The sequence below is a fragment of the Mesorhizobium shangrilense genome (assembly GCF_028826155.1).
GTDB lineage: Bacteria > Pseudomonadota > Alphaproteobacteria > Rhizobiales > Rhizobiaceae > Arvimicrobium > Arvimicrobium flavum.
In genome coordinates, this window is the sequence record NZ_JAQGPN010000001.1 from 840,307 (window position 1) to 951,961 (window position 111,655).

General features: G+C 66.1%; 112 protein-coding genes, 1 tRNA gene and 2 pseudogenes (2 of these 115 running past the window's edge). 70 read left to right on the plus strand and 45 right to left on the minus strand.

Annotated elements, in window-relative coordinates; all coding sequences use genetic code 11:
- Positions 1 to 582, plus strand: partial view of an SDR family oxidoreductase gene (locus PD284_RS04125; RefSeq protein ID WP_274626959.1) — the 3' portion only. It extends 222 nt beyond the left edge of the window; only the last 582 of its 804 coding nucleotides appear in the window; its start codon lies off the left edge, out of view; the stop codon is at positions 580 to 582.
- A gap of 141 nt (positions 583 to 723) precedes the next feature.
- A complete protein-coding gene (locus tag PD284_RS04130) occupies positions 724 to 1,527 on the plus strand; it encodes an IclR family transcriptional regulator (RefSeq protein WP_274626960.1) in 804 nt (267 codons plus the stop codon).
- Between the two features lie 32 nt (positions 1,528 to 1,559).
- Here the strand turns inward: PD284_RS04130 and PD284_RS04135 are convergent, their stop codons facing one another.
- The 3 genes from PD284_RS04135 to PD284_RS04145 all read right to left on the minus strand — a co-directional run bounded on the left by PD284_RS04135 (position 1,560) and on the right by PD284_RS04145 (position 4,215).
- A complete protein-coding gene (locus PD284_RS04135; RefSeq protein WP_274626961.1) occupies positions 1,560 to 2,333 on the minus strand; it encodes a FadR/GntR family transcriptional regulator in 774 nt (257 codons plus the stop codon).
- A gap of 167 nt (positions 2,334 to 2,500) precedes the next feature.
- Complete coding sequence (locus PD284_RS04140; protein ID WP_274626962.1) at positions 2,501 to 3,418, minus strand: SMP-30/gluconolactonase/LRE family protein; 918 nt, start codon at positions 3,416 to 3,418, stop codon at positions 2,501 to 2,503.
- Between the two features lie 62 nt (positions 3,419 to 3,480).
- Complete coding sequence (locus PD284_RS04145) at positions 3,481 to 4,215, minus strand: SDR family NAD(P)-dependent oxidoreductase (RefSeq protein ID WP_274626963.1); 735 nt, start codon at positions 4,213 to 4,215, stop codon at positions 3,481 to 3,483.
- Positions 4,216 to 4,625: 410 nt separating this feature from the next.
- On the opposite strand from PD284_RS04145, the gene PD284_RS04150 reads away from it, so the two are divergent.
- From PD284_RS04150 to PD284_RS04170, 5 genes are read left to right on the plus strand one after another with little or no spacing between them, the layout of a single operon-like run.
- Complete coding sequence (locus PD284_RS04150; RefSeq protein WP_274626964.1) at positions 4,626 to 6,251, plus strand: GMC family oxidoreductase; 1,626 nt, start codon at positions 4,626 to 4,628, stop codon at positions 6,249 to 6,251.
- Between the two features lie 37 nt (positions 6,252 to 6,288).
- A complete protein-coding gene (locus tag PD284_RS04155) occupies positions 6,289 to 7,041 on the plus strand; it encodes an SDR family NAD(P)-dependent oxidoreductase (protein ID WP_274626965.1) in 753 nt (250 codons plus the stop codon).
- 10 nt (positions 7,042 to 7,051) lie between these two features.
- A complete protein-coding gene (locus tag PD284_RS04160) occupies positions 7,052 to 8,257 on the plus strand; it encodes an acyl-CoA dehydrogenase family protein (protein ID WP_274626966.1) in 1,206 nt (401 codons plus the stop codon).
- 20 nt (positions 8,258 to 8,277) lie between these two features.
- Positions 8,278 to 9,891, plus strand: a complete 1,614-nt coding sequence (locus tag PD284_RS04165; RefSeq protein ID WP_274626967.1) for an AMP-binding protein — start codon at positions 8,278 to 8,280, stop codon at positions 9,889 to 9,891.
- A gap of 7 nt (positions 9,892 to 9,898) precedes the next feature.
- Positions 9,899 to 10,912: a phosphotransferase family protein gene (locus PD284_RS04170; protein WP_274626968.1), complete on the plus strand. Its 1,014-nt coding sequence runs from the start codon at positions 9,899 to 9,901 to the stop codon at positions 10,910 to 10,912.
- Positions 10,913 to 11,241: 329 nt separating this feature from the next.
- Here PD284_RS04170 and PD284_RS04175 read toward each other — a convergent pair.
- Positions 11,242 to 11,316 (minus strand) — tRNA-Gly (locus PD284_RS04175).
- A gap of 230 nt (positions 11,317 to 11,546) precedes the next feature.
- Between PD284_RS04175 and PD284_RS04180 the strand changes: the two genes are divergently transcribed.
- From PD284_RS04180 to PD284_RS04195, 4 genes are all read left to right on the plus strand, one after another.
- On the plus strand, positions 11,547 to 12,044 hold the full coding sequence (locus tag PD284_RS04180; protein ID WP_274626969.1) for a prolyl-tRNA synthetase associated domain-containing protein: 498 nt from the start codon (positions 11,547 to 11,549) through the stop codon (positions 12,042 to 12,044).
- Positions 12,045 to 12,119: 75 nt separating this feature from the next.
- Positions 12,120 to 13,088, plus strand: coding sequence for a thioredoxin (trxA, locus tag PD284_RS04185; protein ID WP_274626970.1), 969 nt, complete (start codon positions 12,120 to 12,122; stop codon positions 13,086 to 13,088).
- Positions 13,089 to 13,206: 118 nt separating this feature from the next.
- Positions 13,207 to 13,875 (plus strand): LON peptidase substrate-binding domain-containing protein, encoded by a 669-nt coding sequence (locus tag PD284_RS04190; RefSeq protein WP_274626971.1) that lies wholly within the window; start codon positions 13,207 to 13,209, stop codon positions 13,873 to 13,875.
- A 146-nt stretch (positions 13,876 to 14,021) separates the two neighbouring features.
- The gene (locus PD284_RS04195) at positions 14,022 to 14,228 is read left to right on the plus strand and encodes a Trm112 family protein (protein ID WP_274626972.1); all 207 of its coding nucleotides are present in this window, start codon (positions 14,022 to 14,024) and stop codon (positions 14,226 to 14,228) included.
- Between the two features lie 162 nt (positions 14,229 to 14,390).
- On the opposite strand, the gene PD284_RS04200 is transcribed toward PD284_RS04195, so the two are convergent.
- Genes PD284_RS04200 through PD284_RS04210 form a run of 3 tightly spaced genes read right to left on the minus strand, consistent with a single transcriptional unit; the run spans position 14,391 to position 20,132 of the window.
- Entirely contained in the window at positions 14,391 to 17,786 is a 3,396-nt protein-coding gene (locus PD284_RS04200) for an error-prone DNA polymerase (protein WP_274626973.1), read from the minus strand.
- Entirely contained in the window at positions 17,783 to 19,210 is a 1,428-nt protein-coding gene (locus tag PD284_RS04205) for a Y-family DNA polymerase (protein WP_274630536.1), read from the minus strand. The genes PD284_RS04200 and PD284_RS04205 overlap by 4 nt, the downstream gene beginning before the upstream one ends.
- Positions 19,152 to 20,132: an ImuA family protein gene (locus PD284_RS04210; RefSeq protein ID WP_274626974.1), complete on the minus strand. Its 981-nt coding sequence runs from the start codon at positions 20,130 to 20,132 to the stop codon at positions 19,152 to 19,154. Before PD284_RS04210 ends, PD284_RS04205 begins: the two co-directional genes overlap by 59 nt.
- 175 nt (positions 20,133 to 20,307) lie before the next feature.
- Between PD284_RS04210 and PD284_RS04215 the strand changes: the two genes are divergently transcribed.
- A complete protein-coding gene (locus PD284_RS04215; RefSeq protein ID WP_274626975.1) occupies positions 20,308 to 20,730 on the plus strand; it encodes a metallopeptidase family protein in 423 nt (140 codons plus the stop codon).
- A 58-nt stretch (positions 20,731 to 20,788) separates the two neighbouring features.
- Here the strand turns inward: PD284_RS04215 and PD284_RS04220 are convergent, their stop codons facing one another.
- The gene (locus PD284_RS04220; RefSeq protein ID WP_274626976.1) at positions 20,789 to 20,995 is read right to left on the minus strand and encodes a DUF1737 domain-containing protein; all 207 of its coding nucleotides are present in this window, start codon (positions 20,993 to 20,995) and stop codon (positions 20,789 to 20,791) included.
- 335 nt (positions 20,996 to 21,330) lie between these two features.
- Between PD284_RS04220 and PD284_RS04225 the strand changes: the two genes are divergently transcribed.
- The 6 genes from PD284_RS04225 (at position 21,331) to recQ (ending at position 27,381) form a co-directional block, all read left to right on the plus strand.
- Positions 21,331 to 22,116: an ATP-binding cassette domain-containing protein gene (locus PD284_RS04225; RefSeq protein WP_274626977.1), complete on the plus strand. Its 786-nt coding sequence runs from the start codon at positions 21,331 to 21,333 to the stop codon at positions 22,114 to 22,116.
- Between the two features lie 8 nt (positions 22,117 to 22,124).
- Positions 22,125 to 23,183: an ABC transporter permease gene (locus PD284_RS04230; protein ID WP_274626978.1), complete on the plus strand. Its 1,059-nt coding sequence runs from the start codon at positions 22,125 to 22,127 to the stop codon at positions 23,181 to 23,183.
- 55 nt (positions 23,184 to 23,238) lie between these two features.
- Positions 23,239 to 24,219 carry a sugar ABC transporter substrate-binding protein gene (locus PD284_RS04235; protein WP_274626979.1) on the plus strand — a complete coding sequence of 327 codons (981 nt, stop codon included), beginning with the start codon at positions 23,239 to 23,241 and terminating at the stop codon, positions 24,217 to 24,219.
- A 201-nt stretch (positions 24,220 to 24,420) separates the two neighbouring features.
- Complete coding sequence (locus tag PD284_RS04240; protein ID WP_274626980.1) at positions 24,421 to 25,272, plus strand: metal-dependent phosphohydrolase; 852 nt, start codon at positions 24,421 to 24,423, stop codon at positions 25,270 to 25,272.
- 54 nt (positions 25,273 to 25,326) lie between these two features.
- The gene (locus tag PD284_RS04245; RefSeq protein ID WP_274626981.1) at positions 25,327 to 25,548 is read left to right on the plus strand and encodes a hypothetical protein; all 222 of its coding nucleotides are present in this window, start codon (positions 25,327 to 25,329) and stop codon (positions 25,546 to 25,548) included.
- A 33-nt stretch (positions 25,549 to 25,581) separates the two neighbouring features.
- Positions 25,582 to 27,381, plus strand: a complete 1,800-nt coding sequence (gene recQ, locus PD284_RS04250) for a DNA helicase RecQ (RefSeq protein WP_274626982.1) — start codon at positions 25,582 to 25,584, stop codon at positions 27,379 to 27,381.
- A gap of 28 nt (positions 27,382 to 27,409) precedes the next feature.
- Here recQ and PD284_RS04255 read toward each other — a convergent pair whose 3' ends face one another.
- Positions 27,410 to 28,276 (minus strand): HpcH/HpaI aldolase/citrate lyase family protein, encoded by an 867-nt coding sequence (locus PD284_RS04255; protein WP_274626983.1) that lies wholly within the window; start codon positions 28,274 to 28,276, stop codon positions 27,410 to 27,412.
- 74 nt (positions 28,277 to 28,350) lie between these two features.
- The gene (locus tag PD284_RS04260) at positions 28,351 to 28,674 is read right to left on the minus strand and encodes a putative quinol monooxygenase (protein ID WP_274626984.1); all 324 of its coding nucleotides are present in this window, start codon (positions 28,672 to 28,674) and stop codon (positions 28,351 to 28,353) included.
- Between the two features lie 151 nt (positions 28,675 to 28,825).
- Here PD284_RS04260 and PD284_RS04265 point away from each other — a divergent pair, with 151 nt between their 5' ends.
- Complete coding sequence (locus tag PD284_RS04265) at positions 28,826 to 29,995, plus strand: NAD(P)/FAD-dependent oxidoreductase (protein WP_274626985.1); 1,170 nt, start codon at positions 28,826 to 28,828, stop codon at positions 29,993 to 29,995.
- A gap of 24 nt (positions 29,996 to 30,019) precedes the next feature.
- Here the strand turns inward: PD284_RS04265 and PD284_RS04270 are convergent, their stop codons facing one another.
- Both PD284_RS04270 and PD284_RS04275 read right to left on the minus strand, forming a co-directional pair.
- Positions 30,020 to 30,661 (minus strand): hypothetical protein, encoded by a 642-nt coding sequence (locus tag PD284_RS04270; RefSeq protein ID WP_274626986.1) that lies wholly within the window; start codon positions 30,659 to 30,661, stop codon positions 30,020 to 30,022.
- Between the two features lie 334 nt (positions 30,662 to 30,995).
- A complete protein-coding gene (locus PD284_RS04275) occupies positions 30,996 to 31,304 on the minus strand; it encodes a TFIIB-type zinc ribbon-containing protein (protein WP_274626987.1) in 309 nt (102 codons plus the stop codon).
- A 192-nt stretch (positions 31,305 to 31,496) separates the two neighbouring features.
- Between PD284_RS04275 and leuD the strand changes: the two genes are divergently transcribed.
- The 4 genes from leuD (at position 31,497) to PD284_RS04295 (ending at position 34,496) form a co-directional block, all read left to right on the plus strand.
- Complete coding sequence (gene leuD / locus PD284_RS04280) at positions 31,497 to 32,102, plus strand: 3-isopropylmalate dehydratase small subunit (RefSeq protein WP_274626988.1); 606 nt, start codon at positions 31,497 to 31,499, stop codon at positions 32,100 to 32,102.
- A gap of 55 nt (positions 32,103 to 32,157) precedes the next feature.
- Positions 32,158 to 32,991, plus strand: coding sequence for a hypothetical protein (locus tag PD284_RS04285; protein WP_274626989.1), 834 nt, complete (start codon positions 32,158 to 32,160; stop codon positions 32,989 to 32,991).
- Positions 32,992 to 32,995: 4 nt separating this feature from the next.
- Entirely contained in the window at positions 32,996 to 33,382 is a 387-nt protein-coding gene (locus tag PD284_RS04290) for a RidA family protein (RefSeq protein WP_274626990.1), read from the plus strand.
- Positions 33,383 to 33,527: 145 nt separating this feature from the next.
- Positions 33,528 to 34,496: a class I SAM-dependent methyltransferase gene (locus PD284_RS04295; protein ID WP_274626991.1), complete on the plus strand. Its 969-nt coding sequence runs from the start codon at positions 33,528 to 33,530 to the stop codon at positions 34,494 to 34,496.
- 50 nt (positions 34,497 to 34,546) lie between these two features.
- On the opposite strand, the gene PD284_RS04300 is transcribed toward PD284_RS04295, so the two are convergent.
- The 7 genes from PD284_RS04300 to PD284_RS04330 form a co-directional block, all read right to left on the minus strand.
- On the minus strand, positions 34,547 to 34,861 hold the full coding sequence (locus tag PD284_RS04300; RefSeq protein WP_274626992.1) for an L-rhamnose mutarotase: 315 nt from the start codon (positions 34,859 to 34,861) through the stop codon (positions 34,547 to 34,549).
- Between the two features lie 17 nt (positions 34,862 to 34,878).
- Positions 34,879 to 35,922: a Gfo/Idh/MocA family protein gene (locus PD284_RS04305; RefSeq protein ID WP_274626993.1), complete on the minus strand. Its 1,044-nt coding sequence runs from the start codon at positions 35,920 to 35,922 to the stop codon at positions 34,879 to 34,881.
- Positions 35,919 to 36,647 carry a FadR/GntR family transcriptional regulator gene (locus tag PD284_RS04310; RefSeq protein ID WP_274626994.1) on the minus strand — a complete coding sequence of 243 codons (729 nt, stop codon included), beginning with the start codon at positions 36,645 to 36,647 and terminating at the stop codon, positions 35,919 to 35,921. The genes PD284_RS04305 and PD284_RS04310 overlap by 4 nt, the downstream gene beginning before the upstream one ends.
- Positions 36,648 to 36,656: 9 nt before the next feature.
- Positions 36,657 to 37,634 (minus strand): ABC transporter permease, encoded by a 978-nt coding sequence (locus PD284_RS04315; RefSeq protein ID WP_274626995.1) that lies wholly within the window; start codon positions 37,632 to 37,634, stop codon positions 36,657 to 36,659.
- Between the two features lie 5 nt (positions 37,635 to 37,639).
- Positions 37,640 to 38,698 (minus strand): ABC transporter permease, encoded by a 1,059-nt coding sequence (locus tag PD284_RS04320; RefSeq protein WP_274626996.1) that lies wholly within the window; start codon positions 38,696 to 38,698, stop codon positions 37,640 to 37,642.
- Positions 38,698 to 40,206 (minus strand): sugar ABC transporter ATP-binding protein, encoded by a 1,509-nt coding sequence (locus PD284_RS04325; RefSeq protein WP_274626997.1) that lies wholly within the window; start codon positions 40,204 to 40,206, stop codon positions 38,698 to 38,700. The genes PD284_RS04320 and PD284_RS04325 overlap by 1 nt, the downstream gene beginning before the upstream one ends.
- A gap of 204 nt (positions 40,207 to 40,410) precedes the next feature.
- Positions 40,411 to 41,451, minus strand: coding sequence for a rhamnose ABC transporter substrate-binding protein (locus PD284_RS04330; RefSeq protein ID WP_274626998.1), 1,041 nt, complete (start codon positions 41,449 to 41,451; stop codon positions 40,411 to 40,413).
- Between the two features lie 247 nt (positions 41,452 to 41,698).
- On the opposite strand from PD284_RS04330, the pseudogene PD284_RS04335 reads away from it, so the two are divergent.
- The 3 genes and pseudogenes from PD284_RS04335 to zupT form a co-directional block, all read left to right on the plus strand.
- Positions 41,699 to 41,848: pseudogene (locus tag PD284_RS04335) on the plus strand (BrnA antitoxin family protein); the annotation flags it as partial.
- Between the two features lie 79 nt (positions 41,849 to 41,927).
- A complete protein-coding gene (leuB, locus tag PD284_RS04340; RefSeq protein WP_274626999.1) occupies positions 41,928 to 43,040 on the plus strand; it encodes a 3-isopropylmalate dehydrogenase in 1,113 nt (370 codons plus the stop codon).
- A gap of 55 nt (positions 43,041 to 43,095) precedes the next feature.
- Positions 43,096 to 43,947: a zinc transporter ZupT gene (gene zupT, locus PD284_RS04345; protein WP_274627000.1), complete on the plus strand. Its 852-nt coding sequence runs from the start codon at positions 43,096 to 43,098 to the stop codon at positions 43,945 to 43,947.
- Positions 43,948 to 44,049: 102 nt separating this feature from the next.
- Here zupT and PD284_RS04350 read toward each other — a convergent pair whose 3' ends face one another.
- From PD284_RS04350 to PD284_RS04370, 5 genes are read right to left on the minus strand one after another with little or no spacing between them, the layout of a single operon-like run.
- Entirely contained in the window at positions 44,050 to 44,496 is a 447-nt protein-coding gene (locus tag PD284_RS04350) for a hypothetical protein (RefSeq protein WP_274627001.1), read from the minus strand.
- 5 nt (positions 44,497 to 44,501) lie between these two features.
- A complete protein-coding gene (locus PD284_RS04355; protein WP_274627002.1) occupies positions 44,502 to 44,876 on the minus strand; it encodes a DUF6152 family protein in 375 nt (124 codons plus the stop codon).
- Positions 44,877 to 44,928: 52 nt separating this feature from the next.
- Complete coding sequence (locus PD284_RS04360) at positions 44,929 to 45,651, minus strand: class I SAM-dependent methyltransferase (RefSeq protein WP_274627003.1); 723 nt, start codon at positions 45,649 to 45,651, stop codon at positions 44,929 to 44,931.
- 1 nt (position 45,652) lies between these two features.
- The gene (locus tag PD284_RS04365; protein WP_274630537.1) at positions 45,653 to 46,900 is read right to left on the minus strand and encodes a BtaA family protein; all 1,248 of its coding nucleotides are present in this window, start codon (positions 46,898 to 46,900) and stop codon (positions 45,653 to 45,655) included.
- A 30-nt stretch (positions 46,901 to 46,930) separates the two neighbouring features.
- The gene (locus PD284_RS04370) at positions 46,931 to 47,764 is read right to left on the minus strand and encodes a UDP-2,3-diacylglucosamine diphosphatase (RefSeq protein ID WP_274627004.1); all 834 of its coding nucleotides are present in this window, start codon (positions 47,762 to 47,764) and stop codon (positions 46,931 to 46,933) included.
- A gap of 158 nt (positions 47,765 to 47,922) precedes the next feature.
- Between PD284_RS04370 and PD284_RS04375 the strand changes: the two genes are divergently transcribed.
- The 4 genes from PD284_RS04375 (at position 47,923) to PD284_RS04390 (ending at position 51,615) form a co-directional block, all read left to right on the plus strand.
- Positions 47,923 to 49,020: an OmpA family protein gene (locus tag PD284_RS04375; RefSeq protein WP_274627005.1), complete on the plus strand. Its 1,098-nt coding sequence runs from the start codon at positions 47,923 to 47,925 to the stop codon at positions 49,018 to 49,020.
- Positions 49,021 to 49,045: 25 nt separating this feature from the next.
- Positions 49,046 to 50,251, plus strand: coding sequence for a caspase family protein (locus PD284_RS04380; RefSeq protein ID WP_411956175.1), 1,206 nt, complete (start codon positions 49,046 to 49,048; stop codon positions 50,249 to 50,251).
- An 80-nt stretch (positions 50,252 to 50,331) separates the two neighbouring features.
- Positions 50,332 to 50,463: a hypothetical protein gene (locus PD284_RS04385; protein ID WP_274627007.1), complete on the plus strand. Its 132-nt coding sequence runs from the start codon at positions 50,332 to 50,334 to the stop codon at positions 50,461 to 50,463.
- 117 nt (positions 50,464 to 50,580) lie between these two features.
- Positions 50,581 to 51,615, plus strand: a complete 1,035-nt coding sequence (locus PD284_RS04390) for an aspartate-semialdehyde dehydrogenase (RefSeq protein ID WP_274627008.1) — start codon at positions 50,581 to 50,583, stop codon at positions 51,613 to 51,615.
- Positions 51,616 to 51,769: 154 nt separating this feature from the next.
- Here the strand turns inward: PD284_RS04390 and PD284_RS04395 are convergent, their stop codons facing one another.
- Positions 51,770 to 52,189 carry an ACT domain-containing protein gene (locus PD284_RS04395; RefSeq protein ID WP_274627009.1) on the minus strand — a complete coding sequence of 140 codons (420 nt, stop codon included), beginning with the start codon at positions 52,187 to 52,189 and terminating at the stop codon, positions 51,770 to 51,772.
- Between the two features lie 100 nt (positions 52,190 to 52,289).
- Between PD284_RS04395 and PD284_RS04400 the strand changes: the two genes are divergently transcribed.
- The 3 genes from PD284_RS04400 to PD284_RS04410 all read left to right on the plus strand — a co-directional run bounded on the left by PD284_RS04400 (position 52,290) and on the right by PD284_RS04410 (position 54,060).
- Positions 52,290 to 52,931: a TetR/AcrR family transcriptional regulator gene (locus tag PD284_RS04400; RefSeq protein ID WP_274627010.1), complete on the plus strand. Its 642-nt coding sequence runs from the start codon at positions 52,290 to 52,292 to the stop codon at positions 52,929 to 52,931.
- 131 nt (positions 52,932 to 53,062) lie between these two features.
- On the plus strand, positions 53,063 to 53,308 hold the full coding sequence (locus PD284_RS04405) for a DUF680 domain-containing protein (RefSeq protein ID WP_274627011.1): 246 nt from the start codon (positions 53,063 to 53,065) through the stop codon (positions 53,306 to 53,308).
- A 107-nt stretch (positions 53,309 to 53,415) separates the two neighbouring features.
- On the plus strand, positions 53,416 to 54,060 hold the full coding sequence (locus tag PD284_RS04410; RefSeq protein ID WP_274627012.1) for a carbonic anhydrase: 645 nt from the start codon (positions 53,416 to 53,418) through the stop codon (positions 54,058 to 54,060).
- A gap of 75 nt (positions 54,061 to 54,135) precedes the next feature.
- On the opposite strand, the gene PD284_RS04415 is transcribed toward PD284_RS04410, so the two are convergent.
- Together PD284_RS04415 and PD284_RS04420 are read right to left on the minus strand one after the other, a co-directional pair.
- A complete protein-coding gene (locus PD284_RS04415) occupies positions 54,136 to 54,561 on the minus strand; it encodes an OsmC family protein (protein ID WP_274627013.1) in 426 nt (141 codons plus the stop codon).
- A 153-nt stretch (positions 54,562 to 54,714) separates the two neighbouring features.
- Positions 54,715 to 55,329, minus strand: a complete 615-nt coding sequence (locus PD284_RS04420; RefSeq protein ID WP_274627014.1) for a LysE family translocator — start codon at positions 55,327 to 55,329, stop codon at positions 54,715 to 54,717.
- A gap of 226 nt (positions 55,330 to 55,555) precedes the next feature.
- On the opposite strand from PD284_RS04420, the gene PD284_RS04425 reads away from it, so the two are divergent.
- The 6 genes from PD284_RS04425 (at position 55,556) to PD284_RS04450 (ending at position 61,500) form a co-directional block, all read left to right on the plus strand.
- Entirely contained in the window at positions 55,556 to 56,326 is a 771-nt protein-coding gene (locus PD284_RS04425) for a glutamine amidotransferase (RefSeq protein WP_274627015.1), read from the plus strand.
- A gap of 330 nt (positions 56,327 to 56,656) precedes the next feature.
- Positions 56,657 to 57,367: a FadR/GntR family transcriptional regulator gene (locus PD284_RS04430; RefSeq protein ID WP_274627016.1), complete on the plus strand. Its 711-nt coding sequence runs from the start codon at positions 56,657 to 56,659 to the stop codon at positions 57,365 to 57,367.
- A gap of 10 nt (positions 57,368 to 57,377) precedes the next feature.
- Positions 57,378 to 58,574 carry a mandelate racemase/muconate lactonizing enzyme family protein gene (locus PD284_RS04435; protein WP_274627017.1) on the plus strand — a complete coding sequence of 399 codons (1,197 nt, stop codon included), beginning with the start codon at positions 57,378 to 57,380 and terminating at the stop codon, positions 58,572 to 58,574.
- Between the two features lie 48 nt (positions 58,575 to 58,622).
- The gene (locus PD284_RS04440) at positions 58,623 to 59,597 is read left to right on the plus strand and encodes a sugar ABC transporter substrate-binding protein (protein WP_411956251.1); all 975 of its coding nucleotides are present in this window, start codon (positions 58,623 to 58,625) and stop codon (positions 59,595 to 59,597) included.
- Positions 59,598 to 59,787: 190 nt separating this feature from the next.
- On the plus strand, positions 59,788 to 60,768 hold the full coding sequence (locus PD284_RS04445; RefSeq protein WP_274627019.1) for an ABC transporter permease: 981 nt from the start codon (positions 59,788 to 59,790) through the stop codon (positions 60,766 to 60,768).
- Entirely contained in the window at positions 60,769 to 61,500 is a 732-nt protein-coding gene (locus tag PD284_RS04450; protein ID WP_274627020.1) for an ATP-binding cassette domain-containing protein, read from the plus strand.
- A 166-nt stretch (positions 61,501 to 61,666) separates the two neighbouring features.
- On the opposite strand, the gene fba is transcribed toward PD284_RS04450, so the two are convergent.
- Complete coding sequence (gene fba / locus PD284_RS04455) at positions 61,667 to 62,731, minus strand: class II fructose-bisphosphate aldolase (protein ID WP_274627021.1); 1,065 nt, start codon at positions 62,729 to 62,731, stop codon at positions 61,667 to 61,669.
- Between the two features lie 180 nt (positions 62,732 to 62,911).
- On the opposite strand from fba, the gene PD284_RS04460 reads away from it, so the two are divergent.
- A complete protein-coding gene (locus PD284_RS04460; RefSeq protein ID WP_274627022.1) occupies positions 62,912 to 63,886 on the plus strand; it encodes a zinc-dependent alcohol dehydrogenase in 975 nt (324 codons plus the stop codon).
- A gap of 11 nt (positions 63,887 to 63,897) precedes the next feature.
- Positions 63,898 to 64,065, plus strand: a pseudogene (locus PD284_RS04465) (6-pyruvoyl trahydropterin synthase family protein); the annotation flags it as partial.
- Positions 64,066 to 64,080: 15 nt separating this feature from the next.
- Here PD284_RS04465 and PD284_RS04470 read toward each other — a convergent pair.
- From PD284_RS04470 to PD284_RS04485, 4 genes are all read right to left on the minus strand, one after another.
- A complete protein-coding gene (locus PD284_RS04470) occupies positions 64,081 to 64,368 on the minus strand; it encodes a hypothetical protein (protein ID WP_274627023.1) in 288 nt (95 codons plus the stop codon).
- Position 64,369: 1 nt separating this feature from the next.
- Positions 64,370 to 65,578 carry an aminomethyltransferase family protein gene (locus PD284_RS04475; RefSeq protein WP_274627024.1) on the minus strand — a complete coding sequence of 403 codons (1,209 nt, stop codon included), beginning with the start codon at positions 65,576 to 65,578 and terminating at the stop codon, positions 64,370 to 64,372.
- 295 nt (positions 65,579 to 65,873) lie between these two features.
- Positions 65,874 to 67,448, minus strand: coding sequence for a phytoene desaturase family protein (locus PD284_RS04480; protein WP_274627025.1), 1,575 nt, complete (start codon positions 67,446 to 67,448; stop codon positions 65,874 to 65,876).
- On the minus strand, positions 67,435 to 69,054 hold the full coding sequence (locus PD284_RS04485; RefSeq protein ID WP_274627026.1) for a phytoene desaturase family protein: 1,620 nt from the start codon (positions 69,052 to 69,054) through the stop codon (positions 67,435 to 67,437). Before PD284_RS04485 ends, PD284_RS04480 begins: the two co-directional genes overlap by 14 nt.
- A gap of 151 nt (positions 69,055 to 69,205) precedes the next feature.
- Between PD284_RS04485 and PD284_RS04490 the strand changes: the two genes are divergently transcribed.
- The 4 genes from PD284_RS04490 to PD284_RS04505 are packed head-to-tail and all read left to right on the plus strand — an operon-like array spanning position 69,206 to position 73,103.
- Positions 69,206 to 69,994: a class I SAM-dependent methyltransferase gene (locus PD284_RS04490; RefSeq protein WP_274627027.1), complete on the plus strand. Its 789-nt coding sequence runs from the start codon at positions 69,206 to 69,208 to the stop codon at positions 69,992 to 69,994.
- 27 nt (positions 69,995 to 70,021) lie between these two features.
- Positions 70,022 to 70,714: a TetR family transcriptional regulator C-terminal domain-containing protein gene (locus tag PD284_RS04495; RefSeq protein ID WP_274627028.1), complete on the plus strand. Its 693-nt coding sequence runs from the start codon at positions 70,022 to 70,024 to the stop codon at positions 70,712 to 70,714.
- Between the two features lie 23 nt (positions 70,715 to 70,737).
- Positions 70,738 to 71,820 (plus strand): ABC transporter substrate-binding protein, encoded by a 1,083-nt coding sequence (locus PD284_RS04500; RefSeq protein WP_274627029.1) that lies wholly within the window; start codon positions 70,738 to 70,740, stop codon positions 71,818 to 71,820.
- Positions 71,817 to 73,103, plus strand: a complete 1,287-nt coding sequence (locus tag PD284_RS04505; protein WP_274627030.1) for a flavin monoamine oxidase family protein — start codon at positions 71,817 to 71,819, stop codon at positions 73,101 to 73,103. Before PD284_RS04500 ends, PD284_RS04505 begins: the two co-directional genes overlap by 4 nt.
- Before the next feature lie 238 nt (positions 73,104 to 73,341).
- Here the strand turns inward: PD284_RS04505 and PD284_RS04510 are convergent, their stop codons facing one another.
- From PD284_RS04510 to PD284_RS04535, 6 genes are all read right to left on the minus strand, one after another.
- Positions 73,342 to 74,370 carry an SIS domain-containing protein gene (locus PD284_RS04510; RefSeq protein WP_274627031.1) on the minus strand — a complete coding sequence of 343 codons (1,029 nt, stop codon included), beginning with the start codon at positions 74,368 to 74,370 and terminating at the stop codon, positions 73,342 to 73,344.
- Positions 74,371 to 74,492: 122 nt separating this feature from the next.
- On the minus strand, positions 74,493 to 75,782 hold the full coding sequence (locus PD284_RS04515; RefSeq protein ID WP_274627032.1) for a cysteine desulfurase-like protein: 1,290 nt from the start codon (positions 75,780 to 75,782) through the stop codon (positions 74,493 to 74,495).
- Positions 75,783 to 76,025: 243 nt separating this feature from the next.
- On the minus strand, positions 76,026 to 76,697 hold the full coding sequence (locus PD284_RS04520) for an amino acid ABC transporter permease (protein ID WP_274627033.1): 672 nt from the start codon (positions 76,695 to 76,697) through the stop codon (positions 76,026 to 76,028).
- Between the two features lie 89 nt (positions 76,698 to 76,786).
- Positions 76,787 to 77,578 carry an ABC transporter substrate-binding protein gene (locus PD284_RS04525; protein WP_274627034.1) on the minus strand — a complete coding sequence of 264 codons (792 nt, stop codon included), beginning with the start codon at positions 77,576 to 77,578 and terminating at the stop codon, positions 76,787 to 76,789.
- Positions 77,579 to 77,656: 78 nt separating this feature from the next.
- Positions 77,657 to 78,853, minus strand: a complete 1,197-nt coding sequence (locus PD284_RS04530) for a pyridoxal phosphate-dependent aminotransferase (RefSeq protein WP_274630538.1) — start codon at positions 78,851 to 78,853, stop codon at positions 77,657 to 77,659.
- A 184-nt stretch (positions 78,854 to 79,037) separates the two neighbouring features.
- Positions 79,038 to 79,802, minus strand: coding sequence for an HpcH/HpaI aldolase family protein (locus PD284_RS04535; RefSeq protein ID WP_274627035.1), 765 nt, complete (start codon positions 79,800 to 79,802; stop codon positions 79,038 to 79,040).
- A gap of 133 nt (positions 79,803 to 79,935) precedes the next feature.
- On the opposite strand from PD284_RS04535, the gene PD284_RS04540 reads away from it, so the two are divergent.
- Entirely contained in the window at positions 79,936 to 81,027 is a 1,092-nt protein-coding gene (locus PD284_RS04540) for an LLM class flavin-dependent oxidoreductase (protein ID WP_274627036.1), read from the plus strand.
- Positions 81,028 to 81,057: 30 nt separating this feature from the next.
- Here the strand turns inward: PD284_RS04540 and PD284_RS04545 are convergent, their stop codons facing one another.
- Entirely contained in the window at positions 81,058 to 81,657 is a 600-nt protein-coding gene (locus tag PD284_RS04545; protein WP_274627037.1) for a winged helix DNA-binding protein, read from the minus strand.
- A 119-nt stretch (positions 81,658 to 81,776) separates the two neighbouring features.
- On the opposite strand from PD284_RS04545, the gene PD284_RS04550 reads away from it, so the two are divergent.
- Both PD284_RS04550 and PD284_RS04555 read left to right on the plus strand, forming a co-directional pair.
- Positions 81,777 to 82,901 (plus strand): LLM class flavin-dependent oxidoreductase, encoded by a 1,125-nt coding sequence (locus PD284_RS04550; protein WP_274627038.1) that lies wholly within the window; start codon positions 81,777 to 81,779, stop codon positions 82,899 to 82,901.
- A gap of 55 nt (positions 82,902 to 82,956) precedes the next feature.
- Positions 82,957 to 83,418, plus strand: a complete 462-nt coding sequence (locus tag PD284_RS04555) for a flavin reductase family protein (RefSeq protein WP_274630539.1) — start codon at positions 82,957 to 82,959, stop codon at positions 83,416 to 83,418.
- Positions 83,419 to 83,467: 49 nt separating this feature from the next.
- On the opposite strand, the gene PD284_RS04560 is transcribed toward PD284_RS04555, so the two are convergent.
- Entirely contained in the window at positions 83,468 to 84,178 is a 711-nt protein-coding gene (locus PD284_RS04560; protein WP_274627039.1) for a ribonuclease activity regulator RraA, read from the minus strand.
- A 184-nt stretch (positions 84,179 to 84,362) separates the two neighbouring features.
- Between PD284_RS04560 and PD284_RS04565 the strand changes: the two genes are divergently transcribed.
- Positions 84,363 to 84,743 carry a cupin domain-containing protein gene (locus PD284_RS04565; protein WP_274627040.1) on the plus strand — a complete coding sequence of 127 codons (381 nt, stop codon included), beginning with the start codon at positions 84,363 to 84,365 and terminating at the stop codon, positions 84,741 to 84,743.
- Between the two features lie 157 nt (positions 84,744 to 84,900).
- Here the strand turns inward: PD284_RS04565 and PD284_RS04570 are convergent, their stop codons facing one another.
- Positions 84,901 to 86,028, minus strand: a complete 1,128-nt coding sequence (locus tag PD284_RS04570) for an S-(hydroxymethyl)glutathione dehydrogenase/class III alcohol dehydrogenase (RefSeq protein WP_274627041.1) — start codon at positions 86,026 to 86,028, stop codon at positions 84,901 to 84,903.
- A 195-nt stretch (positions 86,029 to 86,223) separates the two neighbouring features.
- Here PD284_RS04570 and PD284_RS04575 point away from each other — a divergent pair, with 195 nt between their 5' ends.
- From PD284_RS04575 to pobA, 11 genes are all read left to right on the plus strand, one after another.
- Positions 86,224 to 87,252: a phosphotransferase family protein gene (locus PD284_RS04575; RefSeq protein ID WP_274627042.1), complete on the plus strand. Its 1,029-nt coding sequence runs from the start codon at positions 86,224 to 86,226 to the stop codon at positions 87,250 to 87,252.
- Entirely contained in the window at positions 87,249 to 88,535 is a 1,287-nt protein-coding gene (eno, locus tag PD284_RS04580; protein WP_274627043.1) for a phosphopyruvate hydratase, read from the plus strand. The genes PD284_RS04575 and eno overlap by 4 nt, the downstream gene beginning before the upstream one ends.
- Positions 88,536 to 88,710: 175 nt before the next feature.
- Positions 88,711 to 89,724, plus strand: coding sequence for a BMP family ABC transporter substrate-binding protein (locus tag PD284_RS04585; RefSeq protein ID WP_274627044.1), 1,014 nt, complete (start codon positions 88,711 to 88,713; stop codon positions 89,722 to 89,724).
- A gap of 228 nt (positions 89,725 to 89,952) precedes the next feature.
- Positions 89,953 to 91,467 (plus strand): ABC transporter ATP-binding protein, encoded by a 1,515-nt coding sequence (locus PD284_RS04590; protein ID WP_274627045.1) that lies wholly within the window; start codon positions 89,953 to 89,955, stop codon positions 91,465 to 91,467.
- The gene (locus PD284_RS04595) at positions 91,464 to 92,522 is read left to right on the plus strand and encodes an ABC transporter permease (protein WP_274627046.1); all 1,059 of its coding nucleotides are present in this window, start codon (positions 91,464 to 91,466) and stop codon (positions 92,520 to 92,522) included. Before PD284_RS04590 ends, PD284_RS04595 begins: the two co-directional genes overlap by 4 nt.
- A complete protein-coding gene (locus tag PD284_RS04600; protein ID WP_274627047.1) occupies positions 92,515 to 93,417 on the plus strand; it encodes an ABC transporter permease in 903 nt (300 codons plus the stop codon). Before PD284_RS04595 ends, PD284_RS04600 begins: the two co-directional genes overlap by 8 nt.
- Before the next feature lie 10 nt (positions 93,418 to 93,427).
- A complete protein-coding gene (locus PD284_RS04605; RefSeq protein ID WP_274627048.1) occupies positions 93,428 to 94,744 on the plus strand; it encodes an amidohydrolase family protein in 1,317 nt (438 codons plus the stop codon).
- 187 nt (positions 94,745 to 94,931) lie between these two features.
- Complete coding sequence (locus PD284_RS04610; protein WP_274627049.1) at positions 94,932 to 95,771, plus strand: purine-nucleoside phosphorylase; 840 nt, start codon at positions 94,932 to 94,934, stop codon at positions 95,769 to 95,771.
- 16 nt (positions 95,772 to 95,787) lie between these two features.
- Positions 95,788 to 96,585, plus strand: coding sequence for an SDR family NAD(P)-dependent oxidoreductase (locus tag PD284_RS04615; RefSeq protein ID WP_274627050.1), 798 nt, complete (start codon positions 95,788 to 95,790; stop codon positions 96,583 to 96,585).
- 92 nt (positions 96,586 to 96,677) lie between these two features.
- Positions 96,678 to 97,778 carry an S-methyl-5-thioribose-1-phosphate isomerase gene (gene mtnA, locus PD284_RS04620; protein WP_274627051.1) on the plus strand — a complete coding sequence of 367 codons (1,101 nt, stop codon included), beginning with the start codon at positions 96,678 to 96,680 and terminating at the stop codon, positions 97,776 to 97,778.
- 214 nt (positions 97,779 to 97,992) lie between these two features.
- Positions 97,993 to 99,165 carry a 4-hydroxybenzoate 3-monooxygenase gene (pobA, locus tag PD284_RS04625; RefSeq protein WP_274627052.1) on the plus strand — a complete coding sequence of 391 codons (1,173 nt, stop codon included), beginning with the start codon at positions 97,993 to 97,995 and terminating at the stop codon, positions 99,163 to 99,165.
- Here the strand turns inward: pobA and pcaQ are convergent.
- On the minus strand, positions 99,159 to 100,076 hold the full coding sequence (gene pcaQ, locus PD284_RS04630) for a pca operon transcription factor PcaQ (RefSeq protein WP_411956176.1): 918 nt from the start codon (positions 100,074 to 100,076) through the stop codon (positions 99,159 to 99,161). The two genes, pobA and pcaQ, sit on opposite strands and share 7 nt — an antisense overlap.
- 157 nt (positions 100,077 to 100,233) lie before the next feature.
- Between pcaQ and pcaC the strand changes: the two genes are divergently transcribed.
- From pcaC to PD284_RS04675, 9 genes are all read left to right on the plus strand, one after another.
- Positions 100,234 to 100,638 carry a 4-carboxymuconolactone decarboxylase gene (gene pcaC / locus PD284_RS04635; RefSeq protein ID WP_274627054.1) on the plus strand — a complete coding sequence of 135 codons (405 nt, stop codon included), beginning with the start codon at positions 100,234 to 100,236 and terminating at the stop codon, positions 100,636 to 100,638.
- Positions 100,638 to 101,390 (plus strand): protocatechuate 3,4-dioxygenase subunit beta, encoded by a 753-nt coding sequence (pcaH, locus tag PD284_RS04640; RefSeq protein ID WP_274627055.1) that lies wholly within the window; start codon positions 100,638 to 100,640, stop codon positions 101,388 to 101,390. The genes pcaC and pcaH overlap by 1 nt, the downstream gene beginning before the upstream one ends.
- Positions 101,390 to 102,004 (plus strand): protocatechuate 3,4-dioxygenase subunit alpha, encoded by a 615-nt coding sequence (gene pcaG, locus PD284_RS04645; protein WP_274627056.1) that lies wholly within the window; start codon positions 101,390 to 101,392, stop codon positions 102,002 to 102,004. Before pcaH ends, pcaG begins: the two co-directional genes overlap by 1 nt.
- Positions 102,005 to 102,058: 54 nt before the next feature.
- A complete protein-coding gene (locus PD284_RS04650; protein ID WP_274630540.1) occupies positions 102,059 to 103,123 on the plus strand; it encodes a 3-carboxy-cis,cis-muconate cycloisomerase in 1,065 nt (354 codons plus the stop codon).
- A 117-nt stretch (positions 103,124 to 103,240) separates the two neighbouring features.
- Positions 103,241 to 104,413 carry an ABC transporter substrate-binding protein gene (locus PD284_RS04655; protein WP_274627057.1) on the plus strand — a complete coding sequence of 391 codons (1,173 nt, stop codon included), beginning with the start codon at positions 103,241 to 103,243 and terminating at the stop codon, positions 104,411 to 104,413.
- A gap of 292 nt (positions 104,414 to 104,705) precedes the next feature.
- The gene (locus PD284_RS04660; RefSeq protein WP_274627058.1) at positions 104,706 to 105,569 is read left to right on the plus strand and encodes a branched-chain amino acid ABC transporter permease; all 864 of its coding nucleotides are present in this window, start codon (positions 104,706 to 104,708) and stop codon (positions 105,567 to 105,569) included.
- On the plus strand, positions 105,569 to 106,573 hold the full coding sequence (locus PD284_RS04665) for a branched-chain amino acid ABC transporter permease (protein WP_274627059.1): 1,005 nt from the start codon (positions 105,569 to 105,571) through the stop codon (positions 106,571 to 106,573). Before PD284_RS04660 ends, PD284_RS04665 begins: the two co-directional genes overlap by 1 nt.
- The gene (locus PD284_RS04670) at positions 106,570 to 107,334 is read left to right on the plus strand and encodes an ABC transporter ATP-binding protein (protein WP_274627060.1); all 765 of its coding nucleotides are present in this window, start codon (positions 106,570 to 106,572) and stop codon (positions 107,332 to 107,334) included. The genes PD284_RS04665 and PD284_RS04670 overlap by 4 nt, the downstream gene beginning before the upstream one ends.
- Entirely contained in the window at positions 107,315 to 108,031 is a 717-nt protein-coding gene (locus PD284_RS04675) for an ABC transporter ATP-binding protein (RefSeq protein WP_274627061.1), read from the plus strand. Before PD284_RS04670 ends, PD284_RS04675 begins: the two co-directional genes overlap by 20 nt.
- 170 nt (positions 108,032 to 108,201) lie before the next feature.
- Here PD284_RS04675 and pcaF read toward each other — a convergent pair whose 3' ends face one another.
- The 3 genes from pcaF to PD284_RS04690 are packed head-to-tail and all read right to left on the minus strand — an operon-like array spanning position 108,202 to position 111,061.
- Positions 108,202 to 109,410: a 3-oxoadipyl-CoA thiolase gene (gene pcaF, locus PD284_RS04680; protein ID WP_274627062.1), complete on the minus strand. Its 1,209-nt coding sequence runs from the start codon at positions 109,408 to 109,410 to the stop codon at positions 108,202 to 108,204.
- A 2-nt stretch (positions 109,411 to 109,412) separates the two neighbouring features.
- Positions 109,413 to 110,207 carry a CoA-transferase subunit beta gene (locus PD284_RS04685; protein ID WP_274627063.1) on the minus strand — a complete coding sequence of 265 codons (795 nt, stop codon included), beginning with the start codon at positions 110,205 to 110,207 and terminating at the stop codon, positions 109,413 to 109,415.
- On the minus strand, positions 110,204 to 111,061 hold the full coding sequence (locus PD284_RS04690) for a CoA transferase subunit A (RefSeq protein ID WP_274627064.1): 858 nt from the start codon (positions 111,059 to 111,061) through the stop codon (positions 110,204 to 110,206). The genes PD284_RS04685 and PD284_RS04690 overlap by 4 nt, the downstream gene beginning before the upstream one ends.
- A 63-nt stretch (positions 111,062 to 111,124) precedes the next feature.
- Here PD284_RS04690 and PD284_RS04695 point away from each other — a divergent pair, with 63 nt between their 5' ends.
- Positions 111,125 to 111,655 carry the 5' portion of an IclR family transcriptional regulator domain-containing protein gene (locus tag PD284_RS04695; RefSeq protein WP_274627065.1) on the plus strand. The gene runs 270 nt beyond the window's last position, so the window shows 531 of its 801 coding nt (coding positions 1-531); its start codon is at positions 111,125 to 111,127; its stop codon lies off the right edge, out of view.

Consider the following 111,655-nt stretch of genomic DNA (forward strand, 5'->3'; position numbering starts at 1 on the left):
TTCGAACGCATCAGGAAGGAGCACGGCGATCCCGATATTCTCGTCTACAACAATGGAGGACCGCCGGATTCCCATGTCGGAGCGGCGAGCGTCTCGGACTATCTTGCCGGCTACGACATCACGGTGATCGGCTTCATCCAGGCCGTCGAGGAAGTCGCCGGCCACATGAAGGAACAGGGCTGGGGACGCATCGTCACGCTTGGCTCGATGTGCGCCAAGCATCCGCACAGGGAAGTGCCGATGATCGTGCACAACATCGTTCGTCCGGCAGCGCTCGGCGCGTCGCGGACGCTCGCCAACGAGCTTGCCCCGTTCGGCATTACCATCAACACCATCGGCACCGGGCGCATCGACGGCGGTGAGAACGGCTCATTCCGCCGCACCTATCGCGCCATCGCCGCCGAGCGGGGCCAGGACGGTGACGAGTTGATTGCGCAGTTGCTGAAGAGCTTGCCTGGCGGACGCGGCGGCAAGCCTGAGGAAGTCGGCGCCCTGTGCGCCTTCTTGTGCTCGCATCTCGCCGGTTTCATTACCGGCCAGTTGGTGATGTGCGACGGCGGCCAGAACAACACCCTCTATTGAGGTGACGAACAACCCCGACAGGTTCCGCCGTCGAGCTGGATCGCGGCAAATTTGCGTTGTCGGACAACCCTATTATCCGCCCCGCGTTCTTGTCGACCTAGCGCCTCGATGGCATATTGCTGCTTCCAGGGAGGAAGCAGCATGACTCGTGAACCGGTCAAATCCGCTGTGCGGGCGTTGGAAATATTGAAGCTGTTTTCCGAGGAGCGCCGTGAGCTGAACCAGAAGGAAATCATCGGACGATTGGGTTATCCGCAGTCGAGCGCAACCTTCCTTTTGAAGAGCATGGTGAGCAGCGGCTTCCTTTCCTTTGATCGGAAGACTCGGACCTATCTGCCGGCGCCCGAAGTCTATCGCCTCGGTGAGTGGCTCGAGAGTTTCGGCTACGAACAGATGTTCCGCAAGGGTGTGCTGACAGCCCTACTGGACGAACTCATTGCCGAGACCGGCGAGACGGCGTCGATCACCACTCAGAATGACATCTATGTTCAGTGGCATAGGATTGCCGGCGACGATCCGGTGGCTTGTCGCCGAGTGGCGCAAGGCACTGCTTTGCCGCTGACTTGGTCTTCCTATGGCTACATGCTTCTGAGCCGGGAGAGCGACAGCCAGATCGATCGGGTGGTCAGGCTCATCAACGCGCGCGAGGCTGAGCCGGCATACAAGCTGGATGTGGACCGCACGACCGCAGCGTTGCGCGCGGCGCGTTCCGACGACGCGTTCTACATGATGAATTCACGCCTCGAAGGGGTTGCCTCGATTGCAGCCCTTCTCCCTGTGCGCGTCGCGGGCCGCAACGTTGCCGTGGGCATCGGTGGGGACAGCGCTCGGGTCGGCCCGCGCCGCGACGAGTTTATGCGCAGGCTTACGGACACCATTTCCGCCTTTAAATCGGACCTCTTGTCCAACTTCTGCGAGGAACGCAGGCTGGCGCTCGCAGCCTAGCCCCACATCTGAAGCGTAATGCCGCATTCGCTTCAGAACTTCATGACCCCGGTATCAAGGGAAATCGGAGCCTCGAGTTCGAGGCCCGCGATGAGATAAGCACGGCGGAAATCGCGAATGTGCTTGGTCATCCATTCACGCGCCGTTTTTCGGTCACGGGCGTAGATCGCCTCAGCTATGGCCTTGTGCGCCTCATAAAGGCGGTGCCGCGCCTGCGGGACTTTCTGATAGAGATCGAGCGTCGCCGAGAACAGCAACGCGCTGATGGGGTCGACCGACAATTCCAACGCGGCGTTGCCTGCTGCCCGCGCGACGATCTTGTGGAACTCGATGTCATGAGCGATGACGACCTCGTCGTCCTCGATGCGGCTCTCAAGCTTCCGGACGCTTTCCATCATTTCTTCGGCGACTTCATCGGTGATGCGACTGGCGGCGAGATCGGCACAAAACGGCTCGATCTCCATTTGAACTTCCCAGAGATCGAGGAAGCTGACTTTCCGGAGGGCCATGGCTCGCGTGTTGTAGCGCGCGACCGCGCTCGGCTCCGGAACGGAAGCAACCAGCCGCTTGCCGCCGACGCGCTTCAGCAGGCCCGAATTCTCGAGTGATCGAATGCTTTCCCTGACGGTCGAACGATGGACGCCAAGCTGCGCCGACAGTTCGAGTTCCGTCGGCAGCATGTCCCCCGGCTTGATGCGGCCGCCGACGATCTCCTTCTCGATCATGTCGGCGACACGCTTGTAGCTGGGGGCTGTGTCGACAAGCGGCAGAGTGACGCCCTCGGGTCGAGCGGACGACGTTGTCATGGCAATCCTCTGTCGAATGGGTTCTCATGTGGCGCGGGCATCTATGCCTGCAAGGCTGGCACGGAGATTGCCCGGCAAGCCGTCAGTCACTTGCCGGTATGCATGGGTCCTGCAGAGCATAGACGCTCTATGACCAGCCAACCGGAAAGGACCTCAGTTGCCGTCGACTACGGCTGGTTGAGGCGGAGGCCCGGTCGCGGCCACTCAAAAGCTACGAGCTTTCCCGTGGACGAAAGCGTCACATAGGCCGTGCGTAGATTACGGCCACCGAAGCAGATGTTCGTCACGTAGCGGTCCGGTAGGGCGACGCGTTCGATCGAGCTTCCATCAGGCGAGATAATCGTGATGCCGCCGTTCATCAGCGTGGCGACGCAAACATTCCCGTCAGAGTCTACCGCAAGCGAATCAAACAGTTGGTATCCGGGCAATCCCACCAGCAACGAGCCGCCATGCGGTGATGGAAAAGGCATCTTTCGGACTTGTCCCGGTGCGGTGACCTCGAATTCCCAAACCCTGCCGGTCACCGTCTCGGCGACATAGAGGCGGTCGCCTTTCGCAGAAAGACCGACGCCGTTGGCTTGCCACATGGGGTAGATCACTTCGGCAATGAACGATCCGTCTGCCTTTGCATAGTACACGCCACCACGATGCACGGACCGCGGCGTTCCCTTGCCTGCATCGGTAAACCAGAACCCGCCATGGCTATCGAACACGAGGTCGTTGGGACCGCGGAAGGGAACAGGTCCATCACCGTCATACAGTCGTTCTACCGTACCCGTGGCCAGGTCGACACGTTCGATCCATCCAACCGGGTCTCCCGGTGGCGCGCCAGCAGGACGGAGACCTTCGTCATCCTCGTGCCAGGCAAAGCCGCCATTGTTGCAGACATAAACCTTGCCGTCTGGACCCAGCGCGGCCCCGTTGGGCCCGCCTTCCAGTTGCGCAACTTCAATGCGAGTACCGTCCTGCAGGATTCGTGTGAGGGTGCGGGCCTCGATTTCGACCAGCACGACCGAGCCGTCTTCCAAGACGACTGGTCCTTCCGGAAAGCGGAGCCCCTCAGCGAGCACGCGAAAATCGGTCAAGTTCTATTCTCCTCACACTCTGGGCGCCAACTTCTGTCTGGCGCCTGTTCTTGCGACCCGCTTCAGGTCGCCAATGTCGACCCGGCCATGCGGCCGCCATCCACCAGATAGGCAGCTCCCGTCACGAAGCTCGCCTCGTCAGAGCATAGCCACGCCGCGACTGCCGCGATCTCCTTGCATTCCGCCAAGCGGCCAAGAGGCATCGCCGAGCCGATCTTGCTGCCGTCGTTGCCGTGGAGGCGGTCGTTCATCGGTGATTGGAATGAGCCAGGACAGAGCGCGTTCACGCGGACGCCCTGCCCGCCGTATTCGATAGCGGCGGTCTTTGTCAGCCCCACGAGCGCATGCTTTGCCGCAGCATAGGCCGACATTAGTCCGATGCCCTTGAGGGAGGCCGTCGAGCCGATATTGACTATCGAGCCGCCGCCCTGCGCCGCCATCTGAGCCAACTCATGCTTCATGCAGGAGAAGGCGCCTGTGAGGTTCACGTCGATGACGCGGTCCCAATCGTGGTCGGGATAGGTGTCCACCTTGTGAAGTGGTCCCTCGATCGCGGCGTTGTTGACCGCACAGTCAAGCCTGCCGAACCTGTTCACTATCCTGCCTACGAAGCTCGCCACGCCGGCACGGTCGGTCACATCGAGGCGCTCGAAGACGCATTTCCCGCCAGCAGCTTCAATCTCGGACACCGTCTGCCTGCTGGCGTCTTCATCGATGTCGCCTATGACGACAACATTACCGTGGCTCGCCAGTTCAACCGCGGTTGCACGGCCAAGGCCGGAAGCGGCGCCTGTCACCAAGCAGATTTTCGGGGAGTCGAAACGCGGCATACCCCCGGCCTAGCCCATCGCATTTCGCTTGCCCGCAGCCGCAGATACCGGTGTGCCTATCGTGCTGTCGGTCAATTCCATGCTGTTCCCAGGTAATTTCTCGGATCGGCTTCCAACTGCCGAGCCACGGTCCGATACTAGTAGAATTCGCGCGAGCGCCAATTCATGGGCGCTTCCCGGCGGCACTAATGCGTATGCAATAAGCTTCGCCTTCCCCCTTGCGCGAGCCTGTTTCGCTACCCGTTGCGACATGTGCATGTTAGCTCTTTCGAGGCGCCGCTAGCGTTTTCGGATCCAAGCGCATCGATGCGGTGCAGGATGCGACCTCACCAAGATCCGGATCAATTGCCCTCAAAACGACGAACGAAATGCATGCAATGAGCCACCCTGCCTTCGAAAACTGGGACTACATCGTCGTCGGAGCCGGATCGTCCGGGGCAGTGATCGCCGCGCGCCTTTCCGAGTCCGGGCGCCATCGTGTTCTGCTGCTTGAGGCAGGGGGCGTGGACAACCTGTTCTGGATGCGGGCGCCACTCGGGGCTGGTCGCATGCTGCCGCGTCAGGATGTGATGTGGCAGTATGAGACTGACCCAATTCCGGAACTTCGCAACCGGCGACTGCGGTGGCCGCGAGGCAAGGCACTCGGCGGCTCCAGTTCCGTCAACGGTGCGCTGTTCGTTCGTGGCGATTATTGGCACTATGACGATTGGGCGCGGCGCGGCGCCACCGGTTGGAGCTATGCTGAGGTCCTGCCCTATTTCAAGAAGATGGAATCGTTCCACGGCGGCGACCCTCGCTGGCGCGGGACGGACGGACCTATCTCGGTCGAGTGGAATCGGGCCGGTTTGCCGGTAACCGACGCTTTCGTCCAGGCCTGCGTAGAGGCCGGCATTCCCGAGAACCCAGACTACAATACGCAGGACTGTCACGGCGCCAGCCGCGTGCAGCTCAACACAAAAGGCGGCCGCCGCCAGAGCGCCGCCGTGGGTTACCTTCGGCCTGCGCGCGGTCGTTCCAACTTGAAGATCGTCACGAACGCGCACGTGTCTGGGATCAACCTATCCGGCAATCGGGCGGAAGGCGTAACCTACTCGGTAGGGGGTGTCTCCCACAGCGCACGCGCCACCCGCGAAGTCATCCTATCGGCTGGTCCGATCGCAACGCCGCAACTGCTCGAACTGTCCGGTATCGGGAATCCAGAAATCCTGAAGCGGCACGGCATAACGCCAAGGATAGCGCTCAATGGCGTCGGCGAAAATCTCATCGATCATCTGCAGACCCGTATCAGCCTCGAGGCCAAGAACACGAAGGGGCTGAATGAGATCGTGTGCAGTCCCTGGTTCAAGTACTGGGTCGGCGCCCAATTCTTGCTCTTCGGCCGTGGGTTGATGACCGTTCCTTCCGTCACCGCGCATGCACTTGCAAAGACGCAGCCCGATAGGCTGCGGCCGGACCTGAAGATCACCATGCATCATTTCAGCGGCAAGGACCGCATGGCCTACACCAAGGCCGGCGGCATCGATCAGCATCCGGGATTGACCTTCGGTGTCGTCCAACTCGCGCCGGAATCGCGCGGGAGCCTGCACATAAGCAGCCCCGACCCCGGCAAGCCGCCGGCGATCATGCCGAACCAGCTGTCGCATCCAGAGGACGTTCGGGTTCTTACCGAGGGCATAAGGATCGCACGGCGCATCGCAGGGCAATCGGCGCTCTCCGGCTATGTCGTGCAGGAGCTCCGTCCCGGACCTGACGTCGTTTCCGACGACGAATTGCTCGAATACATCCGCGACAGCGGGCAGTCCTCGTATCACCCGATTGGCACGTGCCGCATGGGCACCGACGCGATGGCGGTCGTCGATCCGCAGTTGAAGGTCCACGGCATCGAAGCCCTGCGCGTTGCCGACTCCTCGGTGATGCCGACAATGCCGTCGGGCAACACCAACGCCCCGTCGCTGATGATCGGGGAAAAGGCGGCGGACATGATCCTGGCTGCTGCGACGTGACGAGCCTTTTTCGCCGCCGTCGCAAGCATCGCCCGGCATGATGACAGACCTCGCCGGGAAGGTCGCAGTGGTTACCGGCGCGTCGTCTGGGCTCGGCGCGCATTTCTCACGCATGCTGGCGACCCGCGGAGCGCACGTCGTGGTGGCCGCCCGTCGCGTTGTCGCGCTCGACGAGCTCTGTCATGAGATCGCGCAGGCTGGCGGCGCTGCGCAGGCCGTCGAGCTCGACGTCTCGGATGCGGACTCGGTAGCAGCGGCAGTCGCCTCGCTCGGGCGCTGCCCGGACATCATCATCAACAATGCCGGCGTCTCGGATGCACGTCCCGCGCTTGATATCGAACCCGGCGACTGGGACCGTGTCCTCGATACCAACCTCAGGGGAGTGTTCCTGGTCGCACAGGCCGCGGCGCGGCAGATGAAGGGCGAGGGGAAGGGCGGATCGATCGTGAACGTGGCGTCGATCCTCGGCCACCGGGTTGCCGGAGGCGTCGCCTCCTATGCCGCGAGCAAGGCCGGAGTCGTGCGGCTGACGGAAGCGCTGGCGCTCGAATGGGCGCGCTACGGCATCCGCGTCAACGCACTCTGCCCGGGCTACATCCGAACCGACCTCAACCAGGATTTCTTCGAGACCGACGCAGGGATGGCGCTCGTCAAGCGCATCCCGCAGCGGCGGCTCGGCCGGCCGGAAGAGCTCGACGGCGCACTCCTGCTGCTCGCCTCGGATGCCGGCAGCTACATCACTGGCGCCTCGCTCGTCGTCGACGGCGGCCATCTCGTCTCCTCGCTCTAGGGGCTTTACCATGGACTTCACCATCTCCTCGCGCATCGAAGGTTTTCGCGCCCGCATCGCGGCGTTCGTTGATGAGCGCATTTTGCCCCTCGAGGCGGACCCCGCCAGCTACGACGAGCACGAGAACATCCGCCTGGATCTCGCCGCCCGCCTGAGGGCGGAGGCGCGTGACGCCGGGCTGTGGTGCCTGCAGCTCAAGCCCGAGAATGGTGGCCAGGGACTCGGCAAGGCTGGCATGGCCGTCTGCTACGAGGCGATGAACCGCTCGGTCTTCGGACCTGTCATCTTCAACTCGGCGGCGCCCGACGATGGCAACATGATGCTGCTGGAGGCGGTTGCCACCGCCGAGCAGAAGGTGCGCTGGCTGGAGCCGGTCGTGTCCGGGAAGGTGCGCTCCGCCTTCGCCATGACCGAGCCGATGCCCGGCGGCGGCTCCGATCCCTCGATGATCCGCACCCGTGCCGAGAAGCGCGGCGACCGATACGTTGTCACCGGCCGGAAATGGTTCATCACCGGCGCGGGGGAAGCGCAGCACTTCATCCTGGTCGCCAAGACCTCCGACGATCCACGCAAGGGCCTCACCGCGATGCTGTTCGACCGCAGCCAGCCGGGTTGGCGCATCGAGCGGCGCATCCCGATCATGGGGCCGGAGGAACACGGCGGCCACTGCGAGATCTCCTTCGACGGACTCGAGATTCCCTTCAAGAACGTGCTGATGAAGGAAGGCGACGGCCTCAAGGCGACGCAGATCAGGCTCGGGCCGGCCCGCCTTACCCACTGCATGCGCTGGCTGGGGCTCTCGAAGCGCTGCGTGGAGATCGCCCGCGCCTATGCGGCCGAGCGCACCGGCTTCGGCGTGCGGCTTGCAGACCGGGAGTCCGTCCAGCTGATGCTGGGGGACCTCGCCATGAAGATCGAGATCGGCCGGCTGCTGGTCATGAAGGCGGCATGGGCGATCGACCAGGGCTCCTTCGCACGCAAAGAGGTGTCGATGGCGAAGATCCATGTCGCCAACCTGCTGCACCAGGCCGCCGACACCGCCATCCAGATCAACGGCGCACGCGGATACTCCAAGGACACGGTGCTCGAGTGGATCTACCGCTACGCCCGCCAGGCCCGCCTGGTCGACGGCGCCGACGAGGTCCACAAGATGGTCCTCAACAACCACCTCAATACGGAAGGCGACGCCTTCTGGTCATGGAATACTGCCGAGTAGAAGCTGCGAGGGAGGGGACATTGCGCGTCGAGCCGCATCTTGCGCCGCGAGCGGCGAACCACGTGCCGCTCACACCGGTCGAGTTTCTGGTCCGCTCGGTGGAGGTGTACCCGCAGCGGCCGGCCGTCGCGTGGAACGGCCGGCAGTGGAGCTACCGGGATTTCGGCCGGATGGTCGGGCGGTTCGCCCGCTTCCTGCGTGCCTGCGGCGTAGCCGAGGGGGACGTCGTCTCGGTCATGGCGTCGAACCGGCCCGAGATGCTTGCCGCGCACTATGCTGTGCCGATGGTCGGAGCGGTGCTGAACACGATAAACACGCGGCTCGACACCGACACGGTGAGCTACATCCTCTCGCATTCCGAGAGCCGGCTCGTCGTCGCCGATCCTGCAAGCGTCGCGGTCGCGTCCGAGGCTGCCAGATCCACCGGCACGCGGTGCGTTGCCCTTGCTGACGGCGAGGGCGCTGAGGGAACGCCCCGGCTCGACCTTCTCAGCGACGACGATACACCCTTCGAAGCCGAGCTTTCGGCGATACACGACGAATGGCAACCGCTCTGCCTCAACTACACATCGGGGACGACAGGTCGGCCGAAGGCCGTCGTCTATCACCACCGCGGCGGCTACCTGAACGCGCTCGGCAACGTGCTTGCGCTGGGGCTGACGTCACGCTCGGTCTATCTCTGGACCCTGCCGATGTTCCATTGCAACGGATGGTGCCACACCTGGGCGGTCACCGCGGCAGGCGGCCTCCATGTGTGCCTCGACCGGCCCGACCCGGCGCTGCTCTTCCCGGCGATCGAAGCCCATGGGGTGACCCACATGTCCTGCGCACCCGTGGTGCTCTACATGATGCTCAACCACCCGGCGCGCGCGACCCGCGACGCAAGCCGGTGCATCATGGTCGCGACGGGCGGTGCGGCGCCCACCAGCGCGCTCATCGCGCAGCTCGACGCGCTGGGCTTCGACCTCACCCATCTCTACGGGCTGACGGAATCTTTCGGCCCCGCCACGCTGCGCGAACTTTCGGAGGAGCAGCGCGCCGAGTCGTCCGGCGTGGTTGCGGCCGAGCTTGCCAAGCAGGGCGTGCGCCACGTCGCCGCCGGCCGCGCGCGCGTCGTCGATGAAGAGGGCGAGGATGTCCCTATGGACGGGACGACGATGGGCGAGATCGTGCTGAAGGGCAACACGCTGATGGCCGGCTACTACCGCGATGCCGAGACGACCGAGCAGGCGTTCAGGGGCGGCGTCTTCCACACCGGCGACCTCGCCGTGCGCCATCCGGACGGCAATATCGAGATCCGCGACCGGTCGAAGGACATCATCATCTCGGGCGGCGAGAACATCTCGAGCCTGGAGATCGAAGCCGTACTGCACCAGCATCCGGCCGTGCTGCTGGCGGCGGTCGTGGCGGCTCCGCACGAGAAATGGGGCGAGACGCCGGTGGCGTTCGTGGAGCTGCGCGGCGACGCCGAGCCTGGCGAGGCCGATCTGCGCGCCTTCTGCCGCGAACGGCTCGCCGGCTACAAGGTGCCGTCGCGCTTCGTGCCGCTGGAGCTCCCGAAGACGGCCACCGGCAAGATCCAGAAATTCGCGTTGCGTGAGGCGGCCCGCAGGCTGTCCGGCAACGAAGGCTAATGGCCCCATGACCACCGAATTCGACATCGATCGCCTCGACGCGTTCCTCGCCGGACAGTTCGGCCGGGCGGAGCTCCGCATCGAGCGTATCGGCGGCGGGCAGTCCAATCCCACCTTCTTCGTCGATCACGGGGCGCAGCGCATGGTACTGCGCAAGAAGCCGGCCGGCCACATCTTGCAAGGCGCCCATGCAGTGGAGCGCGAGTACCGCGTGCTGAAGGCGCTAGAGGCGACCGATGTGCCGGTTCCGAAGACCGTGTTGCTGTGCGAGGACGACGGGATCGTCGGCACGCCGTTCTATCTGATGGAGCGGGTGGAGGGCCGGGTCTTCCACGACTGTGCGCTGCGTGACGTTGCGCCAGGCGAGCGCCGCGGCATCTACCTTGCGATGGCCGACGCCATGGCCAGGCTGCACGCTGTCCGCCCCGATGCGATCGGCCTCGCCGACTACGGGCGTCCCGGCAACTATTTCGAGCGGCAGATCGCCCGCTGGTCGCGGCAATATGACGAGTCGCCCGGCCAGCGCATCCCGGCGCTCGACCGCGTCATCGCGTGGCTGCGGGCCAACCAGCCCGTGGACGATGGCCGCTTGGCGATCGCGCATGGCGATTTCCGACTCGGCAACATGCTCTTTCACCCGACCGAGCCGAAGGTCGTCGCGATCCTCGACTGGGAGCTCTCGACGCTCGGTCACCCGCTCGCCGATCTCGGCTTCTGCTGCATGCCCTGGCACTCCGCACCCGACGAGTATGGCGGCATACTGGGCCTCGACCGCGCGGCGCTCATGCTCCCCGACGAGGCGGAGTTCGTCGCCCGATATTATGCGTCCGCAATCCCCACGCCGCCGCTGACGCCCTTCCACGTCGCCTTCGCACTCTTCCGCTTCGCCGTCATCTTCGTAGGTATCGCCGACCGCGCAATGGCAGGAAATGCAGCCGAGGATGCCGGCAAGCTTGGAGGTCTGGCCGACCGCTTTGCCGATCGGGCTGAGGATGTGGTCGCGCGCTGCGACCGGCCGTGACCTGCTGCCGTTGGACTTTCCCTGAGGATGGAGCCGAGGAAGGTCGACGCGTTGCATTGAGCCACGTCTAGCCACATGGCAATCTGATGGGGTCGCGCAGCTTGGCTGCCCGACCGAGGGTCGTGGGTAGAGCCCAACCAGACACATTCTGAGATCGCTTTTTCCTAAGCGGAAGTACTCTCGTACATTCCTTCGACACCGCGAGCCCACGCTGCGTCGAATCCGCCAAGTGGTAACCCGCGCCCCCTCACAGGCTTCAGGCGACCGTGATTCCAGCCGCCAGAAACAACGAAAGCCGCGGAGGACCGCGGCTTTCGTAGATGCTTAAATGGAGCGGGTGAAGCGATTCGAACGCTCGACCCCAACCTTGGCAAGGTTGTGCTCTACCCCTGAGCTACACCCGCTCGCGCGGCTCAACGCCGCAAGCCGCGCTTATATGGCCGAAGCCGTTGACGATTGCAACAGGGAAAAATCACCTTGTGCAAGGTGTGACATTCTGTGCTGAACAGCCGCCGCCAACCCGCGCGGAAGGCCCGGGCGGCAAGCCTTTGCGGCTTGCGGCGTGCGGCAATTCGGACTACGCGTGGCGGCAATTCCCCGAATTCCGCGACATGGCCTCTCGAAAAAAGATAATATGCCCGCCAGCCCAGACCAACTCTTCGACTATCTTCGCGGCCTCGGCATCGAGACGACCACCGTCTCCCACGCGCCCCTTTTCACGGTCGCCGATTCGCAGGCGCTGCGCGGGGAGATCGCCGGCGGCCACACCAAGAACCTGTTCCTGAAGGATAAGAAGGACAATTATTTCCTTCTCACCATCGAAGAGGAGACGGCGGTCGACCTGAAGTCGATCCACTCCGTCATCGGCGCCGCGAGCCGCGTCTCCTTCGGCAAGCCGGAGGCGCTGCTGGAGCTGCTTGGCGTCACGCCCGGAGCGGTGACCCTGTTCGGCCTGCTCAACGACACCGACGCCAAGGTCCGGTTCTTCATCGACGAGCAGTTGCTCGAACATGACGTCGTCAACGCGCATCCGCTCGTCAACGACGCCACCACATCGATCCGGAGCAGCGACGTGCCGGCATTCGTCGCGGCCACCGGACATGAGATGCAAGTCTTGAAAACTGGCAGCTGATTGCCACATGCTGCGTCGCGGCGACGGCCGAGCTCGGGCCGTGTGACGAAACCCTGCAGGCGGAACCGAAGCAAAATGGCCCCCGAAGACAATCCCTATCGCACCGCCGGCGGCGGCTACTCCACGAAACTCGACTTCGGCGGCGACGCCGCGCCGGCAAACGCCGCCGGCAACCTGATCAAGGACACGACAACGGCCGGCTTTGCCGCCGACGTCATCCAGGAATCGAAGCGGCAGCCTGTCCTCGTCGACTTCTGGGCGCCCTGGTGCGGCCCCTGCAAGCAGCTGACGCCGGTCATCGAGAAGGCGGTCAACGCCGCCGGCGGCCGCGTAAAACTGGTCAAGATGAACATCGACGACCATCCGGCTATCGCCGGTCAGCTGGGCATCCAGTCGATTCCGGCGGTCATCGCATTCAAGGACGGGCAGCCGGTGGACGGCTTCATGGGCGCCGTCCCCGAAACGCAGATCAATGCCTTCATCGACCGCATCGCCGGCAAGGGCGCGCCGGGCGGCCAGCTGGCCGATGCGCTTGCGGCAGCCGCCGAGGCAAAGCAGGCGGGCGACCTGCAGACCGCCGCCGACATTTACAGCGCCGTGCTGGAGCAGGCGCCCGACAATGTCGAGGCGATCGCCGCCCTGGCCGAGCTCCTGTTCGACGCGGGCGACACCGCGGCCGCCGAGGAGCTGCTCGGCGGCGCGCCCGACGACGCGAAGGCCCAGCAGGCACTGGCCGGCATCCGCTCGAAGATCTCGCTGGCGGCAGAAGCCGCGAATGTCGACGACGACGCTGCGGCGATCGAGCGCCGGCTCGCCGAGAACCCGAAGGACCACGACGCGCGCTTCGACCTGGCGATGATCCAGAACGCGAAGGGCGAGCGGACGGCAGCCGCCGACAACCTGCTCGAGATCGTCAAGGCGGACCGCACCTGGCGCGACGACGGCGCGCGCGCGCAACTGCTTAAATTCTTCGAGGCATGGGGCATGGCCGACGATGCCACCCTGGCAGCGCGGCGCAAGCTTTCGTCGCTTCTGTTCTCCTGAAATCGCTCGGGGTCTGGCTGCACCCGCCTATCGAAACGGTGCGGCCAGACCCTTGATCTTCACGAAGACGCTTGTGCATCCGCAAACGCGCCCCATCTTGTTGAGATCGGAGGTGGACGTGCAAGCTGGCAACGCATCCTACAGAACGATCCGCGATCTCCCGGACATGGTTCCGGTATTCCCGCTCTCAGGCGCGCTGCTGCTGCCCGGGGGGCGAATGCCGCTCAACATCTTCGAACCGCGCTACCTGCAGATGGTGGACGATTGCCTGCGGGGCCGGCGGCTGATCGGCATGATCCAGCCGCGGCTTGACGGGGCGCTGCGCGCCGACGGCGAGCCGGAGCTCTCCGAGGTCGGATGCCTTGGCCGCATCACCTCCTTCGCCGAAACGGGCGACGGGCGCTACCTTATCTCGTTGCATGGTGTTTCCCGGTTCCGGATCAGGTCCGAGATCGCGATGCAGGAGCCCTATCGCACTGCGTCCATCCTGCATTTCGCGGCCGATCTCACCGAGGAAGCCGGTGGCGACATCGACCGCACCGGCTTGCTGAGGGCATTCCGCGCCTATCTGGACGCCAATCAGCTCGAGGCCGACTGGGGAAGCGTCAGCCGTGCGGAGAACGCCACGCTGGTCAATGCGCTGTCGATGATGGCGCCCTATGGCCCGGCGGAGAAGCAGGCGCTGCTGGAGGCGCCCGACCTGAAGGCACGGGCCGAGACGCTGATCGCGATCACCGAAATGGCGCTGGCGCGCGACTCTGAAATGCCCGGCGGCACGTTGCAATGATGGAGCGCAAGGTGGGAGCTTAGCCGGCGAGGGATGTCTTTCGACGGGGGATCTGCTAGAGCAGGATACGCTCAAGATCGAGCGGGAGCAGCGTCGCGGCGAGAGCGCCGGTGGCCGGATGCTCGCCTTGGAACCGACGGCTGCAGATGGACTCGTCCCACACCTCTCCGAAGATCGACGCCAAGTTCCTGGAGCTTCTCGCCTGCCCGCTGACCAAGGGTCCGCTGGTCTGGGATCCCGAGCGGTCGGAACTGGTGTCGCGGCTGGCCAAGCTCGCCTATCCGGTCCGGGACGGCATCCCCATCATGCTGCCTTCCGAGGCGCGCACGATCGATCCAGACGAGAAGAAGTAAGCGGGGCAACGCTCGAAGCGGGGAGGGCCTCGCGGGAAGCCCTTCGGGCCGTGGCTCGTGCGCCGCACGAGCAGCGATCCCTTCCAGTACGGTAACCGCGAGCCTCCGGAAGACGCGCTCGTGTCGAGCGAGGGCAGCGGCGTTCCCCGATCCTCACGACGGTCAGTGGAAGTTGCGCCCCCTGGGCATGACGTCGCTCGTTCGGCGCACGATCTCCTCCCGGTCGGGCACGACCCCCGGCGTCCCCTCGCCACGCCGGCGCGCCCTGATGCGCGGATCGTCGCCGTTGCGCTTGACCTCGTCGGCGCGTGCGCAGGTTTCGATCGAAGCGGCCTGCTCGGAGAGGTCCGAGAGCCAGGGCGTCAGGTCCTCGATGTGCTCGGCGACGATGTGGATGACGCCCGACGCAGCCTGAAGCTTGCCGCTGACCTTCACGAAGCGGGCGCCCAGCACCACCGGCCGGAAGCGCTCGAAAGTCTTCTGCCAGACGATGATGTTGGCGACCGAGACCTCGTCCTCGAGCGTCATGAAGATGACGCCCTTCGCCGAGCCCGGCCGCTGGCGCACGAGCACGAGGCCGGCGACCGTGACCCGCCGGCCATTTGGGATCGATCCCAGCTCGACATTGGGGGTCACGCTCGCCTGGCGCAGGCGCTCGCGCATGAAGGAGACCGGATGCGCCTTCAGCGACAGGCTGAGCGACCGGTAGTCATGGATGACGTGCTCGCCGAGCGGCATGACGGGGAGCTTCGTCTCCGGCTCGTTGTCGCGCAGCGGAAGCGTCGGGTTCTCGAACAGCGGCAGGCGCTCCGCCGCGCTTCTGCCGTCGAGCGCACGCACCGCCCACAGGGCAGCACGCCGGTCGAGGCCCATGGAGCGGAACGCGTCGGCCTGGGCCAGCCGCTCCATGGCGCCGACGTTCAGGCCCGAGCGGAGCCAGACATCGCGCACGGAGGCGTAGGGGCCGCCGCCATCCCGTGCGTCCACCAGGGCGTTCGCGTCGTCCTCGCCGATCCCCTTGATCTGGCGCAGGCCGAGGCGGACGGCATGGCGGCTGCGGATGACGCCGCGCATGCCCGAATGCTGGGGAGAGATCCGCGCCGGCTCGAAGGCCGATCCCTCCAGCGTGCAATCCCAGCAGGACTCGTTCACGTCGACCGGCCTGATCTCGACGCCATGATCCCGCGCGTCGCGGACGAGCTGCGCGGGCGCATAGAAGCCCATCGGCTGCGAATTGAGGATCGCCGCGCAGAACACGTCCGGATAATAGGTCTTGAACCAGCAGGAGGCATAGACGAGCAGGGCGAAGGAAGCGGCGTGGCTTTCCGGAAAGCCGTACTCGCCGAAGCCCTCGATCTGCTTGAAGCAGCGGACGGCGAAGTCGCGCGGATAGCCGTTGCGGACCATCCCCTCGATGAATTCGTCGCGCAGCGTGTTGATCGTGCCGACGCGCCGGAAGGTGGCCATGGCGCGGCGCAGCTTGTCGGCCTTCGCGGGCTGGAAGCCGGCGGCGATGATGGCGATCTTCATCGCCTGCTCCTGGAAGAGCGGAACCCCCAGCGTCCTCCGGAGGACCGCTTCGAGTTCGGGCTTCACATATTCGGGCCGCTCCTTCTTCTCGCGCCGCCTGAGATAGGGATGGACCATGTCGCCCTGGATCGGCCCGGGGCGGACGATCGCCACCTCGATGACCAGGTCGTAGAATTCCCGCGGTCTCAGCCGCGGCAGCATCGACATCTGCGCGCGGCTCTCGATCTGGAAGACGCCGATCGTGTCGGCGCGGCAGATCATGTCGTAGACGTCCTCCTGCTCCGCCGGCAGGGTCGCCAGGGTGAGCGGCCGGCCGTGCTGGTCGCGGATCGGGTAGTTGCGTTCGAGAAGGTCGAGGCAGCGGCGCAGGCAGGACAGCATGCCGAGCGCCAGTATGTCGACCTTGAAGAGCCCGACGGCGTCGAGGTCGTCCTTGTCCCACTCGATCATCTTCCGCTCGGGCATGGCCGTCTTCATGATCGGGACGATCTCGTCCAGCCGGTCGCGCGTGATGACGAAGCCGCCGACATGCTGCGAGAGGTGGCGCGGGAAGCCCAGGATGCCGTTGACGTTGGCGAACAGGTGCCGGGTCAGGCTTTCGCCCATGTCGAGCCCCGCGCCGCTCGCCTCGGTCGCGCCCAGGTCGGAGTCCGTCCAGCGCCAGGTGTTCGAGGCCAGCGCGTCGATCGTGTCGTCGGACAGTCCCATGGCCTTCGCCACCTCCCGCATGGCCGAGCGCGAGCGATAGGTGATGACGGCCGCCGCCAGGGAGGTGTGGCGGTCGTTGTACTTCTCGTAGATGTACTGGATGACCTCCTCGCGCCGGTCGTGCTCGAAATCGACGTCGATGTCCGGCGGCTCGCCGCGCTCCTCGGAGATGAAGCGCTCGAACAGCGTGTCCATGCGCTCGGGCCCGATGTCGGTGATGCGCAGGCAGTAGCAGATCAGCGAATTGGCCGCCGACCCGCGCCCCTGGCACAGGACGCCCAGTTCCTCGCGGGCGTGCCGCACGATGTCGTGGACGGTGAGGAAGTAGCCGGCGTAGCCGAGTTTTCCGACCAGAGCCAATTCCTTCTCGATGGTGGCTCTGTGCTTCTGTGCGATGCCGCCCGGCCAGCGAATGGCAGACCCCTCCCATGTGAGCCGCTCCAGCTCCTGCTGGGCGGTGGCGCCGTCGCGCGTCGGCTCGTCGGGGTAGTTGTGCGACAGCTCGCCGAGTGAGAAGGCGAGCGTCTCGGCAAACCGGATGGTCTCTGTCAGCGCCGCGGGATGACCGCGGAAGAGCCGCGCCATCTCCATCGGCGCCTTCAGGTGACGTTCCGCGTTGCGGCCGAGCTCCAGCCCGGCGGCGGCGACGGGCACGTTGAGGCGGATCGCCGTCAGCACGTCCTGGAGGGGTCGCCGCTCCGGAGAATGGTAGAGGACGTCGTTGACCGCCATCAGCGGGATGTCGAGGGCGCTCGCCGTCGCCGCGGCCTGCTCGAGGCGGAATGCATCGTGGCCGTTGAACGCCGGCGCCACCGCCAGCCATACGGCGCCACCGAAGCGGTCCTTGATCTCCTGCAGGAACGCCGTGTCGGCGGGGGTCGTGCCCATGCTTCCGGCAAGCACGGCAAGCGAGATGCTGTCGCCCCATTGCAGGAGGTCCTCCCGGTAGAGACGCGTATCTCCCTTCTCGCTCTCCTCGCGCAGGTTTGCCTGCGTCAGCAGCCGGCACAGATGCCCCCACCCCTTCCGGTCCTGCGGATAGGCCAGAACGTCCGGCGTGCCGTCGCAAAAGACCAGCCGGCAGCCCGGATGATAGGGGAGCGCGACGGGCTCGGCCTGGTCGGCAAGCTTGATGTGCTTCGACTGGTTCCAGGCGCGCACGACGCCGGCGACCGTGTTGCGGTCGGCAAGCCCCATCCCGGCATGGCCCAGCATGCAGGCGGCCACGGCCAGCTCCTCCGGCTTCGAGGCGCCGCGCAGGAAGGAGAAATTCGACTGCACGCCGAATTCGACATAGCGGGGAAGCGTCGAGGGGGTCATGCGAACAGCCCGTGCATGAACCATCGCGCCGGACCGCCGGCCCGCGCCTGCGGCTGCTCGCGGAACAGCCAGTAGCGATGGCCCTTCTCGTCCTCGACCCTGAAATAGTCGCGGACAGGCGTGCCGTCCTCGTCCTTCCACCATTCGGGCGCGATCCGTTCCGGGCCCTCCCTGCGCACCGCGCTGTAGATGCTCCGCCGCCAGCGGAAGGTCAGGTCGGCCTCCGAGATCATCTCGATCGGATCCGGCTCGCGAAGCAGTCGGATCGGGCGCTCCGGAAAGGATGACGCCCCTGCCTGCGACGCGCTCCTGGCGAAGGCGTCGGCAAACGAGGTGAGCTCGACCGCACGCTCCGGGATGTGGCTCTCGACCGGCGTCGATCGCAGCAGTGCTTCCCTGCCCAGGCGCGCCCGGATGCGGTCGGCGAAGAATGCGGCGCCGTCCTCCTCTCCCACGGCGGCGCCTGCGAGGTCGGTCTGCACGGCTTCGAGCCGGGCGACGACCAGGGCCGAGAGCCGGACCAGGTCGAAGCCGCAACCGGCATCCACATCGTCCTGCAGGGCCGTCAGCCGCTCATGGAACAGCCTTCCGATGAGGGACGGATCGCGCAGCGGCCGCGAAGTCCCGACGGCGATCCGGCTGACCGCGCCGTCGACGCGGAAGAGCAGGAGCTGCAGCCGCTGGGCACCCTCGCCCCGCCGCTCGAGATCGCTCCTGAGCGTGGCGGCGAGCAGCAAGAGCAGGGCCTCTATGTCCTCCATCAGGCCGATCGGCTCGGCGAGCTGGCGCTCGACGGACAGGGCCGGCACCGGCAGCCGCGGCGAGATGGCCTCCTCGACGTTGCCCGTCGCCTGGTCGAGCCGCAGCGTCACGCTCTTGCCGAAGCGCCGGACGAGCGGCGCGCGCGGCGTCTTCATGACGGCGCCCGCCGTGCGCAGCCCGACGCTTTCGAGGCCGGCGCAGACGGCCGGTTCGAGCCGCAGCGAGGCGAGCGGCAGCGGCGCGATCAACTCGGCCTCCTCGCCGGGAGCCACGATCCGGCTGCCCGCATACCGCGCCGCCGCCCAGGCAGCCCCCGGCGTCGACGCCAGCCCGGCGCGCGCCTCGAAGCCCTGATGGAAGAGGCGCGTCAAGAGATCGTCGAGCAAGGCGCGCTCGCCGCCGAAGAGATGGGCGCAACCGGTGATGTCGAGGAGAAGGCCGTCAGCGCCGTCGAGGGCGACCAGCGGCGTGTAGCGGTCGCACCAGTCGGCAAGGCTCTCGAGCAGCCGGCGGTCGGCCTCGGGGTCGGCCTCCACCACCTCGATCGCGGGATGCATCGCGCGGGCCTCTGCGATGCCCATGCCGGGCTTCAGCCTGAGCGCGCTAGCCTGCGCGTCGAGGGACGCGATCCTCTGGGCGTTGTCCTCGCGGTGGCTGACCACCAGGGGCGGGGTGTCTTGCAGCACCCGGGAACGCCAGGAGCGGCCGAAGCGGTGGCGCAGGATCCGCTCTGTCGGGAGAAGCGGCAGCCACAGCGACAATATTCTTTGCGGCAAGGTCATGGTCTCTCTCCTCGAAGGCGCGGGTGTCGCGGTTCCATTCCAAGGTGAAAGGGCTCGGGACGGGGATTCGGCTCTTGTCGATGGCGACCCGGAAGGCAGGCGGGCCGATGGAGCCCTGCAGCGGGCCGGCAAGCGTGTGGCGCAGGCCGGAGGCGGCAGGAGCGACCGAAAGCCGGACCGGAGCGGCGGTCGGCTCCGCGCTCGCCCCCTGGCGCAGCAGGAAGAGCGGGCATCCGGCGGCAAGCGCCCGGCGGTGCAGCCGCCGCGTCGCGGTGAGATCGAGGCCGCGGGGGTTGCCGCGGATCTCCAGCAGGATGGCCGCGAGCGAGCCGAGGCTCGCCGCCTCCTCTGCGATCCACAGCACGTCGGCGAGTTTCTCGGCCTCGGCGATGAGGAGGCGGTCGGGCAGGATGCCGAACCGCTCGGCGAGCCCCGGCGCATAGGGCCGCCCGGCCTCCCGGAAGATTTCCGAGGTGGCGATCCAGATCAGCGGAAGGCCGCAATGCCCTGCCGCCAGGCCGGCCAGCGCCAGGCCGAAGCCGGCCACCGCGCCCGAATCCCGGGTCACAGTCCCGTGCAGTTCGACCAGCCCGGCAGACGGAAGCCCGTCCAGCGCGGCGTCGAAACGGCCGGCGCCGGTCAGAACCCTCGGCTTCTCCGGCCTGCCCTGCCGGCGCAATACGATCGTTTCCTCGCCCGGCTTCGCAGGGGAAGCCAGGGGCTCCGGCAGGACGCCCTCGATCTTCGCGATTTTACGACGCAGGGTGCAAATGAGTTCCTGCGCCGCGGCGAGGTTCGCCATGACGTTCGCTTCCGCTATGTTCCTGTTATGTTCTTATGGATTCCAGAGGCCGGGCCAAGAGTCAAGCAGACTCGGAGAAGAATTTATTCCTGTTTCGACCCCGGCTCGCGCTGCATGTCCATCGGGGCTCGAAAGCGCCACACCGACAGGCTATATGCGCTCAAAAGGATAAAACATGGCCCGCATCTATCAGACCCGCGCCTGGCACGACCAGCTGTCGCCCTCGATCGAGGAGATGGAGTTCCTGGCGCTGGAGGCCTACGCGCACCTGCCGGAGGAATTCCGCAAGCTCACCGGCGAGATCGTCATCCAGATGGCCGAGTTCCCGACCGACGAGATCATGGACGACCTGGCGCTGGAGACGCCGTTCGACCTGCTCGGCCTGTTCGAGGGCCGCGGCATCGCCGAGCGCTGGACCCCCGCGACCGGCGAGGGGCCGAACCGCGTCACCCTCTACCGCCGCGCCATCCTCGACTACTGGGCCGAGAACGAGGAGACCCTGGGCGACATCGTCACCCACGTGCTGATCCACGAGATCGGCCACCACTTCGGCCTCTCCGACGAGGACATGGAGCGCATCGAGGAAGCGGCGGAATAGGATCCGCCGTATTGGGCGCTCCCTGGGAGCGCTCGCCTCTGGCCGTGCGCCCAGCGCGTCACTGCTCCGAGAGCTTCATCCCCGGCTCGTAGTCCTTGCCCTCAATGTCCTTCACCACGGCCTGCCCGCATCGCATCGCCTTCGCCTCGGCGTCGAAGCCATAGGTCGGCGAGCCGAACAGGTGCCAGCCCTGGTTCAGCGCCGCGGTCACCTTGTGGCAGAAGGTGGCGTCGTCCGGGCCGGTCAGGAAGCGGTAGAGTTTCATCGGAAAGAGCCTTTGCGGGATGCGACCGCCTGCAAAGACGATCGAACGAAGGCTAGCGAAAAGCGCGGCGGAGAGCCAGCGGGCAAGGGCCGCGGAGGCGGGACCAATTGAAGCGGCCCTCGCGCCCAGGCCTGCAAGGGCTTTCGCTGGCGCGCCGGGTTGGCTCCCAATTGGCATCTGCAATGGCCCCGCCGGCTATGCTATTGTGGCTCAAGCCTCCTCGGGTATGGCACGCCACTCCGAGCTTGATGGGCGAGATGCGATCATGACCGCATCTCAGTGCAAGCAGTCTGATCGGCCTTACGGATAGCTTGATGCCGGAGGACGCGGCAAGAATGAGCTTGGTCGAACACGCGCCAGACGCGGACTACCGGCACATCGTGCGGCTCGAGGGCGTTCAGAAATTCTTCGGCGCGATCCAGGCGCTCCGCGACATCGACTTCTTCGTCGGCAGGAACGAGACCGTCGGGCTGATCGGCGACAACGGCGCCGGGAAATCCACCCTGATCAAGGTGCTGACCGGCGTTCTGACGCCCACCGCAGGGCGCATCTTCGTGCGCGACCGGGAGATCGACCTCTCCGACTATTCCGTGCGCATGGCGCACGACCTGTCGATCGAGACCGTCTACCAGGACAAGTCGCTGGCAGAGAAGCAGCCGCTATGGCGGAACTTCTTCGTCGGACGCCAGATTACGAACCGCTTCGGCTTCATCGACATCCGCCGCGAGAAGGAGATCGCAGAGCAGATCCTGAAGCACGCCATCGGCTTTCGTGGCGTCGGCATCACCGTCGAATCCACCGTCGCCAACCTCTCCGGCGGCGAACGGCAAGGCATCGCCATCGGCCGGGCCATGCACTACAACGCCGACCTCATCGTGCTCGATGAACCGACTGCGGCACTGGCCGTCGCCGAAGTGCGCAAGGTTCTCGATTTCGTGCGGCGCATCAAATCATCCGGCCGCGCCTGCATCTATATCGAGCACAATCTCGCCCATGTTCACGAAGTGGCCGATCGGCTGGTGATCCTGGATCGCGGCGCGATCGTCGCCCAGATCGAGCCCAAGGACATGTCGGTCATGGAACTGACCGAGTTCCTGATCCAACTGCAGCACAAGGCGTGAGCGAAGCCATGGCCGCACCGCAGGCACCCCGGTCCCGGTTCCAGCGCTTCGAAGGCCTGCCGATCATTCTCGTCTTTGCGCTGCTCCTGGCGCTCTTCATGTACACGGCGCCGCAGGTTTTCCTCCAACCGTTCATCTACACGACGTTCCTGTCGACGCTTCCGCCGCTGATACTTCTGGCGGTCGGGCTCACCTTCGTGATCGGGGCCGGCGAGATCGATCTTTCCTTTCCCGCGGTCATCGCCTTTTCGGGGTTCGTCTTCGCGGTGCTTTTCAAGGAATATGACCTCGGCTGGCTGTCCGTCGTCATAGCCTTCGCCTCGGGACTGCTCGTCGGACTGCTGAACGGCGTTTTGGTGGCAAAGATCGGGGTCCCGTCCTTCATGGCGACGCTCGCGACCCAGTTCCTCTGGGCGGGCATGGCGACGGTGCTTTCGGGCGGCAAGTCCTATGCGTTGCGTGGCGCGGATGCGAGCCCGGTGTGGCAGTGGATCGTCGGACGCCCATTCGCCGGTTCGCAGACCGTCTGGATCGCGCAGTTGCCGATCCAGTCTTTCTGGACGGCGTGTATCGTCGTCATGCTGTGGTTTGTGCTCAACCGCCACCGGTTCGGCGAGCACGCCCTTTTCATCGGCGACTCCAATGCCGTGTCGCGCGTGGTCGGCATCGACGTCGAACGCGAGAAGATCAGGATCTTCATGCTGATGGGCGGGCTTGCGGCGATCGCGGCGATCATGCTGACGCTCGAGAACAAGAACTATTTTGGCAATCAGGGGCAGGGATACCTTCTGACGGCCATCGCCTCGGTGCTGATTGGCGGAACATCGATCTTCGGCGGTCGGGCGACCATCGTCGGAACGATCTTCGGCTGCTTCATCATCGGCATGATCGAGGCGGGACTGGTCGCCTCAGGGCTGACCGGGGCGTGGGTCCGGACGGTCCAGGGGCTGATCTTCCTCATCGCGATCATCTTCTATCTCTACGTCGACGAGCCGCATCGGCGCAGCGCCTTCTTCGCCCGGATGCGGCCGTCCAAGGCTTTCAGCCGCGTGCGGGCGGCGGAATGACGGGCAGGAGGGCAATTGAAGCAAACCGCACCAGCCGGAGTAAGGGAGGAAGCACATGACATCGACCAAGACATTGCTTGCTGCAGCGGTGGCGACATCGTTGCTGACCGGCGTTGCTACGGCCGCGCCGATCGGCGAAGGCGTCGTGATGTACATGCAGATGGGAGGCAATGCCGGCGACGGCGCCACGCTCGCCCGCCAGACCGGCGCTGCGCAGGCCGCCGAAGCGTTGGGCGTCGACCTCAAGGAGCAGTTCTCCGCCTGGGCGCCGGAAACCATGATCAACCAGTTCAAGGAGGCCGTTGCGGCCAAGCCGAACTGCATCGAGATCATGGGGCACCCCGGCAGCGCGGCTTTTCGCGATCTCGTCAAGGGCGCAGTCGAGCAGGGCATCGTCGTGACGGTGGGCAATTCGCCGATGACCGACCTGCAGACGGAATTCGGCCCCAAGGGCACCGGCTATGCCGGCGTCGACCTCTATGCCGGCGGCAAGCTCACCGCCGAGGCGATGCTGGCCAAGGGCCTCAAATCAGGTGACGAGGCGATGGTCTATGGCGTGTTCAGCCAGGCCGAGCGCGGCCAGTCGGAGAAGGGCCTTGCCGATACGCTCGAGGCCGCCGGTCTCAAGGTGGACCGGCTGGAGATCACGCAGGAGGTCAACAGCGACGTCTCGCTCGGCGTGCCGGTGCTGGTGTCCTACATCCAGGCTCACCCGGACCTGAAGGCGATCGGCACGCAGCACGGCTCCATCACGGGCAGCCTGGCAGAGGTGCTGCAAAAGGCCGGCAAGAAGCCCGGCGACATCATCGTGGGCGGCATCGACCTGGCCCCGGCGACCATCGACGGATTGAAATCCGGCTACGTGTCGGCGACGCTCGACCAGCTCCTCTATCTGCAGGGGTTCATCCCGGTCCTGCAGTGCGTCATGACGGCAAAATACAAGATGCCCGGATTGTCACTCAATACAGGCGCCGGAACCGTCACGCCGGAGACGATCGACTCGCTCGTCGATTTGATCGACGCGGGTATCCGGTAGAGCGATATTGCTTCTCAAGGCGGCTGCGTGGCCGGGCCTGCGTAGCCGTTTTGACGTGGCTCTGCGCTTCAGCGCATTTGCGATTTTGGAGCGACGCCAGACGATTCAGTCAGGCTGCAAAAACGCCCCCTAGTATTGACTTGCCTGGCACGCGGCTACGTCTGTAGAATTTGCCGTTGATCACATGCCGGCAGTCGCGACATGTTGAACGTTACAACTTTGGCGGCAGAAGCGTTCGGCAGGAGCCTGGCCGATACCTACCGGCATTACTATGGCGACCGCGACGCAGAATATGCGACACTGCTCGATGCCGGCGCCCGGCTGATAATCGAGAGGATCGGCTCGAGCAACGCGCCCTACCACGACTTCGAGCATACGATCCTGGTTACCCAGGTCGGCCAGGAAATCATACGCGGAAAACTCCTCTTCCAGTCGCTTGAGCCGGCCGACTGGGTGCATTTCATTTTTTCACTGCTGTGCCACGATGTCGGCTTCGTTCGGGGAGCATGCGCCGCGGACGATGCGACGAGCGTCGTCATCGATGAAACCGGAAAGCGGTTTCAGCTTCCGCGCGGCGCCAGCGATGCGGTTCTGGCTCCCTACCACGTCACGCGCGGAAAGATTGCCGTCAGGGAGAGATTTGCGGGCCATCGCCTGCTTGATTGCGAGCGGATTGCGCGGGCCATCGAATTGACCCGCTTTCCGGTTCCCGAAGGTCAGGATCACAAGGAAACGGAAACGGAAGCAGGTCTGGTCCGGGCAGCCGATCTCATCGGCCAGCTGTCCGATCCAAACTATCCCTCCAAACTCAATGCCCTCTTCCACGAGTTGCAGGAAACCGGCAGCGCGAAAAAGATGGGCGTCTCCAACCCCGCTGATCTGGTCGAGTGCTACCCGGGGTTCTTCTGGAACGCCGTGGAACCGTTCATCGGCGATGGGCTGCGTTATCTGGGCGTGACGGCTGAGGGCAAGCGATGGGTTGCGAGCCTGTACGGCAACGTCTTCATGGCCGAGCATCACCGACTGACCTCAGGCCCGCAAATGACGAGTTGATCCTACGATTGTCCGGCACATGGCGACCGTCCTGCGTGTGTGCCGCCGGGAGCTGTGCGCACCGATTTCGGCCGTGGAGATTGGCTCTGCCGGTTCCTCAAAGCCGACATCGCCGGCGACGCACTGACCGTCGCCGTTCCCGGACTTCGCGGCGTTTTCGGTACTCTCAATCCAGCAGAGCTCTCATTCTTGCAGACGATGCGAGCGCCGGGGCTGTTGCAGGGAGATGGACAAAGCAGCGCATCGATGATCGCGATCACGGCGATGCTGCTATGAAGGACGCTTCCATGATTCTCCATGCAGCCGCCGATGACCGCCACCGCCCTCGAAATCCTCAAGACAGTTTATGGCTATGATGCGTTCAGGGGACCGCAGGCGCGCATCGTCGAGCATGTGATTGCCGGCAACAACGCCTTCGTGCTGATGCCGACGGGCGGCGGCAAGTCGCTCTGCTACCAGATTCCCGCGATCGTCCGGCCCGGCATGGGTGTCGTCGTTTCGCCGCTGCTGGCGCTCATGGCCGACCAAGTGACGGCGCTCAGGCAGGCAGGGGTGCGGGCGGCGGGCCTCAACTCCGACCTGTCGTTCGACGAGCGTCGCGCCCTGTGGCGCGATATCCGCGCCGGCGAGCTCGACCTCCTCTATGTCGCACCCGAAACCCTGCTGCGGCCGGACGTGCTGGAGCTGCTCGATGGGGTGAAGCTGTCGCTGATCGCCATCGACGAGGCGCATTGCCTGTCGCAATGGGGGCACGATTTCCGTCCCTCCTATCGCCAGCTCGACGCGCTGGTGGCGCGCTTTGCCGGCACGCCGCGCATGGCGCTGACGGCCACGGCGGACGAGCCGACGCGCGCCGAGATCCTGTCGCATCTCGCCATCGACGAGGCCGACGCCTTCATTGCCGGTTTCGACCGGCCCAACATCCGCTACGCCATCGAGGAAAAGGACAATCCGCGTGCGCAGCTGAAAGAGTTCCTCAAGCGCTACGAGGGTGAGAGCGGCATCGTCTACTGCCTGTCGAAACGCAGGACCGAGGAAACCGCCGCCTGGCTTCAGGGCCTCGGCTACGACGCGCTCGCCTACCACGCCGGCATGGACAAGGCGGCGCGCGAGGCCAACCAGATGCGCTTCCAGCATGGCGAGGCGGTCATCATGGTCGCCACCGTCGCCTTCGGCATGGGCATCGACAAGCCGGACGTGCGCTTCGTCGCCCATATCGACCTGCCGGGCAGCATCGAGGCCTATTATCAGGAGACCGGTCGCGCCGGGCGCGACGGCCTGCCGTCCGATACGCTGATGCTCTACGGCTACGACGATATCGCGCTGCGCAGCCGCTTCATCGAGGAATCGGAGGCGCCCGACCAGCGCAAGCGCATGGAACGGCAGAAACTCGACGCGTTGCTGGGACTGGCCGAGACGGCGGGCTGCCGCCGGCAGGTCCTCCTGTCCTATTTCGGCGATCACACCGAACCGTGCGGCAATTGCGACACCTGCGCGGAACCGCCGAAATTGTTCGACGGCGCCATTGCGGCGCAAAAGGCGCTGTCGTGCATCTACCGCACCGGCGAGCGTTTCGGACAGGCCTATGTCGTCGACGTGCTGCTGGGCGTGGAGAACGAGCGCATCGCCCAGTTCGGCCATGACCGCATCTCCACCTTCGGCATCGGCGCCGAGCACGACAACCGCACCTGGCGGGCGATCCTGCGCCAGCTGATCGCGCTGCGCCTCGTCGACGTCGACCTTGCCGGCCATGGCGGCCTCTCGATCGCGCCCGCCGGCCGCGACTTCCTGCGCGACAAGCCGACGCTGATGCTACGCGTGCCGACGCCGGCGCGCGCCAGGCGCGGCAAGGTCGCGCGCAGTTCGGCGCAAACTGCCGTCGCCGAGGCGGACCAGGACCTGTTCCAGGCGCTGCGGCGGAAGCGCACGGAAATAGCGCGCCTGCAGGGCGTGCCGCCCTATGTCATCTTCCACGACAAGACCCTGATCGAGCTGGCGGCCGCGCGCCCCGCTTCGCGCGCCGAGATGGCGAACGTGCCCGGTGTCGGCGAAGCCAAGCTCGACCGCTACGGCCCTGCCTTCCTGGCGGTGATCGCCGAGCACCCATGACGAGGCGTTCGCAGCCACGAACGCGTTGCTAGGCCCTGGCCAGCAGTCGTTGCGCCTGCGCGAGATGCAGGCGCTCCACCATGCGGCCGTCGATCGAGATGACGCCAAGGGTCGCGTTCTCGGGGCGCGCGAAGGCGGCGACGATCGCCTCGGCCTCTGCGATGGCCTCCGGCGAAGGCGAGAAGGCCAGTTTGGCCGGCTCGATCTGCGCGGGGTGGATTAGCGTCTTGCCGTCAAAACCCATGGCGGCAGCCTCGGAGCACTCGCGGGCAAAGGCGTCGAGGTCGCGGAAGTCGTTCGAGACCCCGTCGAGCACGTCGATTCCGCCGGCGCGCGCCGCCAGCACCATCTGCATCAGCCACGGCACGAGATGGCGCCGGTCCGCCGTCGCCAGCACGCCCGTCTCCTTGACCAGGTCGTTGGTGCCCGCCACGAAGCAGGCCAGCCGCGAGGCCGGGTCGCGGCCGAGCTCGGCGATGGCCCCGATGTTCAGCATGGCGCGCGGCGTCTCGATCATGGCCCAGAGTTTTGTGGTCTCCGGCGCATCCGCTTCGTTGAGGGCGTCGCTGGCTTCCAGGAGATCGCGGGGCGTGTCGACCTTGGGCAGCAGGATCGCGTCCGGCGCGAGCGAGACCGCAAGCGCCAGGTCCTCCGCGCCCCATTCGGTGGCCGCCGCATTGATGCGGATGACGATTTCGCGCGCGCCCCACGAGCGGGCGGCGAAGAAGCGCTGCAGGCTGTCGCGGGCGGCGGCCTTCCCGCTCGGCGCGACCGCGTCCTCGAGGTCGAGGATGACGGCGTCGCAGGCGAGCGAAGCGATCTTGCCCAGCGCCTTCTCGTTTACGGCAGGCACGTAGAGCACCGAACGGCGCGGGCGATAGAGACGGCTTTCCATGCACCTTTCATGCATGCGGGCATGTGCTTTCGCAAGCCCGCACCGAGCCGGACCGGTGGTCGCTTCGTCCGGTGTCAGCCGGGCCTGCCGCCAAGCATGATCGGGTCGGTCTCGATGAGCCGTAGCGAACGGACCATGCCTGCCGTCGCGCTCTTGTATTCGAGGAAATGTGGGGAGCGCAGGTGCGCCTCATAGGCATCCTGGTCGGCGTATATCTCGACGATGCGGATCTGCCCGGGACTGCCCCTGACGGAGAGCGCGTAGAGCATCAGTACCCCGGGCTCCTTCTCCACGGAGGCTTCGATCTCCCTCGCGAGGAGAACCTTGTAGGCTTCGAGATGAGCCGGATCGATTTCCAGCTCCGCGAGCCGGACCAACGGTCGTCCTGTCGACGTCATGACTTCCTGCCTCGATATCGGTCCACCCATCGTGGCATCCCGATCGATCGCCGAACAGGGCGACGAACGCTGCTCCTCCGCCTTCCGACGGGGTTGCGGCTCGAAGCGTAAGGTGCTTGCGTCGGCCGGGGCACCTGACGGAAGGGACGACATGGCACGGTACGACGTGGTGATCATCGGCGGCGCGATCGTCGGCAGTTCGGTCGCCTACTATCTCCGCAAGGAAGGTTTTACCGGCTCCATCGCCCTGGTCGAGCGGGATCCGCAGTTCGCCACCGCCGCGACCACCTTGTCGATGGCCTCGATCCGCCAGCAGTTCTCCATCGCCGAAAACATAAAGCTGTCGCGGTTCACGCTCGACCTGTTCCGGCGGCTGAGGCAAGAGTTCGGCGCCGAGGCCGACATCGGTTTTCGCGAAGGCGGCTATCTCATTCTCGCGTCCGACGAGGGCATGCCGGTGCTCAGGGCCAACCATGCGACGCAGGCGGCCGAAGGCGCCGACATCGTGCTGGAGGATGCCGCAGCGCTGGTCCGCCGCTTCCCCTGGATGTCTGCGGAAGGCATCGTCGGCGGCGCCTATGGCGTCAACGGCGAGGGCTGGTTCGATGCGCATGCGCTGCTTGGCCTGCTGCGCAAGGCGCTAAGGTCGATGCAGGTCGAGATGATCGCGGGCGACGTGGCGGCGATCGAGCGCGGCGGCAATCGCGTCGCCGCCGTGGCGTTGCGCGACGGCTCTCGATTGGAAGCCGGAACGTTCGTCAACGCCGCGGGTCCCAACGCCGGCGTCGTTGCCGCCATGGCCGGCATCGAGCTGCCGGTCGAGCCGCGGAAACGCTCGGTCTTCGTGTTCGAAGCGCGCGAAAGATATGCCGACATGCCGCTGCTGGTCGATCCGAGCGGCGTCTATGTGCGGCCAGAGGGCTCCGTCTATCTTACCGGCGGCGCGGAGCCGGAGGAGGGCGACGGCCCCGCCGATCCGGCCGATTTCGATCCGGCCTGGCCGCTTTTCGAGGAAATCATCTGGCCGGTGCTGGCGACCCGCATTCCCGCGTTCGAGGCGATCAAGGCGACGCGCGCCTGGGCCGGGCACTACGACTACAACACGCTCGACCAGAACGCCGTCATCGGCCCGCATCCGGAGGTGGCGAACTTCCTGTTCGCCAACGGGTTTTCGGGCCACGGCCTGCAGCAGGCGCCGGCCGTCGGCAAGGCGCTGGCGGAACTGATCGTGCACGGCGGCTATCGCACGATCGACTGCTCGGCCTTCGGCTACGAGCGCATCCACCAGGGACGCGCCTTCCGCGAGTTGAACGTCATCTGACGGAGGTAGGCCCGGCGGCGCCCGTCACGCGCGCTTTGCGCCGGCATAGAGGTCGAGCAGCCAGTCGACATTCGACTCGAAGGTCTCCTGCTCCCGCTCGAACTCCGCCTTGAGGGCGGTTACCGCGACCACGGCGAGCTTGGCCTGTTCGGCAAGCTCCAGGAGGCTTTCGTCAAGCTCGAAGACGCGGTCCATGACCCCCGCGGCCTGATTGAACCTGGCGGCCTCGCGATCAACATGCGGAACCGAGATGTTCTGGAGCGCCTGCAGGATACCCAGCGGAAAGACCTTTCCCGCCACCTCACCCAGTGCGGCCTTGCCGAGGGCCTTGAGCGCCTCCACCGTCGCAACGAACCTTGTCGGCCGCTGCAGGAATGTACAGAGCAGGTTGTTGTATGCCGGCGCGAAGACGAATACCTGGGCCTGGGCGCTGGCATATGCGTTGGGAATGTCCTTCGGCGCGCGGAACACTTTCTCCATCGTCTTCTGTTGGGCGACGAAAAGCGCTTCGTCCGCGATCTTCTCCGGATCGAGGGTACCCAGCGCGTGCTGTACGCGATGAAAGCCGTCTACAAGCTTCGAGATGCTCTTCTTGATCTCGAACTGCTCCATCGCCGCGGGCAGCGCTTGCAGGATCTTCACGATGTCGATGTGGCGTCCGCGCACCTCCGCGAACAGCCCGAGCGTCCTCGCCTGCCGGCTGCCCTGCTGCGCGGCGTGAAGTACTGCATCAACGTCTGGCTTCCTCGACTTCTTTGGCGAGCCGCTCCAGCTCCTTCAATCGACGGTTGATCTCGTCGTCATCCGACGCCATATCCTCGCCTCCATTTTTAATAGATACGAAGATTTTCACCCTACATTACTACGCGACGGGCCTCAATACATCGCGACGGAAGGAACAACTGCCGGAGCGACGCAGTATTGCGGGAGACTATTGGTGCCGGAAGTGCCGCTTCCTGCGGAAGTCACGCAGCGCGGCCTCCCTGCAAAGGCAAAACAGTCAATCGAAGTCGAAAAGTTCGCCGAGCAGCGACTTCTTCTTGTAGCGCTTTTGGTCGTGGTGGCCGCGATAGTCATGGTCGCGGTCGGGACGATGGTCGCGATCGCGATCCCTGCTGCGATCCTGGTCTCGACCCTGGCCGTAGTCCAGCGAACGGCGCGGTTCGGCATCCTGGGCCGCCGAGCGGTCGATGATCTTGTCGAGCTCGCCCCGGTCGAGCCACACGCCGCGGCATTTCGGGCAATAGTCGATCTCAATGCCCTGTCGTTCGGACATGACCAGTTCGGCGTTGTCGACGGGGCATTTCATCGTGGGCGTCCTCATACATGCTCGGACAAGAAAGATAAGCGTCGCAAAGCCGCCTTCAAGTGCCATGCCGACGATCGAGGCCGCATCCCTCCACGTGATGGAGCCAAGTCGCCGCCCGGAGCAGCTTGCCGCTTTGATTCCGGCGCGGGCTTGTGTATGGGGGACGGGAACTCGAAGAACGGGCCGACAGCCATGGACAAATTCACCAAGCTCACCGGCGTTGCAGCGCCAATGCCGATCGTCAATGTCGACACCGACATGATCATCCCGAAGGATTACCTGAAGACGATCAAGCGGACCGGGCTTGCCGCCGGCCTGTTTGCCGAGATGCGCCTCAACGAGGATGGCTCGGAGAACCCGGACTTCGTGCTGAACAAGCCGGCCTACCGGAACGCGCAGATCCTGGTCGCGGGCGACAATTTCGGCTGCGGATCGAGCCGCGAGCATGCGCCCTGGGCGCTGCTCGACTTTGGCATCCGCTGCGTCATCTCGACCTCGTTCGCCGACATCTTCTACAACAACTGCTTCAAGAACGGCATCCTGCCGGTCACGGTCAGCCCGGAAGACCTGGAAAAGCTGCTGGACGACGCCTCGCGCGGCGCCAACGCGACCCTGACCGTCGATCTCGAGGCCAAGGAGATCCGCGGCCCGGACGGGGGCGTGATCAAGTTCGATCTCGACGACTTCAAGCGGCACTGCCTGCTGAACGGTCTCGACGACATCGGCCTGACCATGGAAAAAGCGCCGGCCATCGATCGTTTCGAGAAGGCTGCAGCCGAAAACCGTCCCTGGGCCTGACCTGAGCAACTTGTGACCGGCTCGGCCGGTCGCCGCAGCATTCATGGAGGGATGAATGTTTCGCGTATTTGTTTGCGTATCGGCCGTGATGCTGGCGCTGTCCTCGGCGCTGGCGCAGGACGACATCGATCCGCCGGAAACCATCGAGTTCGACGGCGGCGCCTTTACCATCACACAGAACGAGAACTACGAACGCGTCCTGACCTATGACGGTCAGGAGATCGCCCGCAACTTCGTCGTTTCACATGACAAGACGGTCGAGATCGCGGACGTCAAAGTGGCGCTGTTCTCTGTCGCGAACGGCGGCAACCAGTGCGGCGCCGCGACCCTCATCGCGTGGAAGAAGGACGACGCGCTTCGCAGCCAGATGGTCGGCGAGGAATGCGGATCGCCGCCGGCAGGCATCACGGAAAGCCGCATCTATTTCGTGCCATACCTTCTGCCGGGCGAGACGTCGATCGTGCAGTACTGGTCGCCCGACGACGGCCTGAGGACGGCCGGCGACCTGACGTTTACGCCACAGCCCAATACGGACTGGCAGAATTTCGACGTCGACAAGCTGCAGTACATGGTCGAGGCGTTCGACAACGCGGCCGTCTACGAAGCCGGCAAGGCGCTGCTCGGGTCGAGCATGACAGACGTCGTCACCGGCCTGCTGACCGGCGGAGGCGCGGAGAAGCAGACTGACGGCATGGTGACCGGCTATGGCTGCGTACCGCATGCCTGTGGCGCCTCCGACACCTTCATGGCAATCGATCCGCGGGCGAGGAAACTCTATCTCGCCCAGCAGACCGACGGACCAGAGCCGAAGGCATGGCCGGCGCTCGGCGAGTGGCCCGACGACCTGCGGGCAGCGATGGATGCAGCCATCGGACAGGAGCGGCAGTAGAGGCATGACGCGCAAGCTGATCTCGACGGGTTCTCCCTTTGAACGGACCGCGGGCTATTCACGCGCCGTCGTCCAGGGCGACTGGTGTTTTGTGGCCGGCACCACCGGCTACGACTATGCGAACATGACGATGCCGGAGGCGGTGGAGGACCAGGCGCGCAATGCTCTGGGCACGATCGCCAGGGCGCTGGCTGAAGCGGGCTTCGACATGGCCGACGTGGTGCGGGCGCACTACTACGTCACCGACCGCACGCTCGTTCACAAGGTCTATCCGGTCCTCGGCGAGGCGTTCGGAGACATCCGGCCTGCGGCGACGCTCGTCGTCTGCGATCTCGCCGAACCGGAGATGAAGGTGGAGATCGAGGTGACCGCGCTGAAACGGTCCCCCTGAGGCCAACGGCGCGCCGCTCAAACCCCTAGCACGGAATCAACCGGAGCGTGCGCGCAACGTCTCCGGTCTCCCGGTCGTTGCAGCAATTTGACGTTGCCGCCACCGCTGCACTACGTTGCAGCGGGAGCGATGCGGGGAGGGGGACATGGCGCAGAGGCTGCGAGAGCTGCCGAAGGAGGAAATCCAGCGGCGCATTGATGCGATCCAGTGGTATCACGAGTTCGACTTCGGCGACGGCCTGACGGCATCGCCGAAGACCCCCGACGCCACATCCCACCGGGCAACGTGGGACTTCATCCGGGGCGAGCTCGACGCCATCGATTTCACCGGCAAGAGCGTGCTCGATATCGGTTGCTGGGACGGCTACTGGTCGTTCTACGCCGAGAAGCGAGGCGCCAGTCGCGTGCTGGCGAGCGACGACCGGACCCAGAATTGGAGCGGCAACGCCGGCTTCGAGGTGGCCCGTGACCTTCTGGACTCCAAGGTGGAGTCGGACGTGAACCTCTCGGTCTACGACCTGGACCGGCTCACCGAGACATTCGACGTCATCCTATGCCTCGGGGTCTACTATCACCTTTTCGATCCCTATTACGCCTTCGCGCAGCTGCGCCACCGCTGCCATGAGAACACGATCATCGTGTTCGAGGGCGACGTGATCCACGGCGTCAGTATCTCGCCGATTCAGAGTCTCGCGCTTTACGGTCGCGACGGCATCACAGCGCCGCGGTTCGTCCCGGAGCCCGCCACGCTGAGGTATTTTCTGGAGGCTTCCTATTTCGCCATCGAGCGGGAAGCGTTCCTGGCGCTCGAAAGCCTGACGCCCGTGCCCGAGGGGAGCACGCCACCGACCGGCGTTAACCGCATCCTGGCCGTCTGCCGGCCTTTCAGCGGGCTCAACCGCTGCTTCCTGTACCTGCCTCCGTTCGGACTCGGCCGATACGACAGCCGGGCGGACGTCGATCCGCAGCTGTGGCCGCAGGGGCTGTCCGTAGCCGCCGCGGAAGAGCCTGCCGTCGCCGTCGTGTCGTCCGCGACAGGCGGACCGGCTGAACCCGATCACCAACCCTCCCTCATGCGGCGCATCGAACGGCGGGTGAAACGGATGATCGGCTGAAGGGTTCGACGCCGGCCAGGGGACGGGGAGGGAGCGCCAGCGCTGCGCCGTCAATCCATGTGGAACTGGAGCGGCAGCAGGTAGGGGAAGTTGGTCGCCGGATCGACCTCGACCTTCATGATCGGCCCCATCCACTCGCCCCATTTGGCGTTGACGTCGCTCTTGGCCAGAACGGCCTGCGTCTTCTTCAGGTCGTCGGTCTCGAAATAGCCGAACAGCGTCAGGCCGTGCCGGAAGATGTTGTAGTTGCGGATGCCGGCGGCGGTGAGCGCCTCCAGCATTTCCGGCCAGATCTCGTCATGGCGCTTCTGGTACTCCTCCTCGTAGCCCGGCCGGACCTCGAGCACCCATGCGTAGCTGGCCATTGTCGCCTCCCTGCTGTTCAAATCCGTTCGGCCACACCGCTCGCGGCCGAGCGGTACATCACTTCCAGCGTCTCGACCACGCGGGCGCCGTTCTCGCCATTTGCCTCGTTGGCCGCGGTGTTGCCGAGGCAGACGTCGATGAAGGCGTTGATCGGGGCGCGGCCGTCGTAGTCGCCGGCGCCGGCAGCAAGCTGCAGCTTCTCCTCGCCCTTGCCGTCGAGCCGATGCAGTTCGAGGCGCTCGCGCTCGGCGTCGAACAGCAGCATGCCCTCGGTGCCGAAGATGCGAATGTCGAGCTGCGGCCGGCTGTGCTTCGGCAGCAGCGCGGACCCCGAAAGGGACATGGTCGCACCGTTGGTGAAGCGCACCGAGGCCGCGTCGAAATAGTCGACGCCGGTCGGTGATTTGCCGGCAAAGCAGAACACGCTCTCGGGGCTCAGGTCGGCGACCCGATAGACCCAGGCGATGGAGTGCGACATCTGTCCCCAGCCGTAGCCGCCGGCCCGCTTCGGGTCGGCCCAGGTCGAGGCGGGCGGGCGGTACATGTGCTCGACGGTCTCCAGCATCGGCTTGCCGCCGAAGAGGTCCTCCAGCGCCGTCGCGAACTGGCAGACCACGTGACGCACCTCCCCGATGCGGCCCGACGCGACGATCTCGCCCGCCTTGCGGGTGTGGTCGGTGAAATTGTAGCCGCAGGGGATCATCACCTCCCGGCCGGCCTTTTGCGCCGCCCGCACGATGGCGCGCGCATCCGCGGCGGTGGTCGCCATCGGCTTCTCGATCAGGCAGTGGACGCCCGCTTCCAGCGCCGGAAGTGCGGCCTGCACGTGGACGACGTGCGGCGTGGAGATGATCACCCCGTCGAGCTTCTCCTTCGCCAGCATGTCGCGCACGTCCGCATAGCGTCTGGCGATGCCGAATTTCTCGCCGACCGAGTTCACGCGATCGGCATCGAGGTCGGCGATCGCCACGACGTCGGCGCGTCCGTCGGCCTGCGCGGTCGGGATATGGCTGAAGGTCGCCCACCAGCCGGTGCCCACAACTCCGAGCTTGACGGTCATGATCTTTCCTTCTGCCAGGACTCTACGGTGGTTCGATAGACGTTGCGCATGTGCGCCGACGCGGCTTCCGCGGCGGCTGCCCCATCGCGCATCTTGAGCGCGGCGAGGATGCGCTGGTGGTCCTTGTGGCTCTGCGCCAGGACGCCCGCGGTCTCAGACGCCATGCGCCGGAATTCCAGGCCGATCACGTTCAGGCTCTTGCCGATGCGGGTGAGGAAGGCGTTGCCGCAGCTCTTCCAGAGCACGTCGTGGAAGGCGCTGTCCGATTCCCGGAATCTCGGCGGGTTGTCCAGGTGCCCGGCCTGGGCGGCCACGATCTCCTCGAGCTTGGCCAGATGCTCGTCGGTGATGTTCTCGGCTGCACGGCGGGCGACGTCGGATTCGATCAGCATGCGCGCGTCGTAGAGTTCGTTGAGGTTGCTCTCCTCCAGCGAGATGAAGAAGTGCAGCGGCTCGAGCAGCACGTCGGCGTCGAGATCGGAGACGAAGGCGCCGCCGCCCTGCCGGGTGCGGATCACGCCGAGGATGGTAAGGCCGCGGATCGCCTCGCGCACGGAGGGCCGGCTCACCTGCAGCGAAGCGGCGAGTTCGCGCTCCGGCGGAAGCTGGTCGCCCGGCTTCAGGCTGCCGGACTTGACCAGGCCGAGGATGCGTTGCGCCACCTGCTCGGCGACGGAGCGGCGGACGATCGGATCCTCGAAATCGCTCATTCTGGGTGCAGCCATGTTCTCCGCCTACTCCGGCTGCGGCTTTGCCGGCGCAAGATACTTGCCGAGATATGCCTTCATGTTCGGGACGAGCACAGAGGCGATCAGCAGGATGCCGATGACGCCCGTCTGGATGTGCCCGGTGATGTTGGAGAGCGCCATCCCGTTGCGGATGTTCAACACGATGAGGATCGAGAGCAGGGTGCCGAACAGGCTGCCCTTGCCGCCGAAGATGCTGACCCCGCCGAGCAGCACGATGGTGATGATGTCGAGCTCGAAGCCGGACGCCATGTCGCCGCGGATCGCCCCGACGCGGGCCGCGTAGAGCAGGCCGGCGATCGCCGAGATCAGGCCCGAGGCGATGAAGAGCGTCGCCTTCACCCGGTTCACGTCGACGCCGGAGAAGGCGGCCACGTCGCGGTTGTTGCCGATGACGTAGACCTTGCGGCCGAAGGCCGAGAACTGCAGCACGAAGAGGAGGATCGCGAAGAGGACGACGAAGACGAGCATTGCGAAGGGGAACGGTCCGATCAGGGGCTGCTGGCCGAGCGCGTTGAACCAGGCCGGGAAGCCGCCGATGCCGCGGTCCTCGACAAGAACACGCGCCAGGCCGCGATAGCCGATCAGCATGGCGAGTGTCACCACCAGCGACGGGATGCCCACCCGGGTGATCCAGAACGCGTTGAATGCGCCGCAGGCGAGGCCGAGGACCAGCACGATCAGGCAGGCCGCCGGCGCCGGCACGCCGAGCTGGAACAGCCAGCCGAAGGTGCAGGCGGCAAGGCCCATCACCGAGGCCACCGACAGGTCGATCTCGCCGCTGATGATGATCAGCGTCATGATCAGCGCGACGATGATCTTCTCGATGGAGAGCTGGAACAGGTTGATCTGGTTGTTCACGGTCAGGAAGGCCGGAGAGAGGCTGGCATTGATGACGATCGTCACGACGAGGATCGCCAGCAGAAAACCTTCCCAGCTGAACAGGATCGATTTCAGCCGCGCCATCCCCGTCACTCCGCCGCTTGTCGCGAGGCGGTCGCCTCTGCGCCGGCCTTGGCTTCCGCTCGCGCGCGCTTCTGGCGGAAGTCGAGCAGCTTGCGCATCAGGATGGTGTCGGCCGCGACCGAGAGCAGGATCAGGAAGCCCAGCACCGCTTCGCGCCAGAACTCGCTGACCAGCTGCCAGCGGACAAGGCTCGTTTCGAGCAGGTCGACCAGGATCGCGCCAAGCAGCGTGCCTATGACAGTGCCTGAACCGCCAAAAATGTTGACGCCGCCGACGACGACGGCCGCGACAGACTTCAGCTCGAAGCCGAGCCCGGCGACCACGGTGATGTTGCCGAAGCGCGAAAGGAACATGAAGCCGGCGAGGCCTGCGAGCGCGCCCGAGATCAGGAACGCCGTGAAGATGACACGCGCGCTGTTGATGCCGGCCATGACGGCGGCGTCCGGGTTCGATCCCACGGCATAGAACATGCGCCCGACCCGCAGCCGCGTGAGCGCCAGATGCGCGACGATCACGACCAGCACGGCGACGGCGAAGGTGACGCGTATGTCGATGCCGCCAATCGAGAAGAGGTTGATGCGCGGAAGCTCCACGATCCAGGCCGGAAGGTCGCCCGTGGTGATTGACTTGGCGCCCGAATAGTCGACCAGCAGCGTCCTGTAGAGCGCCAGCGTGCCGAGCGTGACGATGATCGACGGGATCTTCGCATAGGCGACCAGCACCCCGTTCACGACCCCGAAGCCCGCGCCGACGAGGATGGCGTAGAGCACGACGAAGAGCGGATTGAGGTCGGGATGGGCGATGACCAGATTGCCCGTCGCGTAGGCCGTGAAGCCGACCACCGACCCGACCGAAAGGTCGATGTTGCGCGTGATGACGACCAGCGCCTGGCCGACCGCGATCAGCGCCATGATGGCGACGCTGGTCGAGATGCGGACGAAGAGGCGGGGATCGTAGTAGTTGTCGATCTGGGTGCCGAAGAAGGCGAGGATCAGCAGGATCACCGCCACCAGCGCGCCGATGCGCAGGACCTGCGGGCTGACGCGGTCGAGAAGGCCGAGCATCAGGCGGCCTCGCGCCGGGGAGCCTGGCCGGTGGCGAGCGTCATCACGCTCTCCTGCGTGGCCGTGTCGCCGTCGAGAATGCCCATCTGCCGCCCCTCGCGCATGACCAGGATGCGGTCGGCCAGCGACAGCACCTCCGGCAGGTCGGAGGAGATCACGATGATGGCGACGCCCTTGCGGGCCAGCTCATGGATGATGGCGTGGACCTCCGCCTTGGCGCCGACGTCGATCCCGCGCGTCGGCTCGTCGAGGATCAGGATTTTCGGGTCCATGTGCAGCCATTTCGCGAGCATGACCTTCTGCTGGTTGCCCCCGGAGAGCTTGCCTACGTCGGTCTCGACATCCGGCGTGCGGATGTTGAGGCGCTTGCGGTAGCTCTCGGCCATGGCGAGTTCCTGGTCGTGTCGGATGAAGCCGAAGCGTGCAAGGAACCGCTGCAGCGTGGGCAGCGTGGCGTTGGCGTAGATCGGCATGGTCATGGCGAGACCGAGCTTGCGCCGGTCTTCCGACACATAGGCGATGCCTTCCGCCATGCCGTCCTGCGGCGTCCTCGGCGAGATGATTTTTCCGCCGATCCTGATTGTTCCGGTGTCTGCCGGCTCGACCCCAAAAATGGAGAGCGCCACGTCGGTGCGGCGGGCGCCGACCAGACCGGCGAAACAGAGCACCTCGCCGGCGCGGAGGTCGAAGCCGACGTCCGAGAACACGCCCTCGCGACCGAGCCCTTCGACCGACAGCACCACCTCGTCGCGGGCGCTCGACGGAACGCGGGCGAAAAACTGGCCGACGTCGCGGCCGACCATCTCGGCGATCAGCCTCTCAGGGCTCGTATCGCCTATGGCACGAGTGGAGATGTGGCGGCCGTCGCGCATGACCGTGACGCTGTCGGCAATCTCGAAGACCTCTTCCAGGCGGTGCGAGATATAGACGACGGCGACGCCCTGCTTCTGCAGCGTCCTGGCGATGGCGAGGAGCTGCCGGGTCTCGTGCGCAGAAAGCGAAGCGGTCGGCTCGTCCATGATCAGCACGCGCACGTCGAGCGACAGCGCACGCGCGATCTCCACCGCCTGCTGCTCGGCAAGGGTGAGGCCGCTCGCGGGGCGCTCCACGTCGATGTTGACGCCGAGGCGGGCGAGCAGTGCGCCCGCGTCGGCGCGCGTCTTCGTCCAGTTGACGATCTGGCCCCGGTCACGGTGGCTGATGAAGATATTCTCGGCGACGTCGAGGTCGGGAAAGACCATCGGCTCCTGATATATCGCAGCGATGCCAAGTGCCTGCGCCTCACGCGGCCCGTTGATCACCCGCTTCTCGCCATGGACTGATATATCACCCGAACTCGGCTGATGCACGCCGGTCATGATCTTGATGAGGGTCGACTTGCCGGCGCCGTTCTCGCCGACGAGCCCATGGATCTCGCCGGGCTGGAGCGCGATCGACAGGCCGTCGAGGGCAGCTGTCATCGCGAAGTTCTTGGAGATGTCGCGCATCTCCAGGACGGGTTGGGTCATGGCGGAGGCCCGATTGAGATGATGCACGCCCCCTCCACCACACTTCGTGTGGTCCCCCTCCCCCGTAAACGGGGGAGGATCCAGGTCATGCAGGCGGTGCCGCCGCAGATCCTCCCCTGCGAAGCGGGGGAGGGGACCACCGAAGGTGGTGGAGGGGGCGGCTGCCTTCATGCTTTCCAATCATATACGATGGGCCTGCCGCCTCTACTTCGCGGCCGCCTCGACATTGTCCTTGTTGTAGATCGTGAACGGTCCCATCAGGATGCGCTTTGCGTTGGCGCGGCCGGGATCGGCCTCGATCTTGTACTCGCCCATGCGGCCGGCGACGAAGGCTTCGCCGATCTCGCCCTTCATCTGGCCCGTGGCCATCAGGTAGGTCGTGTAATAGGTGAGGTAGCCGAGGTCGCGGAAGTCCCACAGCGCGAATTCGGGCGCGCAGCCGTTCTTCGTGTAGGAGACCATCTCGGACGGCAGGCCGAGGCCCGACACCTTGACCTTGTCGCAGAGCCCCTCGTCCTGCATCGCCTTGGCGGTCGCCTGGATGCCGACGGTGGTCGGCGACATGATGAGGCCGAGGTTCGGATACTTGTCGACCAGCGCCAGCGCGCGGTTGTAACTGACCTCCGACTGGTCGTCGCCATAGACCGTGTCGACCAGCTTGATGTCCTTGTACTTGTCGCCCTTCAGCGCTTCGACCATGGCCGCGATCCAGGAGTTCTGGTTGGCCGCGTCTGGCGAGGCCGACAGCACCGCCATCTCGCCCTTGCCGCCCAGGATCGAGTGCGCCATGTCGGCCATCACCGTGCCGATCGAGCCGAAGTCGACCTGCGCGACGAACACGTCCTCGCCCTTGCCGGACGGGATCGGCGAATCCCACGTCACGACCTTGGCGCCCGCCTTCTGCGCACCCTCGGCGGCCGGCGCGATCTGGTCGCCGGCGTTGTTCGACAGCATGATGCCGTTCTTGCCCTGGGTGGTCGCGGTCGTGATGATCTCGATCTGGCCGGCGACGCTGTTTTCGGGCGTCGGGCCGAGGAAGAGAAGCTCACCAGGGTTCTGCAGTTCCTTGTGCGCCTCCTGGGCGCCCTCGTTCGCCTGGTCGAAGACCAGGATGCCGAGGAATTTCGGCAAGAGGACGAGATCGGCCTTCTTGCCCTTCTCTGCGTTGATCGCCTGCGCCATGGCGGGAACGGCCACGCCAACCGCCAGCAGGGCGGCAAGGGCCGCCATCGAAAATCTCTTCATCCATTTCCTCCCGTTCGAATGCGGCTCTCCCTGCCGCACATCGTACCGCCCGTGTCGGGCGTCTCCTCACGATGCTCACGGTCAACCTATATAATTGGACTGACCAATTCCAAACTTTGCAGCTTTTTGAGGAGGGGTCAAGCGAGCGGCGCAGGCGAAATGCAAGCGTGTCCACCGCCGCGGCGGCAGTGCTCCGCCCTAATTTTGGTCCGACCAAAGGGCGGATTGCCGTGCGGCCCAATGGGCGGAGAAAGACAAGCAGCAGATAACCGCGCGCGTGGACGCAGACGTGCTGCACTGGCTCAAGGCGCAGGGCAAGGGCTATCAGGCGCGGATGAACGCCATCCTGCGGCGCGAGATGATCGCATCGCTGCGCTCGAGGCGTGACGAACGCTGATCGATGAACGGCTTGGGCTTGCGCCGCAGCCGCGCGGCGGTTAGCAAGACGCCAATTCCATTTATCGAAGGTTGTTCCCATGGCATCGCGCAAACTTCTCCTCCTGCCCGGCGACGGCATCGGCCCGGAGGCGATGGCGGAAGTGAAAAAGCTGATCGCCGTGATGAACGACAAATTCGGCGCCGGCTTCGAAACCGAGGAAGGGCTGGCCGGCGGCTGCGCCTACGACGCGCACGGACAGGCGATCTCGGAAGCCGACATGGCCAAGGCGCTCGCCGCCGACGCCGTGCTGTTCGGCGCGGTCGGCGGCCCCAAGTGGGACAGCGTGCCTTACGAAGTGCGTCCCGAGGCCGGCCTGCTCAGGCTGCGCAAGGAGATGCAGCTCTTCGCCAACCTTCGCCCGGCGATCTGCTACCCGGCGCTGGCGGCGTCTTCCTCGCTCAAGCAGGACGTCATCGAAGGCCTCGACATCCTGATCGTGCGCGAGCTGACCGGCGGCGTCTATTTCGGCGAGCCTAAGGAGATCATCGATCTCGGCAACGGCCAGAAGCGCGGCATCGACACGCAGATCTACGACACCTTCGAGATCGAGCGCATCTCGGGCGTCGCCTTCGAACTGGCCCGCACGCGCAAGAACCACGTCACCTCGATGGAAAAGCGCAACGTCATGAAGTCGGGCGTGCTGTGGAACGAGGTCGTCACCCAGACGCACAAGGCCAAGTATTCGGACGTCAAGCTCGACCACATGCTGGCTGACGCCGGCGGCATGCAGCTCGTGCGCTGGCCCAAGCAGTTCGACGTCATCGTCACCGACAACCTGTTCGGCGACATGCTGTCCGACATCGCGGCCATGCTGACCGGCTCGATCGGCATGTTGCCCTCGGCGTCGCTCGGCGCGCCGGACGCCCGGACCGGCAGCCGCAAGGCGCTCTACGAGCCGGTGCACGGCTCAGCGCCTGATATCGCCGGCAAGGGCATTGCCAACCCCATCGCCATGATCGCCTCCTTCGCCATGTGCCTGCGCTATTCGTTCAACATGGTGGCCGAGGCGGACCGGCTCGAGGCGGCGATCGCCTCGGTGCTCGACGAAGGCTACCGGACGAAGGACATCATGTCGGAAGGCTGCATCGAGATCGGCACGACCATGATGGGCGACAAGCTGGTCGAGAAGTTCCAGTCGCTGCTCGCGTGATGGCCGGCGCTTCCTGCATTCGATGAGCATCGCGTGACGAGGGGGAACTGAGCGCATGGGCGAATTGTTCGGCCCCAATGTGATGATCGCGCTTGCGATCACGCTTGGCGCCGGCATCGCCACGGTTTTCGGCTCGTTCCTCGTCGTCTTCGCCCGTCACACCAATACGCGCCTGCTCGCCTTCGGCCTTGCCTTCGCGGGCGGCGCAATGGTCTACGTCTCGCTGGTCGAGATCTTCTACAAGGCGCAGGTCGCCTTCGCACAGTCGCTGCCGGACAAGCAGGCATACGCCTGGGCGACGCTCTGGTTCTTCGTCGGGGTTATGATGCTGGTCGTGATCGACCGGCTGGTGCCCAATCCGCATGCCTCGATGGACAGCGACCAGATCAGGAGCTTCGCCGGCGAAGCCGATCTGCCGCATGCCGGCATGACGATAGTCGACCGCCAGCGCGAGCAGCTTCTGCGGCGTGTCGGCCTGATGGCCGCGCTGGCCATCACGGCGCACAATCTGCCCGAAGGTCTGGCGACCTTTTTCGCCACGCTGGAAAGCCCTGTCGTAGGCCTGCCGCTGGCACTTGCCATCGCCATCCACAACATCCCCGAGGGGGTGTCGATCGCCGTGCCCGTCTTCTACGCGACTGGCTCCAAGACGAAGGCGGTTCTCGCCTCGCTGATCTCGGGCCTTGCGGAAGTCGTCGGGGCTGTCGTCGGCTACCTGATCCTGGCGCCGTTCCTCTCTGATGCCGTCTTCGGCGCGGTGTTCGGACTTATCGCCGGCGCCATGGTCTATCTGGCGCTGGACGAACTGCTGCCCGCTTCGCGCGCCTACGCCAAGGGCCACGAGACCGTGTACGGAATGGTCATCGGCATGGCGGCGATCGCGGCCAGTCTCGTGCTGTTCCGCTAGACGTCAGAGCTGCCCCGCAAACCAGCCGCACTTCGTTGTGTTGCCTCCTGGAGGGCGAGCGGCGGCAAGCGGGCGTGAAAATTCACGCTGCGGACAAGCGGTTCACACGAAGCCGATAAATCTGCCGCAAAGCAGCGCGCCACTCCACAGCACGAGGGAGGCGGCCGCCAGGAGACGCAACCCGCTTCCGCCGCGCCTTTCGAGCTGCACGAACAGCAGCAGATTGAAGCCGGCGAGGGCGATCAGCCCGAGCTTCAGCTGGAAGACCGGCATGAACGCGTATTCGGATGCGCGGACGGAGAACAGCAGCAGGCCGGTGACCACCGCGCCCGCAAAGGCCACGAATGCGATCCGCCGCATCAAGACGATGAATGCCTTGCCGCCCGGCGGGCGCAACGCGCCGAGAACGCTGAGGTCGAGCAGGATCACGGAGGTGAACAGCCCGCCGATGGCGGCGATGTGCAGCGCGTTGACGATAGGGTAGGCGGCGAACGAGGCCTTGAGCAGGCGAACCAGGCCAAGCTGCTCGATTCCCTGCAGCAACTCCATTCGGGTCAGGCCGGCGGGACGCGGTCGGGATAGACGTCGTAGTTCTTGCCGTTGACCGTGATGCGCACGGCCTTCATCCGCTTCTCGTTGTGATCGATGGAGCGGTTGCCGATGGCGATCACTTCGTCGCCGGGTTTGGCGACGTCCTCGGTGAAGCCGGCGGCGATGGTGCGCGAGGGCGGAGCGAGCTCGACGCGCCAGATCTGGCCTTCGGCGTCGACGTCCAGCGTCGCATGCGGATTGCCGATGTAGATCTTGGTGATCTTGCCGGTCAGCTTGAACATGCCCTCCTCAGTCCACGACCAGCCATGATGGGCGAGGGCAGGGATTGCCGCTGTCACGAGAACGCCGGCGAGCGCGAGCCCGCGAAGAGAGATCATGGTTCACCTCCTGCCACCCACGGCCGCCAGACTAGGCCGATGGGCGGCGGGGTCAACTCACATAGGCATGAAGCGTCGTTGCGGTGCGCGATTGCGGCATATGCAGGCTTTCGGGGGTCGCTTCGCCCTTGCGGATCACGGATATCCAGGCATATCCGCGGTGCAGCCGAGCCTCGCGCGCTGCGCCGTTGCACCGCCGCGCAACGTCGGCGCTGACGCGGAACAAGTCCGCGCGCGGCGTCACATGGTAGAGGCGCAGCCACGCCTGGAGCGCGGTTTTCGACCAGACGGGCAGTTGCGCCAGATCGCCGAAGTCGACGACGTGAAGCTCGCCCTGCGGGGCCAGAAGGGTTGCCGCGTTGGCGATGACCGAGCGCCACTGCGGAATCATCGAGACAGCGTAGGAGATGAAGATGCGGTCGAAGGCCGCCTGCCCGAAGACGCGCGCCGGATCGAACTCGGCGGCATCGGCGAGCGCAAGGCGCGTGCGGGCGCGAAGTCCGGCGCGTTCGATCGCGACGCCGGCGGTTGACAGCATCTCGCGGGAGATGTCGACGCCGAAGAAGCTGGCATCCGGATAGAGACTTGCCGCGCGGACGAGGTTGCGACCGGTGCCGCAGCCGATCTCGAGCACCGTGCCGCCGGCCGGCGGCTTGAGGCCGGAGAGCATCGGATCGCGGCCGAGCAGATAAAACTTGCGAGTGAGGTCGTAGAAATGGCGCTGGCGCCGGTAGACGCGGTCCATCAGCACGGCATGCTCGACCCCGGCCGCCATGTCAGCCCCTCAGCACATAGAGGTGGAAGCCGCCATAGATCGACGAGCGATCGCGGGCGTGCAGCGCGAGCGACTCCGCCTGCCGATATTCCCAGCGTTCCAGCAACGTGTCCATCAGGCGGCCCGGCAGCAGGCTTTCGGCGGCCGCGGTGCGGAAGATCACGCGGGCGCCTGGCGCCGCGGTCCGCGTGATCTCAAGCCACAGGTCGTTGAGCTGTTCATCGGACATCCAGTCCTGGGCGTCGAGCAGCACGAAGCGGTCGACGCTCGCTACAGGCTTGCCGGACAGAAACTCGCCGAAGGAGGCGTTGGTGACGCTGAGGCGGTCGGCGCGGGCGCGCAACGTCTCGAAATGCGCGGCCTTCAGATAGGGCGGCAGTGGTCCCGCCGCGTCGTAGCGGCGGCCGAAGGCCTGCCAGGCGAAATAGTTCTCCGACAGTGGAAAGTCGCAGGCCAGCTTTTCGAGGCGCGTGCGCAGGATCGACTCCATGCCTTCGCCCGCAGTCGCCAGCGCATCGTATTGCTGAGGCGGGATGCCGAGCCCGTAGAGCGACGATTTTCGGCCGGTCAGCCAGCGGACCAGCCGCTTGTCGAACAGCGGCGCCAGATGGGTATCGAAGAAGGCGCGCTGCGCGGCAATATCCCTGGCTTCAAGCAGGTCGGCCGGATCGACGCCATATAGGCGGGCGACGCGATGCCCGGCGCCGATGAACAGGCCGAGCAGGCCGTGGCGATAGAGGCCGCGGTCGACAATGGAGACACGGCGGCGGCCGAACACGCTCCGCCCGTCCCAATAGGCGCGGCTTTCGGCGTCGAGCCGCCCCCGGATGTGACGCCGGTAGGCCACGGCGTTTTCCGCAGAGGGGTCGCCGGCGAAGAAGCGGAGAAAACTCTCATGGTCCGGCAAGGAGCCCAGGGCAGCCAGCTTGAGGCGATTGAAGGCGACATGGGTGCGGTTGAGGTCGACCGCCTCGATGCGGGCCGGGTCGGCCAGTAGATAGGAAATCGCGTTGCAGCCGCCCGACGCAATGGTGACGATGCGGTTGCCCGGCTCGATCGCCAGTGCCGCCATGTCGACCTCCGGGTCCTCCCAGATCTGGGCATAGACAAGGCCGCTGAACAGCTTGGCGAAGAGCCGTTCGCCGATGCCGGCCGGCGACAGGGCGGAGTTCCTGCGCACAGCCTGGCGCAGCCGCGCTGCCGCCTGCTTCCGCGTCGCCGATGGGGGCTGGGGCCATGTCGTCGAGATGGTGTTCACGGGGGTTCCTCCAACCGAGGTCTATGCTGCGCGGCGACGCCAGAGCGGGATTGCGGCCGCCCGCTGCCGGTTCAGTTCGCGGGAAACAGTCGACCACTCGATGATCTCGATGCGTCCGTCGAAATGCTCCACCGCCGCGGTGCAGCTTTCGACCCAGTCGCCGGTGTTGACATAGGCAAGGCCGCCGAAATCGCGGAGCGCGGCGCTGTGGATGTGCCCGCAAATCACGCCGTCGACGCCTTCGCGGCGGGCCTCGCCGGCCAGCGTCTCCTCGAACCTGCCGATGAAGTTGACCGCGTGCTTGACCTTGACCTTGGCCCAGGCCGACAGCGACCAGTAGGTGAAGCCGAGCCGGCGGCGCGCCACGTTGATGTGGGTGCTGAGCCAAAGCGCGATCTCGTAGGCCCAGTCGCCCAGATAGGCGAGCCACCGCGCATGGCGCACGACCACGTCGAAGACGTCGCCATGGATGACCAGATAGCGCTTGCCGTCCGCCGCGACGTGGATGTCGGTCTCGCGTATCTCGATGCCGCCGAAATTCATGCCGCAATATTCGCGCAGGAACTCGTCGTGGTTGCCCGGCACGTAGACGATCCGCGTGCCCTTGCGCGCCTTGCGCAGCAGCTTCTGCACCACGTCGTTGTGGGACTGCGGCCAGTACCAGCCGGAGCGAAGCCGCCATCCGTCGACGATGTCGCCGACCAGGTAGATCGTCTCGGCGTCGTGCTGCCTGAGGAACTCGAGCAGGGCCGCAACCTGCGCGCCCTTGGTGCCGAGATGCACGTCGGAAAGGAACAGGGTGCGGTACTTTCGCGTCCCGGTGTTCGTTCCTGAATCGGCTGGCGCGGCATTCATCATGCAGCGCCTTTGAGCAAACGTGCGTGACAGGCGGATGACGGGGACCGATGTGAGGTTTCACACTCGCAACATTGCTGCAGTTAAGCTATTCTCCTTGCGGCCATCGTCCGACGGCAGCGCTGGGCATGCGCCATACGCGACTTCGAGGTCGGAAAATGTCGGGCATCATGCATTCGCAGATCGCCTGGTGGGCGATCCTCCGCAGGTTTGCCACGCTAAGCGCGTTCGCGCTGGCGATGGGCGGCGCTCTTGTCTCAACTGCCGGCGCGGCATCGACATGGACGCTGGATCCTGCGCAGTCGACGCTCACCTACCAGTCGGTCAAGAAAAACACGATCGTCGAGACGAACACGATCCGGAACATCTCCGGCAGCATCGACACCGACGGATCGGCGACCATCACGCTTGATCTCAATTCGGTGGATACGGGCGTCGACATCCGCAACGTGCGGATGCGCTTCCTGTTCTTCGAGACCTTCGAGTTCCCCAACGCGACGATAACCGCCAAGGTAGACCCAGCGGCTTTCGCCGACCTGCCGCAGAAGCGCCGGATGGTGGTGCCGCTGCCGGTGAAGCTCTCGCTGCACGGCGTCGACAAGGAGATCACGGCGAACGTCGCGGTCACCATGCTCACGGACAACCTCGTGTCCGTCGCGTCTCACGCTCCGGTCGCCGTCAAGGTCGAGGATTTCGGCCTGCTGCCGGCGATCGAGAAGCTGGAACGTGCGGCCAATGTGACGAACATCGTGCCGACGGCCTCGGTATCGTTCGATTTCGTCTTCGGAACCGAGCCGGCGGCCAAGCCGGAGCTCGTCCAGGTCGCGGCGACGCAAACGACCGGACCGATCGCTACCGACGCGACCAAGACGGAGTATTCCCGCGAGGAATGCACCAACCGCTTTGACGTGCTGTCAAAGACGGGAGCCATCTATTTCCGTACCGGCAGCGCGCGGCTCGATCGGCAGAGCGACCACGTGCTCGGCAGCGTGCTGGACGTTGTGACCAAATGCCCCGCGCTGAAGGTCCAGGTGTCCGGGTTCACGGATTCCGACGGCTCCGACACCGAAAACCAGAACCTTTCGGAGCGGCGGGCCAATGCGGTGAGAGACTACATCCTCAACGCCGGCGTCGCCTCCGAGCGGATCGCCGCGACCGGATATGGAGAAGCCGAGCCGATAGCCCCGAACGACAGCGCCAAGAACAAGGCGCTCAACCGCCGCATCGAATTCTCGGCGACGGCGATGTCGAATTGAGGCTGCGCCGGGCATAATGCGATACGTGTCCACGCTTCTCTGCGCACTGGCGATGCTGTTGATCTCGGCGGCCGGGGCCGCGGCTGAGCGGCGCGTCGCGCTGGTCATGGGCAACTCTGCCTATTCGAATCTTCCCGTCCTCAAGAACGCGGCCGGCGACGGCAAGGCGATGGCCGAAAAACTGAGCGGCCTTGGCTTCGAGGTCGTTTCCGGATTCGACCTCTCCAAGAGCGAAACGCAGGCGACCATGGCGCGCTTCGCCAAGGTCGTGCGCGGCGCCGATATGGCCGTGTTCTTCTATGCGGGGCACGGGCTGCAGGTGTCGGGACGCAACTATCTGCTGCCGGTTGACGCGGTGCTGGAGGACGAAACCTCTCTCGATTTCGAAGCGGTGCTGCTCGATTTCGTGCTGCGCCAGATGTCGCGTGAAACGAAGGTTCGGCTGGTTTTCCTCGACGCCTGCCGTGACAATCCGCTGGCCGCGGCAGGCGTCGGTCGCCGTTTCTCCGATGCCGGCAAGGGCCTCGCCGAGGTGAGATTCGAGGACGGCGGCGACGGCACGCTGATCGCCTTCGCCACCAGCCCGAACGAGGCCGCCTACGACGGCAGCGGAGAGCATTCGCCCTTCGCCGCGGCGTTGCTGGACCATATCGGCGATGAGAACGTGCAGCTGACCACGGTGATGACCCGGGTCACCGGCGACGTCTACAAGGCGACCGCCGGCAAGCAGCGGCCATGGGTGAACGCGTCCCTCATCGACGAGGTGATGCTGAACCCCGTTGCGGCCAGCGAGCCGTTGATCGTCGGCACGGCGCCGGATGCCGCGGCGCCGGACGCCAGCGGCCAGGCGCTGCGGTCGGCGCAGGAGCCAGCGGCCTCCGCCGAGGGCGATCAGGTGGCGATGAACGCGCTGCGGGCGCAGATACCCAAGCTCGGCAGCGATGCGCCCATCAGCTTCGAGGGTAAGGTGGAGTTCGGCGACCCGGTGCTGGATGGCAAGAGCATCGCCGAACTGATCCAGGGCAAGCCGCGGTTCCCCCCGATCGAGGGGCTCGACAAGACGATCTGGGACAAGCACTGCGTGTCCTGCCATGGCTGGACCAAGGACACGCTGTGCGAGCAGGCGCGGACCTATGACGTGGACGACCTCAGGATCATGCGCTTGCCCCACCCGCTCGGCACCCATTTCAAGGTCGCGCTCGCCAAATGGGCGCATGGGGGCTGCAAGTAGGCCGTGCTTCTCGCCGAATCTCCATCAGATTGACTCTGTGTCCAAACCGCGTAAAAGCGCAGCGGACGACGGAGACCCTTATGCGCGGCCTGCTGATGGCGCTTTTTGCACTGGATTTCCCGGGCCATGCGGCCGCGGGCAGTGCTGCACGTCCCCGTTTCACCACCTCGGCCAAAACGACTCGTAAAACCACGACCACCAAAACGGTCTGATCTCCCTTGGCCAATCCGCCCTCTCCCCGGGTCCGGCCGGAGGGGGACGGGACCCGCGATGGTCGGCGGGTCTTCTCCAAGCCAAACCAGGTGGAGAGCGACAGGAGATTTTTTGCGATGGGTTTCAAGGTAGCGGTCGCCGGCGCCACGGGCAATGTGGGCCGGGAAATGCTGAACATCCTCGAAGAGCGAGGCTTTCCGGCAGACGAGGTGGTGGCGCTCGCCTCGCGCCGCAGCCAAGGTACCGAAGTGTCCTATGGTGACCGCACGCTCAAGGTGAAGGATCTCGCCACCTACGACTTCTCCGACACCGACATCTGCCTGATGTCGGCCGGCGGCAACGTCTCCAAGGAGTGGTCGCCCAAGATCGGCAGGCAGGGCTGCGTCGTCATCGACAACTCGTCGGCCTGGCGCTACGACCAGGACGTGCCGCTGATCGTACCGGAGGTGAACCCGGACGCCATTGACGGCTTCTCCAGGAAGAACATCATCGCCAACCCGAACTGCTCGACCGCCCAACTGGTGGTGGCGCTGAAGCCGCTGCACGACAAGGCAAAGATCAAGCGCGTCGTCGTCTCGACCTACCAGTCGGTGTCGGGCGCCGGCAAGGAAGGCATGGACGAGCTGTTCACGCAGACGCGCGCCGTCTTCGTCGCCGATCCGGTGGAAGCCAAGAAGTTCACCAAGCGCATCGCCTTCAACGTCATCCCGCACATCGACGTGTTCATGGAAGACGGCTACACCAAGGAAGAGTGGAAGGTGATGGCCGAGACCAAGAAGATGCTCGATCCCAAGATCAAGCTGACCGCCACCGCCGTGCGCGTCCCGGTGTTCATCGGCCATTCGGAATCGGTCAACATCGAGTTCGAGGAGCCGATCACCGCCGATGAGGCGCGCGATATCCTGCGCGACGCGCCGGGTTGCCTCGTCATCGACAAGCGCGAGAACGGCGGCTACATCACGCCGATCGAGAGCGCCGGCGAGGATGCAACCTACATCAGCCGCATCCGCGAGGACGCCACCGTCGAAAACGGACTGGCGATGTGGATCGTATCGGACAATCTGCGCAAGGGCGCAGCGCTCAACACCGTCCAGATCGCCGAACTGCTCATCGCGAAGGGCCTGATACAGCCGAAGAAGAAGGCCGCCTGAGCCGCCGGCGTCTTCCCTCCCCCTCGGGGGAGGGCCGATCCGCCTAGCGGACAGAGGTGGGGGTCGCCAGGGCAGTGTTTGACGTTCTCCTGCGTCGCGCGCTGCCTTGACCTGCTCCACGGCCATCTCCCCTTCACGGGAAGGCGTCGCGTTCCTAGGCCTGGGTTGCGCCGGCGCTCTCGGCCGCCATGGCCTCGAGCAGCCTCATCGCCTCGTCGGCCCGATCCGCCGGCACGAACAGATGGTCGTGATGATAGGCGGAGACCGGATTGACGCTTATTCCGGCTGCAGCGAGACGCGCAGTTATCGCGGCCAGGAAACCCACTGCCTCCAGAGACGAGTGGATCTGCAATGTGATCATGCGGCTGGGGAAAGTCGGGGACATTCCTGCGGCTTCCGCGCTTCCGGCAGACACGATCAACGTCATACCTTCTGCCTCGCGGAAGGACATCACGGGTTGGACGCCCTGAGGGATATCCCGGCCATGAGGCAGGATCGCAAAGACGAACTCGCCCGGCAGCAAGGCAGGCCGCATCGTCGCCAGAAGCCGTCCGAGATCCTTTTCACCACTCATCTGGCCAACTCCGCTATTGTCGGAACCCGAATGCCGGTTGGACGGTTGTCCTTCAACTCGCGATCGGAAACAATGCCGCGCTTACGCTCGATCAGAGGCCATGTCGCAAACCATCCAGGACCGGCGCGAACGCCAGAAGGCAGCCCAGCGTGACGAACTGCTCAAAGCCGCCCACCAGCTGGTGCAGGAGGACGGCTACGAAGGCCTGACAATCCGCAAGCTGGCCACGCGGGCCGGCTACGCGCCGATGTCGGTCTATTCCTACTTCGCCGACAAGCACGCGATCCTCGTAGCATTGGCCGAGGACCACTTCGCTCTGCTCGCCAGGCGGCTGAACCGGGACTTTTCCGTCGATCCCGTGGACGCACTGCGGGAGGGCCTCCTCGAATATGTCGACTTCGCCCTCGAGAGCCCCAACGAGTATCGCACGATCTTCATGTCGACCGAGATCGACAAGGATGCGGAGGAATTCGCGGAGAAGGAAGCCGGCAACCCGGCACTGCGGATCCTCATCGACCGTGTCGATGCGGCGGTTGCGGCAGGCAGGTTGCGCGGCGATACCCACGCCATCGCGACCATGCTGTGGACCGTCGCCCATGGGGCGATCTCTCTGCTGATCGCATTTCCCCACTACCCGTTCGGCGAACCGCGGCAGTACGCGGAACGCGTCATAGCGATCGCCCTGCTTGGCCTTTCCGCCGCCGAGGTCGAGCCGCTGGTGGACACCCTGCCGCACTGCTGAGCGCCCCCACGCCTCGATCTCCCGCCCTCCTCGGATCCACGTTTTCGTACGCGTACGAAAATACGCTTGACCTGTGCGTATCTGCCTCGTACATGTATTATGTATCGTACATGTACGAATGGAGAGATCCGATGAAGACGTCTGCTTTCCTCCTCGCCGCCTTGCTCGCAATTCCTGGCGCAGCCTTTGCGGGGGACCAGGCTGCCAAGACCTCGCTTCCGCCAAAGCCGGCCGTCGAGCAGAAGGCGGTTCTCGACTACAAGGCGACAGGTTCAGTGGTCCGGACGGAGCAGTCGACCGCCACGGGCGAAGCGGGCCGGCAAGGTAAGAAGCTCGGCATCGACGTCAGCCCGTGGATCATGCCGACATACAACTGACATTGTCGAACGTCAGGCGGGCGGCGCGAAACCAGCGCCTCCCTCCATCGATTGTGCGATGCGGAAAATGGGTTGATTGAGCCGTGGACGCGCTGTAAGCGAAACGCATGACCCATCTGCCGGACCGCCTCCTCACAGGCTATCGGAACTTCATGACCGGGCGCTATCAGTCCGAGAGTTCCCGCTATCGAAGTCTGGCGCGAGAGGGCCAAAAGCCGGAGATCATGGTCGTCGCGTGCTGCGATTCCAGGGCAGCGCCCGAGACCATCTTCGACGTCGGGCCCGGCGAACTCTTCGTGTTGCGAAACGTCGCCAATCTGGTGCCGCCCTACGAGCCGGACGGCGAGTATCACTCGACTTCGGCTGCCCTCGAATTTGCAGTGCAGAGCCTCAAGGTCCGCAATATCGTGGTGATGGGCCATGGCCGCTGCGGCGGCATAAAGGCCGCGCTTGCCCCGGAATCGGAGCCCCTTTCGCCCGGAGACTTCATCGGCAAATGGATGAGTCTGGTCGCGCCTTCGGCCGACGCGGTGTCGAAGAACACAATGATGACGGCGACCGAGCGCCAGACCGCGCTGGAACGCATCTCGATCCGCTTCTCGATCGCCAACCTGAGGACTTTTCCGTGCGTGCGCATTCTCGAGGAGAAGGGCAAGCTCTCGCTCCACGGCGCCTGGTTCGACATCTCGACCGGAGAGCTGTGGGTCATGAACCGCCAGACCGGCGACTTCGAACGGCCCGATATAGGCTGAACTGTCTGCTGGCAGAGGAACGGGCCGGCATCGCTGCAGGCCCGACCTGTTATCGGCGATAAGCGTGCTGCGGCCTTAGGCCAGCCTGGCGTCCAGCGTCACCTCGATGGCGCCAAGCGCCTTCGACACCGGGCAGCCGGCCTTGGCCTTCTCGGCCAGCTCCTTGAACTTGGCCGCGTCGAGGCCGGGAACGGTTCCCACCAGCGTCAGCGCGCTCTTGGTGATGCCGGTGCCCGGGATGAGCGTCACCGCGGCCTTGGCGTCGAGTTTCTCTGCGGGGGTGCCGTTTTCCGCCAGGAAGTGCGAAAGCTGCATGGCGAAGCAGCTGGCATGCGCCGCTGCGATAAGCTCTTCCGGATTTGTGCCCGACTTTCCGCTCTCGTCCTCGAACCGCATCTTGAAGGAATAGGGCTGGCTCTTGAACACCCCGCTTTGGAGGTCGATCGTGCCGGACCCTTCCTTGAGCGTGCCCTTCCAGACGGCTGAAGCTGTGCGATCCATGAGTATCTCCTTGGTTGTCGAAAACCGGGCCGGCGCCTGACAGATAGAGGCCGGCGATAGGGGGAACTATAGCGCGCCACGCGTGCCGTTCCATGGCCCAATTATCGGGAGGCGCAGCCGACGCCACGCCGGGATGTCCTGCTCGCTTCGGCCCTACGACCGCGCGGCGATCGCTGCCGCCGCTCCCGCCATCGTGCCGGCGCTGATACGGTTGGCGATGCGCATGGCGCGCGGGCTGCGGATCAGCCGCCGCGCCTGCGCCGCCGCGAGCACCCAGGTGCAGTCGATGGCGATGAGCACCAGCGCCATGGTCAGCGTCAGCTCGGCCCATCCGACGACCGTCACGCTGGTCAAGTCGATGATCGTCGGCAGCAGGGCGAGATAGAACATCATGATCTTCGGATTGCCGAGCGTGACGGCCATGCCGGTCAGGAACAGCTTCATCGGCGAATCCTCGCGCGGCAACTCGCTCTCGCTCACCGCGACCGGCGCCGTCCACATCTTCCAGGCGAGATAGACGAGATAGGCGATACCAGCCCACTTCACGGCGACGAAGACGATGTGGAAGGTCTGCGCGATATAGGCCAGCCCGAACACCGCCAGCGACAGCCAGATCGCCTCACCGATCCACATGGCCATCAGGAAGGGCAGCACGTCGCGAAAACCCTTGGAGATGACGCGGGCGACGAGCGCCGCGATGGAGGGGCCAGGCGAGCCCGCCGCGACCAGCAGCGCGCCGGCGAAGATCAGGAGAGAGGACAGTTCCATGGACGGCCTTTCCTTCCGTGTCGCGATCCCGAGGCCAAGCTCTACCACAAGTCCGCACGTTTCGCGCACTCCGGGTCGCCGCTGTTGCTGGATTTCGTAGGTCCAGCGACACGCGGCTCTCGACAGCTTGGGTTTGGCGGGCTGCAATGCAAGGATGCCCGAGCCTGGAGTTCGGGCACGCCGCGACGGCGATCGGCGGCGGGAACATGGAGAGGGGAGTTCTCGAATGGCGAAGAAGAAGGTCCTGCTTGCAGGCGAATCCTGGGTGTCGACGTCGACGCACATCAAGGGCTTCGACCAGTTTCCGACGGTCACCTACCACACCGGCGCCGACACTTTGCTCGAAGCGTTGAAGACGTCGGCCTTCGACGTGACCTTCATGCCCGCGCATGAGGCGCAGCGCGCCTTCCCGCAGACGATGGAGGCCTTGTCGGCCTATGACGCGGTCGTGCTGTCGGACCTCGGGGCGAACACGCTGCTGCTTCATCCGGACACCTGGATCCATTCGAAGCCGACGCCGAACCGCCTGCGTCTGCTGCGCGACTATGTGCATGCCGGCGGTGGCCTGCTGATGTTCGGCGGCTACTACAGCTTCCAGGGCATCAACGGCGGCGCGCGCTATCGCAAGACCCCGGTCGAGGACGTGCTGCCGGTTTCATGCCTGCCCGTGGACGATCGGGTCGAGGTCCCGGAGGGTTTCACGCCGGTCGTCGGCGGACCGTCAGACCACCCGATCCTGCGCGGGCTCGGCGCCGACTGGCCGATCCTGCTCGGCTTCAACGAGGTCGCCGTGAAGGACGGCGCCGAGGTGCTCGCGACCGTCTCGTCCGACTACGGCTCGCTGCCGCTGCTGGTGACGGGGCGGTCTGGCAAGGGCCGCACCGTCGCATGGACTTCCGATGTCGGGCCGCACTGGCTGCCGCCGCAGTCCTCCGCCTGGGACGGCTATCCAAGACTGTTCGGGCAGATGCTCGCCTGGGCGACGGGCGACGACTGAACGAGGTCGGACGGCGGGAGGGAGCGGTCCCCAAGGCAGTCGCTTGAAAGGCTCGCCCGGACGTACCTCCACCCCTACCCCTCCCCACAAGGGGGAGGGGGACGTGTTTGCCACCGTGCCCGGCCAAGATCATCGACGTTGCGCGCGGGACAAAGGCGCGGCAGGGCCCCCTCCCCCTTGTGGGGAGGGGTAGGGGTGGGGGTATTCGCTTCAAGCCATCGCCCTGGAGCGGTTCTCCCTCCGCTTGACAGGTCCGCGAAATTGCTCGCCTATGTACAGTTGTGCTCAAACCTGTCCTACAGGATTGGGCGCTCTGCACGGGAGGGCAGAGTGCAGCAGGCTCCGGAGGAGACGAGCCGCAGCCTGGTCAGCCAGGCCATCGGCGCCATCACGCAGCACATGCGCGCCCACGACCTCGGGCCGGGCGACCGGCTGCCGAGCGAATCCCAGCTGTCGCGCGAGATGGGAGTGTCCCGCACAGTGGTGCGCGAAGCATTCCGCTCGCTCGCCGCGATGCGCCTCATCGAACTCAGCGCGGGCAAACGCGCCGTCATCGCCGAACTGGACTACGGCGTCATGTCGCCCGTCATCGAGCATGGCGTGCAGACCGAGCAGATCTCGATCCAGCAGATCTACGACGTGCGGCGCACCATCGAGATGCGCACCGCGGCGCTGGCGTCGCTGCGAAGGTCCGAAGACGAGAGCGCCCGCATCCTTGCCCACACGGAAGGAATGCGCGCCAATTTCGAGAACCTCCCGGCGCTGATGGAACACGACCTCGCCTTCCACTTGGAAATCGCCAAGGCGGCGAGGAACCCCGTCTTCACGCTGATCGTCGGCGCGTTCGACGGCGTGACGCGGCAGACCTGGCCGATCGGCTGGCGCAGCCGCAGCCGTGTCGAGGACCAGTTGGCCATGATCGACCTCCACCGCGAACTGGCCGAGGCGATCGCCGCAGGCGACCCGGCCCGGGCGCAGGACCTGATGGCGAAGCACTTCGACCGCAGCGTCAAGGCGCTCGTCGACGCGGGCATGGCATGAGGGCGCCGCGATGAAGATCTCCCGGATCGAGACCATCCGCATCGACGAGCGCCCGAACCTGCTCTGGGTCCGCGTCCACACCGACGAGGGGCTGGTCGGACTGGGCGAGACCTTCTTCATGGCCGAGACGGTGGAGACCTACATCCACGAGTTCGTCGCGCCACGGGTCATCGGCCGCGACCCGATGCAGATCGACCTCCTGGCTTCCGACCTGACCGGCTATCTTGGCTTCCGCTCGACCGGCGCGGAGATGCGCGGCAATTCCGCCTTCGACATCGCGCTGTGGGATCTGTTCGGCAAGGCAACCGGGCAGCCCATCGCGCAACTGCTGGGCGGCTTCAGCCGGCAGGAGATCCGCACCTACAACACCTGCGCTGGCACCGAGTACATCAAGGAGGCGACCGGCCAGCAGGCGGCAAACTTCGGGCTCGGGAACAAGGGTTCCTACGACGACCTCAACGGCTTCCTTCACCGCGCCGACGAGCTTGCGCAGTCGCTGCTCGACGAAGGCACCACGGCGATGAAAATCTGGCCGTTCGACATGGCGGCCGAGAAGACGCGCGGCCAGTACATATCGAGCGCCGACCTGAAGGCTGCCCTCAAGCCGTTCGAGAAGATCCGCAAGGCCGTCGGAGACCGCATGGACATCATGGTCGAGTTCCATTCGCTGTGGCAGCTCCTGCCGGCGATGGAGATCGCGCGCGAGCTGGCTCAGTTCCGGACCTTCTGGCACGAGGACCCGATCCGCATGGACAGCCTTTCCAGCCTCAAGCGCTACGCGGAGGCCTCGCGCGCGCCCATCTGCGCCTCCGAGACGCTGGGCTCGCGCTGGGCCTTCCGCGACCTGCTGGAAACCGGCGCCGCCGGCATCGTCATGCTCGACGTCAGCTGGTGCGGCGGCCTCTCGGAAGCGCGCAAGATCGCCGCCATGGCCGAGGCCTGGCACCTGCCTGTGGCGCCGCACGACTGCACGGGACCTGTCGTGCTGTGCGCCTCCACGCACCTGTCGCTGAATGCGCCCAACGCGCTGGTGCAGGAGAGCGTACGCGCCTTCTACCGCACTTGGTACCGCGACCTGGTGACGGCCCTGCCCGAGGTGCGGAACGGCATGATCACCGTGCCGCCCGGCCCCGGGCTCGGCATGGAATTGAATCCGGAGATGGACAGGCTCTTCAGCGTCCGTCGACGATCAAGCGAGGCCACCTGACCGGGAGGGTCGGCGGCCAAAACACAAGTGGAGGAGAGCATGAAGAGACTGTTTGCAGTACTTGTCGCCTGCACCGCACTGGCCGGAGGAGCGCCGACCCCGGCAAGCGCGCAGGAACCGATGAACATCGTGTTCACGCACCATTCGTCGGCCTCAAACCCGTTCTGGCAGGCGGTGAAGAAGGGCTTCGACGACGCCTGCGCCAAGCTCCAGGCCAATTGCCAGATGATCTTCACCCAGACCGAAGGCTCGATCGAGCAGCAGTCGGCCAACATGCTGGCCGCGCTGGCGGGCAAGCCCGATGCGCTGATCACCTCGATCGTCGACAACAACGCCTTCGACCAGATCATCGCCGACGCCCGCGCCGCCGGCGTCACCGTCATCGCCTCCAACGTCGACGACACCGAAGGTGCTGCCGGCAATGCCCGCCAGGCCTTCATCGGCCAGGGTTTCATCCCTGCCGGCTATGAGCTCGGGAAGAAGATGTCCGAGTTCTTCCCGAAGGAGGGCAAGATCAAGGCGCTCGTCGGCGTCTCGGCGCCCGGCCAGAACTGGTCGGAACAGCGCGCCGCCGGCGTCATGAAGTTCCTCGAGGAGTACAAGGCGGCGAACAGCGGCCGCGAGGTGGTGATCGAGCGTCTCGACACCGGCACGGACGGCGCCGTCGTGGCCGACCGCGTCGGCGCCTATCTGGCCGCCAATCCGGACACCACGGTCTATTTCGACACCGGCCTGTGGCACGCCTATGTGGCGCAGGTGCTCGTCGACCGAGGCGTCGAGCCCGGCAAGGTGCTGATGGGCGGATTCGACATCGTCGCCGAGGTGCTGCAGCAGATGGAAGCCGGCTACATCCAGGTCCAGGTCGACCAGCAGCCCTACATGCAGGGCTTCATGCCGGTCATGGAGGCGTACCTCACCAAGACCGTCGGCCTGCTGCCGGCCGACATCGACACCGGCAAGGGCATCATCGTCAAGGAAGACGTGCCGAAGCTGATGGAACTCGCCAAGCAGGGCGTGCGGTAGAACCACGATCGCCCCCTCCACCGCCTGCGGCGGTCCCCCTCCCCCGCTGCGCAGGGGAGGAGCCGCGGCGGTACCGCTGGCACAACCTGGATCCTCCCCCGTTTTCGGGGGAGGGGGACCGCCGCAGGCGGTGGAGGGGGCGACCCTTCACATCCCGGCGGAGACACTCCTCCCCTAGCCCGGAGCCTTCATGAAGCGCCTCATGAAAATCTACCTGGAGAAGCCGGAACTCGCCGCTGTGGTGTTCCTGCTGCTCCTGCTCATCGTCTTCCAGTTCCGTTCGAACGGTGTGTTCCTCAGCACGCAGAACCTGCGCGGCATGCTGGGCCTGCTGCCTGAGATGGGGCTGGTCGCCATCGGCGTGACCCTCCTGATGATCTGCGGGGAGTTCGACCTTTCGGTCGGCTCGGTTTTCGCGCTGACCCCGATGACGATGGCGGTGCTGCTTGCCGCCGGCGTGCCCTTCGCCTCCGCCTTTGCCGCCGGCCTCGTCGTTGCGCTTCTCGTCGGCTTCGTCAACGGCTTCATCACCATCAAATTCGCCATACCGAGCTTCATCACCACGCTCGGCATGATGTTCGTCGCGCGTTCGCTCACCGTCGTGATCTCGGGCGGATTCCCACCGCTGATTCCGGCGAACGCGCTGCCCAAATGGCTCTTCACCATCTATGTCGGGCCGGGCGAGCTGTTCCGCATGTCCTTCTTCTGGTTCCTCGCCATCGCGATCCTGGTGTCGATGCTGATGTCGCGCACCAATTTCGGCAACTGGGTGCGCGCGACAGGCGGCTTCCTGCCGGCCGCGCAGTCGATGGGCATCCCGACGGCGCGCGTGAAGATCGCCTGCTTCATGATCTGCTCGCTGCTCGTCGGCTTCGCAGGCACCATCCAGGTCATGCGCCTCGGCGCGCCGCTGCCGTCGATCGGCGAGGGGCTGGAGCTGCAGGCGGTGGCGGCCGCCGTGATCGGCGGCACCTCGCTGATGGGCGGCGTCGGCACGATCCTCGGCGGCATCGTGGGCGCCGTCCTCATCCGCGTCATCGACAACGGCCTTGTGCTGTCCCAGGTCGACGCCAACTGGTTCAAGATGGCGATCGGCCTGCTGACCATCTTCGCCGTGGTGGTGAACGCGTGGATGCGCAAGCGGGCCCGCGCGATCAAGGTGGAGACCTAGATGACCGCCCCCATCATCGAGATCCGGAACCTGCAGAAGTGGTACTCGGGCGTCCACGCGCTCAAGAACGTCTCGCTCGACATCTACCCCAACGAGGCGCTCGGGCTCGTCGGCGACAATGGCGCCGGCAAGTCGACGCTGATCAACATCCTCTCCGGCACGCAGCGGGCGGACGGCGGCGAGATCAGGATGGAAGGCACGCCGGTCGACTTCGCCAACCCGCGCGAGGCGATGGAGCGCGGCATAGAAACGATCTACCAGTACAACTCGATGGTGCCGACCATGACGATTGCGCGCAACGTCTTCATCGGCCGCGAGCCGGTGAAGGCGTCGCTGTTCGGCATCGGCATCCTCGACCAGAAGAAGATGCGCGAGGAAAGCGTCAGGGCGATCGCCGACGTCGACCTTCACCTGCGTTCGCCGGACGCCCTTGTCGGCGAACTGTCAGGCGGCCAGCGGCAGGGCGTTGCGATCGCGCGCGCAATGCACTTCAAGTCGAAGGTGATGATCCTGGACGAGCCGACCAATCACCTGTCGGTGAAGGAGACCAACAAGGTGATCGGCTTCGTGCGCGGGCTGAAGGCGCAGAAGATCACCGGCGTCTTCATCAGCCACAACATGCACCACGTCTTCGACTGCTGCGACCGCGTCGTCGCCATGGCGCGCGGCGAGATCGTGCTCGACAAGCGCATCGAGGACACCAACATCGACGAAGTGCACGGGGTGCTGTGATGAGGCGCCTTTCCTCTCCCTCACGAAGTGGGGGAGAGGTGTCGAGGGCTTCAGCCCGAGACGGAGAGGGGGGCCTTCTTCGTCTCAAGCGGCGGCGTCCCCCTCTCCGCTTCGCTTCGCTCAGCACCTCTCCCCCACTTCGTGGGGGCGAGGATGGGCGATGGCTTCACCCGATCTTCGGGTCGAGCTCGCCGGACTTGTAGCGCTTCGCCATCTCGGAGACGGGGATCGACTTGATCTTCGAGGCATGGCCGGCGGTGCCGAACTCCTCGAAGCGCTGCTTGCAGAGCTTGGTCATCGCGACCATGGCCGGCTTCAGGTACTTGCGCGGATCGAACTCGCTCGGGTCCTCCGCCAGCACCTTGCGGATCTGGCCGGTCAGCGCCATGCGGTTGTCGGTGTCAATGTTGATCTTGCGCACGCCGTGCTTGATGCCGCGCTGGATCTCTTCGACCGGCACGCCCCAGGTCGGCTTCATCTTGCCGCCGTACTGGTTGATGATGTCCTGCAGGTCCTGCGGCACCGACGACGACCCGTGCATGACGAGATGCGTGTTCGGGAGCTTGCGGTGGATCTCCTCGATCACGTTCATCGCCAGCACCGCGCCGTCCGGCTTGCGGCTGAACTTGTAGGCGCCGTGGCTGGTGCCCATGGCGATCGCCAGCGCGTCGACCTTAGTTTCCTTGACGAACTTCACCGCCTCGTCGGGGTTCGTGAGCAACTGGTCGTGGGACAGCTTGCCCTCGAAGCCGTGCCCGTCTTCCTTCTCGCCCTCGCCGGTCTCCAAGCTGCCGAGCACGCCGAGCTCGCCCTCGACGGAAATGCCGCCGAGATGGGCCATGTCGACCACCGTCTTCGTCACGCCGACGTTGTAGTCCCAGTCGCCCGGGGTCTTGCCGTCGGCCTTCAGCGAGCCGTCCATCATCACCGACGTGAAGCCGGCCTGGATCGCCGTCATGCAGGTGCCCGGCTCGTTGCCGTGGTCGAGATGCACGCAGACAGGGATGTGCGGATAGATCTCGGTGACGGCGTCCATCATGTGCTTCAGCATGATGTCGTTGGCATAGGAGCGCGCGCCGCGCGAGGCCTGCAGGATCACCGGGGCGTCGACCGCGTCCGCCGCCTCCATGATGGCCAGCGCCTGCTCCATGTTGTTGATGTTGAAGGCGGGCACACCGTAGCCGTGTTCGGCAGCGTGATCGAGCAATTGTCTCAGCGTGATGCGGGCCATGCAGAAATTCTCCTCGGTATACAATCGAGGCACGCCATAGGGCATATTTCATCCCTCTTCCATAGAGCTTTTGAGCGCAGTCCGCTTGCGATCCGCCCCCGGCAGTGCGGACAGCCGGGGTTGCGGCCGCGCCGTGTTGGTGCGTAACTGCACCAGACCTGATGAGATGGGCCGTATCCGATGCCGACCTCCGAGGCTCTCTGGATAACAAGTCCCGGCAATTGCGAACTCGACGCGACAGGCTTCGAGACGCCCGCGGGATTTGTTGAGGTCGAGACGCTGTTCTCCGGGATCAGCCGCGGCGCCGAGGCGCTCGTGTTCAGGGGCGAGGTGCCGGAAACCGAATGGCAGCGCATGCGCTGTCCCCTGCAGGAGGGCGTGTTCGCCTTCCCAGTGAAGTATGGCTACGCGACGGTCGGCGTCGTCGAGGAAGGTCCCCACGAACTGCTCGACCGGACCGTCTTCGTGCTGCATCCGCACCAGGCGCGGTTTTCGGCGCCCGAATCCATGGCGGTCCCGCTCCCGAAGGAGGTCCCGGCGGCGCGCGCCGTTCTGGCAGCCAGCATGGAGACGGCGCTCAACATCGTCTGGGATGCGCGCGCCGCACCCGGTGACCGCATCGCCATCGTCGGCGCCGGCGTCATCGGCGCGCTGGCCGGATACTTGTGCGCCCGTATTCCGGGGACCGAGGTGACGCTCGTCGACAAGAACCCGATGCGGGCCGCACTGGCAAGCACGCTGGGTTGCCGCTTCGCGCTGCCGCAGGACAGCCCCGAGGATTGCGACGTCGTCATCCACGCCAGCGCGAGCACGGCCGGTCTGGCGACCGCGCTTGCCGCGGCGGCAATGGAAGCGCGGGTGGTGGAGGCGAGCTGGTATGGCGCGAACCACGTAAGCGCACCGCTGGGCGCGGCCTTCCACAGTCGCCGTCTGCAGCTCGTGTCGTCACAGGTCGGGCATGTTCCCGCCGATCGCCGCGTGCGCTGGCCGAACCGGCGCAGGCTGAAGACGGCGCTTGGATTGCTCGCCGACGCCGGGCTGGACATCCTGATCAGCGGGGAGTCGGAATTTTCGCGGCTGCCCGCGCGCTACGCGGCGATCCTTGCCGATCCCGCAACGCTCTGCCACCGCGTCCGGTACGGCAGGACCCAATGAAGGCGCAAGCAATGGTCGCAGTCGAGGTCCGCGACCACATCATGATCGCCCACAGCCTGGCATCGCCGGTGCTCGGGCCGGCGCAGGGGCTGCACGGCGCGACCTTCGTCGTCGACGCGGCCTTCTACACCGAGGATCTCGACGGGAACGGGCTGGTCGTGGATATCGGCCTGGCGACAGGCAGCGATTGCAAGCTACGGTTCGACGCCCATCCGCTTCAGCCAGTTCTTCCCCGTGCCGCGGCCGCGCAGGATCGCCAGCGGGTCCTCGGCGTCGAGGCGCGAGCAGATGCGGTAGACCTCCAGCGTATCCGCGCTCATCTCGCCGCGCCTGTAGAAGAACATCGCTGCCGCGTAGCGCGCCCGGCCGGACCACTCCTCGCCGAGCGGCGTGTTGACCAGCGCCCAGTTCTCCGCCACCTCCGCGTCACTGCCGGCGGCGGTCGCAGGCTCCTGGCCGCCCCGTCTCCTCTTCCGGTTCATCTCAGCGCTCGCCCGGAGGATTGGCAGTGCGGCGTTCGAGCTTGATGAAGGGCCTCGGCACGACCTTCGCCCGCTTCATGAGCTTCTGGTACTGCAGCTCGCGCAATGCGTAGATCTCCACCCAGAGATCGTCGGTCACGGCGTCGCCGAAAGGTCGCGCCAAGCTTGCGATGGCGATGTTGCGCTTCGCCATCGGCGACCAGATCGCCGCGCTGACCACCCCGGCTTCATGCACCTTGCGATGATAGACGATCGCGTGCTCGGCAGGAACGTTGCCCTCGATCTCCAGGCCGACCAGCACATGGCGCAGGGTGCGCTTCTGCCGTGCCTCGAGGATGGCGCGGCGTCCGTTGAAATGGCCCTTTCCGACGTCGACCATAAAGCCAAGCCCGATCTCGTCGGGCATGCGGACGCGGTCCTGCCGGAGCGCGTGTTCCGCGGTGACGAAATCCGCGTTGGCGACGATCAGCCCCGCCTCGATGCGGGCGCGGTTCAGCGCCGTGTAGCCGATGGCGCGTATGCCATGCAAAGCGCCCGCCTCGAACAGCCTGTCCCACAGCGACAGGGCATCCTCTGCCGGCACGAAAAGCTCGTAGCCGAGGTCGCCGGTGAAACCGGTGCGCGAGATCGTCACCGTCGCGCCGTCGTGGGAGAACTCCGCGAGGTCGAAGATCTTGAGCTTCTCCACTCCGGCGAACCCCGCATCGCGCAGCACGGCGTAGGAGGTCGGACCCTGCAGCGCGAGGCCGGCCACCTCCTCGGTTTCTTCTGCGATCTCGACGTCAAGACCTTCGGCACTGTCGAGCAGCCAGGGCAGGTGCCGCTCCTGGCAGCACAGTCGGAAGCGGGTCGGCGAGAGCCGGAAGAGCGTGCCGTCGTCCAGCACATGGCCCTCGTCGTCGCACCATGCGGTGTAGTGGACGCGCCCGGGCCTGAGCTTCGTCACGTCGCGCAGGGTGACCTTGTTGCACAGCGCCTCCGCGTCCGGTCCCTCGATCCGGTATTTCACCATCGGCGAGATGTCGAACACCGCCGCCTGGCTGCGGATGGCGAAATACTCGAGCTCTTCGTCCCACAGCGAATGCGGCGCGCGATAGCCGCCCCATGAATACCAGTCGTTGGTCCTGGCCAGCGCGTCGATGCGCGGCTGGAACGGCGTGCCCAGGCGGAGCGTGCGGAAGTGGAGCTGGGCGGGGGTGTGGGCGGTCATGAGAGACACCTCCTTGCCCTGCCGGTTCCCCCCTCTGGCCTGCCTTCTCCCTTGTAGCCGCGGGCAACGAAACGACAGGTGGACACCGCCTTCCCCCACTCCGGCCCTTCGGGCCACCTCTCCCCCCTCCGGAGGGAGAGCAAGGGAGCGCGACAGGCCGGCCGGCGCTTCCTCTCCCCCGTCGATCGGGGGAGAGGTGGTCTGCAAAGCAGACCGGAGTGGGGGTCGACTGCTGGGTCCACAATGGTCGTCCTATGACGAGGCATACTCTCCGAGGCAGGAAAGCCGAACGTCATCACCCCTTCCTCCCCAGTACCCGACGCGCCGCATTCAGCCCCGGCACGCCCGAAATCCCACCTCCCGGATGCGAACCCGCGCCGCACAGGAACAGTCCCTCAACTGGCGTCTCGTAGCCCGACCAGCCGGACACCGGGCGCGACATCAGCATCTGGTCGGCCTGCAGCTCGCCATGGTGCCAGTGGCCGCCGGGCATCAGGTAGCGCGCCTCGATGTCGGCGGGCGTCAGCAGTTCCGAGTGCAGCACCGACGCGCCGACCCCCGGCGCATGCGCCTCGAGCTGCGCCATGATCGCGGCCATGAGCTTCGGCTTGCCCGTCTCCCAGCCCTCCTTCAGCGCATAGGGCGCGAACTGCACGTTGGCGGAAAGCACGCACTTGCCTTCCGGCGCCAGCGAAGGATCGATGAGGCTGGGCAGCGTGATCTCCATCACAGGCTCGGGCGAAAACTCGCCGTACTTGGCCGGGTTGAACGCGCGCTCGACATGGTCGGCGGAGGGCGCGATCACCAGGCGCCCGGCACGGAACTGCGACGGCAGTCCCGGGAACTCGGGAACCCGGTCGAGCGCAAGGTGCAGCTTCGCCACGTTCCCCTTCATGCGGATGTTCTTCAGCTTGCTCACGAAGCCGGTGTCGAGCTGGCGCGCCCCGACGAGTTCGAGGAAGGTTGAGCGCGGATTGATCGCCGAGATCACGGTCTTCGCGCTCACCTCCTCTCCCGAGGCGAGCGCCACGCCGGTGGCGCGCCCGTTTTCGACGAGAACGCGTTCGGCGACGGCATTGCAGCGGACAGTCACGCCCGCCGCGGCGGCGGCCGAACGCAGCGCCTCGACGACCGCACCCATGCCGCCCTTCGGCACGATGCATGCACCCGGCGCCCCGGCGATCTCTCCCGCCAGCCGATAGTAGAGGCCGAGCAGCGACGTCGGCGAACGCGGTCCGAGATGGCTGCCGAGCACGGCGTCGAAGGCGAGCAGGCCGCGCAGGCGATCATCCGTCAGATGCTCGTCCAGGACATCGGTAACGTTCATCAGCAGCATGCGCAGGAAGTCGCGCATGTCCTCGCGGCCGAGACGCCTGAGCGAGAGGCCGATTTTGGCCAGCCCCGCAGTCTCGCCGAGCGACATGCCCCACAGGTCCGGAGGACAGCGCGCGAGCAGTGGTTTCAGGATTCCCGCATAGCGGATCAGTTGCGCCCGCAGTCCCTGCCAGGCCTTGTCTTCCGCGGCCGTCGCCCCGGTCAGGCTCTCGCCATAGGCGCCGTGCAGCGTCAGCGGCGATCCCGTCGCGGAAAGGACAGCCGTGGGCGCGGCGTCGGCCATGCGCAGGCGCAGGCCATGCGCCTCGAGATCGAGCGCCCGGACCACCTCCGGGTGGAGAAGGGTGAGCACATGCGCCGTCGAGGCGCGGAACCCGGGCGCGAATTCCTCCGTCCACGCCGGACCGCCCAGAAACTTTGCTGCCTCCAGCACGACCACCTTGCGCCCGTCCTTGGCCAGCACGGTGGCTGCGACCAGGCCGTTGTGCCCGCCGCCGATGACGGCGACGTCCCAGATGGCATCACACGACGTCATGGGCAGGGCTCATGTGACGCGCGGGCCTGGCTAGGTCGCGCAGGATCTCGGCGGCGGCATTGCGCCCCGGCGCGCCCATCACGCCGCCGCCCGGATGGGTAGACGAGCCGCACATGTAGAGGCCGCCGATCGGCGAGCGGTACTGCGCATAGCCGGGCACCGGCCGGTTGAAGAGCAGCTGGTCGAAGGTGAGCTCGCCCTGGAAGATGTTGCCCTCGGTCAAGCCGACCTCAGCCTCGATCTCGCGCGGCGTTCGCACCTCCATGTGCACGATGCGATCCCTGAAACCCGGCGAATAGTCGGCGATCTGGGCGATCACGCTCTCGGCGAAGCCGTCGCGGTCGGCGGCCGTCCATTCGCGCCCTTCGACCTTGGGCGGCGCGTATTGCACGAAGCAGCTCATGAAGTGTTTTCCGGGTGCGGCCATGGTCGGGTCGAGCGTCGTCGGGATCACCATGTCCAGGAACGGGTCGGCCGACCAGCGGCCCGCCTTCCAGTCGTCATAGGCGCGCTCCATGCGCTCCACCGAGTCGGTGAAATGCATGTCGCCGCGCAGGCAGGGCGAGTCGGAAGGCAGCGCCGGGAACTCCGGCATCGAGTCCAGCGCGATGTTGACCTTGCCCGACGAGCCGCGGATCTTGAAGTTTCTTACCCGGCGCAGGAAGGTCGCCGGGAGCTCCCTTTCCTCGACGAGCTTCAGGAAGGTGCGCTTCACGTCCGCGTTCGAGACGACCAGCTTGCCGAAGACCTCCTCGCCGCCGGCCAGCACGACTCCCTTCGCGCGACCGTTCCTCACCAGCACCCGTTCGACCTCCGCTCCCGTGCGGATAGTGCCGCCCGAGGCGCGGAACGAATCCGCCAGCGCCTTCGTCACCGCCCCCATGCCACCGCGGGCGTAGCCCCAGGCGCCGACGGACCCGTCCACCTCGCCCATGTAGTGGTGCAGCAGCACGTAGGCGGTGCCGGGCGACATCGGGCCGAGCGCGGTGCCGATGATCCCCGACAGCGCGAAGTTCGCCTTGATGACGTCGGTTTCGAAATACTCGTCCAGGAAATCCGAGATCGACATCGTCCAGAAGCGCAGCGTCAGCGCCATCTCCTCGGCCTTCATGCCGGCGAATTTTCTGACGAGGAAGATCAGCTCGCCGATATCGCGCGGCCGGAAGCTGGTCGGGTCCGGCGCCGTGCGCATCAGGAGCGGCTGGATGAAACGGCACTGTCGCGTGACGTCGCGGGCGTAACGCTCGTAGGCTTCGGCATCGCGTTTCGAGAACCGCGCGAACTCGCGCCGGTGCGCATCGTGGTCGCGGTAGTTGGCGAGATAGTCGCCGTCGCGGGTGAAGACCGCGCCGCCCTCGTAGGAGATCACCTGCAGGCCGAAGCGCGGCAGTTCGAGGTCGCGCATGATCTCCGGCCGGAACAGCGAACAGACATAGGAGCAGTTCGAGTAGAGGAAGCCCGGTGCGAGCTCGCGGCTGGTCGCCGCCCCGCCGACCCAGTCGTTCTTCTCGACCACCAGCACATCCAGCCCCGCCCGCTGCAGGTAGCAGGCGTTGACCAGTCCGTTGTGACCGCCGCCGATGACGATTGCGTCCCAGGTCTTCATGTCCCGAGGGTCCTTCCCCTGCCGAGAATTTCGCACGGATCATAAAAGTTTGTCCAGCCGTATTGAATGAACGTTCAACAAATTCGCGTTGCGTTCCGTAACGGATGCGCTAGGCTTCGTCAGCCAAAGCCGCGGTTGGAACGCAGCACCGATGACGACCGGCGCCGGACCAGAGTACGACGACACCGCCATCCGTTTCCTGGAGGCGCTGTGGGGCGAGGGCTATTTGTCGCCCGGAGGATCCGAGGAGGTCGACCGCGTCGTCGAGGGGCTGCACCTTGAGGCGAAGCACATCCTCGACATCGGCTGCGGCGCAGGCGGCATCACCCTTCATCTGGTCCGGCGCCATGGCGCGGGGCGAGTGACCGGCTATGACGTCGAGGCGCCGGTCATCCTGGCCGCGCGCCAGCGTGCGTCCCGGTCGGACATGGCGGACAGGCTGGATTTCGTGCTTGGCGCGCCCGGAGCCCTTCCCTTCGTGGACGCGCAGTTCGACATGGTCTTCTCCAAGGACGCGATTCTGCACGTGCCCGACAAGGACGCGCTGTTCACCGAGGTGTTCCGCGTGCTGAAGCCGGGCGGCGTCTTCGCCGCGAGCGACTGGCTGATCGGCCATGACGGACAGCCCTCCGCGGAGATGATCGCTTACGTAGCAGCTGAAGGCCTTTCCTTCAGCATGGCTTCGCCCGCGCGCTACCGGCTGGCGATGGAACGCGCCGGCTTCACAGACATTTCCATCTCGGACCGCAACGGCTGGTATCGCACAGCCGCACGCGCTGAACTGGATCGCCTCAAGGGCCCGCTCTACGGGAGCGTGTGCGCGGCCGTCGGGAAGGAATATGTCGACAAGAACATCCGCACCTGGGAAGCGATGCAGAAGGTGCTTGACAGCGGGGAGCACCGGCCCACTCATCTGCGCGCATGGAAGCCGGGGCGGTAGCCGGCCATGTGGAGATCGCCGGGGCAGATGAAGACGCCAGCGCCGAAGACGGCAGCCGAACCGGACGCCAGGCCCGACGCCGAGCGGCGGGGCCGCAAGGCGTCGAAGGAAACCCGCCGCCAGCAGCTCATCGAGGCGACCATCGACTCGCTTGCGAAGCGCGGCTACTCCGAGACGACCATGGCCGACGTCGCCGACGGCGCCGGCCTGTCGCGCGGCATCGTCAACTTCCATTTCGAGAGCAAGGAGAAGCTGCTCGTCGCCACGCTGCAGTACATGGCGGACGAGTATGCCGCGCACTGGCGCGCTGCGCTGCTCAAGGGCGGCACCGAGCCGGCCACCCAGCTCATGGCGCTGGTCACCGCCGACTTCGACCGCACGATCTGCAACAGGCGCAAGCTGGCCGCCTGGTGCGCCTTCTGGGGCGAGGCCAAGTCGCGGCCCACCTACCAGGCGCTGTGCGGCGCGCGCGACGAGGCCTACCAGCTGCAGATCATCGAGATTTGCCGCCGGCTGAAGGACGAAGGCGGCTACGCCTACGATCCGTTCACGACCGCGCTCGGGCTGAGCGCGATGCTGGAGGGGCTGTGGCTGAGGCTGATGATGGGCACCGAGGAGGTGACGCGCGAGATCGCGCTCCGCGCCGCGCACGAACATCTCGCCTCGGTCTTCCCGCGACACTATCCACGCACGACGGCGCGGCAGATCGAGATCGCATAGCCAGGAACGGGGGGAGGACCGAGATGGCCGGCTTGACGCGACGCAGCACGATAACACTGGCGCTGGGTGGCGCGCTGGCCGCCTTCGTTGCGGCCGGCGCAATCGCCGAGGACGCCGAACTCGTCATCTTCGACTGGGCCGGCTACGAGGATCCCAGCTTCTTTCCGAAATACGTGGAGAAGAACGGCGACACGCCCACCTTCACCTTCTTCGGCGACGAGGACGAGGCGTTCGAGAAGGTCCGCTCCGGCTTCAAGGCCGATCTCGGCCACCCGTGCTCGCAGAGCGTGGTCAAATGGCGCGAGGCGGGGCTGCTGCAGCCGCTGGACACCGCGCGTATCGCCGGTTGGAACGACCTCGACCCGAACATCACCGGGATGAAGGACCTGGTGACGTCGGACGACGGCAAGGTCTGGTTCATGCCTTGGGAGTGGGGCAATTCGCTGCTCACCTACAACACGGAGAAGGTGCCGGCCGAGGATCTGAAGTCGCTCAAGATCCTCGCCGACCCGAAGTACAAGGACCGCGTCTCCGTTCCCGACAATGTGGACGACGCCTATGCGCTGGCCAGCCTCGCCATCGGGTTGAAGGACTGGACGCAGATGACGGACGATCAGTTCAAGCAGGCGTCCGACTTCCTGCGCGAGGTTCACAAGAACGTTCGCCTCTACTGGACCGACAACACCGAGATCGTGCAGGCGATGGGTGGCGGCGAGGTCGATCTCGCCTGGGCATGGAACGACGCCGCCGCGCAGCTCCAGCTGCAGAGCGTCCCGGTCCAGGCCACCCGCGACACCGCCGAAGGCGTTTCGACCTGGGTCTGCGGCTACGTTCTCTACAAGGATGCGCCCGGCAGCCTGGACAAGGCCTACGACTACCTGAGCGCCATCAACACGCCGGAGGTGGCGAACTTCCTGCTGTCGGACTGGGGCTACGGCCACTCGAACGCCAAGGCCATGGCGACCATCGATCCGAAGGTGGTGGCGGAGAAGGGCTACGCCGACGTGGACAAGTTCGTCGACAAGACGCTGTTCCAGTCGCCGCTCCCGACCGACCTGAAGCTCAAGATGATCGCCGAGTTCGAGAAGATCAAGGCGGGCTATTGAGCGGGCAGAACGTCGATGTGGCGGTGATCGGGGCCGGCTTCGCCGGCCTCGCCGCCGCCCTCGAACTCCAGCAGTCCGGGGTCGATTTCATCCTCCTCGAGGCGCGCGACCGCGCCGGCGGGCGCGTGGAGGCGCGCCGCAACGGCCTCGGCGAGCTGATCGACACCGGCGGACAGTTCCTGTGCGAGGACATGCCGGAACTGATGGCGCTGGTGCGCCGCAGCGGCCTGACGCTCGTCACCACGCCGGTCGCGGGCGCCTTCACGGTGCAGCCGCCGATGAGCGGGGTGGCGGCCGAGCGCAGCTATGCGGCCAGCATGGCGATCCGCGACCGCATGAACCTGATCGATCCGAAGGACCCGGCAATCGCCGGATTGAGCGTTGCCGACTGGCTGGCGCGCCAGGACGTGTCCGCTGACGCCAGGAGCGGCTTCCAGTCGATGATCGAAGGGCTCTGGTGCCAGCCGATCGAGCGTATCCCGCTCTGGTATCTCATCGACAACGACCGCCGCGTAACCAACGAGATCCCCGAGCTGCAGTATTTCGTCGGCGAAACCATGCAGGCACTGGCCGACCGCCTGGCCTCCGCGCTCGGCGAAAGGCTGCGGTTGTCGACCGCCGTGACCTCGGTCGGGACTGGCTCCCGCGGGGTGCGCATCAATTGCAGCGGAACCGTGCTGCATGCCCGCCGCGCGCTCGTCGCCGTGCCGCCGGTCGCTGCCCGGCAGATCCGCTTTCAACCGCCGCTGCCCGACAGGCTGCAGCAGGCGCTGGACGCATGGAACAGCGGCACGGTGATCAAGGGGCTGGTGCGCTACGCGACGCCGTTCTGGCGCACGTTGGGGCGCAACGGCATGGTGATGTGGCGCGACATTCACGGCCTCTTCGCCTGCGATGCGAGCCACGACGACGGGCATCCGGCGCTCGTCGTCTTCATCGCCGGGCCGCTTGCCGAACGCTGGCGCGGTCTCGGCGGGGAGCGCCTCGCGATGGAGATCAGGTCGCGGCTCGCCGCCGCCCTCGGCCCGGAGGCGGACCAGGTCCTCGACATCACCTTCCGCGACTGGTGCGGGGACCGCTGGAGCGGCGGCGGCTATTCCGACATTATCGTCGACGCCGCAACGACCGACGCCGAGGACGTCCTGCGCGAGGGCGCATGGCCGATCCTCTTCACCTGCTCCGAACTGTCGCCATCCTTTCCGGGTTACGTCGAAGGCGCGATCGTCGCCGGTCGCGCAGCCGCCCGGCGCCTGCTGGACGAAACGTCAACGACAGGGCGGTGAGCGTAGGGCAATCGCTTGAAGGGATCGCCCGGACATACCCCCACCCCTAACTCCTCCCCACAAGGGGGAGGGGGAAATCCTGTCTCGCCTTGGTCCAGAGCGATACGTCGATGATGTTGGCCGGGCATGGTGGCAAACTCGTCCCCCTCCCCCTTGTGGGGAGGGGTTAGGGGTGGGGGTAACCCCTTCAAGCGATTGCCCAGGAGGTAAGCGCCGCCGCTTGCGCCCAAGTGCAGCCTCAGACCGTCTGCGTCACCTTGTTGAGCAGCGCCGGCGCGTCCGGGTTCTCCCCGAGCGAGACGGACAGCGCCTCGACGAAACGGTAGAAGCTGACCACCCGGCAGATCGGGTTGAGCAGCGGGTTGCTGGCGTCCACCACCGGCAGCTGGCGTTGCGCACCGGCCTTGCCGCCCGCCACGAACACCGACGCGCCGGCGCCGGCCAGGTTGGCCGCGGCTTCCGCGATGCTGGTGTCGGTCTCGTCGCCATTGGCGAACACCAGCGCCGCGAAACGGTCGCGCGCGAGCGCGATCGGGCCGTGCCGCACCTCGGCCGCGCTGTAGGACTCGGCGTGCAGCCTGCATGTCTCCTTGAGCTTCAGGGCCGCTTCCCCGGAAACGGCGAGCCCGGGGCCGCGCCCGATGGTGAACAGCGAGTGCGCCGCCGCCACCGGCAGCGCAGCCGCACTCCAGTCGCACTCCAGTGCGCCCGACAGGGCTTCGGGCAGGCGCCGCAGCGCCTCATGAAGCTCCTTGTCGTCGCTCCAGTAGGCGACGACGCTGGCCAGCGCGACCAGCGACGCGACGAAGGACTTGGTCGCCGCGACCGCCTTCTCGGGTCCCGCCTGTAGGGGCAGCACGCTGCCCGCGGAACGACCTACCGGCGAGTCCGCCACGTTGAGCAGTGCGACCGTACGCGCGCCGCCTGCAGCCGCGCGCTCCTGCAGGCTGACGAGGTCCGGGCTGCCGCCCGACTGCGACACCGTCAGCAGCACGCCTTTGCCGAACTTCAGCTCGGCATTGTAGACGGAGGCGACGGACGGGCCGACCGAGGCGACCGGAATGCCGATGCGCTGCTCTACCAAGTATTTGAAATAGGTGACCGCCTGGTCGGAAGACCCGCGCGCGCAGGTGACCATGAAGGGCGGCGCATCACGGCGCAGCCGCTCGCCCTCCTCGCGGTAGGCGGCAGGCTCGGCGATCTGGCGCGCGGCCACCTCCGGGATCTCCCGGATCTCGCGCAGCATCTGTGTGGTGGTCACATTCATCTCCCTCTGGAGCCGGGCGCAGACAGTGTCCAACCCACTGCCTCTCATGACCCGGAGGCCCTGGGCGACCCCGGCATCGCCGTTTCAATATGAGCAAAACGATCCGCTGTCGACCGGGCCGCCTAGGACGCCCGCTCCAGGATCTCCTTCAGCGCCGCGCCGAAGCGGCGCACGTCTTCGAGCGTGTTGTAGTGCACCAGCGAGGCGCGCACTGCGCCGCTGTCCATCGAGAGGCTGAGCCGCTTCATCAGCCGCGGCGCGTACATGTGCCCGTCGCGGATGGCGATGCCGCGCGCCGCCATCTCCTCCACGATCATCTGCGGCGACAGCTTGCCGATGTTGAAGCAGAAGGTCGGCACGCGCTCGTCGATCCGTTCTTCGTCGGCGACGCCGTAGATCGTGGCGCCGCACTCCTTCAGCACGCGCATCATCTCGCGGGCGAGATCGATCTCGTAGGCGCGGATCGCTCCCATGCCGGCGACTATGTTGTCGCGGCGCGTGCGGTTGTTCTGTGGCGCAAAATTGCGGCCGACGGTTTCCAGGTAACGCACGGCGGCGTCCATGCCGGACACGTTCTCGTAGATGAAGGTACCGGCCTCGACCTTGTAGGGCGGCTCGTCGGGGATAAAATCCTCGCGGAAGGTCGGCAGCCGCTTCAGCGTGTCGTAACGTCCCCACAGGAAGCCCATGTGCGGCGAGAAATTCTTGTAGCCGGAACAGACGAGGTAGTCGCAATCCCACGCCTGCACGTCGATCAGGCCGTGCGGGCCGTAGTGCACGCAGTCAAGGAACACTTCCGCGCCCGCGGCATGCGCGATCTTCGCGACCGAGGCGACGTCGACGATCGAGCCGATCGAATGGGCCGTCACCGTGCAGGCAACCAGGCGCGTGCGCTCGGAGACGAGCGGGCGCAGGTCGTCGACATGCAGGTTGCCGTCCTCGCGCATGCGCCACCACTTGAACTTCGCACCGAGCGGCTCCAGCGCCAGCCAAGTGGCGATGTTGGCGTCGTGGTCCATGTCGGTGACGATGATCTCGTCGCGCACGTCATCCTTGGAACCCGCCAGCATCTGGCCGATGCCGAGACTGACCAGCCGGATGAAGCTGGTCGCGTTCATGCCGAAGCAGATCTCTTCCGGGCGGTAGGCATTGATCAGGATGGCAACGCTCTCGCGGGCGTCGGCGACGGCCTGGTCGACCTTGACGCTGTGCGGATAGCGACCACCCCGCTGGACGTTGAACTCGACCAGATGACTGGTCACCGCGTCGAGCACGCTCTGCGGGATCTGGGCGCCGGCGGCGTTGTCCATGAAGACGAACGAGCCGGCGCGCTGCAGCGCGGGGAACTGCGCGCGGACTGTGTCGATCGGGAATGATGAGGCATCAGATGGGGCGGCTGGACGCTGGTTCACGGTTCTGTCCTTAAATTCTGGGCTAGATGGAGATTGCGTCGGAGCAGCGAGCGCAGTTGAAGTCCCCCTCTCCGTCTCGGGCTTCGCCCTCGACACCTCTCCCCCACATTCGTGAGGGAGAGGACGGTAGCCAAGCTGGACACCCGTCCTCTCCACCCGGAACGGGGGGAGAGGTGTCGTCGCGAAGTGGCGACGGACAGGGGGAGATCAAAGGCACGACCTTTCAACGATCGAACTGAAATTTCACCGCGCAGCCGCCTTCGCGCGCTTCTCGATGTAGCCGACCAGGCGGACCATCGGCCAAAGGAAGGCGAGATAGACGAGTGCGGCGCCGATCAGCGGCGAAGGGTTGGCATAGAGGGCCTGGGCGTCGTTGGCCTCCTTGAGCAGTTCGGGCAGGGCCACGGCCGATGCCAGCGACGTGTCCTTGAACATCGACACGCAGTTGCTGGTGGTGGGCGGAATGACGAGGCGGATCGCCTGCGGCAGCACGACCTTGCGGAGCGTGAGGACGAACGGCAGGCCGAGCGCCTGGGCGGCCTCGAACTGGCCCTTCGGGATGCTCTCGATGCCCGAGCGGAACACCTCCGCCGAATAGGCGGCCAGCACGAGGGAGAAGGCGAGTACCGCCGAGGACCAGGACGACAGCCGGATGCCGACGAAGGGCAGCGCATAGTAGATCAAAATCAGCACGACCAGGATCGGCATGGCGCGGAAGATGTCGATGTAGACGATGGCAAGCAGCCGGATCGGCTTCGGCGCATAAAGGCGCACGAGGCTGACGAGAAGGCCTGCCGGCACGCCGATGCCGATGCTCATCAGGCCGAGCAGCAGCGTGTTGAACAGGCCGCGCATGAGGGCCGGAAAGGCCGAGAGCATCACCTGGCCGTTGAAGAAGGTGTCGAGCAAAGTCATCGGCGTTCCCGGCAAGGTTGCGTTGCGAACTGCTGAAACGATCGTGCCGGCGGTGAGCCGGCACGAGGAAGCCTGTCATGGTGGTCCTATCAGGCCTTCGGCAGCGGCGCTTCCGTCACCGTCGAGGACCCTTCAGGGGCATCCGCGCCGAACCACTTCTTGTGGATGGTCTGGGTCGTCCCGTCTTTCTTCATCTCGGTCAGCGCATCGTTGATCTTGCCGAGCAGCGGGTGGTCCTTGGTCATCATGAGCCCGTACTGCTCGCCGGTCTTGATGCGATCGACGACCGCCAGGCCCTGCATCTTTGTGAAGGCGTACTGCATGCCGGGGATGTCGCTCACCACGCCGTCGACGCGGCCGGCATTGAGGTCGAGCAGCACGTCCTGCTGGGTGTTATAGCCCTTGATCTCGGCGAAGCCCTGCGCGGCCTGGTTCTCCTTCGACCACTTCTCGCCGGTCGAGCCGGACAGCACGCCGACGATCTTGCCCTTGAGGTCGGCCAGGGTCTTCACCGAACCATCGACCTTGGCGGCCACGCCCATGTCGGAATCGTAGTAGGGCTGCGTGAAGGACTGCGAACCGAGCCGCTCCTTGGTGATCGTGATGGAGGAGATCGCCACGTCGATGCGGCCCGAGCTCGTCGCAGCAAAGAGCGGCTGGAAGTCGAGGCCCTGGATGTTGACGGTCATGCCGAGGCGCTTGGCGGCTTCGGTGACCATGTCCACCTCGAAGCCTTCGAAGTTGCCGCTCTCGGCCTTGAACTCGAAGGGCGGGTTGTTCGGATATGAACCGACGTTGAGCGCCTCCTGGGCCACGGCCGGGCCGGCGGCCATGCCGATCACGGCGGCGAGGACGAGCAGATTGCGACGGGTAAAGTTCATGTTGGTTTCCCCTTGTTGTCGTTCCGGACGGATCTCCCACCCGCCCGTTTCGTTGCCGCCCGCGCTGCGCGCGGAGCGTCAATTCATCGCATCGAGCATCCGATCGAGCGCAGTCTCGATCTGCGTCGCGTCGCGGCAGACGCACATGCGCAGGAAGGCGTTCGCCGCGTCCCCGAAGAGGTAGCCGGGCGCCAGCCCGACCTTGGCCTTCTCCAGGATGTCGGCGCAGGCCTTGCGCGCGTCGTCTTCCCCTTCGAGCGCGAAGAAAGCGTACATGCCGCCGCGCGGCTTGGTCGGGAGGATTATCCCGGGAATCTGCGCGAGCTTGTCATAGGCGAGGTCGAGGCCGGTCTTGACCCTCTGCCGGATCTCGCGGACGAGCGGCTCGCCCTGCCGGATGGCGGCCGTCGCGCCGGCCTGGATCGGGCCGGAGGTGCCGCTGTTGATGTACTGGGTCATCGCGCCGAGCTGGTCGGCGACGCCCGAGGGATGGGTCAGCCAGCCGATGCGCCAGCCGGTCATCGCCCAGGCCTTCGAGAAGCTGTTGACCGACAGCACGCGATCGCCGTCCTCGGCGATCTGCAGGATGGACGGAGCGACGTCGCCCTCGAAATAGAGCCGGCCGTAGACCTCGTCGGAGATGATCCAGATGCCGGTGCGGCGGCTGAACTCGAGCAGCGCAAGCATCTCCTCGCGGCTCGCCGTCCAGCCGGTCGGGTTGGACGGCGTCGACAGGAAGATGGCGCGTGTGCGCGCGTCGCAGGTCGCGAACAGCCGGTCGAGGTCGAGGCGCCAATCGCCCTTGAAGTCGAGCGAGAAGGGCCGCGGCTCGCCGCCGATCAGGTGGATCGCATTGTGGATGTTCGGCCACTGCGGCGCGACATAGACGACGTTGCTGCCGACATCGACCAGCAGTTCCAGCGCCAGGTAGAGCGCCTGCATGCCGCCGGGCGTCACGGTCGTTCGCGAGATCGGGATCGGCTGCCCGTGCACGCGCGTCTGGTACTCCTCGAGCGCCTCGTTGAGCGGCGCATGGCCCCGCATGTCCGGAATGTAGAAGGTGAGCCCGTCGTCGAGCGCCGCCTTGGCGGCATCGCGGATGAAGGCGGGGGTCACCATGTCGCCCTCGCCATACCAGAGCGCGATCACGTCGCCGAGCTCGCGGGCTCGCACGGCCATCTTCGCGATGTTCTCGGTATGCATGTCGCGGATCTGGGCGCGGGTACCTTCGAAGGCGTAGCGCGCCTTGGCCACGGCAGATGACTGGGGCGGCATGTACGACAACGGCTGAGCCCTTCGTATCCGGAACGTTTAATGGTGCCGCCGGGCCCTCGATGCGTGGACGCCACCGACGGCAAAATGCTATCCGAAGCGCGGACGTTTTCAAGGCAAAAGTTTTAAGCTTAAAAAGATTCGACGATCGGCCGGCCCCCGGGCATCGGGTTGTCGGCCCCGCCCATCACGTCTCCATCGCCTCGGATGCCTCCGCCCTGGCGGCCGCCACGCCTGCGCCGAGCAGCATCGTGTCGCTCGCGAGAATGAAGAAGCTCGCGCCTTTCGCTGCCCAGCGGGCAACATCCTGCGGCGTCTTGCAGAAGATGCCGGCGGCCTTGCCCTGGGCAAGCGTGGCCGCGATGATCGTCTCAATCGCCTGTCCGAGCTTTTCCGCGCCGGCCGCCCCGATCGCGTCGATCGACACGGACAGATCGCCGGGACCGATGAAGACGACGTCCACGCCCTCCGTCGCCGCGATCTCGCCGGCGTTCGCGAGGCCTTCGGCCGTCTCCACCTGGACCGCGACCACGGTCTCCGCATTCGCCCGCGCCAGATAGTCCGGGATGCGGTAGCCATAGCCGCCGGCGCGGCCCGGTCCGACGCCACGCTCGCCGAGCGGCGGGTAGCGGCATGCCTTCACCAGGGCCGCAGCCTGCGCGGCATTGCCGACCCGTGGGATGACCACCCCGCACGCGCCCGCGTCCAGAACGGCGGCGATCGCCTCCGGGCCGTGGCCCGGCACACGCGCCATCGCCGGCACCTTGTGGACTTCCGCCGCGCGGATGAGATCCTCGATGTGCCCGCGGCTGACCTGGGCGTGCTCGCAGTCGATGCACACGAAGTCGGTGCCGGCCTGCGCCGTGACCTCCACCGAGACCGGATGCGGGATCGCCGTGAAGGTGCCGATCACCCTCGTCCCGTCGAGACACCTTGCACGCAGTCCGTTCATCCGAGCCCCCTTTGGAAACGAAAACCGCCGGTGGCATAGCGACAAACCGGCCTTGTGCGAAGCGGCGGAAGCTATTTCAGGCTTGAAATATTCCATGGCGGTCGTAGCGTGCGGCACGTCCAGGGATCACGACATGGCACGACAGCATCCGCTCAAGGGTCCAAACCGCCTGAAACTCGGCGTCTTCTCGACCAATGCCGACGGCGGGCTCGCCATCACCGACGTTCCGGAGCGCTGGCTGGCAAGCTGGCAGGACAATCTGACGGCAGCGCAGATCGCCGATCGCGCGGGGCTCGAGTTCGTGCTGCCGATCGCGCGCTGGCGCGGCTTCGGCGGCAAGAACCGGGTCCGCGAGTGGTCGTTCGAGACCTTCACCTGGGCCGCCGGGCTGGCGGCGGCGACCGAGCGCATCGGCCTCTTCATGACGGTGCACGTTCCGCTGGTGCACCCGCTTTATGCAGCCAAGTCGCTCGCCACAGTCGACCATATCAGCCAGGGACGTGCCGGGCTCAACATCGTCTGCGGCTGGAACCCCAAGGAGTTCGGCATGTTCGGCACGCCGCTGGTCGAGAAGGGCTACGACCAGGCGACCGAGTGGCTGGACATACTGGAGCGGCTCTACGCGTCGGACGAGCCCATCGACCACGACGGCGCCTACTACCATCTCAAGCAGGCGGTCAGCCGCCCCGCCAGCCTGCAGGCGCCACGGCCGGTGACGATGAATGCGGCTTTCGGGGGGCCGGGACGAGATTTTGCGGCGGCCAAGTGCGACTACCTGTTCACCACCTTCTCCGAGATCGCCGACGCCGGGAAGCACGTCGCCGACATCCGCGAGCGCGCCGAAAGGAGTGGCCGCGACGTCGGCGCCTACACCGTCGCGCATGTCGTCTGCCGCGAGACTCGGGCGGAAGCCGAGGCGTATTACGAGCGCTACGCCGTCACCATGGCCGACCATGCCGCCGTCGACGAGCACATGGCCGGCAAGAAGGAGTTCTCGCAGTCGCACGACCGCCACGCCTACGACCGGTACCGGCAGCGCTTTGCCGGCGGGGCGGGCAGCTATCCGTTGATAGGCACCCCGCAGCACATCACAGACGACATGGTCGCGATCGCCGGGCAGGGCTACGAGGGCATCGCCCTGTCCTTCGTGAACTACACGCAGGAACTCCCCTATTTCTGCGACCGGGTGCTCCCTCTGCTGCGCGAGGCCGGACTGCGGCAGTAGCGGCGGTCCTGTCGCCCCGCCCTTCGGGCGTCAGTCGCCCCGGTCGCCGCCGCTGTCCACGGTGAGGAGGCTGCCCGCACCCAGGTTGCGGGTCCGATGGGTGGCGGCAGTGCGTGCCGCCTGCTCGTAGATGCCGGTCATCAGGTCCAGCGTATGGGCCGCCGCCTCCAGCCGCTTCGCAAGATCGGGCATCCGCTCCACCGCGTCGATCAGGAGGTCGGCGCGCACGTCGGCATAGCGGTCGGTGACGCTCCTGCCGAGCGCCGTCGTCTCGTAGGTGACGCCCGAGCGGCCGCTCCCGCTGCGCACGACCAAGCCGCCCTTGATGAGCTTGCGCAGGCTGTACTGGATGTTCGGGATGTCGTCGCGGTTGGCCATGTGGGCGAGGTCGCGCACGCTCTTCGGCCGGTCGTTCATGCGGATCATGTGGAGCAGCGCGTTCTCGGGTCCGCTTGCCGCGAACTCGACCACCGACGCGAGGCACTCGGCCTGCCAGTGCCCGAACGCCTCGAAGCAGCGGATCAGCGCGTATTCGATGTCGGCGACACTCATTTCCTGCGGTGTCCGCGCAAGATGCCAGGAACGGTCGAGCATCTTTGCATGATGGTTGTCTGTCGTTCGACGGTTCACGGCGGGTCTCCTCGCCGCGACCATGCAATAGGGACGCCCTTGCGTCCACATTCAAGTTAGAATAGACTTTCTATCATAAAATATAAGAGAACTATTGGGGCACACTGAGGAGATACGCGATGCAATCGCCACGGAATCGCATGTTCAATCGGGACCAGTTCCTGCTTGGAACCTTCGCATCGAACTGTTCCGGCGGAATGACCGTGACGAAGCTTCCGGAGCGCTGGAAGAGTTCGTGGGAGAACAACCTGAAGCTGGCGAAGCTGCTCGATGACGCAGGCATCGACTTCATGCTGCCGATCGCGAGATGGATCGGCTACGGCGGCGAGACCAACTTCCACGGCAGCGTGCTGGAGACGATCACCTGGGCCGCGGGCCTGTTGGCGCGGACGCGCGACATCACCGTCTTCGCCACCATCCACACCGCCGCCAACCACCCCGTCGTCGTCGCCAAGCAGCTCGCCACCATCGACCAGATCAGCGGCGGCCGCATCGGCCTCAACATCGTCGCCGGCTGGAACAAGCCCGAATACGAGGCGCTGGGGCTCAGCCTCCCGGACGATCACGAGACGCGCTACGGCTACGCGCAGGAGTGGTTCGACGTCGTGCGCGCGCTGTGGAGCCGCGAGGAGGCGTTCGACTGGGACGGCAAGTTCTTCCAGCTGAAGAACGTGCTCGGCGACCCGCGCCCGGCCACGCAGGTGCCTATCATCAATGCGGCAGGGTCGCAGCAGGGCCGCGGCTTTGCCGTCAACAATGCCGACTTCCTGTTCACCCCGGCGATCGACCTTTCCCGCTCCGCCGAAGAGATTGCGGCGCTCAAGCAGCAGGGCAGTGATGCCAGGCGCGATATCGACGTGCTGACCTTCTCCCATGTCGTGTGCCGTCCCACCGAGAAGGAGGCGACCGACTATCTCGCCCATTTCGGCAAGACCCACGCCGACTGGGATGCGGTCGACAATCTGGTGCGCCTGCAGTTCGCCCATGCGCAGTCCTTCCCGCACGACCTCCTCGCGCTGATCCGCGACCGCATGGCGGCGGGCCATGGCGGCTTCCCGCTCACCGGCACGCCCGAGCAGGTCGCCGACGGCATCGCAGCACTTCATGCGGCGGGCTTTCGCGGCACGACGCTGTCCTTCGTCGACTATGTCGAGGAGTTCCCCTACTTCCGGGACAACGTGCTGCCGCTGCTCGAAGAGCGCGGCATCCGCATGCCGGCGGCATCGGCCGCGGTGGCGGCATAGCACCGTGAGCGCTCTGCCCGAGGCCTACGTCGACATCGCCGACTTCCGCGCCGCGATGCGGCAGATCGTCGGCAATGTCAGCGTCATCACGGCCGGCGTCGGCGAGGACCGGTCCGGCCTGGTGGTGATCTCGATGGTGTCGCTTTCGGCCAACCCGCCGAAGGTGATCGCCTGCGTCAACCGCGCCTCGTCGACCTGGCCGATCATCGAGCGCTTCGGCCATTTCGGCGTCAGCTCGCTGGCGGCCCATCACCAGCCGGTGGCGGAGCGGTTTTCCGGCTTCGGCGGCATCAAGGGTCCGGATCGCTATCACGGGGCCGAGTGGATGACGCTGAAGACCGGAGCTTCGCTGCTGAAGGACGCCACGGCGGTCTTCGACTGCCAGCTGGACGAGATGATCGATCGCGGCTCGCACTCGATCATCGTCGGCTCGGTCGTTGCGGTCGACACCCACGAGCGCAACGAGGCGCTGGTCTATTGGCGCGGCGGCTACCGGCCCCTGCACCTGGAAGATTGAGCGCGACCCCCGTTTCCGACGCGAGGTCGCGGCCGGGGTTGAGGATCGCTCAGGATGTGACGTCCTTCCGGCTCGCCTCGTAGCGCGCCTTGGTCTCCGCGTTCATGGGATAGAGGCCGGGCAGGGGCACGCCACGCTCGACCTCGCGCATGATCCACTCCTCCATGCGTTCCTGTTCGGGCGCCTCGGCCAGCACATGATCGAGTAAGGCGGCCGGGATGAGCACCGCACCGTCGTCGTCCACGACGACGATGTCGTCAGGGAACACGGCGACGCCGCCGCACGAGATCGGCTCCTGCCAGCCGACGAAGGTCATGCCGGCCACCGAAGGCGGAGCTGCAGCGCCGCGGCACCAGATCGGCAGGCCGGTGCCCAGGACGCCGGCGATGTCGCGCATGACCCCATCGGTCACCAGACCGGCGACGCCACGCTTCACCATGCGCGCCGCGAGGATGTCGCCGAATATTCCGGCGTCGGTCGTGCCCAGGGCGTCGGCGACGACAATGCAGCCCTCGGGCATCGCCTCGATGGCGGCGCGTGTCGAGATTGGAGAGGCCCAGCTTGCCGGCGTCGCCAGGTCCTCGCGGGCCGGCACGAAGCGCAGCGTGAAGGCCGGGCCGACAAGCCGCTTCTGCCCCGCACGAACCGGCATCGTGCCGCGCATCCAGACGTTGCGCAGGCCCTTCTTCAGCAGGACGGTGGTGATCGTCGCGGTGGAGATCTTGCTGAGCACGTCGATCTGGGCCGGGGTCACGGTCATGATGCCTCGCAAACTGACTGGTTGCGGGCGTATCACGCTGGCGCAGCGGCGGGCAATAACGGAGTGGACAAAGACGCGGACCGGGTGCTTATCGGGCCGGGCGACTGTCCGAATGGGGAGACCGAGCGGCGGCGATTCCCGACACGTCGCCGCCCGATGACCAGCGGCAGGACTGGAGAAGGAAATGATCTCAGACGTCTTGGTGCCAGCCGGCGGGCAGTCCGAGTTCTGGACGGAAGAGCGCTGCTTCATCTCGGAGCTGCACAATTGCCCGCAGTCTCCCGAGGCATCGCTTGCCGTGGCGCGGGTGGAGGCGGGGGTGACCACCCAGCTGCACCGGCTGGACGGGGTCACCGAACGCTACATCCTGCGCCAGGGCGAGGGCATCCTGGAAGTTGACGGCGTGAGCCAGAGGCTCGTCGCGGGAGATCAGGCCATCATTCCCGCCGGCGCTTCGCAGCGCATCACCAATACCGGAGCCGGCGACCTCGAGTTCTACTGCCTGTGCACGCCGCGCTTCCTGCCCGAAAGCTACGTCAATCTCGAAGGCGGGAAGGAGCCCTGACGGCTGCCCCGCTGTTCCCGCGGCCGAGGCGGGGCAGGGCCGTCCCGCGAACCTCGGCGTCTGACTTCGGCGCGCCACTGAGACTTCATGCGCGCCAAAAGGGCGAAGCGCCGAACGAACCGGGAGAGGTCGAACGGCGCTCCGTTCGAGCCGGTCCTCAGTAGACCACCACGCTCCTGATCGACTTGCCCTGGTTCATCAGGTCGAAGCCCTTGTTGATGTCTTCGAGCGGCATGGTGTGGGTGATCATCGGGTCGATCTGGATCTTGCCCTCCATGTACCAGTCGACGATCTTCGGCACGTCGGTGCGGCCGCGTGCGCCGCCGAACGCGGTGCCCTTCCAGGTGCGGCCGGTGACCAGCTGGAACGGCCGCGTCGAGATCTCCTGGCCGGCGCCGGCGACGCCGATGATGATCGATTCGCCCCAGCCGCGGTGTGAGGCTTCGAGCGCCTGGCGCATGACCTTGGTGTTGCCGGTGCAGTCGAAGGTGTAGTCGGCGCCACCGATCTGATCGGCCCCGCGCTTGGTCATGTTGACCAGATAGGGAACGATGTCGCCGTCGACTTCCTTCGGATTGACGAAATGCGTCATGCCGAAGCGCTCGCCCCATTCCTTCTTGTCGTTGTTGATGTCGACGCCGATGATCATGTCGGCGCCGGCGAGACGCAGGCCCTGGATGACGTTGAGGCCGATGCCGCCCAGCCCGAAGACGATGGCGGTCGCGCCGATCTCGACCTTGGCGGTGTTGATGACCGCGCCGATGCCGGTGGTGACGCCGCAGCCGATGTAGCAGATCTTGTCGAAGGGGGCGTCCGGGTTGACCTTGGCCAGCGCGATCTCGGGCAGCACGGTGAAGTTCGAGAAGGTCGAGCAGCCCATGTAGTGGAAGATCCTGTCCTTGCCGATCGAGAAGCGCGACGAACCGTCCGGCATCAGGCCCTGGCCCTGGGTCGATCGGATCGCCGTGCAGAGGTTGGTCTTGCGGCTGAGGCAGGACGGGCACGAGCGGCACTCCGGCGTGTAGAGCGGGATGACGTGGTCGCCCTTCCTGAGCGAGGTCACGCCCTTGCCGACGTCGACCACGACGCCTGCGCCCTCATGGCCGAGGATGGCGGGAAAAATGCCTTCCGGATCGGCGCCGGACAGCGTGAACTCGTCGGTGTGGCAGATGCCGGTCGCCTTGATCTCGACCAGCACCTCGCCCTCGCGCGGACCTTCGAGGTCAACCTCCATGATCTCCAGCGGCTTGCCTGCGGCAACGGCGACGGCGGCGCGAGTCTTCATGTCATCCACTCCTCAGAATTCGTCGCGGGTTGTGAAGCACACCCTGTCCGCGGCATCAACCCGGCCGATTGTACACAGGGGGTCGGATTGATGCTTTCGCTCAGGACTGGGAGGCGCGAAAATCGATCCGGCCCTTTTCATTCGCAAGCCGCGCCTGCTAACTGCGGTTGCCGCCAGGAGGGACACAATCGCGACATGAAGGCACCAGACCAGCATCAGGCTTTTTCGGAAGATGGCGATGTTCTGGACGGCTTGCGCCGCCTCGGCCTTCTCGAGGATAGCGAACGCCCGGAACTGACGCCCCTGACCGGCGGCGTGTCTTCAGAAATCTGGAAGGTCTCGTCGGCACGAGGAGAATTTTGCGTGAAGCGGGCGCTGGCGCGCCTGCGCGTCGCCGCCGTCTGGGAAGCGCCGCTTGAACGCAGCCATTTTGAAGCGGAGTGGATGCGCGTCGCCGGCTCGATCCGCCCGGACAACGTGCCGGAGCTGCTTGCCGAAGACGTCGCAAGCCACCTCGTCGTGATGCGCTTCCTGCCGCCGGCGGACTATCCGCTGTGGAAGGCCCAACTGCGCGACGGCCATGCCGATCCGGCGTTCGCCGCAAAAGTGGGGGAGGCGCTGGTCGCGATCCATGCCGCCACGGCGGACGACCCGGCGATAGCTGCCCGTTTCGCCACCGATGCGGCCTTTCACGCCATCCGCCTCGAGCCCTATCTCGAAGCTACGGCCTCCAGGCACGAGAATGTCGCCGACCGCCTGTTCGAGCTGTCGCGGACGACGGCCGGAACGAAACGCTGTCTCGTGCATGGCGACGTCAGCCCGAAGAACATCCTGGCCGGGGCAGGCGGGCCGGTCTTTCTCGATGCCGAATGCGCCTGGTTCGGCGACCCCGCCTTCGACCTGGCCTTCGTGCTCAACCACCTGCTGCTGAAATGCATGTGGACGCCTGCCGCAGGCGAAAAATTCCTCGACTGCTTCGCCGCGCTGATCGCCGCCTACGTTGCCGGGGTGACATGGGAACCGGCTCAGGCTCTCGAAGAGCGCGCCGCCGCTCTGCTGCCCGGCCTCATGCTGGCGCGCATCGACGGCAAGTCGCCGGTCGAGTACATCACCGCGGAGGCCGACAAGGACAGAGTTCGCGGCTTCGCCATTCCCCTGCTGCAACGGCCTGCAACGACGCTGGCCGACATAGCCGCCGCGTGGCGGCTGGAGATTTCCAGATGAGCATGAACATCGAAACCGTGACCGGACGGCGGGTCTGGGATTCGCGCGGTCGCCCCACCGTAGAGGTCGACGTCACGCTGGCCGGCGGCGCGCGCGGACGCGCCATAGCCCCGGCGGGCGCCTCGACGGGCTCAGGAGAGGCTGTCGATCTGCGCGACCGCGGTGCGAGCCAGAGCGGCATGGATGTGACAAGGGCGCTCGCCGGCATCGCGGACGAGATCGCGCCGGCGCTTGCCGGGATGGATGCCGCAGACCAGGCGGCTGTCGATCGGCGTATGATCGACCTCGACGGGACGCCGAACAAATCGCGCCTCGGCGGCAACGCGCTGATCGCAACCTCAATGGCGGTCGCCCATGCCGCAGCGGCGGGCGCAGGGTTGCCCCTTTGGAGGTATCTCGCCGGCGACAACGCGCCCGGCGCGCTGCCGCTGCCCGAGATCCAGATCTTCGGGGGCGGCGCGCATGCCGGCAGGCGCATCGACATCCAGGACCTGATGGTGATCGCGGTCGGGGCTTCCGATTTCGCGACCGCGCTCGACTGGACCGCGGATGTGTACCGCGCGGCGGGCAAGCTGATGGCTGAGAGGGGCAAGCTGTCCGGCGTCGCCGACGAGGGCGGTTTCTGGCCGCTGTTCGATTCCAACGAGGAGGCGCTGTCCACGCTGCTCCGGGCCATCGAGCGCTCCGGCCATCGGCCGGGCGAGGACGTCGCCATCTCGCTCGACATCGCGGCCAGCGAGTTCGGCGAGAATGGCAGCTACCGGCTCGACCGCGAGAACCGCACGCTCGACCGCGCCGGAATGGCGGACATGCTGCTCGAATGGACGAAAAGGTACCCGATCGTGTCGATCGAGGACCCGCTGGCCGAGGACGACGAGGCCGGGCTGGTGGAATTCACCCGGGCGGCGGGGCCGACGCTGCAGATCATCGGCGACGATTTTCTGGTCACCAATGCCGCCCGTGTCCGTCACGCCGCATCGGTGGGCGCCTGTAACGCGGTGCTGATCAAGCCCAACCAGGCCGGTACGCTGACCGAAACCAGGGCGGCGCTGGAAGCTGCCCGCGAGGCCGGCTATTCCGCGGTCGTCTCGGCCCGCTCAGGCGAAACCGAGGACGTCACCATTGTTCACCTCGCCGTGGGTTGGAACGTGCCGCAACTCAAGGTCGGGTCCTTCACGCGCTCCGAGCGGATGGCGAAGTGGAACGAGGGTCTGCGCCTTGCCGAGCAGCTTCCCACCGGGGGGGAGCTGCCGCCCCGCGCTTCGCTGCCCTGGAAGGTCTGAGCCGCTTCCCCACCCTCGGATTTCCCTGAATTTGGAGCGTTTCAGGGATTCCGACGGCCTTCGGCGCTCGATTTTAGGCATTCTCGCCGACGATAAACAATGTCACATTGCGCGCCGGCAGCCGGCCCGCGCCGGCCCCTCGACATAGTCGTCTCGCAAGGACAGGGGAACGAGAATGAGACATTTCTGGAAGGCGACTCTCGCGGCCGCCGCAGTGGCCTTGGCCGCCGGCACGGCACAACTGCAGGCTGCCGAAAAGCTCTTCGTCTACGTGTCGCCCGACGCCATCGGCGTGAATGCATTTCTGAAGCTGGGCCAGACCGGCATCGAAATGGCCGGGAAGAAGTACGATGCAGACGTGAAGACGTTCGAATCGAAGACCGCGGCCGATCGGCTCGAGAACGTGAACGCTGCGGTCAATGAGGGCGCCGACATCGTCGTGGTGCTCGGCTTCGAGTTCAACGACATCATCAAGGAGGTCGCGCCGACCGCGCCGGACATCCAGTTCCTGATCGTCGACCAGTGCATCGAGGATCGCCCGGACAACGTCCATTGCGCCGTCTTCCGCGAGTACGAGGCCAGCTACCTGATGGGCGTCGCCGCCGGCATGCTGACGAAGTCGGACAAGGTTGGCGTCGTCGGCGCGCTCGATATCCCCTTCCTGCACCGCTACACCGACGGCTATGCGCAGGGCGTGAAATCGGTGAAGCCGGACGCCACGGTCGATATCCGCTGGGTGGGCGGCGAGAACCCGTTCGCCGACCCGGTGCGCGCCAAGGAGCAGGCGGTCGCCATGAATGCGGCCGGCGCCGACTACATCTACACCGCCACCTCCGGCGGCGACTTCGGCGTGTTCGAGGCGGCCAAGGAGAAGGGCTTCAAGGTGTTCTCGGTCGACGTCAACCATTGCCCGCAGGCGCCGGGACTGATCGTCGACCAGAGCCTGAAGAAGGTCGACGTCGCGCTCGAGACCGCCGTCGGCGCGATCCTCAACGGCGAGAAGAAGGTGACCATGGCGCTCGGCATCAAGGAAGGCGGTGTCGGCGCCATCGGCCTGGACGACGCGGTCATGGCCGACAGCAAGTGCCTGATCGCCGAGCATCCCGACGTGGCCAAGAAGATGCGGGAGGTCGCGGCGAGCATCGCCGACGGCACGCTCAAGCTCGAAGACCCGATGTTCGCGAAGTAGCATTGAAGCTGCATCTGACGCACGTGGCATCGCCCCCTCCACCGCCTTCGGCGGTCCCCCTCCCCCGTAAACGGGGGAGGATCCAGGTCGTGCCGGTGGTACCGCCGCGGCTCCTCCCCTGCGAAGCGGGGGGTCCGAAGGACGGTCGAGACGCGTGGCTCGGCCCGGCCGGGGACCACGCGAAGCGTGGTGGAGGTGGCGTCTGCAACTTCCTCGAAGCTCCCTGACATGCGCGCTGCCCTGAAGAACATCCGCGTGACGTTTGGACCGCTGGTCGCCGTCGACGACGTTTCGTTCGGCGTCGCTGCCGGCGAGATCCATGCTGTCGTGGGCGAAAACGGCGCCGGCAAGTCGACGCTGATGAACGTCCTGTTCGGTCTCATCAAGCCGGATGCGGGCACCATCGAGATCGACGGCGACGAGCGTGTCTGGCACTCGCCGCAGGACGCGATCGCAAGCGGCCTCGGCATGGTCCACCAGCATTTCATGCTGCAGGAAGAGATGACGGTTCTGGAGAACATCCTGCTCTGCGGCGAGCCGGTGAATCGCTTCGGCTTCGTCGACTTCAAGGCGGCCCGGAAGCAGATCGAGCAGGGCTTTGCCGGGCACGGCATCTCGATCGACCTCGACGCCCGCGTCGGCGACCTCGCGGTGGGCCAGAAGCAGGTCGTCGAGATCCTGAAGATGCTTTACCGCAACGCCAGGCTCCTGATCCTGGACGAGCCCACGGCGGTCCTGACGCCGCAGGAGAAGAACCGCCTGTTCGGCATCCTGCGCAGCTTCGCCGCAGCTCGGAAATCCATCATCATCATCACCCACAAGCTGGACGAGGTGCTGGAGATCGCCGACCGCGTGACCGTCATGCGCGGCGGCCGCATGGTCTGGTCCGGCCCGCTCATGGACACCTCCAAGACGCGCATGGCGCGCGAGATCGTCGGCGGCGATCTGCCTCCGCCGCTGAAGCACGAGCCGAAGGAACCGGGGGAGGTCGTGCTGTCCGTGCGCGGCCTCGCCGCCCGCGGCCATATTCCGGTCGGTCCGGTCGACCTCGAGGTGAGGGCGGGCGAGATCGTCGGCATCGCCGGCGTCAGCGGTAACGGCCAGGCGGAACTCATCCAGGCGCTCACCGGACTGCGCACCGTATCGGCGGGAGAGATCGCGCTCGCCGGCACCCAGATCGAGACGCTCGACGTCGCCGCGCGCCGGCAGGCGGGGATGAGCTACATCCCCGAGGACCGGCAGCGCGTCGGCCTGGCGCTCGGCGCCAGCGTAGCTGAGAACGCCAACGCCGGCCGCGACGACCGTGCCGCATTCTCGCGCGGACCGTTCCTCGACCGTGCCGCAATGGCGGAATTCGCGCGCGGCCTGATCGAACGTTACCGGATCAGGGTGCGGGGTCCGCGCGCGCTGGCCTCCACCATGTCCGGGGGCAACAAGCAGAAGCTCGTGGTCGGCCGTGAACTCGCGCGCGGGACGCCCCTCGTCATCGCCGAGAACCCGACCTGGGGCGTGGACATCGGCGCCATCGAGCTGATCCATGCCGAGCTCATGCGGATGCGCGACGCCGGCCATGCCGTACTGCTCGTCTCGACCGAACTGGACGAGGTCCTGCGCCTCTCCGACAGGGTCCACGTCATGTATGCGGGCACCTTGTCCGAGAGCATCCCCGCCGCTGAGGCCGACCGCAACCGCGTCGGCCGGCTCATGACAAGCCGCGCGGAAGCCGGCAGGACGGCGGCATGACGGAGCGCAATCGCATCGGCGGCGAGCTGCTGCCCTGGATCGTTACGCTCGCCTGGATCTTCGCGATCCTGTTCGGGCTGATGCTCTTGGTCTCCGCGCCGTTCGGCACGGCCATCCAGGGCTTTCTCGACGGCGCATTCGGCGGCCGTCGCTTCGCTTTCCTGATGGCCACGCTTTCCCGCGCCACCCTGATCGTGGGCATGGCGCTGTCGGTGATGCTCTCCTTCCGCGCCGGCCTGTTCAACATCGGCGGCGAAGGCCAGCTGGTGGCGGGCGGCCTCGTGTCGGCACTGGTTGCCGTGCTCCTGCCGGGCCCGCCGCTGCTGGTGCTGGCCGTCGCGATGCTGGCCGGTATGGCCGCCGGCGCGGTCTGGGCGCTGCTGGCGGGTATCTTGCAGATCTACGTGGGCGTGCCCCTGCTTGTCGGATCGCTGCTCCTGAATTTCCCGATCCGCTACATCGCGTCCTATCTTGTGGCGCATCCCTTCCGCGACGTGGAGTCCGGCATGGTCCAGTCGCATCTGGCGCCGCAGGGGACCTGGCTGCCCTACTTCCCCGGCGTGCGCCTCGACATCGGCATCCTCTTCATCGTCGCCACCAGCATCTTCGCCATCGTCTACAGCTACACGACCGTGCACGGCTATCATTCCCGCATGAACGGCCTGTCCGGCGACTTCGCCCGCGCCGTCGGCCTTCCGGTCAGGCGGCTCACCCTGCAGACGCTGGCGATGAGCGGCGCTATCGCCGGACTGGTCGGCGCGATAGCGGTGTTCGGCATCCACCACCGCTACATCGACGGCATGCTGGTGCAACCCCTCTATGCCTGGACCGGCATCATCGCGGTGCTCCTCGTGGGCATGATCCCATGGCTGGTGCCGCTCTCCGGCTTCTTCTTCGCCGCCATCCAGACGGGCGCGGCCGGCATGGAGCGGGCAGCCGGCGTGCCGAAGGAGATCGCGCTGGTGATGCAGGCGGTCATCATCCTCTTCGTCGCCAGCCGCGTCTCGGGCGCGCTGCTGCAAGGGACCAGGAAGGGGGAGGACGACGGTGCTTGACCTCTTCGCCGACGCCTCGTTCCTGGCCTCGATCCCGCGCTTCGTCACGCCGATCCTGCTTGCGGCCCTCGGCGGCGCCATCTGCGAGCGGGCGGGCGTGTTCAACATCGGCTTGGAAGGTATGATGCTCACCGGCGCCTTCTTCGCCGTGCTCGGCGCCTATTTCGGCGGCTCGCCCTATCTGGGCGCGCTGGCCGCCATTCTCGCGGGCATGGCGATGGGCGCGATCTTCGCCGAGTTCAATGTGCGCCGGGGCGGCGACGCAATCGTGGTGTCGATCGCCATCAACCTGCTTGCCGCCGGCATCACCACCTTCCTGCTGCGCGCCATATTCGACGTCGCCGGCGCATTCCGCGACCCCGCCATCGCCGGCTTCCGCCCCATCCACATCCCGGCCATCGCGGACATCCCGGTGATCGGCCCGATCCTCAGCGGCCAGTCCATTCTGTTCTACCTGGCGCTGGCGCTCGTCATCGCGCTCCACGTCTTCTTCGCGCGCCACCGTCTCGGCCTGCGCATCCGCGCCGCCGGCGAGAACCCTGCAGCGCTTACCGCTGGCGGCGTGAGCCCGCAGCGGGTCCGCCTTGCAGCGCTGCTGATGTGCGGCGCGCTTTGCGGGCTTGCCGGCGCGCAGCTTTCCATCGCCAACGTCAATTTGTTCGTCGAGAACATGAGCGCCGGACGCGGCTGGATCGCCGTTGTCGCCGTGCTGCTGACGCGCGGACGCCCCTTGCCGCTGTTCCTTATCGCGCTACTGTTCGGCGCGGTCGACAGCCTGTCGTTCCGGGTGCAGGGTTTCGGCCTGCCGCAACAGTTCACCGACATGATGCCGTATCTTGCCACGCTCGTCGTGCTGACCATCCTGTCCTGGGTGAGGTTGAAGCGCAGCGCTTGAGGAGACCAGCTTGACCGATCTGATCATCCGCAACGCAACCGTCGTCACCTGCGATCCAGCCGGGACGGTGATCCCGGACGGCGGCGTGGCGGTCGCGAACGGCCGGATCACGCATGTCGCCTCCTCGGCCGATCTCGCCCCGCTGGCCGCCAGCGCGAGACAGGTGATCGACGGCTCCGGCCATATCCTGATGCCGGGCATCGTCAACACGCATTGTCACGCCGCCGACAGCCTGTTCCGCGGACTGGTCGAGAACCTGCCGCTGGAGCCCTGGCTCCAGACCGTGTGGAAGGCGGAGGGCGCGATCCTCAATCCCGACACGTCGCGGCTGGGCAGCGTGCTCGGCTTTGCCGAACTGCTGCTGTCCGGCGTCACCACCGTCATGGACATGTTCTGGTATCCGTTCGAGACGGTGAAGGCGGCGCGCAGCGTCGGCATCCGCGTCTCGACCGGCGGCATCTTCTTCGATCCCGCCGGGGTGACCGCTCTCGCGGTGGACAAACGCGTGGCAGAGGCCGAGCGCTTCTGCGAGACGTTCAAGGACGCCGACGACGTGCTGCCGGCGGTGCTTCCGCACGGCGCCTACACGGTCGGGCCTGAGAACCTGAAGAAGGCGAAGGCGGTCGCCGAAAGACATGGCGCTCTGTTCTGCACGCATGCCGCCGAAACCCGCGCCGAGCAGGCGGACGTCACCGGCCGCTACGGTCGCACCATCATCCGCCACCTCGACCACTATCGCCTGCTCGATCAGCGGACGGTGCTGGCGCACTGCGTGCATCTGGACGACGAGGAACTGGACATTCTTGCCCGCACCGGCGCGTCCGTCGCGCACAATCCGATGTCGAACATGAAGCTCGCCTCGGGGTTCGCCCGCATCCCCGAAATGCTCGACCGCGGCATCACCGTGACGCTCGGCACGGATGGCGCAATCAGCGGCAACGATCTCGACATGTGGATGGGGCTGCGGCTGGCCGCGACGCTGCACAAGGGCTTTACCGGCCGGGCCGACGTGATCTCGACGCGGCAGGCTCTCGACATGCTGACGCTGAATGGCGCAAGGGCGCTGGCCGCTTCCGACCGCATCGGCAGCCTGGAGGTCGGCAAGTTCGCCGACATGGTGATGGTCGACGTCAAGCGGCCGCATGCCGTGCCGCTGTTCGACCCGATGACGCATCTCGTCTATTCCACCGCCAAGTCGGACGTGCGCCAGGTGTTCCTCGGCGGCGAGCAGGTCGTGACGGACGGCGAACTGACGAGGCTCGCCATTGCCGACACCATCGCCGAGGTCGAGCAGTTGACGCCCAGGATCAAGGCGAGCATCGCATGATGAGGACGGTTGACCTGAGCGCGCCCCCTCCACCGCCTTCGGCGGTCCCCCTCCCCCGTGAACGGGGGAGGATCGAGGTGGTGCCGGCGGCTCCGGCGCGGATCCTCCCCTGCGAAGCGGGGGAGGGGGACCATGCAAAGCATGGTGGAGGGGGCGGCGTATTTCCTATTTCTCAAGGGTGCTTATCATGAACCCCACCATCTCCGACCGCCTCGCCCACGCGCATGCCTCCATCGCTTCCCGCGTCGGCGCGCCCTGCGACATCGCCCTCATGCTCGGTTCCGGTCTCGGACAACTGGCCGACGCGGTGAACAAAGCCGTCGTCATCCCCTATGCCGAGATCGACGGCTTTCCGGTTTCGACGGCCCCCGGCCACAAGGGCCAGCTCGTCATCGGCGAGCTGTTCGGCCGCCGTGCGGTCGTGATGCAGGGCCGCCTGCATGTCTACGAAGGCTGGCAGCCACGCGATATCGCGCTTGCGGTCTATCTACTGAAGAAGCTGGGGGCGGGCACGTTCGTCGTCACCAACGCCTCGGGCGGACTGAATCCGGACTACCTGCCGGGCGACGTCATGCTGATTGAGGATCACCTGAACTTCACCGGAGAAAGCCCTCTGATCGGCCCGAACGACGACGCGATCGGCCTGCGCTTTCCCGACCAGTCGCGCCTCTATGACCCGGACCTGCGCGCGGCTGCCATCGCCGCCGCATCCCGCGCCGGCGTCGGGCTGCGCCAGGGCATCTATTGCGGCCTCAAGGGACCGGAACTCGAGACATCGGCGGAGCGCCGCTTCTTCCGCATGGCGGGAGGCGACGCGGTCGGCATGTCGACGGTCATGGAGGTGATCGCGGCCAACCATGCAGGCATGCGCGTGCTCGGCTTTTCGGCAATCGCCAACGCCGCGACCGGCGGCCCCGACCAGCAGCCAGACACGATCGAGTCCGTGGTGGCCGTCGCCGCCGCCTGCGGCGTCAAGATCGAGGCTGTGCTCCGCGAGCTGTTACCGACGCTGCCGCGGGGCGCGTGATCCAGGGCTCCGGAGAATGCGTGTGAGCGAACCCGTCCCCGCAGTAGCGAGCCTGCTCGACCTCACCGGCCGCACCGCGATCGTCACCGGCGCCAGCGGCGGCATCGGCGGCGGCATTGCCCGCCGCTTCGCCGAGGCGGGCGCCAATGTCGTCTGCCACTACAACGGCAATCGCGAAGCGGCGGAGCGCGTCGCGGAAGCGATCCGGGCGGCGGGCGGGGAAGCGTCGGTGCATCAGGCCGACATTTCCACGGGAGAGGGCGCGGCAAATCTCGTTGCCCATGCCCTCTCCGAGTTCGGCGGCGCCGACATCCTGGTCAACAATGCCGGACAGCAGCCCATGCAGATGCTGGCCGACATGGGCGAGAGCGACTGGAACGCCATGATGGCGGCCAACGTCACGGGACCGTTCCTGCTGGTCAGGGCCTTCGCCGAGCAGTTGCGCAAGGCTGGAAAGCCGGGCGCGGTCGTCAACATCGCCTCTATCGAGGCGCACAATCCGGCGCCGGCGCACGGACACTACGCGACGTCCAAGGCAGCACTCCTGATGTTCACGAAGGCGGCGGCGCTGGAATACGGGCCTGCCGGGATCCGGGTGAACTCGATCTCGCCGGGCCTGATCCACCGCGACGGCATCGACGAGGGTTGGCCGGAAGGCGTGGCGCGCTGGAAGGCGGCCGCGGCACTGACGCGGCTCGGACGTCCCGACGACATCGCCGACGCCGCGCTGTTCCTCGCCTCCGACGCCGCGCGCTGGATCAGCGGCGCGGATCTCGTCGTCGACGGCGGCGTCAGCGCCCGCCCCACCTGGTAGAAAGCGGCCGCACCGTCAGATGTCGACGGCGGCGACATGCCTTACTAAATACGAACCTACGGCTCGGCGAACGAATTCAGGGAAGAACGGCCATGCATGTCGGCGACAAGCACTACAGGACCATCTGGCTGAACGACGACGGAAAATCCGTCGACATCATCGACCAGCGGTGGCTGCCGCACGAATTTCGCATCGAGACGCTCGGCACCGTCGATCAGGTCGCCACGGCCATTCGCGACATGTGGGTGCGCGGCGCGCCGCTTATCGGCGCGACGGCTGCCTATGGCGTGGCGATCCAGATGACGGTCGATCCGTCGGATGCCGCGCTCGACCGCGTCTGGCAGCAGTTGCACGAGACGCGCCCGACTGCCATCAACCTGCGCTGGGCGCTCGACGACATGCGCAAGGTCCTGCGTCCGCTGCCCGCGGGCGAGCGCGTCGCGGCGGCCTACAGGAGAGTGGCCGAGATCGCCGACGAGGACGTCGAGATCAACCGCTCGATAGGCAGGAGCGGGCTGGAGATCATCAAGAAGATCGCGGCCAGGAAGAAGCCGGGCGAACCGGTGAACATCCTTACCCACTGCAATGCCGGCTGGCTGGCGACGGTCGACTACGGCACCGCAACCGCCCCGATCTACCTGGCCAAGGAAGCCGGCATCCCGGTCCACGTCTATGTCGACGAGACGCGCCCGCGCAACCAGGGCGCGCAGCTCACCGCCTGGGAGCTCGGCGGCGACGGCGTGCCGCATACGCTGGTCGTGGACAACGCCGGCGGCCACCTCATGCAACGCGGCATGGTCGACATGGTCATCGTCGGCACCGACCGCACCACCGCCGACGGCGACGTCTGCAACAAGATCGGCACCTACCTGAAGGCGCTCGCCGCCCACGACAACGGCGTGCCCTTCTATGTCGGCCTGCCCTCGCCGACCATCGACTGGACGGTCCGCGACGGAGTCAGCGAGATACCGATCGAGGAGCGCTCGGCCGACGAGGTCAGCCTCGTCCAGGGGCGTGGGCCCGACGGCAAGACCGTGACCGTGCGCATTTCGCCCGAGAACACCGGAGCGGCCAATCCGGCATTTGACGTGACACCGGCACGGCTGGTCACCGGCCTGATCACCGAGCGCGGCGTCTGCGAGGCATCGCCCGAAGGTCTGCTGAAGCTGTTTCCGGAACGCGCAGGTCGCTGAGTCCGTACCGACGGCTCGGCTCCCCGCGGCCATTCATCACCTGCGGGTTAAGTAGAGGGGCGCAAACGTCATTTTACTTAACCGAACGCGTGTTCCAGGATGGCGTGGAGGTCATCGTCGCCGGCTGAGGCGACGGATGGGCTCGCCTGCCTGACGGATTTCGACCCCGGTATCGATCCGTTCACGGTGAGTGAGCGGGAAGAGGTCTTCGGGAATGCGCACGCAGGTCGCGATCATCGGCTCCGGCCCGTCCGGCCTCCTGCTTGGACAGTTGCTGTCCGGCGCGGGGATCGACAGCGTCATCCTGGATCGCGCGAGCCAGCAGCACATCCTCGACCGTGTTCGCGCAGGCGTGCTGGAGACTGGCACGGTCGGCGTCATCAACGACGCCGGAGCGGGCCGACGCCTCCATGCCGAAGCCCTGATCCATGGCGGCTTCTCACTCGCCTTCGACGGGCGCGACCATCGCATCGACCTAGCGGACCTGACCGGCGGCAAGCACGTGACTGTCTACGGCCAGACCGAGGTGACGCACGACCTCATGGACGCGCGCGAGGCGTCCGGTGCGCTCAGCATCTACGCGGCGGACAAGGTCGAGCCCCACGACTTCGACACCAGCGCGCCATTCGTCACCTTCGAGAAGGACGGCGTCACGCAGCGCATCGACTGCGACTACATCGCCGGATGCGACGGCTTCCACGGGGCCAGCCGGCAGGCCGTGCCAGATGAGGCGATCCGGACCTACGAGAAGATCTATCCCTTCGGTTGGCTGGGGCTCTTGGCGGAGGTGCCGCCGGTCCATCACGAACTGATCTACGCCAACCATCCGCGCGGCTTCGCGCTCTGCTCGATGCGCTCGCCGACGCGGAGCCGCTATTACATCCAGGTCCGGGAGGGCGAGAGCGTGGCGGCGTGGAACGATGCCCGCTTTTGGGACGAGCTGCGCCGCCGCCTCCCGGCGCATCATGCCGAAGCGGTCGTCACGGGACCTTCGTTCGAGAAGTCCATCGCGCCGCTTCGCTCCTTCGTGGCCGAACCGATGCGTTTCGGCCGGCTGTTCCTCGTCGGCGACGCCGCGCACATCGTACCGCCGACCGGCGCAAAGGGGCTTAACCTCGCTGCCAGCGACGTCCACTATCTCTTCGAGGGCCTGCGCGACCATTATCGCGACCGCTCCGATGCGGGACTGGATGCCTATTCCGAGCGGGCGCTGGCGCGCGTCTGGAAGGCCGTTCGCTTCTCCTGGTGGATGACCACCATGCTGCACCGCTTCCCCCAGACAAGCGCCTTCGACCAGAAGGTGCAGGAAGCGGAACTCGACTACCTGACCCATTCGCGGGCAGCGGCGACGGTGCTGGCAGAGAACTACGTCGGCCTGCCCTACTGAGCGACGCCCTTGGCCGCCTCGCGGATCGTCTGCACGAGGAGGTCCATGGGCAGCGACAGCGGTGCGTCGGTGCGCATGGTCAGCCCCACCGGCCCCTTCGTCTCGCTGGTGTCAATCGGCAGCGTGGCAAGTACGCCCTCGGCGATATCGTCGGCGACGACGCCGAGCGAGATGATCCAGACGGCATCGCTGCTGCGCACGAAGGCACGCCCGAACGCATCGGATACCGTCTCGATCTGGTTGGGAAGGCTGGCGACGCCGTTGGCGATCAGCAGTCTCTCCACGAAGGGCCGGATGATCGAGCCGCGCGTCGGCATCAGCACGACGTGCTGTTCGAGCTCCGCAAACAGGGAGCGCTCCGGCCTGAGCAAAGGATGCCCCGCACGCACGACGAAGCGCACCTCCTCCGAATAGAGATGCTCGAACGAGAAGCCCGCCATCTGGTCCGCCGCCGCGAGGCGCCCGACCACCAGGTCGAGATCGCCGACGCGCAGTTGCTCGAGCAGCACGGCATTCTCGCCGGTGACGATCTTGACGCGGCTTCCGGTGCCCTCTGCGAGGAAGAGCGACATCGCACGCGGCATGATGCGCGTCGACACTGTCGGCAGCGCGCCGATGCGGATCGGGGGTGCTGCGCCAAAGCGCTCCGCCGAGACGGAATCGATACCCTGCCGAAGGGCCGTCAGCGCGGCACCGGCATGGCGCAGGAACACCTCGCCATAGCGCGTGACCCGGATGCCGCGGCCGTCGCGCTCGACGACATTCACGCCGAGCACCTCCTCGAGTTCGCGGATGGTCTTGGTGACGGCGGGCTGGCTGACATGCAGTATGTCGGCCGCCTTCATCACGCTCTTCTGGCGCGCCACCTCGACGAAGGTCTGCAGATGGCGAAACTTGATCCGCGTATCCATGCCCAATCGCATAACCCCGAAGTTAATGAAACGCCCAGAAATATCATTTTACTTAACCAATTCAACGTCCCATGCTCGTTGTCGGCGTCATTGGTCGCCCCGGCCGCGCGGCCGATCAAGACGGCCACGCGCCGCTGAGCCATCGAGGAGTTGCCCCATGTCCGAGGACCCCCCCCGGTCCCAGCTCTACCGGCAAGGCATGGTGACGCGCCGCATGGTGCTGGGCGACGAGCATGTCGACAGGGCGCAGTCGGCGTCGACCTCATTCGACGGCCCCTTCCAGGAACTCATCACCGAAGCGGCGTGGGGCAGCGTGTGGTCGCGGCCGAACTGGAGCAAGCGGGAGCGTTCGATCGTCACGATCGCCCTGCTCGCCGCACTTGGCCACGACGAGGAGGTGGCGATGCACGTGCGCGCGACGGCGAACACCGGCGCCACACGCGAAGACGTCGGCGAAGCGATGCTGCATGTGGCGATCTACGCCGGCGTGCCGGCGGCCAATCGGGCGATCCGCATCGCCAAGCAGGTGTTCGAGACGCTCGATGCGGGGAAGGCTGCGTGATGACGGCCGGCGCATCCGACAGGGACGAGCAGCCAGGCGTCTTCCTGCCGCGCGACAGGAGCGTCCATCCGCCGGCGCTGACGCCCGGCTATCGCAGCACGATGCTGCGCTCCCCACGGCAGCCGTTGCTGTCGCTCGGCGGCACCCTCTCAGAGATGACCGGTCCGGTGTTCGGCCACTCCATCCTCGGTGACCTCGACGGCGACCTTACCCGCAACTTCGCCCGCCCCGGCGAATCGACCATCGGCGAGCGCATCATCGTTCATGGCCGGGTGCTCGACGAGGACGGACGACCGGTGCCGAGCGCGCTGCTGGAGGTGTGGCAGGCCAATGCCGGGGGCCGCTATCGTCACAAGCGCGAGGGCTACCTCGCGCCGCTCGACCCGAACTTCGGCGGATGCGGGCGCGTCATCACCGCCGAGGACGGAAGCTACACCTTCCGCACCATCAAGCCCGGCCCGTACCCCTGGCCGAACGGCCCGAACGACTGGCGTCCGGCACACATCCATTTCTCGGTGTTCGGTCATGGGTTCGCCCAGCGCCTGATCACCCAGATGTACTTCGAGGGCGACCCGCTGATCTGGCGCTGCCCGATCGTCGCCAGCATTCCCGACAAGTCGGCCATCGAGCGTCTCGTCGCGCTGCTCGACATGGACAACACGGTCCCCTTCGACGCGCGTGCCTACAGGTTCGACATCGTGCTGCGCGGCCGCGGCTCCACGCTGTTCGAGAACCGGCTGGAGGGCAACTGATGACGGACCGTCCCGAGCGGTTGCACGAGACTGCCTCCCAGACGGCTGGGCCCTACGTGCATATCGGGCTGATGCCCAATTCCTGCGGTATCCCGGGTATCTATCCCGTGGACCTCGGAGCTTCGCTTGTCGACGCCGAAACGGTTGGCGAACGCATCACGGTGCGCGGCAGGGTGATCGACGGCGGCGATCAGACCGTGACCGACGCGGTCGTGGAGATATGGCAGGCGGATGCGAACGGCTTCTACCCGAGCCCGGTTGAGACGCGAGGAACTGCCGATCCCCATTTCGCCGGCTGGGGGCGCTCCGCGACGGACCCGGAGACCGGCGTCTTCGCCTTCGACACCGTCAAGCCCGGGCGCGTCCACCACTCCGACGGCACGCTGATGGCGCCCCACATCTCGGTCTGGATCGTCGCGCGCGGCATCAATCTCGGGCTGCAGACCCGCATCTACTTTGCCGACGAAGCATCGGCTAATGCCGAGGATCCCTTGCTCGCTCGCATCGAACCGCCCGAGCGTGCCAAAACGTTGATCGCATCGCGCCAGGGTTCGGTCTATAGCTTCGACATCCGCCTGCAAGGCGACGGGGAAACGGTGTTCCTCGACATGTGACGGGAGGGCGTGGATGGCATCTGGCGAGCGATCTCCATGGGACGGGTCGCGGCAGTGACGTTCTCCGCCTTCGACCACCTGCTGCTCGGCGGCCTCCTTGGTGACGAGGAGATCGCGGGATATTTTGCGGCCGAGGCCGAGATCAGCTCCATGCTTGCCTTCGAGGTGGCGCTCGCCGAGGCGGAGGCGGCATGCGGCATCATCCCCAAGTCGGCAGCCGAGGCGATCAGCGCTGCGGCCGCCGCCTTCTCCCCCGACATGGACGCAATGCGGCGCGCCACGTCCGTCGACGGCGTGACCGTGCCGGAGTTCGTCCGGCAGCTGCGCCGGGCGGTCGGCGGCGAGGCCGCGCAGCATGTCCATTTCGGCGCCACCAGCCAGGACGTCATCGACACCGGCCTGATGCTGCGGCTCGTTCCCGTCCTCAACATTCTCCGGAACCGGCTGTCGATCCTTCTCGCCGTGCTGCAGCAGGTCGAGACGCGCTTCGGCGCCAATGTGCTGACCGGACACACCCGCATGCAGCCTGCCATCCCGATCTCGGCGGCCGATCGCATACGCGCGTGGCGCGAGCCGCTCGTCGACGAGGCGGAACGGCTCGCGGCGTGGATCGCCGACCGCGCCGCCATCCAGTTCGGCGGTGCTGCCGGAACACTCGAAAAACTCGGCGACAAGGCGGCGGCCGTCCGCGCCGGGCTGGCGGAAAGGCTCGGGCTTGCCGACGCGCCGCAATGGCATAGCCAGCGTGCGCGCCTGGTGGATCTTGCGAACGTGCTGTCGATGATCACGGGCGGCCTCGGCAAGTTCGGGCAGGATGTCGCCCTGTTGGCGCAGGGCGGCAGCGAGATCGCGCTTGCCGGCGGCGGCGGCTCGTCGGCCATGCCGCACAAGCAGAACCCGGTTGCCGCCGAGACGCTGGCCGCGCTGGCGCGCTTCAATGCGACCCAGTCGTCGGCCATGCACCATGCGCTCGTTCACGAGCAGGAGCGCTCGGGCGCGGCATGGATGCTGGAATGGATGGTGCTGCCGCAGATGGTCTGCGCGACGGCGGCGGCGCTGCGCCACGGCGTCGAGCTCGCGGGCAGCATCCGACGCCTTGGAAAGAGCGATGATGCATAATCCCGGGATTATGCAAACGCCCCCGGATTTCATTTTTGCATTACCGAACGGTATGGCAAGGTTCGCAACCGGCTGTGGTTTTCCTGGGGAGGAAGCGACGCGGCCAAGGGAGGTAACATGAAACGTCTGCTGCTGGCCGCATGCGCGGCCCTGGCGCTCAGCGCCGCTGCCCAGGCCGACACGGTGAAGGTCGGGGTGATCGGACCGTTTTCGGGACCGTTCGCCCTGCAGGGCAAGAACTTCAAGGCGGGCATCGACGCCTACATGGCGATGCACGGCGCAACGGTGGGCGACGACACCGTCGAGATCATCTACCGCGACATCCCTGCGGCCGACCCGGCGCAGTCGAAGGCGCTCGCGCAGGAGCTGGTCGTCAAGGAAGGCGTGCAGTATCTCGCCGGCTTCTATTTCACCCCTGACGCGATGGCGGCCGCGCCGCTGCTCGAGCAGGCCAACGTGCCCATGGTGGTGATGAACGCGGCGACGTCCGCCATCGTGACCAAGAGCCCGTTCGTCGTGCGCACCTCCTTCACCATCTGGCAGAACGCCTCGCCGATGGCCCAGGTGGCTTTCGAGGGCGGAGCCAAGAAGATCATCACCGTTGTCAGCGACTACGCGCCCGGCCACGACGCCGAGGCCGCGTTCAAAGCGGGCTTCGAGAAGGCCGGCGGCGCGATCGTCGAATCGATCCGCATGCCGATGTCGACCAACGACTTCGCCCCGATCATGCAGCGCATCAAGGATTCCGGCGCGGAGGGCGTGTTCGCGTTCCTGCCTTCGGGCCCGCCGACGCTCGGCTTCGTCAAGGCCTACAACGAGAACGGGCTGAAGGACGCCGGGATCAAGTTCTTCGCGACGGGTGACCTGACGCAGGAATCCGACCTGCCGGCGTTGGGCGACAGCGCGGTCGGCCTACAGACGACCTTCCACTATGCCGTGTCGCACGACTCGCCCGAGAATAAGGCCTTCGTCGAGGCGGCCCAGAAGGCGATCGGCAACCCCGCCGAACTGTCGTTCCCGTCGGTCGGCGCGTTCGACGGCATGCACGTGATCTACAAGATGATCGAGGCGACCGGCGGCGCGCAGGACGCGCAGAAGGCGGTCGATGCCGTCAAGGGCCTCGCCTGGACGAGCCCACGCGGCCCCGTGTCGATCGATCCGGAGACCCGGCACATCGTCGAGAACGTCTACCTGCGGGAGGTCGCCAAGGCCGAGGACGGCACCTACTACAACAAGGAGATCCGGACCTTCGAGAAGCAGGGAGATCCTGGACTGGCGGCTGCCAAGTAGGCAGGCGCGGCTGACAGGCCGGGGACTGCATCCGCAGCACCGGCCAGCACGCGCGAACGCAAAGCCCGTTCCGCCCAGGGATTGGTTTCAGTTGCCCAGTGGGGGGCGCATGCCGGCTGCGTGAGCCAGGAGCAACCTGGCCGCGCAGAGCCGGCAAGGCAATTGCGAGACCGCGCTCCAGGTCGCACGACGGAGGAGAGAGACCGGACAGGCCCGCTTCAATGACCTCCAGCGCTTCACTTCCCGCTCACAGCGCGTAGAGTACCAGTCCGGATCCTAGGCAGCCCGAACCATGCAAACCATCTTGAGCGTCGCGGTCGATGCGCTTGCCTACGGGATGGTGCTGTTCGTTATCTCCATCGGCCTGTCGGTCACGATGGGCCTGATGCGCGTCGTCAATCTGGCCCATGGCGCGTTCGCCATGATCGGCGGCTACATCGCATCCTATGCGGCCCAGTCGCTGGGCCTCGGCTATGCCGTCGCGGTCCTGCTCGCCGTCTTCGGCACCATTGCCATCGCGATACCTATCGAGCGCTTCCTCTACCGCCGCATCTACGGCGCGCCTGAATTGACGCAGGTGCTGATGACCATCGGCATCACCTTCTGCGTTATCGGCATCGCCAACTATGTCTTCGGCCCGACGCTGAAAACCATTCCGCTGCCGCAGGAGCTGCGGGGCTCCGTCGACCTCGGCTTCCGATCGATCGGCGCGCACCGGGTCTTCGCCATCCTGTGCGGACTCGGCGTTGCGGCGGTGCTTTGGTACGCGATCGAGCGGACGGCCTTCGGCGTGAAGCTCAGGGCTTCGGTCGACAACGCCGCCATGGCGGCGGCGCTCGGCGTGCGCACCGAGATCGTCTATGCAGTAAGCTTCGCCGCAGCCGTCGGCCTCGCCGCGTTCGGCGGCGTCATCGGGGCCGAGCTGCTGCCGGTCGAGCCGTATTATGCGCTCCGCTACATGGTGACGTTCCTGGTCGTCGTCTCGGTCGGCGGGGCCGGCTCCATTCCCGGCGCGCTCGTCGCATGCCTGCTGCTCGGCGGCATCGATACGGCCGGACGCTACCTGATGCCCGAGTTCGGCGAGTTCTTCTTCTATCTCGCCGTGATCGCAATCGTCTGGGTGTTCCCGCGCGGCCTCGCCGGGAGGGCCGGCTGATGGCAGTGGCTTCCGAAGAGGATCGTCTCGCCGCCTCCGCCCGCGCGGGCGGGCTGCGCGGCGGCGTCATCGGCCTCGCCCTGATCCTGGCCCTTGCCGTGGCGGGCTACTTCCTGTTCCCCAACAACCTCGCGCTGCTGACGCGCATCGTGGCCATCGCGCTGCTGGTCCTCTCGCTCGACCTGGTGACCGGCTATTGCGGCGTCGCGACGCTCGGGCACGCCGCCCTCTTCGGCGCGGGTGCCTATGCCGCCGGAATAGGCGCGGCCCATTTCGGCATCACCGACCCGCTGCTGATGACGCTCGCCGGCATCGTCGGCGGCGCCGTGGCGGGCCTGGTCAGCGGCGTCGTCATCCTGCGCGCCCACGGGCTTCCGCAGCTGGTGCTGTCGATCGCCCTGATCCACCTCTTCCATGAACTCGCCAACAAGACCACGTCGTGGACGGGCGGCAGCGACGGCCTTGCCGGGATCACGCCCGATCCGCTGCTCGGCATGTTCGCCTTCGACCTATGGGGCCGCACCGCCTATTGGTACGGCATCGCGCTGCTGGTGCTCGTCTTCGTGCTGCTGCGCATCCTTGTGCGGTCGCCGTTCGGCATGCTGTGCCGCGGCATCCGGGAAGACGCGCTCCGGGTGCGCGCGATCGGGGCGTCGCCGCACGCGGCGCTGATGAAGATGTACGTCATCTCGGGGGCTGTGGCCGGAGCTGGCGGGGCGCTCAGCGCGATCTCGACGCAGGTCGTCGGGCTGGACAGCCTGTCCTTCACCCTCTCGGCCGAGGCACTCGTGATGCTTGTCCTGGGCGGAACCGGCTCCCTCTACGGCGCGCTCGCCGGCACCGTCATCTTCATGCTGTTCGAGGATTTCGTTTCGGCAGCGAATCCTTTCCACTGGCTGACTTTGGTCGGCGCGCTGTTGATCCTGGTCGTGCTCTTCGCTCCCAAGGGCCTCTACGGCACGGCCGCCGAACTCATCTCGCGCCGCAAGGAGGCCCGCGGATGAGCCCGATCTTCGAGGTCCGCAAGCTGAACAAGGCCTTCGGCGGGCTGGCGGTGACCCGCGACGTGAGCCTGTCGCTCTCGCCCGGCGACCGGGTGGCCCTGATTGGCCCAAACGGCGCCGGCAAGACCACCTTCGTCAACATCGTCACCGGAACCCTGAGGCCCGATTCGGGCGAGGTCCTCCTCGGCGGCGAGACCGTTACGAAGGTCGGCCAGGCGGCACGCGTCAAGCGCGGCCTGGTACGGTCCTTCCAGGTCACGCGGCTGTTCCACGACATGAGCCCGGCCGAGCATGTCGCCCTGGCGATCCTGCAGCGGGAAGGCCGTGCGGGACGCATGTTCGGTGATTTCCGGGCAATGCCCGAGGTCATGCAGGAGGCGAACGCGCTCCTGGCGACGCTCGGGCTGGAGGCGCAGGCGCACCGGAAGGTGCGCGAGATCGCCTACGGCCAGCAGCGCCTGCTCGAAATCGCGCTCGCGCTGGCGCTGCGGCCGAAGGTGCTGCTGCTCGACGAGCCGGCGGCAGGCGTCCCGCAGAGCGACACCGCGCGGATCGAGGCTGCCCTTGCGGGCCTGCCGCCCGACCTGGCCGTGCTGATGATCGACCACGACATGGACCTCGTCTTCCGCTTCGCGAGGCGCGTCGTCGTGCTTGCGGCGGGCGCCGTCATCTTCGACGGCCTGCCGCATGACGTGACGCGCGACCAGCGCGTGCGCGAAGCCTATTTGGGGAGTTACGCCGGTGCCGGCCGCGCAGCTTGAGGTGACCGATCTCGTCGCCGGCTACGGGCCGACGCGCGTGCTCGACGGCGTGTCCTTCGCGGCGCCCGCCGGGTCGCGGCTTGCCGTGCTCGGCCGCAACGGCATGGGCAAGACGACGCTCCTGGCGACTTTGGCCGGCCTGACGCGCCGCCTCGAAGGGTCGATCCGTCTCGGCGACGAGGATTTCACACGGCTGGGCACGGCGGCGCGCGCCTTGAAGGGGCTTGGTTACGTGCCGCAGGCGCGCTGGGTCTTCCCCACCCTGACGGTCGAGGAGAACCTGTTCGTCGGACTCAAGGGAAGACCGAAGGGCGCGATCGAGGAAGCATACGCCATGTTCCCCCGGCTGGCGGAGCGTCGCGCCAATCTCGGGTCACAGCTCTCCGGCGGCGAACAGCAGATGCTGTCGACCGCGCGCTCGATCCTAGGAAGGCCATCGGTGCTTCTGCTCGACGAACCGCTGGAGGGGCTGGCGCCGGTGATCTGCGAGGAACTGATGGCGGCGTTCTCCCGGCTTGCCGCCACCGGGGAAATGACACTCGTGCTGGTCGAACAGCGCATCCAGAGCGCGCTGGATTTCGCGGACCACGTGATCGTGCTGGAGCGCGGACGCATCGCCTGGTCGGGCAAGCCGGCCGAACTGGAGGCAGATCACGCAGCGGTGGAGCGGCTGCTGGGGGTCGGCGGGCTGCATTGAGGGCGCGGTGCACCCCTCCCCCTTGAGGGGAGGGTGGTCGCGAAGCGGCCGGGTGGGGTGATCGCGGCAGTGCTCGACCTTTCCCAGCGCCGGCGTGTGGCCGCGGTGACCACACCCGTCCAATCGCCTTTGGCGATTGTTCACCCTCCCCTCAAGGGGGAGGGGGAAACTCAAACCCTCTCCAACGCCACCGCGATGCCTTGGCCGACGCCGATGCACATGGTGGCGAGCGCCAGCTTAAGGCCGCGCTCCCGCAGCTCCAGCGCGGCCGTCCCGGTGATGCGCGCGCCTGACATGCCGAGCGGATGGCCGAGCGCAATGGCTCCGCCGTTCGGGTTGACGTGCGCCGCGTCCTCCGCGATGCCGAGTTCGCGCAGCACCGCGATGCCCTGCGAGGCGAAAGCTTCGTTCAGTTCGACGACGTCGAAGTCCGTCGGCTTAAGCCCGAGCCTGGCGCACAGCTTCCGGGTGGCCGGCGCCGGGCCGATGCCCATGATGCGCGGCGGCACGCCGGCAGTCGCGCCGCCGAGGATGCGCGCGATCGGGGTCAGGCCGTGCTTGCGCGCCGCTGCCTCGGAAGCGACGATGAGGGCGGCCGCACCGTCATTGACGCCCGACGCATTGCCCGCGGTCACCGTACCGCCGACCTTCTTGAAAGGCGTGCCCAGCTTTGCCAGCGCTTCCAGCGTCGTGCCGGCGCGCGGGTGCTCGTCCTTCTCCACGACGATCGCGTCGCCTTTGCGCTGACGGATCGTTACGGAAGCGATTTCTTTTGCCAGCCGGCCGTTGGCCTGCGCCGCGACGGCCTTCTCCTGGCTGCGGACTGCAAAGGCATCCTGATCCTCGCGGCTGACCGAAAACTCCTCGGCGACGTTCTCGCCGGTCTCCGGCATGGAGTCGATGCCGTACTGGGCCTTCATCAGCGGATTGACGAAGCGCCAGCCGATGGTGGTGTCGTGGATCTCCGCGTGACGCGAGAAAGCCGTGTCGGCCTTCGGCATGACGAAGGGCGCGCGGCTCATGGACTCGACGCCGCCCGCCAGCATCAACTCGGCCTCGCCCGCCTTGATGGCGCGGGCGGCGGCGATCACCGCATCCATGCCCGAGCCGCAGAGCCGGTTGATCGTCGTGCCGGGCACCTCGGTGGGCAGGCCCGCCAGCAGCAGCGCCATGCGTCCGACATTGCGGTTGTCCTCGCCTGCCTGGTTGGCGCAGCCGAAGATCAGGTCGTCGACGGCGGCCCAGTCGACCGACGCGTTGCGCTCCATCAGCGCCTTCAGCGGGACGGCCGCAAGATCGTCAGGGCGCACGCTTGACAGGGATCCGCCGAAGCGGCCGATTGGCGTGCGCACATAATCGCAGATGAATGCTTCGGTCATGCCTATGCTGCCTTGTTCGGAGTGCCGGCATGCGCCGACTTGGTGCGGGCCTGCAGGTCACGCAGTGTCTTCAGCTCCAGCGCCGTGGGCGCCGGCGTTTCCTCAAGATGGTCGGCGAACTTCACGGTCCAGCCGCACGTCTCCTGCACCTTGTCACGGCTGACGCCCGGATGCAGCGAGACGACGGTGAATTCCCTGGTTACCGGATCGGGCTTCCAGATCGCGAGGTCGGTGATGAGCAGCGTCGGTCCCGCCGTTTCGATCCCCAGTCGCTGGCGATGGTCGCCGCCGTCGCCGTGGCCGAACGAGGTGTAGAAGTCGATCTTGTCGACCATGCCGCGCTTCGACTGCGCCATGGTCACATATATCTGCTGTGCCGAGGTCGCGATCTCGGGTGCGCCGCCGCCGCCGGGAAGGCGGGTCTTTGGATGGGCATAATCGCCGATGACAGTGGTGTTGATATTCCCGAACCTGTCGATCTGCGCCGCCCCCAGGAAACCGATGGTGATGCGCCCGCCCTGCAGCCAGTAGCGGAACATCTCCGGCACCGACACCGTCGTCACCGCGGTCTCGCACAATTCGCCGTCGCCGATCGACAGAGGCAGCACGTCGGGCTTGGTTCCTATGGTTCCGCTTTCATATATCAAGCATATATCAGGTGCATGGGTCAGCCGTGCGACGTTGCAGGCAGCCGAAGGGGCGCCGATGCCGACGAAGCATACATCGTCGCCACGGAGCGCGCGCGAGGCCGCAATCGTCATCATCTCGCTCGGGGTGAAATCGACTGGCTGGCTCATTTGGCGCTCCTCAGATGCGCAACGCGCGCGGCAAAATCGTCGGCGCTCTTCTCCATCACATTGGCCTGCATCCACGCCTGGAAACGGTCGCGGTCCGCCGCGATCTCGTCCCATTCCAGATAGGCGGCGTTGTCGCGCGCATAGTAGCCGTGGGTGTAGGAGGGATGCGAGCCGCCGGGCACCACCGCGATCGCCTTGATCGTCCAGGCAGGCAGGATCGTCAGGTTGGGATGCAGGCCCTCGAAATCGTCGACGACCTCCTCCACCGTCACCACTGCGCGCTTCGCCGCGAGCACGGCCTCCTTCTGGATGCCGATGATGCCCTCGATGAGCACGTTGCCCTTGCGGTCGGCCTTCTGCGCATGGATGAAGGTGACGTCGGGCCGGATCGACGGCACGGCGGCGAGTTTTTCGCCCGTGAACGGGCACTCGACCCATTTGATGTTCGGGTTGACCTCTGCCAGCCCGGCGCCGCGATAGCCGCGAAAGATCGCGCATGGCAGGCCCGCAGCCCCCGCCTCATAGGCGTTCGCCATGCCTGCGTGGCTGTGCTCCTCCACCTCGACCGACCGCGGCCAGCCGTTTTCGATCGAGTCGCGGGCTCGCCTGAGCAATCCGACGCCGGGATTGCCGACGTAGGAAAACACCAGCTTTCGCACCATGCCCATGCCGACCATCTGGTCGTAGACCAAGTCCGGCGTCATGCGGATCAGCGTGAGGTCCTTGAACCCCTGGCGGATCGCCTCATGCGCGGCGGCGGTCGGTATCAGGTGGGTGAAGCCTTCGAAGGCGACCGTGTCGCCGTCGTTCAGGTTTTCGGCGACCGCCTGTTGCAGCGCCATGAACTTCGCCATGTCCGCGCTCCTTCTCAAAAGTTCGTATTGCGAACAGATGTTTTATATGCGATACATGCGTACATGCCTACAGAAATCGAGTCAACTGACAATTCATCGCCGGACCAGGCGCGCGACCTCGTGGGATCGCTCATCAAGGGCCTGTCGGTCATGGAGATCCTGGCCGTACACCCGCAGGGGATGACGCTGACCGAGATGGCCGAGGAGACGGGGCTGACACGCGCCGGCGCGCGCCGCTTCCTGCTCACCCTGACGGCGAGCGGGTATGCGCAGCAGGACGGCCGCCGCTTCACGCTGACGCCGAAGCTGATCTCGGTGGCGCGCAGCTGGCTGGGCCGCGCATCGCTGTGGACCTATGCCGAACCCTTCATGCGGGAGGTGTCGGAAGCGCTGAACGAATCCTGTTCGGCCGCGGTGCTGGCGGGCGAGGACGTCGTCTATGTCGCCCGGGTACCGGGCCGGCACATCGTCAGCATCGCGCTCAGCGTCGGCACGCGCCTGCCGGCCTACTGCACCTCGATGGGCCGCGTCCTGCTGTCGGACCTGGACGATGCCGAACTCGAACGCTTCCTTGCAGCGGCAAAGATCGAGCAG

Bases quoted from the DNA above. Each gene is read 5' to 3' on its own strand.
- mtnA (WP_274627051.1), top strand. From the start codon at position 96,678: ATGCATGTCGGCGACAAGCACTACAGGACCATCTGGCTGAACGACGAC.
- PD284_RS04540 (WP_274627036.1), top strand. From the start codon at position 79,936: ATGGCACGACAGCATCCGCTCAAGGGTCCAAACCGCCTGAAACTCGGC.
- PD284_RS04200 (WP_274626973.1), bottom strand. From the start codon at position 17,786: ATGACCCCCTCGACGCTTCCCCGCTATGTCGAATTCGGCGTGCAGTCG.
- PD284_RS04520 (WP_274627033.1), bottom strand. From the start codon at position 76,697: ATGACTTTGCTCGACACCTTCTTCAACGGCCAGGTGATGCTCTCGGCC.
- PD284_RS04150 (WP_274626964.1), top strand. From the start codon at position 4,626: ATGAGCCACCCTGCCTTCGAAAACTGGGACTACATCGTCGTCGGAGCC.
- PD284_RS04655 (WP_274627057.1), top strand. From the start codon at position 103,241: ATGAAACGTCTGCTGCTGGCCGCATGCGCGGCCCTGGCGCTCAGCGCC.
- PD284_RS04500 (WP_274627029.1), top strand. From the start codon at position 70,738: ATGGCCGGCTTGACGCGACGCAGCACGATAACACTGGCGCTGGGTGGC.
- PD284_RS04395 (WP_274627009.1), bottom strand. From the start codon at position 52,189: ATGAGTGGTGAAAAGGATCTCGGACGGCTTCTGGCGACGATGCGGCCT.
- PD284_RS04265 (WP_274626985.1), top strand. From the start codon at position 28,826: ATGGCACGGTACGACGTGGTGATCATCGGCGGCGCGATCGTCGGCAGT.
- PD284_RS04480 (WP_274627025.1), bottom strand. From the start codon at position 67,448: ATGACGTCGTGTGATGCCATCTGGGACGTCGCCGTCATCGGCGGCGGG.
- leuD (WP_274626988.1), top strand. From the start codon at position 31,497: ATGGACAAATTCACCAAGCTCACCGGCGTTGCAGCGCCAATGCCGATC.
- eno (WP_274627043.1), top strand. From the start codon at position 87,249: ATGAGCATGAACATCGAAACCGTGACCGGACGGCGGGTCTGGGATTCG.
- PD284_RS04530 (WP_274630538.1), bottom strand. From the start codon at position 78,853: ATGCCGCCCCAGTCATCTGCCGTGGCCAAGGCGCGCTACGCCTTCGAA.
- PD284_RS04135 (WP_274626961.1), bottom strand. From the start codon at position 2,333: ATGACAACGTCGTCCGCTCGACCCGAGGGCGTCACTCTGCCGCTTGTC.
- PD284_RS04230 (WP_274626978.1), top strand. From the start codon at position 22,125: ATGGCCGCACCGCAGGCACCCCGGTCCCGGTTCCAGCGCTTCGAAGGC.
- PD284_RS04285 (WP_274626989.1), top strand. From the start codon at position 32,158: ATGTTTCGCGTATTTGTTTGCGTATCGGCCGTGATGCTGGCGCTGTCC.
- PD284_RS04615 (WP_274627050.1), top strand. From the start codon at position 95,788: ATGCGTGTGAGCGAACCCGTCCCCGCAGTAGCGAGCCTGCTCGACCTC.
- zupT (WP_274627000.1), top strand. From the start codon at position 43,096: ATGGGCGAATTGTTCGGCCCCAATGTGATGATCGCGCTTGCGATCACG.
- PD284_RS04310 (WP_274626994.1), bottom strand. From the start codon at position 36,647: ATGGCTGCACCCAGAATGAGCGATTTCGAGGATCCGATCGTCCGCCGC.
- PD284_RS04385 (WP_274627007.1), top strand. From the start codon at position 50,332: ATGCGCGGCCTGCTGATGGCGCTTTTTGCACTGGATTTCCCGGGCCAT.
- PD284_RS04325 (WP_274626997.1), bottom strand. From the start codon at position 40,206: ATGACCCAACCCGTCCTGGAGATGCGCGACATCTCCAAGAACTTCGCG.
- PD284_RS04130 (WP_274626960.1), top strand. From the start codon at position 724: ATGACTCGTGAACCGGTCAAATCCGCTGTGCGGGCGTTGGAAATATTG.
- PD284_RS04425 (WP_274627015.1), top strand. From the start codon at position 55,556: ATGGCGAAGAAGAAGGTCCTGCTTGCAGGCGAATCCTGGGTGTCGACG.
- PD284_RS04590 (WP_274627045.1), top strand. From the start codon at position 89,953: ATGCGCGCTGCCCTGAAGAACATCCGCGTGACGTTTGGACCGCTGGTC.
- PD284_RS04670 (WP_274627060.1), top strand. From the start codon at position 106,570: ATGAGCCCGATCTTCGAGGTCCGCAAGCTGAACAAGGCCTTCGGCGGG.
- PD284_RS04475 (WP_274627024.1), bottom strand. From the start codon at position 65,578: ATGACCGCCCACACCCCCGCCCAGCTCCACTTCCGCACGCTCCGCCTG.
- PD284_RS04485 (WP_274627026.1), bottom strand. From the start codon at position 69,054: ATGAAGACCTGGGACGCAATCGTCATCGGCGGCGGTCACAACGGACTG.
- PD284_RS04375 (WP_274627005.1), top strand. From the start codon at position 47,923: ATGTCGGGCATCATGCATTCGCAGATCGCCTGGTGGGCGATCCTCCGC.
- PD284_RS04660 (WP_274627058.1), top strand. From the start codon at position 104,706: ATGCAAACCATCTTGAGCGTCGCGGTCGATGCGCTTGCCTACGGGATG.
- PD284_RS04210 (WP_274626974.1), bottom strand. From the start codon at position 20,132: ATGGCGAACCTCGCCGCGGCGCAGGAACTCATTTGCACCCTGCGTCGT.
- PD284_RS04550 (WP_274627038.1), top strand. From the start codon at position 81,777: ATGCAATCGCCACGGAATCGCATGTTCAATCGGGACCAGTTCCTGCTT.
- PD284_RS04240 (WP_274626980.1), top strand. From the start codon at position 24,421: ATGTTGAACGTTACAACTTTGGCGGCAGAAGCGTTCGGCAGGAGCCTG.
- PD284_RS04555 (WP_274630539.1), top strand. From the start codon at position 82,957: ATGCGGCAGATCGTCGGCAATGTCAGCGTCATCACGGCCGGCGTCGGC.
- PD284_RS04460 (WP_274627022.1), top strand. From the start codon at position 62,912: ATGCCGACCTCCGAGGCTCTCTGGATAACAAGTCCCGGCAATTGCGAA.
- recQ (WP_274626982.1), top strand. From the start codon at position 25,582: ATGACCGCCACCGCCCTCGAAATCCTCAAGACAGTTTATGGCTATGAT.
- PD284_RS04405 (WP_274627011.1), top strand. From the start codon at position 53,063: ATGAAGACGTCTGCTTTCCTCCTCGCCGCCTTGCTCGCAATTCCTGGC.
- PD284_RS04170 (WP_274626968.1), top strand. From the start codon at position 9,899: ATGACCACCGAATTCGACATCGATCGCCTCGACGCGTTCCTCGCCGGA.
- PD284_RS04595 (WP_274627046.1), top strand. From the start codon at position 91,464: ATGACGGAGCGCAATCGCATCGGCGGCGAGCTGCTGCCCTGGATCGTT.
- PD284_RS04690 (WP_274627064.1), bottom strand. From the start codon at position 111,061: ATGGCGAAGTTCATGGCGCTGCAACAGGCGGTCGCCGAAAACCTGAAC.
- PD284_RS04535 (WP_274627035.1), bottom strand. From the start codon at position 79,802: ATGAACGGACTGCGTGCAAGGTGTCTCGACGGGACGAGGGTGATCGGC.
- PD284_RS04410 (WP_274627012.1), top strand. From the start codon at position 53,416: ATGACCCATCTGCCGGACCGCCTCCTCACAGGCTATCGGAACTTCATG.
- PD284_RS04570 (WP_274627041.1), bottom strand. From the start codon at position 86,028: ATGAAGACTCGCGCCGCCGTCGCCGTTGCCGCAGGCAAGCCGCTGGAG.
- PD284_RS04320 (WP_274626996.1), bottom strand. From the start codon at position 38,698: ATGCTCGGCCTTCTCGACCGCGTCAGCCCGCAGGTCCTGCGCATCGGC.
- fba (WP_274627021.1), bottom strand. From the start codon at position 62,731: ATGGCCCGCATCACGCTGAGACAATTGCTCGATCACGCTGCCGAACAC.
- PD284_RS04610 (WP_274627049.1), top strand. From the start codon at position 94,932: ATGAACCCCACCATCTCCGACCGCCTCGCCCACGCGCATGCCTCCATC.
- pobA (WP_274627052.1), top strand. From the start codon at position 97,993: ATGCGCACGCAGGTCGCGATCATCGGCTCCGGCCCGTCCGGCCTCCTG.
- PD284_RS04290 (WP_274626990.1), top strand. From the start codon at position 32,996: ATGACGCGCAAGCTGATCTCGACGGGTTCTCCCTTTGAACGGACCGCG.
- PD284_RS04215 (WP_274626975.1), top strand. From the start codon at position 20,308: ATGGCCCGCATCTATCAGACCCGCGCCTGGCACGACCAGCTGTCGCCC.
- PD284_RS04160 (WP_274626966.1), top strand. From the start codon at position 7,052: ATGGACTTCACCATCTCCTCGCGCATCGAAGGTTTTCGCGCCCGCATC.
- PD284_RS04275 (WP_274626987.1), bottom strand. From the start codon at position 31,304: ATGAAATGCCCCGTCGACAACGCCGAACTGGTCATGTCCGAACGACAG.
- PD284_RS04495 (WP_274627028.1), top strand. From the start codon at position 70,022: ATGAAGACGCCAGCGCCGAAGACGGCAGCCGAACCGGACGCCAGGCCC.
- PD284_RS04355 (WP_274627002.1), bottom strand. From the start codon at position 44,876: ATGATCTCTCTTCGCGGGCTCGCGCTCGCCGGCGTTCTCGTGACAGCG.
- pcaQ (WP_411956176.1), bottom strand. From the start codon at position 100,076: ATGGATACGCGGATCAAGTTTCGCCATCTGCAGACCTTCGTCGAGGTG.
- PD284_RS04400 (WP_274627010.1), top strand. From the start codon at position 52,290: ATGTCGCAAACCATCCAGGACCGGCGCGAACGCCAGAAGGCAGCCCAG.
- PD284_RS04390 (WP_274627008.1), top strand. From the start codon at position 50,581: ATGGGTTTCAAGGTAGCGGTCGCCGGCGCCACGGGCAATGTGGGCCGG.
- PD284_RS04685 (WP_274627063.1), bottom strand. From the start codon at position 110,207: ATGAGCCAGCCAGTCGATTTCACCCCGAGCGAGATGATGACGATTGCG.
- PD284_RS04470 (WP_274627023.1), bottom strand. From the start codon at position 64,368: ATGAACCGGAAGAGGAGACGGGGCGGCCAGGAGCCTGCGACCGCCGCC.
- PD284_RS04315 (WP_274626995.1), bottom strand. From the start codon at position 37,634: ATGGCGCGGCTGAAATCGATCCTGTTCAGCTGGGAAGGTTTTCTGCTG.
- PD284_RS04450 (WP_274627020.1), top strand. From the start codon at position 60,769: ATGACCGCCCCCATCATCGAGATCCGGAACCTGCAGAAGTGGTACTCG.
- PD284_RS04490 (WP_274627027.1), top strand. From the start codon at position 69,206: ATGACGACCGGCGCCGGACCAGAGTACGACGACACCGCCATCCGTTTC.
- PD284_RS04225 (WP_274626977.1), top strand. From the start codon at position 21,331: ATGAGCTTGGTCGAACACGCGCCAGACGCGGACTACCGGCACATCGTG.
- PD284_RS04330 (WP_274626998.1), bottom strand. From the start codon at position 41,451: ATGAAGAGATTTTCGATGGCGGCCCTTGCCGCCCTGCTGGCGGTTGGC.
- PD284_RS04360 (WP_274627003.1), bottom strand. From the start codon at position 45,651: ATGGCGGCCGGGGTCGAGCATGCCGTGCTGATGGACCGCGTCTACCGG.
- trxA (WP_274626970.1), top strand. From the start codon at position 12,120: ATGGCCCCCGAAGACAATCCCTATCGCACCGCCGGCGGCGGCTACTCC.
- PD284_RS04525 (WP_274627034.1), bottom strand. From the start codon at position 77,578: ATGAACTTTACCCGTCGCAATCTGCTCGTCCTCGCCGCCGTGATCGGC.
- PD284_RS04220 (WP_274626976.1), bottom strand. From the start codon at position 20,995: ATGAAACTCTACCGCTTCCTGACCGGCCCGGACGACGCCACCTTCTGC.
- PD284_RS04665 (WP_274627059.1), top strand. From the start codon at position 105,569: ATGGCAGTGGCTTCCGAAGAGGATCGTCTCGCCGCCTCCGCCCGCGCG.
- PD284_RS04180 (WP_274626969.1), top strand. From the start codon at position 11,547: ATGCCCGCCAGCCCAGACCAACTCTTCGACTATCTTCGCGGCCTCGGC.
- PD284_RS04575 (WP_274627042.1), top strand. From the start codon at position 86,224: ATGAAGGCACCAGACCAGCATCAGGCTTTTTCGGAAGATGGCGATGTT.
- pcaG (WP_274627056.1), top strand. From the start codon at position 101,390: ATGACGGACCGTCCCGAGCGGTTGCACGAGACTGCCTCCCAGACGGCT.
- PD284_RS04560 (WP_274627039.1), bottom strand. From the start codon at position 84,178: ATGACCGTGACCCCGGCCCAGATCGACGTGCTCAGCAAGATCTCCACC.
- pcaF (WP_274627062.1), bottom strand. From the start codon at position 109,410: ATGACCGAAGCATTCATCTGCGATTATGTGCGCACGCCAATCGGCCGC.
- pcaH (WP_274627055.1), top strand. From the start codon at position 100,638: ATGACGGCCGGCGCATCCGACAGGGACGAGCAGCCAGGCGTCTTCCTG.
- PD284_RS04195 (WP_274626972.1), top strand. From the start codon at position 14,022: ATGGACTCGTCCCACACCTCTCCGAAGATCGACGCCAAGTTCCTGGAG.
- PD284_RS04585 (WP_274627044.1), top strand. From the start codon at position 88,711: ATGAGACATTTCTGGAAGGCGACTCTCGCGGCCGCCGCAGTGGCCTTG.
- pcaC (WP_274627054.1), top strand. From the start codon at position 100,234: ATGTCCGAGGACCCCCCCCGGTCCCAGCTCTACCGGCAAGGCATGGTG.
- PD284_RS04415 (WP_274627013.1), bottom strand. From the start codon at position 54,561: ATGGATCGCACAGCTTCAGCCGTCTGGAAGGGCACGCTCAAGGAAGGG.
- PD284_RS04370 (WP_274627004.1), bottom strand. From the start codon at position 47,764: ATGAATGCCGCGCCAGCCGATTCAGGAACGAACACCGGGACGCGAAAG.
- PD284_RS04350 (WP_274627001.1), bottom strand. From the start codon at position 44,496: ATGGAGTTGCTGCAGGGAATCGAGCAGCTTGGCCTGGTTCGCCTGCTC.
- PD284_RS04155 (WP_274626965.1), top strand. From the start codon at position 6,289: ATGATGACAGACCTCGCCGGGAAGGTCGCAGTGGTTACCGGCGCGTCG.
- PD284_RS04435 (WP_274627017.1), top strand. From the start codon at position 57,378: ATGAAGATCTCCCGGATCGAGACCATCCGCATCGACGAGCGCCCGAAC.
- PD284_RS04510 (WP_274627031.1), bottom strand. From the start codon at position 74,370: ATGAATGTGACCACCACACAGATGCTGCGCGAGATCCGGGAGATCCCG.
- PD284_RS04300 (WP_274626992.1), bottom strand. From the start codon at position 34,861: ATGGCCAGCTACGCATGGGTGCTCGAGGTCCGGCCGGGCTACGAGGAG.
- leuB (WP_274626999.1), top strand. From the start codon at position 41,928: ATGGCATCGCGCAAACTTCTCCTCCTGCCCGGCGACGGCATCGGCCCG.
- PD284_RS04260 (WP_274626984.1), bottom strand. From the start codon at position 28,674: ATGACGTCGACAGGACGACCGTTGGTCCGGCTCGCGGAGCTGGAAATC.
- PD284_RS04235 (WP_274626979.1), top strand. From the start codon at position 23,239: ATGACATCGACCAAGACATTGCTTGCTGCAGCGGTGGCGACATCGTTG.
- PD284_RS04305 (WP_274626993.1), bottom strand. From the start codon at position 35,922: ATGACCGTCAAGCTCGGAGTTGTGGGCACCGGCTGGTGGGCGACCTTC.
- PD284_RS04420 (WP_274627014.1), bottom strand. From the start codon at position 55,329: ATGGAACTGTCCTCTCTCCTGATCTTCGCCGGCGCGCTGCTGGTCGCG.
- PD284_RS04255 (WP_274626983.1), bottom strand. From the start codon at position 28,276: ATGGAAAGCCGTCTCTATCGCCCGCGCCGTTCGGTGCTCTACGTGCCT.
- PD284_RS04295 (WP_274626991.1), top strand. From the start codon at position 33,528: ATGGCGCAGAGGCTGCGAGAGCTGCCGAAGGAGGAAATCCAGCGGCGC.
- PD284_RS04565 (WP_274627040.1), top strand. From the start codon at position 84,363: ATGATCTCAGACGTCTTGGTGCCAGCCGGCGGGCAGTCCGAGTTCTGG.
- PD284_RS04445 (WP_274627019.1), top strand. From the start codon at position 59,788: ATGAAGCGCCTCATGAAAATCTACCTGGAGAAGCCGGAACTCGCCGCT.